We start from the raw sequence: 115,343 nt of genomic DNA, 5'->3' as shown, positions 1-115,343 counted from the left end.
CTGCCCCTGCTATATCCGTTACGCCCACATTGGTTGACCGCGACACGAATTCTGTTTTATTAATAAAAAGAGAAACCTGTTCAATGGCCTTGGCGTCGGCACCGTTAATGATCTTTTCCAGCTTCAATGTGGCTGTGACCTTGTTTTCAGCCCCTGCAAACTGAGGCGTGCGGATCATATAGTAGGGCATCACTTCCAGGTCCAGCTGCTGATTACCTTCCAGTGTTACAAACAATGTGTCTTTCGCGGCAGCATCTTTTTCCAGCGTCTTGAAAGGCCCTCTTCCCTTTGGTACAACCAATTTATATTTACCATTAAAAAGCAAAGCGGAGAATGAACCGTTCTGATCGACCTGCGTATCGATCGCCGCAAGCTTGCCGAAGCCCGGCTGCCAGAGTTGCAGCCTTACCTGGTTGTATTCCACGGCGATAGGCTCTCCATTATAGACGATCCGGCCGGATAAAGTGGATTTCGGCTCGGTAAAATTGTCCTTTGCGCATGCTGAAATAAGGAAAAGCAATGCCAGGAATGGTATAAATTGAGATCTGATTTTCATAATAGCTGATCTTTTTGAATGTGATGGCCTAGTGATTTGGGTTCCGTATGATCTTCGGATTGTTGTTGACGACCTCGTCTGTGATCAGCGAATAGTAATTCCCTAACTGGAAGCGGTCAGCACCGGTTACACGGCTCAATTTCACAGGTTTATAAATCCATTTACCATTATTAGGCGATCCTGGCTCATACACTTTGTAAGGCCATAATGCCCAGGGCTGCGTGTTTCTTTTGGTCGCTTTTCCCAGGTCTTTGGAAAGGTCTGCCGCGCTGATCGCGTTGCCGTCCATAACAATGTGGGCAATTCTCCAGCGCTGGATATCGAAATGATAATGTCCTTCAAAAGCCAGCTCCACGCGGCGTTCATGCGCGATGCGGTCGAATGTAATGTCTCCGGCCACGAGTGGTTTTACCAATCCGGCACGGGCACGCACCTGGTTCATATATCCGGCTGCTACGGCGGGTTGTTTTAGTTCAAATGCGGCCTCAGCAGCGTTCAAAAGCACTTCGGCATATCTGTAACGGATAAACCAAACTTCACTGTTAACCCCGCGCTGCCCTGATCCTACAACCGGATCCAGATATTTACGCAGATAAAATCCTGTTTGCGCAGTGAATTCAAAACCATCGATCGGGCCATCGAATCCTACAACTTGTTCAGGGACCGATTTGCCTGGCAATGTCTTTTGGGCTCCGCGGTCGTCGCCGCTTACGATGGAGCCGTTTCCTAGCTGGAAGCCAGCCCAAATGTCTACGGTGCGGCCTTTGAATGTGGTTCCGGGCAGCATAACCGTTCCGGCAAGCCTTGCGTCACGACCCTCGAATATGTCGGTTTGATTGGCATAATAAATAGGAGCGCCGGCTGCATTGGTGGTTGGAATGCGGGCAAATGTGTTGTCCAGCTTTTCAAATGACTCCACAAAATTCAATGATGGATTAATTCTTCCACCCTCCTCTTCCTCAGCACCATAGCGAGGCTGGTTAGAGCCGGTGAAATAATGCACTTTACCACTTTGCAGTTTGTAATCGTCTACAAAAATGGCTTCCGGATTGTTTGTTTTATCATAAAATATACTTGAAAAGTTTTCCGAGAGATCGGGCTTTTTGTTATAAAGCGCATACGCACCCACGCTTCCGCTGATAATCTCCTTCGCTGCGGCCAACGCTTTGGTATAATAACCTACGGCCAGATTTGCAGGAATTCCCACTTCGCCGCCAGGCAAAGAAACCGAAGGCGTATTCACACCATACCTCGCCAGCGAACCGGCATACAATGCTGCACGGGCCTGCATGGCCAATGCAGCTGCCTGCGTGGCCCTTGATTTTTCCCCGGCATTGGCAGGAAGCTTGGCTTTGATCTCATCAGCCTCTTTAATTACAAAATCATAAATTTCCGACTCCTTGGCCCTCGCATGTTGCAGGTAAGTAGGATCTCCGCTGAAATCATAAGTCATGGGTTCCATGATCAATGGAACGCCGCCCATGCGTTTCACCAGCTCGAAATAATAGGAAGCACGCAGAAATCGTGCTTCTGCCAGAAAGCGGTCTTTGGCTGCGGGAGAAAGTTTCTCTGCTGCTTCGCATTTTTGGATGAATGAATTCATCTCCCGGATGTAACCGTAATCCCAGATCGACCACGTGTTCAAATCCCAGCCGCTGTTTTGGAATTCCTTGTAACGACCTGATTCCGACCAGAATGCTTCATTGAAATCTGCTAAGCGAGTCCATCCGGTAAGGGCATCCAGGCCAGGCCGCTCAAAATCGCGGAAGTTGCCCAGATCGACATAACGGTTGTACAAGTTTCCAAGTAAGGAAAGCACCTGGCCTTCATCGCCCCAGACCTGTTCTTCTGTAAGAATGTTTGTTGGCGGCCGGTTCAGGAATTCATCATCATTACAGCCCCAGCTCAGCAATAGCAATACAAATACTGGTATATAAAATATCTTTTTCATCGCGAAATACGGTTTTATTAGATTGAAAGATTGATCCCTACGTTGACAAACTTGTTCTGCGGATATTGCAGACCGTTTTCTTCCGAGATTTCGGGATCAATGCCAAATTCTTTCAGATTGTCGATGGAGAACAAATTGTAACCATTGATGTAAATCCTGGCGCGTTGCAGTTTCACTTTTTCGAGCAATGTTTTTGGCAGAGAATAACCCAGCTCGATGGTCCTGGCGCGAATATATTTCACATTATGGATCCAGAAAGTGGAGTTTCGCTTGTAGTTGCTATGTCCGCCATCGTTGTAGCGCAATGCCGGATATTTGCCCGGGATCCACTCGCTGTTCAGGTCGAAGGGATCTGCGCGATGCCATCTGTCGAGGAATATTTTGTTCAAAGCGCCGTCGTTCTGATAAGCCCAGCGCTGCTCCCAGTTTTGGTTCCAGGAATACATGGCGCCGCCTGAGAAATCTGCGTTAAATGAAACGCCTTTCCAGGTAACCGCGAAGTTCAAACCGAAGTTAATGTTAGGCTGACCGTTTGTTGTATAACCAATTGGTCTTTCGTCCAGGTTATTGATCACATTATCACCATTGATATCCTTGTAAATCAGGTCGCCCGGCAATAATGTGCGGTTGCCTTGTTCATCAATGTTAACCGGATATTCATTGATCTGCTGCTGCGACTGAAACTGTCCGATTGTCTCATAACCCCAGTAAATATTCCTGTAACGGCCTTCCTCAGAATTCCTGTACTGGTCCCAGGAATTATTGAAAACGGGCTTATAGGAAGAGACGAATTTGGTGCGTGAGAAGGACACATTACCACCAACAGAATAGCCAATGTCGCCGGCTTTTCCATTATAAGCCAGGGCAAGTTCCCATCCGGCTTGTGAATCGCTGTTAACATTCTCATCCGGCAGGCTGTAACCCAGTTCACTTGGAACGAGCAAGTCGTACTTGCGTCCCAGAAGTCCTGTTCTTAACCGGTAGAAATAGTCAACCGAACCTGTCAGCTTGGTCCCCAGCAAAGAAAAGTCTGCACCTACGTCCGTGATTTTACTTTTGAACCAAGATATATTATTGATGATCTGCCCTTTATCACGTGACGTTACTACTGCCGTTCCACTTAAAATCGCGTTACCCTGGTTGTAATTATAGCCAGGTAAGTATGCATAAGGATCCAAAGGACGGTTGACATCATTGTTGAAAAGAATGTTATCATCTCCCAAAATCCCATAGGAAGCCCGCAGTTTAAGATCGTCCAGAATGCTTCTCGTGCCAATAATATTTTTGAAAAACTGCTCTTCTGTAATCCTCCATCCCGCAGAAGCTGATGGGAAATAACCCACCCGGCGATCCGGAGCGAACTTCCAGGAAGCATCGCGGCGAGCCGAAACTTCTACATAATATTTGCCTGCATAGTCGTAATTAATCCTACCGATATACCCTATACGCGCAAGCTGATTATCCTTGTCGTCGTAAGTGTCCATCGTTGCAAAATAGACCAGGGGAAGCACATTGGTTTTGGGAACCGAGTGTACCCATTGTTCCTGATCACGCTCTTCCTGGCGTTCTGCAACAAAGGTGGCGCCGATTGTATTTTTGCCAAATGTGTTGTTGTAGTTCAGCTGCCCCTGATACACATTGCGCATGATCTTTTGCGTACGTCTTTCACGCCAGGGGTTTGTGCTTCCGCCGGTTACTTTGTAAGTGTCGTCCGTCGGGTTGTAGGTGTAGGCTTCATAAGTGTATTCGTGGCCATTCAAAACCCGGTCTCCAATGTAATAGGAATACATTCCCTTGGCAACCAAGCCTTTGATGCCCGGAATTTTGTATTCTGCTGTCATATTGGTCTGCAATACGCGCCAAATGTCCGTTTGGTAACCACCCAGTCGCTTGTTATTATAGGCCCAGTTGGTTTCATTGTGCTTAATATCATTGAGATACAATGGGTTATCATTGGCATAAGGGCGTTCAAACGGACGGTTCCGCAGGATTGCAAAACGGGGCAGCCAGTAATCATCACCGCCCGGGATACCCGGCTGATCGCGGGTTTCGATCCGGCCGTTGATCTGAATGCCCACTTTCAAATTGTCCGTGATCTTGGCGTCAACATTGCTTTGCAGGTTATTCCTTGTAAATGTAAACTCACGTCCGAGGACCGAATTCTGGCTTAACCGCGTTGCCGAAATGTAGTAGGAGATTTTATCTGATCCTCCCGTCATGTTCAGGTTAACCGAGGTTAGCGGCGAATTTTTCTTTACAATGAAATCCTTCCAGTTGAAGCTCTTATAGCCCATCTCGGTGCCGGCTTTATACTTGTCGAGTTCCGCCTGGGTGATGGACGTTTTACCATATTGGTTCATTTCCGCTTCCGCTTTTCCGTGCATCCATTGATACGAGTCATTGACTACATTCGGAAATCTCGACCAGTTTTGCCAGCCGGTGTAAGCGTCCAGGTTGATTGTATTCTTTGTTCCGTTTTTTCCTCTTTTGGTTGTAACCACCACAACACCATTCGCCGCCCGAACCCCATAAATAGCGGCAGAAGCGTCTTTTAGCACGGTAATGCTTTCTACATCGTTCGGGGAAATGTTGTTGAACTGCTTGTCGTCCTGCTGAATCCCGTCGATGACAAAAAGTGGATTTCCCATATTCCTGATCTGCACCGTTGCAGCTGCTCCCGGGCGTCCGTCCGGCATCCTGAATGTTACGCCTGGTATTTTTCCGGCCAGTCCGGAACTCACCGTTGAGCCGCCATGCACGCGGTCAAGATCTTTGCTGGTTACTGTTGCGATGGCGCCGGTAAGCGACTCTTTCTTTTGCGTTCCGTAACCAACAACCACCACTTCTTCCAGCGATTTGTCATCCACTTTAAGCGCAACGTCAAATGTGCTCTGAGCACCAGTGACCAGCACTTCCTGCGATATAAAACCCACAAATGAGAAAATCAATGTTGTTTCTCCATCGGGAACGGTGATTGAGTATTTTCCTTTTTCGTCGGTCAATGTTCCGGTTTGCGTGCCTTTGAGCACCACACTCACGCCAGGCAAGCCGGCTCCCCCGTCTTCCTTAACCGTTCCTGTTATCGTTTTCTCAATAGCAGCTTCGGCTGGTTGCACAGCGGCTGGCTCAATCCCAACTTCACCCGCTTTTTCAGGCTGATTATCAGGTCTGATAACGATCAGGTTATTCTTTGCTTTATAGTTCAGTTCCATTGGTTTCAAAAGCGCATCCAAAACGTCCGCTAGTGCGCCGTTTTGAGCCTTTATGGAAGCTTTTCTTTCTGACTGGATCAGTTTGGAACTGAACACGAACTTTACATTCGTTTGCTTCTCCAGTTGTCCAAGGATCTTTTTGATGTCCTCATTCTGGATGTCAACCGTAACCTTCTGGCTCAATGCAGATTGAGCTCTTCCATCATGTGCCCATGAAATGCCTACGAATAGACCCGCCAGGATACATTGAATGACTGTTATTCGCATGAGTGTGATGAGAAAGTCTTCAAGTCGTCGAACTTTTTTCATATTTTTGAATGAATTTGTTGGTTAAGGAGATTTATTCAACGAAATCTTCCCTTGCATCCCCTGCAAAAGCGGATGTAAAGTAATGTCAGTTACTTCGGGGAATCTTGAGATCAGTCATGCTGGAACATGGCTGGTCTTTTTTTTTGTGTCAAAGCGGATAGGTTATGTCATAAGCAGCAGCATTTTGGTTGAGATGTTTTCATGTATATATCCGGCAATTGTTCAATAATTATTTTCTTAATAGTAATCTGATCCTTTACTTGCAGCCATTGCCAACAATGGAAACCAGGTTATCCTTTATCTCATACTGAGCGTCCAGCGCATTGCAAATGGCGTCCAGTTTTTCCCTGAAAGGCTGCCCGATGAGCGTTGCATTTAATGTACAATCGCCCATTTTAACCTTATCATAGCTGATTTGCACATTATATACAGTCTCCAGCGTTTCAAACACTTTATGAACAGGCGTCTCATCGAAGACAAAACCTTGTTTCGAAATATCCATATAAGGGACCGATCCCTTTTCCTGACCATCCAGCTTGACGATCCTGCCGCTTTCTTTTGAAAATGCAATTCTCTGATCCTGGCCGAGCGTGATTCCGGTCAGCTCAGGTTTATCTGATTCTTCGTCGATTTCCTTTTTATCCAAATTATTGATTGAAAAAACTGACACCGTCCCTGTTTTCACTTCTACCCTGATTTCCTTGTTTGCCTCCGAAGCATCAATCATGAAACTGGTCCCCAATACTTTGGTAGCCAGGCCATAGCTGTAAACCAGGAAAGGTTTTTCCTTGTTTTTGACAATTTCAAAAAAAGCTTTTCCCGTTAAAGTCACTTCCCGACGTTTCGCATTAACAGCTTCAGTATAGCTCAAATGTCCGCCTGGCTGCAAAACCACCGAACTGCCATCGGCTAGCAGGATCGTCAGCGGCTTTTGCGTATTATTATACTTTTGCACGACTTTATCAGCAGCAACTTGCTCAGTACTCAAATATCCACTCACCCGCCCGTTGCCCTGCCTGTAATAAAACCAGTAACTCACCGAACCGATGCTCAGTATCAATGCTGCAGATGCAGCGACCCTTATCCAGCGCCATCCCGATAGGATCCGTTTAGGCTCGGCAGCCTCTTCTACCTTTGAGGGTCCGGTTTCCTGATTATGCATCTGACTTTCCACTGCGCTCCACATTCTTACGCTTTGCTTTTCAGTAGGCTGGTCTCTGCCCGTATCTTTGGCGAGCAGGATTACATATTCGCGGGCGGCTTCTATTGTGCGTTGCTTTTCCGGGTGATTTTCCAGGAAAAGCCGCCATTTTTCATTGCTATGTGCGTCCGGGCGCATCACCCACGCGATAAATTCATCGCTTCGGATCAGTTCCGTTAAGGAGTAAGGGTCATGCGTCATATCGGCGGAAATTCGTCTTTCATAAGGAAAGAGCAGGGAATTCACGAAATGACCCCTCGAAAATCAAACTTTTTTGAAGAAAAATTCTAAAAAAGACCTAACAGGCAGAAGATCAGGCTGGATATCAGCAAAATCTCCCGGTTATGGCGGAGGGAAGTGAGGGCTTTGTAAATGAAATTGCGGACCGACTTTTCACTGACGCCCATAATCCCGGCTATTTCTTCAATGCTGAAATCATCAAAATAACGCAATGTCAACGCTTCAACTTGTCGCTCGGGAAGCCTGGACATCAGATTTTGCACTTGTTTTGCGCGTAATGAGGCAGACTCAATGTCGATCAGCAATGTTTCGGAGTTTCCGCCATTCGCTGGCGTTTCTGTGTCATTCAGCAATGTAATTTCCTCTGTAACCGGAAACTTGTCCTTAGCCAGGTGAATGCGCCTTCTAAGAGCCCGGTAAAGGTAAAATTTAACGGATGTTACATTATCGGTGAGGTTACTACGCAGTCGCCATATGTCGATAAAAACATCCTGAACTGCATCTTCGACAATGGCTGAGTTTTGTGAGAGCTTGCTTCCGTAATTATAAAGCGTGCGGTGGTATTTCTCAAAAATGATTGTAAACGCCTGCTCGTCTCCTTCGCGAATCCGTTGCCACAATTGCTGGTCCGTTTTTTCCCCTATTAAGGTATCAAAATTGATCACCGCCAAGTCCGTTTTTACTAACAAGGCATAAAGCTAAATAATTATCTCTAAAATACTATTTGAAAGATTTTTGGGGCTTGGTTGTTTACAACCGGGGAGAATAAAAAAGCGCAGGAGCTGATTGGCCTGCGCTTGGTTTCTTATTATTTACACCTAAAACGTTACATACTGTCTTTCACTTCCTCAATAAAGTCAAGTGGCATATCCACCAATTCAGCTATCTCCTGGAGCGTGAAGCAATTCTTCATCATCAAGCGCTTTGCAACTTCGCTAGCCTTTTCCTCCTTCGCTTCTTCCCTTGTAATGTAAATTACTGCTTCATCAATGCCCATAGTCGTGTGATTTTTAAGTGTTAAACAATTAATTTCTTCATTAAAGGATTGCTCTAAATCGAGATCTTTAAATACCACATAAAATTTCAAAAAATCCATCAGTTTTCCAATTTTCCATTTGGGAATGTCCTGAGAGATCAATCTCTTGGCCAGCTGAATCTTCAAATCAAACAGATCTTTTTGACCGAGGCTTTTAGCTTTAAGCGCAATTTTAACTGTCATAATAACATGCGCAAAAATATTATCGCTTTCAGCCAACTTCCGATCACACTGATCCAGCACTTTAAGCGTGTTAAACTCAAACCGAAGTGATGTTCCAAGAAATGATTGTTCAAAGCAGCTTGGATAATAATGCTTATTGTCATCCGTCAGGATTGCCAGTGCCGTTGTGCGCTTGCGGTATCTGTCCCAGATCCGGTAGGAGTATGTGAACATTCGATCTGCAAAGTGTGGGTCGGTGTAACCTTGCACTTCAATGTGAACCAATATCCATTCGTCCCGGCCCTCTTTGGTGAAGACTTTAACAAGCTTATCAACAAATTTGCTGGAATAATGATCATTATCGGGCGGGAAAAGCTGTTCGAGCTCTTTGTCCAGATATTCAAAATCTTTGGAGAAATCAAATACGTCGTCAGCTTCGGGGAAGAAGAACCGTAAGAAATCTTCGAATGTGTCTTCCAGAATGGATTTCCAGAGAATGTCGTTTCTTTTCACAGAAATAGGGATGATTAGGACATTGATACGTCCCGTCATCCCTATGGTCACTCAAATCGTATTTTTTATTTTAGATGTCCCCTAATTCATACACAAGTTTTTCTACTGCATCATATGAAGTTGCCGGGAAGTTGGCGATGCGGAGCTGGGAACCTTTGAATTCTCCATAACCACTTCCGATCACCATTCCTTTTTCTTTTATCTTCTTGATAATGTCTGCGGAGGGAGTTTCTACGTTGGCTACAACCACCGTTTGGGAGCGGTTTTGCACTTCTTTTACGAAGGAAGAAAAGCCATTGGTCTTCTCAATGAAATCATAAATGAGTGCCGCCTTTTGCTCTGTTGCTTTCCTGAGTTCACCAACGCCGATCTTATTAAAGTCCTCTGCGATCTTACCCAACAAATAAATTCCCATCACATTAGGTGTAGCAGGCGTTTCATTGTTCAGGGCGTTTTTCCAAAGCGTCGGCAGATCGTTATGAGCACCTATTGAATATTGATTTCTGATTTGCCTTGCCTTTTCCAAACACTTCTCACTCACAATCCACACCCCCAGACCAGCCGGAAGCCCGAATGCTTTTTGGACAGAAAAAAATGCTGTATCGATCAAGTTATAGTCGAGATCAGGATATGGAGCGGAAGACACGATATCTACTGCGATAAACTTGTCGGGGTTCTTTTGTTTAAGCTTATGGATTTCGCTTACAGGCATCTGCACGCCCGAGCTTGTTTCGTTATGCGTTACACAGATCAATTCCGCATATTCAGGGACTTCGATTTCATCAGCTGTGAAACCTTCGCCCATCGGCTTTTCAAATTTGTGCGCATACTTATTCAATGCACTCGAATATTCACAAAACTTCTTCGAGAAGGATCCGTTAACCAGGTGAAAACTTTCCAGCTCCACACAGCTGAACAAGATCCGCTCCCACGCTTCCGATGCTGAGCCCAGGAACATAATAGCGTGTGTATCAGGCACGTTCAGGAGAATACGTAGCTGGTCTACGGTAAATTTATGCAAGTCACGATATTGCTGACTGCGGTGCGAAATAGATCCCAGCTGACCGCTGACAAAACTTTGTAAATGCTGCTCAAATGTAGGATACAATTGAGCCGGGCCTGGGGTAAAATAGGTTAAAGACATCGATTAATGACTGAGTTTTGATGGAAGGAAGGATGAATGAGTTAGCGGTGCCGATCAGCTAGCCGGCACCGTTGAATCTTGTTTGTTCAATCTCAATACAGCATCCGGAACCTGATCGTCCCTTCTATATCTTTTACTTCCTGAATGAATTCTTCGGTATAGTCTTTCGCAATGTCGACAATCACGTAACCAATATGCTCGTTGGTTTTGAGATATTGACCCGTAATGTTGATATTATTTTTACCAAAAATATGGTTCAGCTTCGCCAAAATTCCAGGAACGTTTGCGTGAATGTGCAATAACCTGTGGGAATCTTTCAGCTTCGGCAACTGGACCTCGGGGAAGTTAACGCTTCCGTAAGAACTGCCGTTGTTCATGAATTCCAGTAGTTTGGAAGGAACAAAATGACCGATGTTTTCCTGCGCTTCCTCGGTGCTTCCACCAATATGCGGCGTCAGTATTACATTAGGCAAGCCTCTCAATTCACTTTCAAATATCTCGTCATTGGTTTTTGGCTCTTTTGGAAACACGTCCACACCTGCTCCTGCCACTTTTCCGCTCTTCACCGCATCCGCCAGCGCCTGAATGTCAACTACGTGACCGCGTGATAAATTCAGAAATATGACGCCGTTTTTCATCAGGTCAAATTCCCGCTTTCCTATCAGGTTCGTATTTTCTTTGCGGCCATCCACGTGCATGCTGATCACGTCAGAAATCGCTAAAAGCTCTTCCAATGTGTTCACTTTCCGTGCATTACCCAGAGATAATTTCTCTACCGAATCATAAAAATAGACCTCCATACCAAGCGCTTCCGCAACAACAGAAAGCTGGGTTCCAATGCTTCCGTAACCCACCATGCCAAATTTCTTACCCCGAACTTCGAAACTTCCGTTCGCCGATTTGTCCCAGATTCCCTGGTGCAGCTGATTGCTTTTGCCAACAATGTTACGGATGAGCATAATCATTTCACCCACAGCAAGTTCGACAACAGAACGCGTATTGCTATACGGAGCATTGAAAACGGCTATTCCTTTCTTTGCAGCTTCTTCCAGATCGATTTGGTTAGTCCCAATACAAAATGCGCCAATCGCCATCAAACGGTTCGCGTTGTCCAAAACGCGTTTGGTAATGTTCGTTTTAGAACGGATACCGATGATCGAAACATCTTTTATACGCTCGCAAAGCTCGTCTTCGTCCAATGCGCCTTTTACAAACTCAACATTAAAACCTTGCTCTTCGAAAGCGCGAAGCGCCGCAGGGTGCACATTTTCAAGCAAAAGCACCTTGATCCGGCTTTTCGGATAAGACTGGCTTCTGCTCATTTTATTATCATATAAAAAGTCATCGAATGACGTTGCAATGTGATCCGCAACAGCCACAACGCGCGGACGTTCAACGTTCTCTGTAAAGGCGTAAAAACGACTCGCCAGCCCTGATGCTTTTAATTCATAGTCTGTATAACCGTCCCCGATGGCGTAAACGTCGCCCGTCAGGTTCAGTGAGGAAAGCAATTTTATTTTTCCACCATCCGTCGAAAGGACATTTTCTTCATCCACTCCTGTAATGTTACCGTCTTCGTCAAACAGGAATTCATTGGCATACACATGATCGGCATGGATGCCTAATTCTGTCGCTACGGGCACAATAAACTCCTTAAAACCGCTCGAAACGATAAATATCTGATCTGCATGCTCAGTCAAAAACTGCCTGTTGCGCTGAAACGAATCCGAAACCTTTGTCCTTAAAAAAGTCACCAGTTCCTGAATATGGGAACGATTGGCCTTTAAAAGTCCGATCCGCTGACGGAGCCCGTCAGCAAATGACATTTCGCCATTCATGCCCTTATTCGTCAGGTCAGCTATCTTTTGAACAACCTGATCACGTTCTGGATGGCCATTTAAGGCGATCGCTGCCAATTCGTCCAGCCCTTCCACTTTTGTAAAAGTGCTGTCAAAATCAATGATAATGTACGGTGATGGATTAAGTGTTAATGTGGACATGAAAAGGGAAATAACTGAATATTAATCGGTTAAATAGAATTGGCGTTACCAGCCTCAAAATTACGAATCTCAAACATATCACACTAACAAAATAATATCTGAATCAGTTTTATCGTGAAAGAAACTCCAATGCGCGCTCCTCCGACCAGTAAACGCCGTTTTTCACCCGGGCAGGCCTGAATCCGCAATGCCCGCCGTCCTGTGTCGCAACAAGGCAAACATTTGCATGAGCTCTCAGTTCTTCTATCGGCAGGCTTTCAAAAGGCACGATCGGATCGTTTTTCGCATTGATAACCATGGTCGGGATTGCTATGTCCCTGATAAAGAACTTTGAACTGCATTGTTCATAATAATGGTCGGCGCCGTCGAATCCGTGTAGTGGAGCAGTGAAAATGTGATCGAAATCGTAAAGTGTCCGCACGTGCTTTTGGTCACTTATATTAATGCTGTCCGGAAAAATGGCCGCCTTCGCATTCACTTTTGGTTTTAATGTATTCAAAAAGCGGTGCATATAAACACTGTTTTCCGGCTGTATGATGGACAGGCTGCACGCGCGAAGGTCCATAGGAACGCTGAAAACCAATGCATTCTTAATCTTTGGATTTAAATGAACACCTGATTCCCCGAGATATTTAAGCGTAAGATTTCCTCCTAAACTGAATCCGAGCAGATGTATCTGCTCATAATCCTTACCTAATGCATTTTGAATGACAAGATCAAGATCCTCAGTGGCGCCGCTGTGGTAGAAACGGGCCGTTTTGTTCATTTCACCGCCGCATCCCCGAAAATTCCAGGCAAGGCAATCGAACCCGTGCTGGTTTAGCAGCCTCACCATACCCAAAATATACTGCCTTGTACTATTGCCTTCCAGGCCATGAGAAAGGATCACCAGCTTCCTCGATCCCGGGCTTTTTGCGTAAGACCAATCCAGATCCAGAAAATCTTCATCAGGAGTTACAATTCTTTCCCGGTGGTAAAATACACCCTTAATGCTGCGGAAAAGAGCAGGGTAAATACTCTGTAAATGGCCGTTTGGGAGCCAGTAGGGCGATATTTTGGACGCAGTCTCAATCAATGGCATGCAACAAAGATTATTGAATAAACTAGAATAATTCTAAGCGTTTTTTAATTTTATCTTGCTTTTAGATATTTTCTGTATACATTTGGTTTTTAAAAATATAAGATCAATACTAATGGCAGAAGGTACAGTAAAGTTTTTCAATGACTCCAAAGGATTTGGATTCATCCAACCATCAACTGGTGAGAAGGACATTTTCGTTCACGTTTCAGGTCTTCAAGACGACATCCGTGAGAATGACAAAGTGTCTTACGACGTAGAAAATGGAAAAAAAGGTCTAAACGCTGTTAACGTTCGCGTTATCTAAGTTTAGTCATAATAAGACATTTCGAAAGCATGCTGTACTGCATGCTTTTTTTATGCCCTTTCCGTTCTTTCAGTGGAACTACCTTGCAATTTCTATCTTATACTTCTTCCCTTTCATCTTTTCTGCAGAAATCAATTGCAGCATAGCTTTGGCTCTTCCGCGTTTCACGGCCGCAAACGAAATATTATCCTTCACCTCGATTAATCCGAGATCCTGCTTTTCCAGTTTGCCCTTTTGCAGAAGGAAACCAACAATATCCATTTTATTGAGCTTGCTTTTTTTGCCGCCGCTAATGTAAATCGTCACCCAATCCGAAACCGGCGGCACGGCCAGTTTTGCGGGAAGATCCAGAACTTTGGGCTTGCCAATGATGTAATCGGGCAACTTGTCTTCCCTATCCATTAAAATATAAGCCGTGCCCTCTGCAAGCATGCGTGCGGTGCGGCCGTTCCTATGCGTGAATTCGTCGCCTTTCATCGGTAGTTCGAAGTGGATCACGTGCTTCATATCCGGAATGTCGAGCCCGCGGGCGGCCAGATCGGTTGCAGCAAGGAAAAGCACCGAACCATTACGGAAGCGGATTAATGTCCGTTCGCGCTCTTCCTGCTCCAATTTCCCATGGAAAAACGCGCAGTCTATGCCTTCTTCTTTCAATACGGCGCTAATGCGTTCTACCGAATCCCGTTGGTTGCAGAAGATCAATGTTGATTCGGCTCCCAAATAGCTCAGTAACCTCACCAGTGTGGTCATTTTGTCCTTTTCAGCCAACACCTGAACCACTGTGAGCCCTTCGCTTTTGTTTTTATTTGTTACAAAATCAACGGTAACGGGTGCCTTAATGCTGGTAAATGAGGGAATTTTAGTGGTTGTAGCAGAAACCAAAACCTTCTTTTTTACATTCCTCAAATTCCGGACGATCTCTGACATTTCTTCCTGAAAACCCAGTTCCAGGGATTTATCAAACTCATCCAAAATAAGCGTGGAAATGTGCCTGCCGGTAAACGAGTTTCTGCGAATGTGATCCAGAATGCGGCCCGGCGTTCCCACGATCAAGGCGGGTGCTTCCACCAGGCTTCTTATCTCAGTCTGCATATCATGACCGCCATAACAGCACGTAACCTTAAATCCGGTCGACATTTTCTTCCAAACCTGCTCGATTTGGAGCGCGAGTTCCCGCGTGGGAACGATAACCATGCATTGCACATGATCGGATTCGGGCTTCAAAATGGATGCCACCGGAAGTAAAAAAGCGAGTGTTTTTCCTGAACCAGTTGGTGCCAGCAGCACTACTTCGCTGTTTTGCTGAATCGCCTCATTGGCCTGTTGCTGCATTTCGTTCAGCGCTGTAATGCCCAGGCCAGCAAGATTTATTGTCGTATTTTCCGGATTTGTCATAGCCAAAGATAATAGTTAGCCCCGGATTAAATTCCGGGGCAATGTAACCCGGGCTGGATTAAATCCGGGGCAATTGAAATCCGGGCTGTTAATCGTACAAATCCTCCGAGCGTTCCAGCATTAAAATAGAAGCCTGCGGAACGATGACGTATTTTTGGCCGTCGTATTCCAGGTCAATGGCGTTACGTTGCAGATATATGGCTAAATCGCCTTCTTTGGATTGCAAAGGCATGTATTTTACTTTTTCCTCAGTCTCCTTCCACGGCTCGTCCTCTGCGGCAACCGGAATTGGGTAACCCGGGCCTACTTTAATAACATAACCGCTTTGCACCTGTTCCCTTTCCGTTATCGTTGGTGGCAGATAAAGGCCACTGTTTGTGCGGTCACTAGGGCTTTTCGGGCGGATCAAAACGCGATCACCCACAACTATAAGGCTTCTTAATTTATTATCGGCTGTTACTTCGTACATTTTATTAAATCGTTAATCTAAAGACGTTAATCATCCATCCCACATTTGGTAACAAAAATTCCAACGCAAATGTTTTTCCTTTTTTCTTCCTAAAACTGAAAATAAATGAACTGATTTTCAGTGATAACACCTAAAAAGTAAGTCAGGAAGGCAATGATGAGGAATAATATAAAAAATACGGCAGTGCTGCGGGTTGGAATTTTTTCAAAGTAATGTTCTTTCCAAAGTAAAAATCCGATCAGGAATACGCAGAACCACATTTCTACGTGATTGAATGGGCTTAATATCTGATCTGACAGGGAAAGGCTCCCGATCTTCTCGAAAATCACCATTGAGCGGCTGAGTGAGTTCCTGAAAAATATCCAGGCTAAGGTTACCAAAGCAAAGGTCAGCAGCACATTAACGGTCCGTACAAAGAAGTTATCGGGTATTTGAATGTTCGCCCGCTTTAAATATTTGTCGCGCAGCAGGGCCGTAATCTGGTAAAATCCGTGCAAAGCGCCCCATATGACAAAGCTCCAACTTGTTCCGTGCCATAATCCGCTGACCATGAAGACGATCATCAGGTTGCGGAATTTGATAAACTCTCCACGCCGGTTGCCTCCCAATGGAATATATAAATAATCCCTGAACCATGTGGAAAGCGAAATATGCCATCTTCCCCAGAATTCGGGAATGGATCTGGACTCATATGGCGACCGGAAATTGTCCATCAATGTGAAACCCATTACCCTGGCAGCACCAATGGCAATGTCGGAATAGCCGGAAAAATCGCAGTAAATCTGAAATGAATAAAATGCGGTGGCAGTAAGTAATGTAAGTCCGTTATGGTCGGAGGCCGGATCATAGGCATAGTCCACGAAGACAGAAAGCCGGTCTGCAATCACCATTTTCTTGAAAAACCCGAAGGCCATTTGCATTAATCCCGACTTAACCAGCTCAAAATCATATTTGAAATACGAATGAAATTGGAAAAGCATGTTTTGCGGACGCTCAATCGGACCGGCGACCAGCTGCGGGTAAAACATGACATACAATGCGTAAATACCAAAATGTCGCTCGGCGGTCTGATTTCCCCGGTAGACTTCAATGGTATAACTCATGGCCTGGAAAGTGTGAAATGACAAGCCGATCGGAAGCAAGATCTTTCCTTCGCCAGTCGTCATCCATTCGGCTATGCGGCTGGGAACAAGCCTCGTTAATGCAGGGACGGCGGGCCGCAAATCGAAGCTGGCGAGCACGCTGTTGATGGAATCCTGTAAAAAATCGTAGTATTTGAAGAATGCGAGAATGCCGATGTTGGAAATCAAGCTAATGATCAGCAGCAGCTTTTTTCGTTTCTGATCATTTGATTGTTCTATCCAAATGCCTGCATAATAGTCGATTACGATGGTCCCAAACAGGATCAGGATAAAGATCGGCTTGAAAACCATGTAAAAGTAGCAACTGGCTGCCAGCAAAAGCATCCACCGCCCACGCCACGACAGGCTGAAATAAGCCAGCGTAACGACAATAAAGAAAATGATAAATTGTATATCGGTAAACAGCATCAGCTCAAATGTACTCTCGGTTGACTATCTCCTCTTTAATAATAAACAAAGGGCGATTTTTGGACTGAAAAAATATGCGGAGAACGTATTCTCCGATGATGCCCAGCGCCAGTAACTGCACGCCGCTGAACAGGATAATCACAAACAACAAAGACGTAAAACCCTCGATAACCTGGGCAAAAAACATCTTTTTAACCACGACAACAATGAAATAAAACAAGGAAATAAGGATGGCAATCACCCCTACCCGACTCATGAATTTGATCGGAAATTCACTAAAATTGAAAATCCCGTTGTAAGCAAGCTGGAATAATTGCTTGAAGGAATATTTGGATTCCCCCGCAGCCCTTGCATCTCTTTCATACTCAAAACCAACCTGTTTGAAACCGATCCAGGAGCGCATTCCCCTCAAATAACGGCTTTCTTCGGGCATTTTATTCAGGACATCCACAACCCGGCGGCTTATCAGCGCAAAATCGCCACTGTCCAGCGGGATTTCAACATAAGAAATAGAACGTAGAATGCGGTAGAAGAAATGATAGCCCATTTTTTTCACAAAACCTTCCTTACGCTTTTTACGGACCGCGTAAACCACATCATTCCCTTCTTTCAATAATTTATAAAAATCCGGAAGCAATTCGGGCGGATCCTGCAAATCGCCGTCAATGACGAAAAGCGCCTCACTTCCACGGGCTGCTGCAATTCCAGCTGTTAATGCGAGCTGGTGACCATGGTTTCGCGATAAAAATACACCATGATAACGTTCGTCTGTAAGTGCCAGCTGCCTGATTCTTAATGCTGTATCATCTTTACTTCCATCATCGATAAGCACTACTTCAATAGAAAGCGGACTGGAATCCATCAATGCATTGATTCGCTGAATGAGCATGGGAAATGACTCGGACTCATTATAAAGCGGCGCGACAATGGATATCTGAGGGATTTGAGACATTCTTCTGTTTGGCTATTTGACCTATGGCGGCAAAAATACACCTTTCAGCGCATTATCAAGTGCCCGAATGATTTATGGGATTGTAATTTTTCTAAGAATACCACCTTGCGACTTTCCGTTTTCCACGTGAATGATGCCCAAATCATACGATCCGGGTTTGAGAGCAGTGAGTGGGATTTCAGTGTCGGCCCCTTTGTCATATTGCTTGAAAATGTTCCTGCCTGAGTATGCCTGAGGAGTCATTTTGAAGAAATAAAGCTGCCTGGCGTCTCTGACGAAGGCATAATGACCATTGTTACGATTGAGCCACATGCTGCTTTGCGGATCATGAATATGTAAAACGTTGCCGTGAGTGGAGATCAAAATGCCTTCTTCTGCCGGCATTGGATTTTGCATCTTCCTAATTTCCATTGCCAGCTTTTCGGGCGCATCCGGATATTTATAAACATCCCAGCTTACCATCTGCTTCATCATGGTGTCTACATAAGCTGCGCTTGTCGAAAACGGGACATGGCCCAGTCCAAATCCATTATGCTCCTGGTTATAGCCATTGACTGTCAGATATTTATTCCTTTCAGCAATGACCGGCAGGTAACCGTAAATAGAAAATCCCCAAATGATCACACTCGTGGTTAAAGCAAATTGGAATATCCATTCCTGGACTTGCTTTCCTTTTACAGTATTAATGAATGTAAGATAAGCTACGATTAAAAACAGTGCAGGATACATTTTGTAATTGCTGACGATCATTACAAAGAAGCCGAAACGAGGCCGTAACAAACCGATAATCAATGCATTGACTAATAGAAATGTCAGAATACCCAGCAAGAACATATCCTGATTTTTCTTGTCAATTGAGGTTTCCAGACCTGTGTAAGGGATGTTTTTAGGCCGGTTGAAAGTGCGTGTAAGCCAGGGTAGGAGTTGTCTGTACAACCAAATAGCAACCCAGATCGTCACCAAAAAGCCCATCAGAACAGGCAATGCGGAGCGGACGACAATGGTTTTCTCCGGAAAAAAATCGAACAAACCACCCAAAAATGCAAAGAAGCCCAAAACGGATAAATGTGGATATTTTGCAAAGAACTCCATGCTGGATTCGTTACCCTGGGCCGACATTCCGTAAAAATAAAGCCCTACGGCAACCGCGCCCGCTATGAGCCAGACGGTAAGCTGTTTATAATTGGATCTTAAAAGGAGTATCATCACACCCGCCGGCCAAACGAAAATCCCGTTACTCATGGCATAAGTGGCACATACAGCCGCCAAAACCGCCCAGCCAAACCTTTCCCTAGACAAGAGAAACATGGAAAGGCTGATAAAAAACACCACCGGCTGGTGCTGCAAACTGCATATCGCCCAAAGGAAAACAAGGTGATATTGTAATTGAAAAAGCAAAAACGGGACTGGCAGAAAATACCACCAATTGATCTTCGTCCTGGCAAAAGAAAGCCAGAAAATCCTTAATGTGCCCAGCGTAAAACAAGCCCCGGCAATCTGCAGGAATGTGAAATTCAAGTGCCCGGTAACCCAATAGTAAGCAAGCGTTACGAGCTTCCCGATCACCATACGGTGTTCGTTATTGGGCTGAAAAAGCAATGTTAACCTGTCCGAAAAAGACGTATCGGTGATCCACTTTTGCAGGAAATCCGGAAACGGGTCAAAATCGTCGTACCAGGGCAGGTTGACGGAATAATATAAGATGACAAACACCCAAAGCAGCACGGGCAGTGTCATGGCGGCACTTATAGCTAACTTTTTATTGCTGTTCACCTTGCGAATCTTTCATGATAATTACTTTCCTGCCGAAATATCCGGCCATGCATTTGTTCCACCAATGGTCGGGATTGTCCTTGATGTCGTCGTCTACAAAAATTGAGAATGGCTTGGAATGGATCGGCGGCAGATAAACGGTGCTTTCCTTGGAGCTGCGCAACATATCATAGCGCGCATACATTTCTTTATCAAATGCTGCTGCTTTCCCATTTATCAGATCTGAATACATTAAGCGAACATTAGCGCTGCGGTAAAATGACAAGCTTATAGAAAGCGTCAAAACTGCGTAAAGTATGCCATATCGAACCATTGAGAATTGAAATGGACTGGTAGTGCTTTTTTTGAAATAATGGAAAACCACCCCGATCACATAAAACCAGCCGATCAGGAAAAAGAAGTAAACACAATTGATCACACGCGGCGTCGGCTCAATTCCTACGCCGTAATAAGAAGGGAAAAGCTGGGCCGAAAGGACACCAATGAACAAAAGCGCTGCATACCAGACCGGAATTGAAAAATAATTCCTGGCCCCGGCCGAAAGCCTGGAAAGGACAACCAGCCAGGCCAATGAGAAGAAGATCAGCGGTGTACGGAATATCCAGTCGAAGCTCAGTACAGCAAGCTTTTTGAATGATGAAATAACCGAAAAAGGGATATTCCCACCCAATGGATTGCCGCCGATGCGCGCCTGGTTGCCTGGTGAGCTAAAATACAAGTAACAGGAAACCGCACAGACAGCCAGCATTGCGATCATAAAACCATCCACTTTCCTGTGAAAAAGAATGCGGTAAACCCACCACGCGCCAATGAGCAGCACAATGATGAGCAGGTTGGTTTCGCTGCTTCCAACGATGGCGAAAACCAGAAATCCGGCCAGACTGCTTAAAATGACCTTTGCCGTTTGCGTGTCCTGGCGATACCAACGCAGCACGAGCACGATCCATAGCAATGTAAAAATGTTTGGGATCGTATAAGTCACAAACGCCGCCATCCAGTAGAATGCCTCAGACATGCTGGCGATTTTGAGGATATACAGGAAGAAAACAACCCCGGCAAACCCTAAATGCGCCATGCGTGATAATGTTGGCGTAAGATGCCTGAAAAGACTGTAAAGGGCGAAAACAACTCCCGATAGCAGGATAACCGGCAAAATCTTGAAACCATTGATCCAGTGAAAAAGAAGCGGATTGGAATGGTTTAGAAAAATCCCGAAATAACGGCCCGTCCAGCCCGAATAGTAGTAATTCATGGCTTCGAACCAGCCGAATTTGAACACCGTGTCAATGTAACAATAATCGTCGGCCGGGGAAGGGTGATTGAAATAAGAGAGCGCGAATAACGGAGCCAGGACTGTGACCATCAGTAAAATGTTGATCCAGTTGCCTACGATCCGATATTTTCGATAAAATCTATTCATTTAAAGTTTTTTCAATGATGTAACGAGGACGGCCTTTTACTTCTTCGTAAATCTTGCCAATGTATTCTCCTATCAACCCCAGCGCCATCATATTGGAACCACTGAAAAACGTGAGCGGCAACATGGTGGACGTCCAGCCGGGAACCGTGTAACCGACCAGATAAGAGAAAAGGATATAAGCCACAATGATCATTGCGACCATAAAATTGAAAACGCCGAAATACAAAACGAGGCGCATCGGGAAAGTGGAAAAAGACGTAATGCCATTCCACGCAAAAAGCAACATTTTGCTCAGCGGATATTTCGTTTCTCCGGCTTCACGTTCCAGTCGGTTATAGTAAACCTTATCATTCCGGAAACCCACCAACGGCACAATGCCGCGCAGAAACATGTTGATTTCTTTAAAATTACCCAGCTCCTGCAAAACCCGGCGGTCCATCAAGCGGAAGTCGGCATGATTGAAAACAACCGGAACGCCCATTTTTTGCATTAATACATAAAAACTTTCCGCAGTAACACGCTTGAACCAGCTGTCTGAACTCCTGTCCCCTCTTACTCCGTAAACCACCATGGCGCCGTCCCGGTGCTTTTCTACCATGGCTGCAATGGCGTTCATATCGTCCTGCAAGTCGGCATCGATGGTGATGAAGCAGTCGAAATTGTCTATATTTTTTTCCAAACCGGCCATAATAGCGCTTTGGTGGCCGAAATTCCGGGATAGTCCTACGCCGATAATGTTGGGGTCCTGCTGGCAAAGGGATTCTATAATGTTCCAGGTTTTATCCCGGCTTCCATCATTCACAAAACAAATGCGGCTGTCTTCTGTAATAAGGCCCTGCTGTTTGAGCGAGTTGTAGTAAACGCTCAGTTTGGAATAGGTCAGATGTAATATCGCCTCTTCGTTGTAGCATGGAATTACCAGAAGTAAACGCGCTGGATTCATAGAACACCTTTTAATTAAGTCGACAAAAATAGCAGTAATAAGTTAATATGCTCTTTTTATCGGTTGAGTCTTCGCATTCGGCTGCCCCGATTATTTTCGGACTTCCCCGCCTTTTTTACCTAAAACCGTATTAATCAGCATCGGGTAAAGAAGCACGGCGAGTAATATCAGCAATGTGCCCATGTAAAATTCGGAAGTCATCCGCTCTTTCTCTCCGAAAAAGAAAAAAGCCAGTGCAATGCCGTAAACCGGTTCCAGATTAATGGTCAGATTGATGAGGTAAGCTGAAAATTGCTTCATCAGCTGCGTGGCCATCGTGCTCGCGTAAACCGTGCATATGAACGCCAGGAACAAGATCCAGATCCAATCTTTCGCAACCGGAATGTAAGGTTCACCGTTGGACCAGCCCTGCCACTCGAATATCATTACAAAAAACAATGAGAAAACCGTTGCACCGATCATTTCATAAAATGTAATGATGTAAGCGTCTATGCGTTGCACAAGCCTGCTGTTGGCAACGGTGAACATGGCGGCCAGCAAGGCGGAAGCCAGCGCGAGTGCCAATCCCAGCGCATGGTCAAATTCAAATTTGAAAACCACATATAAACCCGCAAACGCCAGAATCCCCAGCCCTACTTCGAGCGGCCGAACGCTTCTTTTATTGACCAAAGGCTCAATTAAGCTCGTCCATAATGATGTGGTGGCCATTCCTGCCAGACAAACCGATGCCGTGGAAACACGAGCCGAGGCGAAAAACAGCATCCAGTGCGCGGATAAAATGAAACCAACCAACAACATCCGGATCACGTCCCTGCTGTCGGCTTTGAGTTGCTTCTGCTTAAAAAAAATGATAACCCCCAGCCCAACCGCCGCAAACAAGGTCCGGTAGAAAACCAGGGAAACGGGTGAAATGGTGACCATAAGGCCTACGATGGCCGTGAAACCCCAGATCAGGACCAGAAAATGAAGATGCAGATACGAACGCAGCGCCGTGGGTGAAAACATGGTTAACGGGGCAATGTTTTATACAAAATCAGCCCTATGCATGAAAAAACAATGTTGGGCAGCCAAACCGCAAACAATGTGTTGATCGTGCCCGCCTCCGCCACACCTTTTGACAAAAGAAAGAATAATATGTAAATAAATGCCAGCATAAACCCGAGCGCAATCTGCCAGCCTACGCCTCGCCGGCTTTTTCTGGCGGACACTATTACGCCGATCGCAGTAAGGATCAGAATGGCGAAAGGTTGGGTAAACCGAATGTATTTTTCAATTAAATAAACTTCCAGACCATCCGCACCGCGACTTTTGAGGAGGTCAATGTATGCATTCAGCTCGGGTAAGGTGAATGTTTCAAAAAGGTTATAATCGCTTTCAAAATCTTTGGGGGATAAATTGATCGTAGTGTCAATTTCTGCGCCCGCACGCAGCTTTTCACCTAGGCTATCCAATGTCCGGACCTGGTAATTTTGCAAAGTCCATTTGCCTTTTTTGGGCTGCCAAACGATTTTATCCGCGTAGAATTTCTGCAAAAGCTTATTGCCCTTTATCGTTTCCATCGTGAATTTATTCCCGGTCTTGGTCATCGTATTATAGCTTTCCAGGTAAGCATACACATCCGGGGCGATGGTAATGTGGACATTATGGCCGCTGAAATAGAATTCCTGCTTCACATAAGTCTTCTCAAAGCTGTTACGGACCTTATTTGCTTTGGGCAAAATCCAGCCTACCTGAACGAATGTGAGACATCCTAAAACCGTTGCGCCGATCATGTAAGGCAACAGCATCCGCCCGAAGCTGATCCCGCTGCTGAGCATGGCTATGATCTCCGTGCGGGCCGCAATCCGGGAAGTAAAAAAAACCGTAGCAATAAAAACCATCAGCGGACTGATGTAATTGATCCAGTAAGGAATGAGGTTGAAGTAATAATCGACGATGATCTCGTTGAGCGGCGCCTTTTTTTCCAGAAAGTCATCCACCTTTTCCGTGTAATCGATCATGCAAATGATAAGCACGATCACGAATGCAACGAAAACGTATGTTATCAGGAAATTTTTGATCAGATAACGATCCAGTATTTTCAATCTCATGGCTGGGGAAGTCTCATCGGCGCTGAACCAGTAAATTTTTGGACACCTCGAGACTGATAAACAACGTCTGACCGCCGTTTATTTGTACAGAAGCTGATTTATCATATTCATTAATTTCTTTCACTTCTATAACAGCGCCCAAAGTAATCCCGGACCGATCCAGATGCTGCAAAAAGGAAGGTGCGTGATCCAGCACACCCATCATCAACACTTTTTCACCCACCTGAATGTCCGTCAATATGGTATAATCCGGCTCGGTCAGGTTGCCTTTGGCGTCGGGGATCGGGTCGCCGTGAGGGTCAAATCTGGGGTGACCCAGAAATGTGTCCAGTTTCTCGACCAGGATCTCAGATGGGATATGTTCCAATTCTTCCGCAATGTCGTGCACCTCATCCCAGCCAAAGCCCAATTTCTCAACCAAAAATACTTCCCATAGCCGATGCTTGCGGATCACCTTGATCGCAACCTTCTCGCCGCTGTCCGTAAGCCTTACGCCCTGGTATTTTTTATAATGGATTAATCCTTTTTCCGCCAGTTTACGTAACATATCTGTCACGGAAGCGGCGCGGGTGGATGTGCTTTCTGCCAGCGCATTCGTACTGACCTCCACGCCCTCCCGGCCGGAAAGTGAGTGAATGATCTTTAAATAATTTTCTTCTGTGAAGGAGTTTTGCATTGAAGTCATCACCAAGGCATTAATCTTGATATGAACAAAAGTACGACTTACTAATCGGAAAATAAAAAATTTAGACTACTCTAAAAATATATTTGTGAAAACATTTATCTTTGTTTTTAGTAAACTAAATTGTTTATTACAACGGCTTTAAAAAATGCTTGATAGTTTGAAAATCAAAGAAACCTCGCGTAATGTAACACCCGGTGAAGGTGGAAGACTTGCTTCTTTATCGGAGGTGCATTCATCCATAACAGTTCCGGAAGGCGCGGGATTTTGGCGGAAACTGATGGCCTTTACAGGTCCCGGACTCATGGTCGCCGTGGGTTATATCGATCCGGGAAACTGGGCAACGGACATTGAAGGCGGTTCGCGGTTTGGCTACACATTGTTATCTGTAATCCTGATTTCCAACCTTTTTGCGATGCTTTTGCAGCATCTTTCGCTCAAATTGGGCATTGCGTCAGGACGTGACCTTGCACAAGCCTGCCGCGATTACTATTCCAGGCCGGTTTCATTTGTGCTCTGGATACTTTCTGAAATTGCCATTGCCGCCACCGACCTTGCCGAAGTGATCGGTTCAGCCATTGCACTAAACCTGCTTTTCGGGCTTCCATTGCCCGTAGGCGTAGTTTTTACGGCGCTTGATGTGCTGCTGGTTCTTTATTTTCAACAAAAAGGCTTTCGGATTATTGAGAGTATCGTCGCCGGTTTAATGGGGATTATCCTGCTGAGCTTTATCTATGAAATGATCGTGTCCCAGCCTTCTATCGCCGGAATCGTCGACGGTTTGATCCCAAGAACACAAATAGTGACCGACTCGGGAATGCTGTACATTGCGATTGGGATTTTGGGCGCTACCGTGATGCCGCATAACCTTTACCTGCATTCCAGCATTGTCCAGACCAGGGCGTATAACAGGAATGACGAAGGAAAAAAATCAGCCATACGCTTCGCAACCATCGATTCTACGGTTTCCCTCGCACTTGCATTCTTCATTAACGCCTCCATCCTGATCCTCGCCGCAACCGCTTTTCACGCAAACGGACACTTTGAAATTGCAGACATTACGGACGCATATCACCTGCTGGATCCGGTTTTGGGCGTAGGCCTGGCCGGGATATTTTTCGCGCTGGCTTTACTTGCTTCCGGGCAAAGTTCTACATTGACAGGCACATTGGCCGGGCAGATCGTAATGGAGGGTTTTTTAAATATCCGTCTTAAACCCTGGCTGCGCAGGCTCATAACCCGGGGCATTGCCATCATTCCGGCACTGATCGTTTCATCATTATATGGCGAGAAAGGAACGGCGGACCTGCTCGTTTTCAGTCAGGTGATTTTGTCGTTGCAACTGAGCTTTGCTGTGGTGCCGCTGGTGTTCTTCACGTCCAACAGTAAGATCATGGGACGCTTCGCCAATTCGCGATTTCTGACCGTTTTGGCCTGTGTAATCACCCTGATTATTATTAGTTTGAACCTCTTTTTGCTTTGGAAAACCTTCTTTTGAACCTTAAACTTTAACTTAGTTTAACAAAGTCTCCCCTGCTCCCGGCCACAACTTGCCGCCCAAAACACATTTCTTCCCGCATACGTTCGCAAAGAAGTGTCTGATTGAAAATTAATTTTATCCATGTAAGAACCTTTTTGCATGCGGTTTCCTAACTTTCGCCGTTTTTTCGACCTAAAGTGAATGGAATCAAAGCATAAATTGAACAAGATTACGGCAGCCGGTGTACTGGTTGCATTCGGGATTATTTATGGTGATATAGGCACTTCGCCCCTGTATGTAATGCAGGCGATCATCCTGAATGAAGTCATTACCGAAGAGATCATTTATGGCGCCATTTCCTGTATTTTCTGGACACTTACTTTACAGACAACCGTCAAATATGTAATCCTCATCCTGCGGGCCGATAATAAGGGCGAAGGTGGGATTTTCGCCCTCTATGCGCTTGTTCGCAAGCACGCCAAATGGCTCACGGTCCCGGCCGTGATCGGCGGCAGTACACTGCTTGCAGATGGGATCATTACCCCACCCATTTCCGTATCATCTGCCGTTGAAGGTTTGCAGCTTATTTATCCCAACATTCAGACTATACCCATCGTAATTAGTATCCTGACGCTGATTTTTGTTATTCAGGCATTTGGAACAAAGGTTGTTGGGCGTGCTTTTGGCCCTATTATGGTTACCTGGTTTGTGATGCTGGGCGTGCTTGGTCTCCACCAGATCATGGAGCATCCGGAAATCTTAAAAGCGCTAAATCCTGTCTACGGCTACGACCTGATAACCAAACACCCTGGCGGTTTCTGGATCCTGGGAGCTGTTTTTCTTTGTACAACAGGAGCCGAAGCATTGTATTCGGATCTTGGACATTGCGGCCGGGAGAACATCCGGGTGAGCTGGATTTTTGTAAAAATATGCTTGTTACTCAATTATTTCGGCCAGGGAGCATGGCTTCTTACCGAAATGGGTAATCTTTTGGAAGCACGCAAGCCATTCTATGAAATCATGCCCGAATGGTGGTTGCTGCCCGGCGTTGTGATAGCAACATTGGCAGCGATTATCGCCAGCCAGGCTGTTATAACCGGCTCATTTACCTTAATCTCTGAAGCAATACGCCTGAATTTCTGGCCAAAAGTGCGCTTAATTTATCCAAGCGATCAGAAAGGACAACTCTACGTGCCGAGTATCAACTGGCTGCTTTGGCTGGGCTGCTGCGGTGTAGTTTTATATTTTGGAAAATCATCCAATATGGAGGCTGCGTATGGTCTGGCCATTACGCTGACGATGATCATGACGACCATTCTCTTCTCTTATTATCTGTATATCAAACGGGTAAATCTCTGGATCGTGATCGCCTTCATGCTTTTCTATTTATTTATCGAAGGCATGTTCCTGGGCGCTAACCTCCTGAAATTCACGCACGGAGGCTGGTTTACGATTCTGGTGGGAACAGTGGTTGCTGGTTTGATGACGATCTGGCTTAAAGCCTTCTACATTAAGCTGCGTTTGACGGAATACACGAAACTGGAAAAATATTTACCAGCCCTGCACGAGCTCAGCCGCGACATCAGTATCCCCAAATACACGACGCACCTGGTGTTCATGACCAATGCTTCCCGGGCTACGGAGATCGAGACAAAAGTGATTTATTCCATATTCCAAAAACGGCCGAAACGTGCTGACGTTTACTGGTTTATCCACGTTGACATTACAGATGATCCGTACACAATGGAATACAAGGTGTTGTCCGACGACGATAACAATGATAATGTAATCAAGATCAATTTCCGTCTGGGCTTCCGGGTGGATCAGCGGATCAATATGTTCTTCAGGAAAGTGGTGGAAGATATGGTAATGAACAAGGAAGTGGACATTACCAGCCGATACGAATCCCTTAGCAGACAGAACATTACGGGTGATTTCCGTTTTGTTGTGCTGGAAAGGTTCCTGTCATTTGAAAACGACCTGCCGCTGTTTGAACAGCTCGTGATGAAGACTTATTTCTTTGTTAAAGACTTCACCACGTCTGAGGACAAGTGGTTTGGACTGGACAGCAGCTCGGTGAAAATCGAGAAAGTGCCTTTGATCATCAGGCCGGTTGAAAATGTGAAGCTGCGGCGCGTTTTTAACTGATTATTTCAGATAAACACCTTCTTCCTCCGCACGGCTTAAAACCACTTCTACGTGCTCAGTAAGCGTGGTACTCAGCGCATAACCCACGTAGTCTGCGTGGATAGGGAATTTGTGATGGCTCCTGTCCACGACAACGGCAACCTGCACTTTTTTCATACTCACTTTCAGGAAGGGTTCCAAAGCAAAAGCCAATGTCCGTCCGGTGTTCAGCACGTCGTCGGCAATAACAATGACCTGATTTTCGATCTGAACATCCTTGTCAAAAATCACAGGACTCTGGAAATGAATGTGTTTGTCAAAACGCAGCTCAACGAGCTCGACATGCAGCGGGGAAATGTCCGTGAGCTCGGCAACGAGCCTTTTTGCAAAAGCATAACCTTCCCCGGCTATTCCGGCGATGATAATGCTCGTTTCTTCAAAATTATGCTCATATATTTCAAACGCGATCCTGCGGATCTTCTGGCTCGTTTGAAGCGGACTTAATATCTGGCGTTTCTTTGAAATTGTACTGTCGGTCATTGGGTGAGCTTAATGCTTGTTGGGATAAAATTAAGAAGAGAAGTTCTTTATCCAATGCGCAAACATGATTTCCTGCGTCGGCAATTCCAGACTGGCGATGCCCAGTTCAACCTTTTTTTCGCCAATGCGCTCTACCCGGAGCTCCATTAATGCCTGGTCATATTTTTTAGAAAACTCAGGATGCGCCTGTATCCCCAACATGCGCTCGCCCACGCGGAACATGGCATGCGGGCAGTCGGGCGTTTCGGCCATTAATGTAGCATCAGGCGGTAATTGTACCACCTGATCCTGGCACATCATCAGCAAATTAAATGCATCTGTAAACGGATGCATCCAGCTTTCCCGGGCGGTGAGCTGGAAACGATGCACGCCCACACACCAGCCAACCGGTGATTTTTCCACTTTGCCGCCTAATGCCTCTCCCAACATCTGATGCCCGAAACAGACACCAATAAATGTTTTTTGGGACTGATAAATGTCCACCACGAAGTTTTTTAACCGGGTAATCCAATCTTCCTGATCATAAACCGAACTTTTGGAACCAGTGCAAATGTAGATGTCACACTCCTCGACGGACACGGGAAAGTGACCATTGCAGACATCATAGAAATGAAGTTCCCACTCCGGTGCCACATTTGAAAACAGGGCCGGAAACATGTCCCGGTAATCGCCCGCTATGTGCCGCAGCTCTTCCCGCACGTGATCGCATTCGAGTAAGCCAACTTTCACCGCCATTATGCGTTAATTTTCAAATGAAATGATTTTGGTCGGGTCAATGCTTCATAACCGACCGTGGAAAGCGTGCAGCCTCTGCCAGAGTTCTTTACACCGGTCCATGCCAGGGCAGGATCTAAATAATCGCAGCGGTTCATGAACCAGGTTCCGGTTTCCACTTGCTCACCTATTGCCAGCGCGGCTTCTACATCCGATGTCCAGATGGAAGCAGTAAGCCCGTACTGGCTGTCATTCATCAACCTGATGGCCTCCTCATCACTTTCCACAGGCATAATGCCGACCACCGGCGCGAATGTTTCCTCGGTCATCACATTCATATTATGGTTCACATTAACAAGCACTTGTGGTGCAAAATACGGCGTCCCGGACTGGTGTGCAGGGAAGAGTTCCGGATCGATCAATGCCGTAGCACCTTGCGAAATGGCTTCATTTATCTGCTTTTGCGCAAATTCAGCTGCCGCCGTGCGGACCATCGGGCCGAGCGTTGTTCCGGTGTTTGTAGGATCTCCCAAAGTGTAAGTTTTGGTCAATGCTGCAAAGTCCGTAACAAACTGATCATAAACGTCCTTATGCACATAAATCCGTTCGATCCCACAGCACGACTGCCCCGAATTAAAGAACGAACCATCCACGAGATTTTCGACCGCGTCTGCCAGATCAGCATCCGCGCGCACATAGGCAGGATCTTTACCGCCCAATTCCAGTCCGCCAATGATAAAACGTTCATTAATCGCCCTTTGGACTGCATGTCCGCCTTCCACCGAGCCTGTAAATGCCACGTAATCAATGCGCGTATCCACAATCACCCGGGCAACCTGCTCATGATTTAAATGCAGATATTGAAATACACCCTCAGGTAAACCGGCATACTCAAAAGCCGCGGCATAGCGCTCGGCACACAATGGTGTTTGCTGCGCATGCTTCAAAATAACCGCATTACCTGCCATAATAGCTGGAATTACGGAATTTACGGAAGTCAGATATGGATAATTCCACGGCGCAACCACGAAAACAACGCCCAATGGATCCCTCCTGATAAACCTTTTAAACCCTGCAATTTCCTCCACTTCCACATCTGCCAGCGCTTTCGGTGCGATGGAAATCATATAATTAGCGCGTTCCTGAAATCCTTTTCTGATCTCATTGGCTGTATAGCGGATGGGCCGGCCCATTTGCCAGGTCAGTTCCAGTCCAATTTCATCTGCATTATTTAGGAAATATTCCACCGCTTTCCGGCAGATCGCTTCCCGTTCATCCAGCGAAGTTTTTCGCCATTCTTTTTGTGCAGCAACGGCCTTAGCCAATGCTGTTTCAACTTCCTGCGGCTCTGCTAAGGTGCGTTCCACATATACGGAGCCGTCAATCGGGCTTATCGTTTTTTGAGTTGCCATGATCAGAGGGGCGTTACATAGGCAGAAGTGATCCCGCCGTCAACCAGAAAATCCGTTCCTGTTACAAATGAGGATTCATCGGAAGCTAAGAACAATGCGGCATAAGCCATTTCTTTCGCCTCGCCGAAGCGGCCCATGGGAATGTGGACCAGCCTGCGTTGTTTTTTCTCTTCGGTATTTAAAAATTTCATCAGCAACTCCGTGCGCAGCGGACCGGGACACAATGCATTGACGCGGATATTTTCACGCGCATGAATAATGGCCAGCTCGCGCGTCAACGCCAAAACAGCTCCTTTACTAGCCGTATAAGCAACCTGCGGTGTAGCAGCACCTAATATTGCGACGAAAGAGGCAGTGTTGATTATCGAACCGCCGCCTGCGCGCTGCAATGCAGGAATGCCGTATTTACAGCCTAAAAACACCCCTTTAGCATTGATATTCATCGTCAGGTCCCAGATGGACTCGTCGGTTGTCATGGCATTGTCATCGTCGCTGTGCATAATGCCCGCGTTGTTGAAAATGATGTTGAGCTTGCCGAATTTTTCTTCCGCGAATGCAACGGCCGCCTCATTATCAGCGGCTTTGGAAACGTCCGAATGCAGGAAGAACGCCTCGCCTCCGTTAGCAACGATCTCATCGGCAGTTTCCTGTCCGGCCGCATCATTGACGTCGGTAACAACAACTTTTGCTCCTTCTTTGGCAAACAAAAGTGCAGTTTCACGCCCGATTCCGCCACTTCCGCCGGTTATCAGCGCAACTTTATTTTCTAAACGCATGGATTTTATGGGGTTAATATGGATAGTAATTGAGTTATATCTGTTCAAAATACCGCTTTCTTTCCCAGTCCGTCACGGACGTGTCGTACGCCCTTTGCTCGGATCTGAAAAAATGGCTGTAATGCTCGACGACTTCTTTGCCAAATGTATTTTTAGCAAATTCACTGTTTTCAAATAATGTTGTAGCTTCTGCGAGCGTATAAGGAACGCGTGGCAAATGGGCGGCGGCATAAATGTCCCCTATGAAACATTCCGGCGGCTCTATTTTGTTTTTGATCCCATCCAGACCCGAAGCTAATGATGCTGCAAAAGCCAGATACGGATTGCAATCCGCTCCCGGGATGCGGCATTCAATGCGCAAGCTGGCGCCGCTTCCTACTACACGGAAGCCTGCCGTCCGGTTGTCGTAACTCCATGCAAGGCGTGTGGGTGCCCAGGAACCATCTACAAAACGCTTGTATGAATTGATCGTAGGCGCATAAAACGGCATCACATCCGGCACATGCTGGATCCAGCCCCCCAAAAACCAGCGAAAAATATCAGAACCTTTCACCGGCCCGAATTCCTGATCGCCTGCAAATGCATTCTGGCCATCTTTCCACAAACTCATATGAATATGGCTGCTGGAACCGGCCTGGTCGGATTGAAACTTGGCCATGAATGTCACAGACAGGCCCATGGCATCCGCCACTTCCTTCAAACATTGCTTGTAAACCACATGGTTATCGGCCATAGGAAGCACTTCTGCATACTTTACATTCAATTCATGCTGCCCCAGCCCCCATTCACCTTTTGAAGTTTCAATTTCAATGCCCGAATTTTTCAAATGCCGCCTTACTGCGGAAGTATATTTTTCATTACGCGTTCCTTGCATAATGTGGTAATCTTCAAGATAATAGCCTGCCGGTGTCAGGTTTTGATAATTTTGCTGGAATGCTTGTTTATAGCTGTTTTCCAACAGATAATATTCAAGTTCAGAGGCCGCAAAGCATTGTAAACCATCTGCTTGCAATATTTCCAGCTGTTTTTTCAAAATCGATCTTGGACCGATTGACTCCAATGCATGCAATTTCTCATTATGCAGGTCACAAATTACCAATGCCGTCTTGTCCAGCCAATCCGCAATCCGCAATGTTGCGAGATCGGGCACGAGGTGAAAATCACCATAACCAAGCTCCCAATTGGCATATTTATAGCCCGGAACGGGGTCCATAGCCATGTCCGTGGTGAGCAGATAATTACATCCGTGCGTGCCTGATTTAATCACCGAATCGAGGAAATAATCGGCATCCACACGCTTGCCCATCAGGCGGCCATAATGGTCTGTGAAAGCAACAACGATGGTTTCTATCAACCCTTCCCCGATCTTAGCTGTAAGTTCTTCTTGCGTAAGGAATCCTCTTTTACTCATTGGAAAGGGCTAATTTTTTGAAATTGATATCAACGCAACTTGTCTATTTTGGTATTTAGCGGAAACTTCAAAACCACTTTTTTCCCCGATGCTTTTTCCAAAACCGGGGTCAGTATTTTGCGGGCATTGATCTGGGTCTGTTCCAAAATTCCCATATCAAGAGCGGATCGCTGGATTTGCTTTTCCGCCTGTTTGTATGCTTCCTGGACAAGCTTGGCTTCTTCATTGAAAGCATATTCTGTATTGTAAACCCTTGATTTACTATGGTCTATTTTAAAAACACAAAGTTCCGGCTCAGGCATATTCACAACCAGTGTTTCCGCTTCGGATGTAATGTCGGCAATTTCAACTTTGGTCAGATCAATACAGCCGATCGCCTCGCCCTGGACGATTAGTATAGCCTTCGCATTGGGCAGCCACATTTTTGTAATCTGCTGTTCAACAACGTCTTTAAAATTATATTTTACCAATTCCAACTTACCCATTGTCGTTATTTCCTGCAAAACCAGCGCGTGCGTCGTCTCGGATTTATCCTGGCTGCCCAGCCAATCCGGCACCCAGTTACCCGCCCTGAAATTACTCCATATCGATTGAAGCCCGGCCAGCAAAAGGATCAACACAAGCAAACGCACTATCCAACGCATATCATTCTGTTTTAATTAATAATCCGCTCCTCCTCGTTCAAACGCGCCATCCGCTGCGCAATGATACTCGCCGCAATTAGTTGCAAAGCATGATAAATCATGATCGGAAGCAACATTAACCCTGCCTGAGCGCCTGGAAAAAGCACTTTGGACATTACTGCGCCCTGCACCAGGGATTTTTTGGAACCGCAGAATACGGCCGTGATTCTGTCCTCATGGTTGAAATGTAACAGGTTGCTGATGAATGTGAGCAGGAAATAAATCCCGAAAAACAGCGACAGCATTCCTATCCCTAAAAATACAATTTCTTTTAGTCCCAGCGAACTAAACAAATGCTCCCCGAACGATTCACAAAAAGAGGTGTAAACGATAAGCAAAATCGAAAACTGATCGAAATAGCGGATGTATTTTTTATATCGCTCGGCAAAAGGGCCCCACCTTTTATTCAATGCAATGCCCGCACAAACTGGTAATAATACTTGTAAAGACAACTTTCCGACTACTGAAAGCAGATCAAAATGCCCGGGACCGGCGTGCCCTGTGCCCGCATCCATCACCAGCCCCATCCATAATGGTGTAAGAAAAACGCCGATCAGGCTCGAAATGCTAGCGTTAAAGATGGCCGCCGGAATATTGCCTTTTGCGATGGAAACCATAACAACGGACGACGACACCGTGGAAGGAAGCGCAGTCAGAAAGAATATCGCCAGCCATAATGTCTGACTGTCATCCGATTTGAAAAGGGGCCGGAAAGCCAGGGCAAGCAATGGAAAAAGGACAAACGTGGATAAATGCACCATTACATGCAACTTCCAGTTGACCAGTCCGGCGCGCAGTTTTTCAGGACTTAACCTTAACCCGTAAAAAAAGAAAATGATGGAAACGGCAATGGTAGAGATCTCTGAAAGCGGCAGCGGACTGTCCTTCATGCCAGGATATGGCCAAAGCCAGGCCAGCAATATCATGGTTAGCAAAGCAAGCATAAAGCCGTCCAAACCTGCTTTTTTGGCTGTATCAAATATTTTATTCATCGGTTCCCAATATAGGTCGTTTCCTATAGAAGGCGAAAAGTTTAATCTAAAATTCCTTTCAGGACGAAATATTTTACCTTAAAAGCAGATCGACGGCAGCCAGATTAAACGAAGCGGGTTATCTGGCGACGAGGTCCGGCTGTAATGCGCGCGGGCTTTTCTTAGGTTTCCTGGACTGCTTTTTCCTTCTGCCCCACCAGATAATCGTTCCGGTTACGGGCAGGCTGGCACAAATGAGGCTGGCCAGAAAAACAATGATCTTGCCCGGAAGCCCTAAAATTGCCCCTACGTGAATGTCATAATTCATTCTCCGCAATGTATTTGCAAAGTCGGCATCCTTAAAACGGCCTGAATAAGGGCCCGTCATTTTTATTTTTTTAAGGGAATACTGGTCAAAATAATTGTAATCAACATTGTAGTAAGTCCCAGCCCTGAAATTCACGAAAGAGAAGATCGATTCAGATTTGGTATGCGGAATCGAAACATTGATCCCCTCATTAACCGGATATTCCTTTTTCAATGCAAGCCATGCCTTGTCGACAGCGGTAATAGGCGTAAACGCACCGGCTAGCAATGTTGAATCCGAAGCTGGAAGGTAATATTCGTCCGAGCCCTTACCGCCCGTTGCCGTATAAAGTCCCTGGGAAAACCATTTGAAACCCCAGACAAGCCCCGTAAAGCCTAATAGGAAGCCGATTGACAAAACATAAAAACCGAAAACGTTGTGCAGATCGTAATTTTTCCGCCTCCACGCAGCATTCCATTTGATTGAGAAGCGCTGTTTTGCTGCCGATTTATTTTTGGGCCACCAAAGCACTAGTCCGCTGATCAACATCACAAGGAAAACCAATGTCGCCGACGCCACAACGGGCTGGCCAATGGTCGGCGGCAACCATAAATAATAATGTCCGTGTAAGATAAAGTGGAAAAAATCGCCCTCTTCGTTCCAGACGTGCTGCACTTCGGCCGTGTAAGGATTCACATAGACGACATAATAATATTCAGGATTCGCATTGTAAAAGCCCACTTCTGCATTGCGCGTCGGGACGCCGTATAGCACGCCGTTTGCCTTTTTGCCGGGAAGCATTTTTTCAGCGCTTGCCTGTAAAACCGATGGAGGCAGCACTTTGGCATTTACCGGCGGCTCTACAAACATGTAAGGTTGTGTAAAGCTTTTTATTTCGTGCTCAAAAGCCAGGATACAACCCGTTATGGCTACTACAAACACAATAATCCCGGATGTCAGGCCAAGGTAAAGATGTAATTTCCCGATCAGTTTCTTCATTGACGCAATGCTCCTAATCACTATTTAGACTCAATCAAATTACTAATGTAGTGTGAACATTTTAAAAAACAAGAAATCCCGGTCGATCAGGACCAGGATTTCTTGTTTTTCAGTCAAATTGATACTTGTAAATGCCGGTAACCTCAGTGCCTGGCGGCATGTCGATGATTGGCTTTAAGATGCCGTCGTGCATTCCATAAACCCAACCATGTAAATGCAAAGACTGGTTTTTCTTCCACGCCCGTTGTACAATGTCGGTTTTGGCAAGATTTTTCACCTGCTGGATTACATTCAGCTCAACGAGCCTGTCAAAACGCTTGCCTTGATCGTCGATGGCTTCCAGTTCAGTTTCATGCTTGTCGTACACATCTTTAATGTTGCACAACCATTTGTTGATCAACCCAAAATCATTGTTTGTCATGGCAGCTCTCACGCCGCCACATTGGTAATGTCCAACGACCAGAATGTGCTTGACATGCAGCACTTCAACTGCATATTGCAGCACACTCAGCATGTTCATATCCGTATGCACGACCAGGTTGGCCACATTGCGGTGCACAAACATTTCACCAGGCCGCGAGCCCGTAAGGTCTTCCGCCGGAACGCGGCTGTCCGCACACCCGATCCATAAAAAATCGGGCTTTTGATCTTTGGCAAGAATCTCGAAATAAGATTCATCCACGCCTAACTGCTCGGCAGCCCAGGTCTTATTGAAGTCAAGCAGCCTTTGATATTGTTCCATATATATTTTGAGTAGTGTTACAGCTTGTGAAAGCGCTGCAAAATAAGAATATGCTTTCACATTCATTGAAATCCAAGCATCCTTTTAGCAGAAAAAAAATCGTAATTTTGCGCTCTTAAAATCCCGTTTGGTGTTATTAATACATTGTTTTTACATTAGAAAGCTAATAGTCTAGCGCTAACAGCTAACAGCACATATGAAATACAACGAGTATAAAAACCTGAGTTATCCGCAGATTGGAGACGAAGTCCTGAAATTCTGGAAAGACAAAAAGATATTTGAAGCGTCGGTTGAAACACGCGAAGGTGCACCTTCATTTACATTCTTCGAAGGCCCGCCTTCCGCGAACGGAACGCCTGGCATTCACCACGTTATGGCGCGTTCGATCAAGGATATCTTTTGCCGTTACAAGACATTACAGGGTTTTCAGGTTAAAAGAAAAGGAGGCTGGGATACGCACGGACTGCCTGTGGAATTGCAGGTTGAGAAAGAGCTGGGCATCATCAAAGATGACATTGGAAAGACGATTTCCGTTGAAGATTACAACGAAAAATGCCGCCAGACCGTCATGAAATTTACAGATCAATGGAATGACCTGACCGAAAAAATGGGTTATTGGGTTGATCTGGAAGATCCTTATATTACTTACAAAAGCGAATACATTGAGAGCCTTTGGAATCTGCTTAAAAAGCTCTACGACAAAGGTTTGTTATACAAAGGTTACACGATCCAACCTTATTCACCAGCCGCAGGAACCGGACTTTCGTCTCACGAGCTGAACATGCCCGGGACCTACAAAGATGTGAAGGACACGACCATTGTGGCCATGTTTAAGACACAGGGCGCAAAAGCCGCAGAGGTTTTCGCAGACTTTTCTGGGTCCGATATCCGCATCCTGGCCTGGACAACCACGCCCTGGACGCTTCCTGCAAACGCGGCATTGACAGTTGGCGGCAACATTACTTATGTTCTGGTAAAAACCTTTAACCCTTACACACATGCGCCCGTCGCAGTGGTTTTGGCAAAGGACCTCATCTCAAAATATTTCTCTGAAAAGGGGCGTGACGGTGACTTTGCAGGTTATGAAGCCAGTGAGAAAAAGCTTTTGCCCTGGACTATCCTGAAAGAATTAAAAGGAAAAGATCTGGAAGGTATTGAATACGAGCAACTAATGCCCTATGTGCAGCCTAAGGTTGAGCCGTCTGCGAAACCTGCATTCCGCGTCATTCTGGGCGACTTCGTTACGACCGAGGACGGAACGGGGGTTGTGCATACATCTCCGACATTCGGTGCGGATGACTTCCGGGTGTCGCAAGCCAATGGCATTCCGGCCATTATGGTGAAAGACGAGACCGGCAAAGATGTGCCCATTGTGGACCGCCAGGGGCGTTTTGTAAAAGAGATCACAGATTACGCAGGCCGCTTCGTTAAGCCTGAATATTATTCGGAGGAAGAACAAAATGATCCGGAATTCAGGGCAACGGATGTCCTCATAGCGATCAAGCTGAAAGAAGAAGGCAAGGCATTTAAAGTAGAAAAATACGAACACCCCTACCCGCATTGCTGGCGTACGGATAAGCCGGTTTTATATTATCCGCTGGACAGCTGGTTTATCAAAACCACAGCGATGAAAGACCGCCTGGTGGAGCTAAACAAAACAATCAACTGGAAGCCGGAAAGCACCGGAACGGGCCGTTTTGGCAACTGGCTTGAAAACCTGGTCGACTGGAACCTGTCCCGCTCCCGTTACTGGGGAACGCCCCTGCCGATCTGGCGCAACGAGCATGGTGAAGAAATCTGCATCGGCTCAATTGAAGAACTGAAAGATCAGCTGGAAGAAGCATTGCTTTCGGAAAACCTGACAAGAGAACAGGCTGCTAAAAATTCGGAATATTTATTAAAGCTGGAAAATGGCGATTACGACCTGCACAGGCCGTATGTGGATAACATTGTTTTGGTTTCGAAAAAGGGCCACATCATGCACCGCGAGCCGGATTTGATCGACGTCTGGTTTGATTCGGGCGCTATGCCTTACGCGCAATGGCATTATCCTTTTGAAAATAAAGAGATTTTCGAGCAAAGTTATCCGGCAGATTTCATCTCCGAAGGCGTGGATCAAACGCGCGGCTGGTTCTTTACCCTGCACGCCATCGCCGGGATGTTGTTTGATTCTGTTGCATTCAAGAATGTCGTTTCTACCGGTTTGGTTTTAGATAAAAATGGCAACAAAATGTCCAAGCGTCTTGGCAATGCGGTTGACCCATTTGCTACCCTATCCAAATTCGGTCCTGATGCTACGCGCTGGTATATGATCACCAATGCCGAACCCTGGGATAACCTTAAATTCAACATTGAAGGCATTGGTGAAGTGCAGCGGAAGTTTTTCGGAACGCTTGTAAACACTTACAATTTCTTCGCATTATATGCCAATCTGGATGGTTATGAGTTCCACGAGACCGTTTCTGTGTCTATTGAAAAACGCACCGAACTGGATCGCTGGATCTTATCGAAGCTGAATACATTGGTGAAAGAAGTTGGTGAGCAATTTGATGATTACAACCCGACCAAAGCCGGAAGACTTGTTCAGGATTTTGTGACCGATCAGCTTTCCAACTGGTATATCCGTCTCAACCGCCGCCGTTTCTGGAACCCCTCGCAGGATTCCGGTGAAGGTCTTACGGAAGACAAACAAGCCGCCTACGAAACTTTGCAGCATTGCCTGGTTACCGTTTCGCAGCTCATGTCGCCGATTGCTCCGTTTTTTGGAGAATGGTTATATAAAAACCTGACAGACGGCGACCGCGCCGCTTCGATTGCTAATAACACCGGCCATCAATACGAATCTGTGCATTTGACTTACTGGCCTAAGATCGAAGCAGAATATGTTGATCTGGACCTGGAAGCCGCCATGGAACAAGCACAAACGATCAGTTCACTGGTCCACTCCATCCGTAAGGGGCATAAGATCAAAGTGCGCCAGCCGCTCTCCAAGATTTTGATCCCTGTGCTGAATGATATTACAAAACGTCAGATTGAGCAGGTTAAGTCCATTATTTTGTCGGAGGTTAATGTCAAGAACATTGAATTCGTGCATGATGACAGCGGCATATTGATCAAAAAGATCAAACCAAACTTCAAGACATTAGGACCGAAATTCGGCCCGAAAATGAAGGAAGTGGCAGCAGCGATTTCCGCAATGGACGAAGCAGCTATCAAGGAAATCGAGAAAAATGGCTCGATAACCCTAAACGGCGCATCATCTCCCATCGAAATTGCCCTTACCGACGTAGAAATCCACGCTGAGGACGTCCCAGGCTGGTTGGTAGCGAGCGAAGGCGGTCTGACAGTAGCGCTGGACGTTACGATCACAGACGAACTGCGTCTTGAAGGCATAGCACGTGACTTCGTCAACCGCGTTCAAAACCTGCGGAAAGACAGTGGTTTCGATGTAACAGACAAAATAAAAATCACATTACAGGACAACGACCGCCTGCTGGCCAGCGCCGTAACCGCCAACAACGATTACATCTGCCAGGAAGTACAAGCCCTGGAACTGAACATCATCAACGACCTCAACGGCGAAGCCAACGAGATAGAAATGGATGAGTTTTTGTTGAAAGTGAAGATTGAGGTTGTGTCCTGATGCAGTATGAGGCATATCCATTCGTCCTGAACGAAGCGGAAACACACTATAAATTTGAAAGCATTGGCAAGCGTGGAGTTATCGAAAAAGCCATTTCTTTCTCCAAACTTAGCATAGATGTTTATAATCTTGCGTTATTGGATTTTGATCCCGTGACGCAGAATTATATCGATGACTCTGTAACCGACAACGGCGATATGCCGGAAATAATGGCGACCGTTATAGCTGTCATTTTAAACTATTTGAATGAACATCCAGCGCGGCGCATCGTGCTGACTGGAAATTCCAAGTCAAGAAATCGGTTATATCAAATCGCAATCGGGAAAGTGTGGGAAGTTGTCCAGGAAGATCTGCAAATTTTAGGTTTTAATGGCGTCGAATGGTTAACCTTTGAACCTAATGGATCTTTCGAAAGTTTTTTAATAGCGCGGAAATTCTTAATTTCATGATAAACACTGGTTTGTGGCTATGAAAGTTTTAGAGAAAAAGTATTTGGTTCCTTCCAATTTATCTCCAAAGATAACTGTTGATAATACCTTGCCGGACCTTTCAAATCACCCGGTTGTGTTGAAGAAAGCGGAAGGTGCCCGCAAACTTTTGCAAGAGCATCCTGTTCCGGAACATTTGTTGAAAAGATAAATCAATGCAGCTAGCCAACGCAACAGCTTTAATAACAGGCGGCGCCTCCGGGCTTGGGGAAGCAACGGCGCGATTGTTTGCTGCATCGGGTGCTAATGTTGTTATTCTTGATCTGAATGTTACTGCCGGGGAAAAGCTTCAAGCTGAATTTCCTGATAAAATGAGATTTATTAAAGCTGATGTTTCCAGTGAAAGCGATGTGCAAAAAGCCGTTGATCTCACGCTGGAAACATTTGGTTTTATAAGCATTGTTGTCAACTGCGCTGGCATTGCTCCTGCCCGAAAAATCGTTGGCAAAGCGGATGGGATATATGGCCCGCATTCCTTCGATCTTTTTGAAAAAACCATTAAAACAAACCTGATCGGCACATTCAATGTAATGCGATTGGCAGCATTTGCGATGGAAAAGAATGTGCCTAATGAAGAAGGTGAACGCGGCGTGATCATTAATACGGCATCTGTTGCTGCCTATGACGGCCAGATGGGGCAAGTCGCCTACGCTGCCAGTAAAGGTGGCATTGTGAGTATGACTTTGCCTGTTGCCCGCGATCTTGCAAAGTCAGGCATCCGGGTTATGGCCATCGCGCCGGGGCTTTTTGAGACGCCATTAATGCTAGGGCTGCCCGAAGAGGCGCGCGTTTCTCTAGGGCACCAAATTCCGTTTCCTTCCCGCTTAGGACGACCATCTGAATACGCATTGCTTGCCAAATCAATTGTTGAAAACCCCATGCTGAACGGAGAAGTAATCCGCTTGGATGGGGCGATTAGGATGAGCCCGAAATGAGAGAGCAGCTGACATTTCTTGAAGGAAAATCTATATGGCGCTGGTTGCTTTTGGCACTGCTGCTGACCAGCATTGTCTCACATCATTTCGCTGAGCCGAAATCCATTTACAGGATCGAGGAAGTCATTTCCAATGGATCCAGAGAAAGCCATCTTCGCAAAACCGGGACATTCTCGTATGCTTATAAAAGTACTGATAAGCAAAAGTGTTCTCCAAAAAGTCATTCACGACAATTCGGACGCCTCCGCTTTCTTTCCGAATCACTGCAAATACATACAGCATTAGCAGTTTCCAATGCGCCCGACTTGCAACCGATCATAATGAACGCGACCGGCCAGAATATTAACGGCGAATCACAATCTTCCGAAGAACCACTCCCTTTCCATTCCTGAAACACAGCTGATTTTCATCAGTAGTAAATGTGCTCTTTCCTCAAAGGACTGAGCTGCTTTTCATTTATAATCAGACAATGGAATGGAAAATGTATCACCAGCCATCAAAAAGTGGCTCAAAAGGCTTGCTATGGCCTATATGCTTGGCTTTGCCAACGCAATAAATCAAGAAGTCAAAACTGTGGACGACACTTTCTTTAAAACAGAAGAAGTTCAGAAGGACAAAAAGGGATAAGCCTTAACTTAAACCATCCGGATCCCGATATCAGTGTAAATTTTAAATTCCTCCTTGTCTGCCGGCTGATCGGTTACGATCATGGATAACTGTTCAGCCGGACAGACATAATGTGCTTCCGCAGTGGCGAGTTTCTCCACGGATGCGAGCGCAATTACTTCTTTTGAACATTCAATCATTGCCCTTTTTACTTCACTTTCCTCATAATCCGGCCCGGTAACGCCCAGATGGGAGTGAATGCTGCATATCCCCAGCAGGCAAATGTCCGCGCGAAACTTTTTTATAAACTGAATGGTGTCGCTGCCAATGGTCACAAAGGAATTTTTCAACAGCCGTCCACCGGCAAACAGCACTTCAACATGCTCGTGTTCTTCGAGAATGGAAGCAATCGGGAAGCTGTTGGTAACAACCGTTAAACGAAGTTCTTTGGGTAATGACTTGGCGATCAGCAGCGCCGACGTACCGCCATCGAAAATGACAAGCTGACCATCTTTCAGAAAATTCAAAGCCTTTTTTGCGATGATCTGTTTTTGCTCGTTATCATACAAAACCCTGTCTTTAAAATGATGAGGCCCGGGTGAATGCGGCACAGCCCCGCCTCTGACCGATTTCAGAAGCCCTTGATCTGCAAGTTCTTTGATATCTCTCCGAACCGTATCTTCCGAAACATTCAGTAGCGCACTCAGCCCCGGCAGATACACTTTCTGCTCACTGTTCAGCTGATTTAATATCACATGAAACCGTTCCTCTTTTAACATTATCGTTTCTGTTTTATGCAAAAATATAAAATTTATAGAAATAAAATTGCAAAATATTGCAGATAAAATTTACATTTGTTGCATAAAATTGCAACTATAAAGCACTGCTTATTATGAGAAAGTCGATTGCCATTGACATGGATAATGTCATCGTTGATATTGAAACAAACTGGATCAATTGGTACGAAAAGGAATTTGGTGTGAAAATCGAAAGGAAGGAATTGCTTGGAAAGCCCGAAGACGAAGCTTTCCCGGACCCTGCTGCTGCGCTGAGCCTGATCTATAAAACCGGCTTTTTTCGACATGCACCGATTATCGAGGGAGCACAGGAAGCGCTTCTAAAATTGCAGGAACATTACGACATTTTCATCGTATCAGCCGCCATGGAATTCCCGAATTCCCTCCCCGAAAAATATGATTGGCTCAACGAACACTTCCCTTTCATCTCCTGGAAAAACATTGTTTTCTGCGGCGACAAAAGAATTATCGACACCGATTATCTCATCGACGACCACCTGAAAAACCTGGATTTCTGCAAAGGCACCCCAATCCTCTTCACTGCAAGCCATAACGTAAACGTTACCAAACACAAGCGTGTCAACAATTGGAACGAAGCGTTGGCGTTGCTGGAAGTCGAATAGAAAAGTGACAGCATTCATTCAAATTTTTGTATTTTAGAATAATGTTTGTTCAAATACTGCAATACTTGAAGTTATGGTATCAATAAATATTTCGGTGGATCAACTCATTGAGGTAATCCACGGTATGGACGAAGTCGAAAAGATTCGCATTAAAAGTGCTTTGGAAGATGATTTTGTAATTTCAGACGAAGCGAAAGCCGAATTTTTGAATCGTAAGAAAGAATTCCTCGCCGGAAATATTTCTTCAAAACCATGGTCAGAAATACAGGCTCGCTATGAGTCAATATAGCATTGAAATTTTAAAACCGGCCGAAATTGAATTTGATGAGGCTTTCGAATACTATAATGAGCAGCTTCCAGGATTAGGAAGAAAGTTCTACGGCGAGGTTTCCAGATATTTGTCTTCCATTTCCGAGAACCCTTACAAGTTCGCTGCCAAATATGACAACGAACTTCACTTTGCAACATTAAAAATCTTTCCGTTTCTGATCGTATACTGGGTGGACGAGGCATTAAAAACAGTGTTCGTTGTCTCCATTTTCCATACCAGCCGCAATCCGAAAAAATTTCAGTTGTAAAACCTTTACGCCGCCTGCTTCGCCCGTTCTTTCAATTGCAACAATTCATCCCGTAACCTCGCAGCTTCCAAAAAGTCTAGATCCTTGGCGGCTGTTTCCATTTTGCGCTGGGTTTCGGAAATTAGCTTTTGCAGGTCGTTTTTGCCCATGTACTGAACAATCGGATCGGCAGCGACGCGGACTTCGGTTGGCTCTACGTAAACTTTGCGGACTTTCGAATCGGCCACGGATGTTTGTTCCATGATCGCTTCTTTCGATTTGAGAATGGTTTTTGGCGTGATCCCATTTTCAGCATTGTATTCCAGCTGAATGCTCCTTCTCCTATTGGTTTCATCAATAGCGAGTTGCATGGACCCGGTCATGACATCCGCATACATGATTACTTTTCCACGGTCATTACGCGCGGCGCGGCCGATAGTCTGGATCATGGAGCGTGTATCCCGAAGAAATCCTTCCTTATCCGCATCCATAATCGCCACGAGTGAGACTTCCGGTAAATCCAATCCTTCGCGCAGCAGGTTAACGCCTACCAGTACATCAAAAATACCTAACCTTAATTCCCGCAGAATCTCCACACGGTCCAGCGTCTTCACTTCCGAGTGGATATAGCGACACTTTACTCCTACCCTTTCCAGATATTTGCTCAGCTCTTCTGCCATTCTTTTTGTCAGGGTCGTGATCAAAACGCGGTCGCCCATATTAATGCGCTTATGGACTTCTTCCAGCAGATCGTCGATCTGGTTCAGGCTTGGCCTTACTTCAATTTCAGGGTCCAGCAAGCCGGTTGGGCGGATAATTTGCTCTACCACAACACCTTCTGACTTACGCAGCTCGTAATCCGCAGGCGTTGCGCTCACGAAGATGGTTTGCGGCGTCATATCTTCGAATTCCTGGAATGTTAACGGCCTGTTATCCATAGCAGATGGCAGCCGGAAACCATATTCCACGAGCTGCTCCTTACGCGAACGGTCACCTCCCCACATGGCGCGGATCTGCGGCATGGTAACGTGACTTTCGTCCACCACCATTAAGAAATCATCCGGGAAGTAATCGAGCAAACAGAATGGCCGTTGACCTGGTAAGCGGCGGTCAAAATAGCGGGAATAGTTCTCAATCCCAGAGCAGTAACCCAACTCCCGCATCATTTCCATATCAAATTCGGTGCGCTCCTTAACGCGCTCGGCTTCTGCCAATCTTCCTTCTTTGGTAAAGAAGTTAATTTGCTGAACAAGATCGTCCTGAATTTCCTTGATCGATTGCACCAGAACATCTCTTCCCGTCACAAAAAGGTTGGCGGGGAAGATTGCAATGGCACGTTCCGAAGATATTTTCTTACCTGTCTCAGGCTCGATACGCTGAATTTCTTCTATTTCGTCACCAAAGAAAATGATCCTGTAAGCAAAATCCGCATAACCCGGGAAAACGTCGACCGTGTCGCCTTTCACGCGGAATGTGCCGCGGTTGAATTCAAGCTCTGTACGGCTGTAAAGGATTTCAACCAAACGGAACAGGAACTGGTTGCGACTCACAATGTCGCCTAGTTTGGCGCTGACAATGCTTTTCTTGTATTCATTGGGATTACCTGCACCGTAAATGCAGGATACGGAAGCCACAACGATGACATCCCGACGGCCGCTCATAAGCGATGATACAGTATGAAGCCGCAACTTTTCAATCTCCTGATTGATTTGCAGGTCTTTTTCAATGTAAGTATTGGTGCTGGAAATGAACGCTTCCGGCTGGTAATAGTCGTAGTAGCTGATAAAATACTCCACTGCATTATTCGGGAAGAATTGTTTGAATTCCCCGTAAAGCTGTGCAGCAAGTGTTTTGTTATGACTTAAAACGAGAGTAGGCTTATTGACCTGCTTCACCACGTTGGCTATGGTAAATGTCTTACCTGAACCCGTTACACCCAAAAGCGTCTGGGCAGGTTCGCCGGCCTGAATGCCTTGCACGAGTTGTTCAATAGCCGCCGGCTGGTCACCCGTTGGCTGATATTCTGAGGTTATTTCAAAGTCCATAGCGTATTGTAAGCATTCCAGAGATAACGCATTTCAAAGATAGATTAGTTTCTTTGAAATGCGTCCCGGATACTTCTACGCGTGTTCTGTCAGCACTTCCTGTGCATTTTCGACCGCTTTTTTCTCTTTCCAATGCTGCCAGCCCAGGCCAAGCAACTTGGTCATGCTTTTATCGACGAATGTATGTCTTACAAGGTTCATACCGCCGCGTACTGCCGTGAAAATAGAGTTATTAGCCCTGAGTGCTAAGCTGAAACCGCCATCCACATAGCGGATGTAATGCCACCAAAGTGAAGGGATAAAGATCGTTTCACCATGCAGCAATGTTGTTTCATGGCCCACAGCGCCCTTTAATGCAGGGAATCTTTCATAATCCGGGTTGATCGGGTCCACTTTGCTCATTACTGTAAATGGGTGGTGATACAACCTTCTGCTTTCTTCCGGCGAGAACAAAATGACTTGCTTGCGCGTCTGGAACTGCGTTAAAAACACATTGGAGCAGTCCATATCATAATGCAGGCTGGTAATAGAGCCCTCTCCACCGAAAAATACAAATTTGTATGACTTCAAAAACCCGTCCATAATGGTCGGAAAACGGATGTCATTGGCCAGTTCGGGCGCTTTCTTAAAGATATCAAAAAGGAAAATCCGGAGATCAGTTGGGCCGGCTTCAATAAGTTTCAGGTAATCGCCGAATTTCATTGTCTTCGCGATCTGAAAATATTTGTCTGCGTCGTGCATGTGGTTGTCAACCAGGGGGACGTCTATATTTCCGTGCGTTTCACGAAGCCACTCAAACGTCCACTTTTGCACTGCCGGCCAATCTTTTGCCAGATCTGTGAACACGACCGGGCGACTTGGTTTCAAATAATTTTCAATGAATTCTTCGCGGGTAAGTCCGCTGCGTTTCTCTATGGGCACTAATTTCATGACAGAAACTGAGTAAATGGTAAGCGACTATTGAAAAAACTAATGACAGAATTATTTTCTAACAACCTTTGAAAGTGGATAATTCTAAATTTATTCGAATCTTAGTTAGATCAAATGTATTAAAGAGATTTCAAAAATATAAATTTCTGAATTATTCCTTGAATGTGTGATCCGCTGTAAACCATTAGTAGAATGTTCATTTAACCTGTTGTAATGAAATATTTTACCATTCCGCCCTCTCCTGCGCTAGCAAAATATGTGCGGTTTTTTTGGGTCCTCGAACATGAGATCGGATCAGGACAGCCTTACATTCACCGGACTATGGCCGATGGGTGCGCGGAAATGATATTTCATTATAAAGGGCGTTTTGATGAATTTGTGACTGCTGACAAAACGGAGCCTTCTTTTTATTCAGGAATTCACGGGCAGTCGCAGACATTTCGGCGATTTGTGATTCATGAAGATTTCGGAATTTTCGGGGTTTACCTTTATCCTTTTGCCATTCCGGTTTTGTTTGGAATGCCTTCTACTGAACTGACTGGGCAAATGCCTGATTTACATACATTTTTAGGTCAAAAAGCAAATGGCCTGGAAGAGCGTATGATGCTGGCAGCTGATCATAACGAGCGGGTCGCGATTATATCGACCTTTCTGGAATCGCTTCTTTCCAAAACAAAAAAATACGAGCCGGCCGTCTTTTCAGTCATAAACCAGATTATCAGACATAACGGACTGACCAATGTGCAGGACCTTGCAGCCCAAAGCTTCCTTTCGACCCGCCAGTTTGAAAGGAAATTCAAGGAATTCTCAGGTTTCAGTCCCAAATTATATTTACGGATTGCCCGCTTCCATGCTGCATTAGATGCCTATGGGGACAAAGATAAGTCGCTGACGGAGATTGCTTATGAATGCGGCTATTACGATCAGTCGCATTTTATTCATGACTTTAAAACATTCTCTGGCCAGCATCCACGCTTTTATTTTTCCGGCAGGTCCGAAGGGCAAGCCTACCGGGATGTATAATGTCGTGTTTTTCCAATTTTTAGCGATGGCGCTGCGGCTACATTTGCGTAAACAAAAAAACAAATACTATGAGCACTGTGAAAATTCCAAATGGCCACCAGGCAATTATGCCTTATTTAATGTTAGATGGCGCGTCGAAATTCCTAGATTTTACGACCAAAGTCTTCAACGGCGTTGTCACGCAAACGCATTTTCAGGAAGACGAACCTAACCTGATCAAGCACAGCGAAGTAAGCATTAACGAGAGCACGATCATGTTTTGCGATAGCCGGGCGGAGTGGCCCGCGAAGCCTGCGAGTATGTTTATATATGTTGAAAATGCCGACGACACTTATCAAAAAGCATTGGCAGAAGGCGGCAACTCCATTATGGAGCCTGCAGACCAGGATTATGGGCGCAGTTGCGGTGTTGAAGACCCTTGCGGTAATGTTTGGTGGATCACTTCTGTTCTTTAAAAATGATTAATTACAACAACAAGATCTTTGTCCCGCTTTCAAATTCTGAAAATGGTGAGGTTGACCTTTCGATGCAATTTGTTTATCATCAAAATGGCAACATTGTAACTTCCACGTATTCCGGCGGCCGCATTCAGCTGGGGCATCTGATTGCGCTGGTGGACGAAAATGGGAATCTGGATATGCGTTACCACCAGGTGAATGACAAGGGCGAGATCACGACAGGCATTTGTAGATCGACACCTGAGCAACTCCCGAACGGAAAAATCCGTATGCATGAGCAATGGCAATGGACTTCCGGGGATCAGTCCCGGGGTGAGTCGCTGCTGGAAGAAATATAGATTTTATCACGTCACCCTGTTTATATGCGTAACCGCTTTCAAGTTATCGGCTTTTTTCTTGCATTTTTAGGATCAAACATTGCTTTTGGGCAAACCTCAAAAATCGTTTCCGGTTCTATTGATTTTAAAGTAAAATATATCTTAGGAACCTGTGAAGGGACTTTTGCAGCTCCGAAAGGGGAAGCTATTTTCAATGAAAAATCGCCGGAGAATGCTTCTTTCGATATTAAGATTGCTGCCAGCACTTTTGAAACCGGGAACGATTCAAGGGATAAGGACATGAAAAGCGACAAATATTTTGCCGTTGAAAAATACCCGAACATTCACTTCAAATCGTCAAAAGTGGAGAAAAAGAATGGTCAATATGAGGCAACAGGCAAACTTACCATACGCGACGTAACCAAGAGCGTGACGCTTCCTTTTGAAGCAAAAAAGAATGCGGATGGCACTTACGCCCTTGCCAGCAAATTTGAAATCAACCGGCTGGACTACAAGGTCGGAACGAAAGATTGGAAGCTCAAAGATGTCATTAGCGTTGATTTGAAGGCCATTATCAAGTAAAAGTCAAGCCGACTCACCTATTTTTCAACACTAAAAAACCATAAGGAACCTGATAACATGAAATCTGAAATAATTGTCATCAATGATCTGGACGCAAATGCCAAGCCATACGCCTATTTCAGCCTGGCAACTGGCAAAGCCGTTTCCGCGGGCGAAGCGCAAACCGCAAACTGGGACATTGCATTCGGTAAAACGACCATTGCCGTAAACAGCGGCAGCAGCGGGCCGGGCCAGGCAGGTGCATTGGTGGTGGAACAGCCATTCGAAGCAATTGCGGAAGCGCCGCAAGACGGATATAAGTCGGATCACGACGATACGTTCGCGATTCCTGGCGGAAGTGGAAACTCCTGGTACAAATATGATATGAGCGTGCACGCGATCAGGACCATCCCGGAAAGAACGTTGCTGGTAAAAACCGCCGACGGCAAATATGCGAAGGTGCAGATCATTAGTTATTACAAAGGTGCGCCGGAAGAATTGCCAACGGAAGAATCCAGTTACTTCACTTTCCGCTACGCACTAGCAGATGAAAACGGGAAGTTTTAATTGATCATTCATACATGAAAAACCAGGAAAGCTTTAAAAACTTTCCTGGTTTTTCATTTTGCTGCATATTTCCAAAGCCGGACCTTCCCTTCTTCCAGCCACTCAACGGACGTGGCTATTCGTCTTTCGCGCGTCGCCTCTGTTTTTGCCTCCGTCACCCACATGACGTATTCCTTTTTTTGGGAATAGCTGAAATTGTCAAATGTCTGCTTCGCTCTCGGCGTCATTGCTTCCAGAAAATAAGCAGGAACATCCAGCTCCTTATTCACAGCAGGTTTCGTTTCCCTGACTATTTTCACTCCTTTGTCGATCAACTGCATGGATTGGATTACAAAATCAGCCAGAACAGATTCGTCGGGCAGATCTTCGATTTTCTGGATCCTTCCCAGATGTCCCATGGAAGCCTTCTCTCCCAAAGCCAGAATACGCTGCGGATCCGAGAGTTGCGAACCATGCCAGAAGCCGAGCGAACAATGCTGCTTGAATGATGCCATATTGCAAAGAATGCTGCCCTTATACTCGAAATGCGGAAAACTCCATTTCATTGTTTCGGTAGCATCCGGACAATAAGCGTGAACAAGGTCCCGAAAGTAAGTCAGTACAGGAATAGCGAAATTGGCCGACTTCAAGATATACGTGTCAATTCTGGGGTCCTTTTTTGATGTTTGCATGTTATTTTCCGATTAAGGCAAGGATCTGGTAAAACACTTTCCTAAGAGGGGCATTGATTTGAGGTGAGTAAACAAATTTATACTTGACTTCATCCGGATCTTCAATCCGCTCCATGTTCACCATGCCAGCTTTTTCAAGCACCCGTATCGATGCCGCATTACTTACGTTAACATAAGCGATAACCTGCCTGGCGTTCAGCTCGCGTTTTGCGAAGCGGATTAAGCCCGTTGCGATCTCTGTTGCAATCCCTTTTCCCCAATATTCTTCCATGATCCGGTAACCGATTTCCACATCACTTCCATCCATATCGAGTTTGGCAACGCCTATCAAATCGCCGGCAACGCCCTCGATCAAATATCGCCCCAAAAATGTGTCAGTTCCATATTCCGTCAGAAAAGTAGCCAGCATTTTGTCCGACTCCTGACGGTCCAGCGCGTGCCCGGTCACATATTTCATCACATTGTCATTATTACTCAGCCTGAAATATTTGTCCCCATCCGCCGCGCTCATCTTGGTCAGCACAAAGTGTTCCGTCTTTATCGATTTAACCTGCATCGAGCATATGTGTTACTCTTAAATATACGCTGTTTCTCAAATAAGTCACATTATAGCCTAAGTGAATTTTAAACAGGTAGGATTAAAACACGTCAATTTGAATGAGATTCTTGATTTTATTCCTAATTAACAGTCATTAACAACCATTAAAATTTGTTGTATACATTTGAATTATTATATTTGAACAATTGCATGTTTTTATTGAGATTCCTTTCCAATATTCCCAATCATTCTTGAATTCATTATAAAAGTATGGATTTTTTAATGTACTGATCAGATCAGCATCATGACAAAAAGAACTTTTGTATTGTTTTTCTGCCTTGTTCACTTCCTGGCTTTATCGCTGTCAGCCAAGCAGCCGGGACAGCTATGCAAGCTTGATTACGGAACGGGGTTCTCCCCTTTTTCAATTGAGACAAGCGTTGAGTCGAAGGATGTGGTTATTGTGGATGATACAATCGATCCCAATCGCACCATTGTAAAAGCAGACGGCTGCAAATGGCGTGAGAATTTATCCAAGCTGCTTCGCCACCGCCACTCTACTTACCGGTTCGTATCCTTCGAAACCGTTGTTTTTTCAAATTATTACTTCCTGCGCACGCCCAAATTAATCCGTGAGAAACTGCTTACGGTTAATGTCAGCCAACAAAATATTGCGCTTCCCGGCTATTACGGCTTCCTGCACCGGCTTTGTCCATTCTGAGTTTTTAAATTTAAATGCCCCGTTATGCTCACTGACGGACAGATTGCTGTGCTTTAAAAAGCGCCGTTCATCTGCCCCGGATCAGTACATATGTTTTGCTGGCTAATCAGTCAACATTGCGGCTATTCCTATTCCCGAAAAACTCATTATTACATTAACAATCAACTTATTATGAAGAATTTCAAATGGCTTTTACTTGCCATTCCAAGTCTGTTTGCATACGGCTGCACAAGTGAAGGCGCAAGCGAATCCAAAAAAGAAACCGCCATTCCTACCATTCCGGTGACGGAATTAGTCCCTCAAAAAACGGAAGTGCACCGGGAATATGTGGGCGACATTCATGCAGTCCGCAATGTTGAAATATATGCCCGCGTAAAAGGTTACCTGGAAGAAGTTTACGTGGATGAAGGTAAAGAAGTAAGAAAAGGACAAACATTGTTCCGGATCAACAACGAAGAATATGAGGCGCAGCTGGCATCGGCGAAAGCCAATTTGCAAAGTGCCATTGCAGAAGCGAAGGGAGCCGAACTAGAACTGAAAAGAGTAAAGCTGCTGGTGGAAAAAAATGTGATTTCTAAAACGGAAGTTGAAGTTGCGGAAGCGAAACTGGCTGCTGTAAATGCGCAGATCGAAGAAGCGCGTTCGCAAAAATCGAAGGCGTCTATCCATCTGGCCCAAACTGAAATTAAAGCACCTTTTGACGGCATTATAGACCGGATCCCGCATAAAATGGGAAGCCTTATTGACGAAGGAACATTGCTTACAACGCTTTCAGACACGAAAAGTGTTTTTGCTTATTTCAATGTTTCCGAAAATGAATATCTGGAATACGTGAAAGCGCGCGGCCAGGGCCAAAGTGCGACAGTCGTAGAGCTTGAACTTGCCGATGGTTCTTATTTCAAACAAAAAGGAACTGTGGAAACAATGGAAGGCGCATTTGACGAAGGAACCGGCTCGATTGCATTCAGAGCGCGTTTTCAGAATCCCGAGAAACTATTGAAACACGGCTCCACAGGAACTATCAGACTTACTAACACCGTCGAAAATGCCATTCTGGTCCCGCAAAAGGCTGCTTTTGAAATACAGGATAAGAATTTTGTATATGTGCTTGGGAAAGACAACAAGATCAAGACGCGTAGCTTCGTACCAAAATCGAGATTAGCAGGATACTATGTTGTGAAATCAGGTTTAAAATCAGGAGAAACCATTGTGTACGAAGGACTTCAGGGATTGAAGGACGGCGCAACTATTACGCCTAAAAATATCCCGCTGGACAGTCTGAATGTAAAAGTCACCAAAATAGAACTGACCGCACGGTAAGATCCTTTCACCTGAATTTTAAATCATGTTTCAAAAATTTATAGAGAGGCCAGTGCTATCACTGGTCATCTCAATCTTCATAACCTTACTTGGGCTTTTCGCCCTCTCAGACCTACCAGTTTCGCAGTTTCCGGACATTGTGCCGCCTTCTGTTGTCGTAACGGCAACCTATACAGGAGCTAATTCCGAGGTTGGCGTGGACGCCGTTGCCGTTCCCCTCGAACGCGCCATTAATGGTGTTCCCGGAATGACTTACATGACCAGCGTATCGGGTAATGATGGCGTAACAACCATCACAATTTCTTTCAACGTAGGAATTGACCCCGACCTGGCGGCGGTGAACGTGCAGAACCGCGTTCAAACTGTAATTGATGAACTTCCGGAAGAAGTAATCAAAGCCGGTGTAACCACAGAAAAAGAAGTAAACAGTATGCTTATGTATCTGGACATCATGAGTTCGGATACGTCTGTTGCTGAGGACTTTGTATACAATTTTGCCGACATTAACCTGCTTAAGGAGCTCAAAAGAATTGACGGCGTAGGCCGCGCCGTGATCATGGGAAGCCGTGACTATTCGATGCGTGTCTGGCTAAAACCCGACCGGATGAATGGTTACAACATTTCCGCAGATGACGTGGTAAAAGCGATCCGCGAACAGAACGTCGTGGCTGCGCCGGGTAAAACCGGGGTTAGCTCAGGACGCGAAGTGCAAGCCCTGCAATACGTGCTGAAATACACGGGAAAATTGTTTGAGCCGGCTCAATATGAAAATATCGTCCTGCGCTCAAACCCCGACGGCTCCATGTTGAAATTAAAGGATGTGGCTGATATTGAGTTTGGTACGCTGGAATATGATATGGCTTCCAAATCCAATGGCAAGCCATCGGCATCGATCATGCTAAAACAGCGCCCCGGCTCCAATGCGCAGGAGGTAATTGCCAATGTGAAAAAGAAAGTGGCCGAATTGAAGGAGACTACATTCCCTCCCGGCATGGATTACATGGTTTCGTATGACGTTTCCCGCTTCCTGGATGCGTCCATACACGAGGTTGTACGCACATTGATTGAAGCATTTATATTGGTAATCATTATTGTTTACCTGTTTTTGCAAGATTTCCGTTCGACGCTTATCCCTGCCCTGGCCGTTCCCGTTGCCTTGATCGGAACATTCGCTTTCATGCAATTATTCGGGTTCTCAATCAACCTTTTAACATTGTTTGCATTGGTTCTGGCCATCGGGATTGTGGTGGATAATGCCATTGTCGTCGTCGAGGCCGTCCACGCGAAGATGGCCGAAAAACATTTGGATGCGCGCGAAGCGACCATTGAGTCGATGAAGGAAATGAGCGGCGCTATCATCGCGATTACGCTGGTCATGTCCGCGGTTTTTGTTCCTGTGGCCTTTATGTCTGGTCCAGTCGGGATTTTCTATCGCCAGTTCTCCATCACGCTTGCTATTTCAATCGTTATTTCCGGGATTAATGCATTGACATTAACACCAGCGCTCTGTGCTTTGATGTTGAAAAACACCCACGGTCAGCCATCGAAAAATACAATTCTGGATAGATTTTTTGCAGGTTTTAACAAAGGTTATGATGGCATTTCGGCAAAATACAGAAAGTTGCTGGGCGTGATCATTAACCGGAGGGTAATCACAATCGGACTTCTCATTGCATTCTGCGTAGCGACTTATGGAGTCAACACGGTTCTGCCTACTGGTTTCATTCCCACAGAAGATCAGGGTGTTATTAATGTAAATGTGACAACTCCCGTAGCAGCCACCGTGGAAAGAACCGAGGCTGTTTTGGATGAAATTCAAAAAGTGGCAAAAGGACTGGAAGCAGTAGAATCCGTTTCGTCGCTGTCAGGTTACAGCTTGATCACGGAATCTGCGGGATCTTCCTATGGTATGGCTATGATTAACCTGAAACCCTGGGATGAACGGACGGCTTCCGTGCAGGACATTATTTCTGAAATGGAAGCCAAAACCAAGCACATTACGGATGCTGAAATTCAGTTTTTCCCACCTCCTACTGTTCCGGGATTTGGTAACTCGAGTGGCTTTGAGCTCCGTGTGCAAGACCGCACGGGAAGCGACGATTTGCAAAAAACTGCTGAGATCACCAACAAATTTGTAAAAGACCTGATGGATTCGCCGGAAATCGCCAGCGCATTCAGCAGCTTCGATGCAAGTTTCCCGCAATATATGATTCACGTCGATGCCGATATCGCTGCAAAAAAAGGCGTTTCGGTGGACGTAGCAATGAGCACATTACAGACATTGGTAGGGAGTTTTTATGCTTCCAATTTCATTCGTTTTGGCCAGATGTATAAGGTAATGGTCCAGGCTGATCCGGATTTCCGGAAGAATCCTGAGGACATTTTAAAACTTTACGTAAAGAACAACCGCGGTGAAATGGTCCCGTTCTCCACATTCATCCGTCTGGAAAGAGTTTACGGACCTGAATTGCTGACGCGGTATAACATGTACACCTCGGCGATGATCAATGGCGATGCAGCGCCGGGTTACAGTAGCGGCGACGCTATCAAGGCCGTAGAACGTGTTGCTGCCACCAGCCTGCCGCGTGGTTTCACCTATGAATGGTCCGGCATGACGCGGGAGGAAATCCTGTCGGGCGATCAGGCCATTTATATTTTTGGCGTCTGTCTGATCTTCGTTTATCTGCTCCTAGCCGCTCAATATGAGAGTTTCCTGCTTCCATTGCCTGTTATACTTTCCTTACCGACCGGTATTTTCGGCGCATTCGTCGCATTGAAATTAATGGGGCTCGAAAATAACATTTACGCGCAAGTTTCGCTCGTCATGCTCATTGGGTTGTTAGGTAAAAATGCGATTCTGATTGTAGAATACGCGATTATCAGGCAAAAAGAAGGGCGGTCCGTCATTGAGGCAGCACTGGAAGGTGCCACAGAACGGCTTCGTCCCATCCTGATGACCTCGCTGGCATTTATAGCCGGACTTATCCCGTTGGTGATGGCCTCAGGTGCAGGTGCGATCGGAAACCGGTCTATCGGGACCGCGGCTGCTGGCGGGATGCTGATCGGAACCATTTTCGGGGTGATTATTATCCCGGGATTATACGTGCTTTTCGCCAGCATGGTAAGGCCCAAAAAATCTAAAATTGTAAACCAGAAAGAAGAGCTCATTCTCGAATGACAATTTCGGCAGCCGGGCGTCCGTCCGGCTGCTTCCTCTAAGATCCTGCATTCATGAAAACATATAAAAATTTATATAGCATACTGCTGATGAGCACATTAGTAACCATGGCAGGTTGCAAGCTCACCCAACCCATTGCGCAGAAGTCGCGCATCAGCACGCCACAAACATTCGCCGGCCAAACCGATTCAACAGGAATTGCGGCCATGGAGTGGAAAACATTTTTCAAAGACGCCTATTTAACGGCATTGATCGATACAGCGCTTCAGAACAACCCGGACCTGAAAATCGCGGCGCAAAGAATAGAAATGGTGCGGTCCAATATTCTGGCTGCACAGGGAGCATTGCTTCCATCCGTTTCGGCCGAAGTGACTGGCGGCGGTCGGAAATTCGGCGATTATACCATGGACGGCGTAGGAAATTATGACACCAATTTTTCCGAAAACATCGACGCGGACCGTCGGCTACCTGCCCCTTTCATGCCGGATTATTTTGTTGGATTAAGAAGCGCCTGGGAAATTGATATTTGGGGGAAATTAAAAACGCAGAAAAAAGCAGCATATAACCGTCTTCTGGCCACCGAAAAAGCTCGTCACGCCATCATTACCGGCCTGATCGCCGAAATTGCAAGTGCTTACTACGAGCTGATCGCACTGGATACGGAAATGGCAATCATTCAAAAGAACATTGCCTTGCAGCAATCTGCCGTGGAAACCATTAAAATTCAGAAAGAAGGCGGCCGTGCAAATGAATTGGGCGTACAGCAATTCAGCGCACAATTATTTAATACACAAAGTCTGGAAGTTGAAAAACAACAGGAAATTATTGAAGCCGAAAACAAACTCAATCTGCTACTGGGCCGCTTTCCCCAGCCCATTACGCGTAGTGCCCGGCTGGAACAGACATTGCCTCAAACCGCCGCAACCGGAATTCCTGCCAACATGCTGAGAAGAAGACCGGATATCCAGCAAGCGCAATTTGACCTGTTAGCCAATTATTCGGAACAGCAAGCCGCGCAGCTTGCATTTTTGCCATCGCTGAACATTACTGCTTTTCTGGGCTTTAATTCATTTAAAAGCAATTTACTCTTCAATCCGGGTTCCATCGCTTATAATGCAATCGGTGGTCTGGCCGGGCCGCTTATCAACAGAAAAGCGCTGAAAGCAGGACAAAAAAGAGCCGAAGCCGCAAGCCTTGAAGCATTATTCACTTACAACAAAGCCGTTTTAACCGGTTTCCAGGAAGTAAGCACAAGCCTGAAAAAACTTGAAAACAACCGAAAAATAAACGAATTCAAAACCCAGGAAGTGGATGTGCTGCAACAAGCCGTTGTCACGTCAAAAGACCTTTTCCTGACAGGTTACGCTTCCTACCTGGAAGTGATCACCGCGCAAAGAACCGTTCTGGAAGCTGAATTATCGTTAACCGAGGTTCAAAAGAATCAGTATCTAGCATTGATTGAATTGTATCGCTCGCTGGGAGGTGGTTGGGAGTAAACAAAAAAGAGCCCGGACTCTGATGAGTTCGGGCTCCAAAATGTATTAAACAATTACTTTTTCTTAGTCCCTGCCAAACTAGGCTCTTTCGATATCACGATCAAATCGGCTAGCATGCGGCTGGTTTCGGTTAGATAAATGTCTTTCTTTTTCTTAACCTCTTTCGGAGCTTCAACGGCTTTGCCGTCTTCTTCCTCCTCTTCGCCATCAGCATTGTCCTCGCCAAGTTGTTTCATAGCAAGCCTTTTTTTCTCCGCTTCGGCACGTTCTACTTTACGTTTTGATTCTTGCAGGGAAACGATCTTGTTTTCGCGTGCTTCTTTAAAATCGTTAAGTGTTTTAACCAAAGTTTTTAACTCTTCGTCCGTTTTCAAACGCTGATTGTATTTGCCTTTGAGCTGGTCAACCACTTTTGCATTAATGTTGTTGGTTGGCTCGTAGCGCGAAGATGCAATTTGATCCCAAGGCAATGCGCTTGGCTGAGAACCTTCACCGAATTCGTTTACTTTAAATGCTGTTGGCAATTCCAGATCAGGCATTACACCTTTAAGCTGCGTGCTGCTTCCGTTGATTCTGTAAAATTTAGCAACTGTAAGCTTCACTTGTCCCAACTGGTCTGTTTCTTTCGGAACCCACTGGTTCAGGTCGATCAATGTTTGAACGGTTCCTTTACCGTAAGTTTGCTCTCCAACAATAATTCCACGTTTGTAATCCTGAATGGCTGCTGCAAAAATTTCTGATGCAGAAGCACTGAAACGGTTCACCATCACAGCCATAGGGCCGTCATAAGCAATGGTTGGATCATTATCAGACTGAACTTCAACTTCTCCCTGTCCTTCCTTAACCTGAACCACCGGTCCTCTGTTGATGAACAAACCTGTCAATGAAACCGCCTCTGTCAATGAACCACCACCATTGTTTCTCAGGTCAATTACAATTCCGTCGACATTAGAAGTTTGCAGCTCAGTAATCAGCTTTTGAACATCGCGTGTTGTGCTTGAAAACTCCTTTTCTTTATGTTGCGCGCCTTCAAAGTCACGGTAGAAAAGCGGAATGTCAATCACACCGATTTTGTATTCTTTGTTGGCATTATTAACTGAAACGATCTCGCTTTTCGCGCGTTGCTCTTCCAATTTGATCTTCTCACGCACCAACCTGTATTCTTTTGGAGGTGTTCCTGAAATCGCATCTGCGGAGATAACTTGAAGCCTTACCACAGTCGATTTTGGCCCTTTGATCAGTTTCACTGCGTCATCCACAAACCAGCCTACGATATCCACCATTTTACCTTCATCTCCCTGGGCAACGGCAATGATCTTATCTTCCTTTTTAAGCTGTTTTCCTTTAAATGCAGGACCGCCTGGGATTACCTCTACGATTTTAATATAATTATCTTCCTCACGAAGCAATGCCCCGATTCCTTCCAGTGACTGGCTCATTTCCTGCTTGAAGCGGTCCGCAGAAGTTGGTGCCATGTAACTTGTATGCGGGTCCATAGACTCAGCATAAGCATTCATGAACATTTGGAAAACCTGCTCGGTACGAATGCGGCCCAATGCGCGGTCACGGTTTTTATAACGGTCCTTCAATGTTGAAATAACGGCCGTATCCGCTTTGCCGGACAACTTCAAATCCAGCGCTTCGCTTTTCAGATACTTGCGCCATGTGTCGTTCAGTTCGTCCGTACTCTTCGCCCACGTCGCTTTTTCACGGTCGGTGTTCATAGACTCGTCTGCCGTAAAATCAAATGGTTTTTCCTCTTTCAGAAGTCCCTGAATGTAGTCACTTCTTTCTTTATAACGTTTTCTGAAAACATTATACATGGCAAAAGGCACATCCAGTTCTCTCTTCTGAAGATAGTCATCGAACGAATTTTTGTATTTATCAAAATCGGCTAAATCGCTGGCCAGGTAATACAGCTTGCCATGATCAATGCCGTCAACGTACTTATCAAAAATCGCCTGTGAAAGCGAATCGCTGAGCCTGGTCTTTCTGTAATGATAACTAGAGAGAATCCTGGTTGTCAGCTCCTCAGCTTTAAACTGAGCAGGAATAGGCTTGATATCCTCGTCCATTGACACCTCTGCGGCTGGTATCACTGCCGCTTTTTCCTGAACAGGCCCCTTCTGCCAGCCCAGTAATACTACCGGAATAAGCGTGATTAAGTACTTTTTCATTGTTGAACGTTTGCTATTTAACAATCTCTAATAATTCAACCTCAAACACCAGCGCTGAATAAGCCGGGATCTGAGGGCCTGCTGCACGTTCACCATAAGCAAGTTGATAAGGAATAAATAACTTCCATTTTGAACCAACCGGCATAAGCTGTAACGCTTCTGTCCACCCTTTGATCACACCATTAACCGGAAACTCTACGGGCTCGCCTCTTTCTACCGAACTGTCAAAAACCGTTCCATTGGTTAAAGTGCCGTGATAATGGGTTTTCACTTTATCGGTTGCCGCAGGCTTAGGGCCTTCGCCCGCCTTAATGATCTGATATTGAAGACCACTTTCTGTTGTAACAACCCCTTCTTTCTTCTTATTTTCTTCCAGGAATTTCTCTCCTTCTACTCTAAACACAGCTCCTTTTTCCTCAGTTAATTTTTGAAAATATTCACCGATAAACTTATTGGCATCTTCCGGCGTGAATGCTGTTTTACCACCTTTGAGCGAAGCATTGATGGTTTTTGTTAAAACCTCCGTATTAATGTCCGAAATTCCCTGAGAATTTAATGAATTTGAAAAGCTTACGCCAATGGCAGCCGACAAAGAATCCATCTTATTTTTGAGTACGGCAGGCGTTGCTGCTGCTTTTACTGGTGTGCCCGGAGCCTTCTTCACTGTCGCTGCCGGTTTTGTTGTCTTTTTGATAGTCTGTGCTTCGCTTCCTGTTGTTACCAAAACTCCTGCAACTAAGGCCGCTAAAATGGTTTTTTCTAATTTGTACATTACGCTGTAAGGATGGTCGATTAGTTATATAAATGGATTTGTAAGTGCTATTAACGAACTCAATTACAACAAAAACACAAATAGTACCTAAAAAAGTTTTAAAAATGTTCATTATGAAGGATAAACGGCGAAATCAGGATCGGCTGGGCGGTTGCGTCGCGAGCCTTGGAAAAATCTAATTTTTAGTGATAGGTTTTACCCGAAACATTCTTTTTATACTAAAATAAAACGCTACCTTTGCGGCAGTTTTCAAAAACTTACTACTATACTTTTAATAAGTCAATTATACTATGGTATCTGTTAGACCGGATGAAGTTTCGGCCATCCTGCGCGAACAACTTGCAGGAGCTAAATCAGAAGCAGAACTCGAAGAAGTAGGAACAGTCCTTCAGGTTGGCGACGGTGTTGCCCGCATTTATGGCCTTTCCCAGGTGCAGGCAGGTGAGCTGCTTGTTTTCGAGAACGGCCTTAAAGCCCTCGCGCTTAACCTCGAGGAAGACAACGTCGGAGCCGTGTTGCTGGGTGATTTTAGCGACATCAAGGAAGGAGCCACCGTGAAGCGAACCAAAGAAATCGCTTCTGTAAAGGTTGGAGACGGAATTATAGGCCGCGTTGTAAATACACTCGCTGAACCAATCGACGGAAATGGTCCGTTGACAGGTGACCTTTATGAAATGCCACTTGAGCGTAAAGCTCCCGGGGTTATTTTCCGTCAACCTGTAACTGAACCTCTTCAGACTGGTATCAAGGCAATCGACGCAATGATCCCCATCGGCCGCGGCCAGCGGGAATTGATCATCGGTGACCGCCAGACTGGTAAGACGGCAGTTGCTATTGATACAATTATCAATCAAAAAGAATATTTCGACAAAGGCGAACCTGTATTCTGTATCTACGTTGCCTGCGGACAAAAAGCTTCAACCATCAAAGGAATTGAAGCAACACTTCGCCGCTACGGAGCCATGGACTACACGGTAATTGTTGCTGCCGGTGCATCAGATCCTTCTCCAATGCAATTCTACGCGCCATTTACAGGTGCAGCGATTGGTGAGTTCTTCCGTGATACAGGCCGCCCTGCTTTGGTTATCTATGATGACCTTTCTAAGCAAGCGGTTTCTTATCGTGAAGTTTCTTTGTTGCTTCGCCGCCCTCCGGGACGTGAAGCTTATCCAGGTGACGTATTTTATCTGCACAGCCGCCTTTTGGAGCGTGCAGCGAAAATCATTGCTGATGATACAATCGCAAGAAACATGAACGACCTTCCTCCTTCCTTAAAAGGAATCGTTAAAGGTGGTGGTTCATTGACCGCTCTTCCAATTATCGAAACACAAGCGGGTGACGTTTCTGCATATATTCCTACGAACGTAATTTCTATTACGGACGGACAGATTTTCCTTGAATCCAACTTGTTTAACTCTGGTATCCGTCCTGCAATCAACGTAGGTATTTCGGTATCACGTGTGGGTGGTAATGCGCAGATCAAGTCGATGAAGAAGGTTTCAGGAACATTGAAACTGGATCAGGCGCAGTTCCGTGAATTGGAAGCATTTGCAAAATTCGGTTCGGATCTTGATGCGGCTACGAAATTGGCTATTGACAGAGGTCGTCGCAACCAGGAGGTTTTGAAACAACCTCAATATTCGCCGGTTCCTGTTGAGCAGCAAGTTGCAACCGTTTATGCTTCTACAAAAGGTTTGCTTGACCTTGTTGACGTGAACCGTGTGAAGGAGTTTGAAAAAGATTTCCTTACCGTTTTGACTACGCAGCATAAGGACACTTTATCCGCATTACGTGCTGGTAAACTGGACAACAGCGTAACCGACGTAGTTGAAAAAGTTGCGCGTGAAGTTGCTGTAAAATATCGTTAATAAAATATGGCGAGCTTAAAAGAAGTCCGTAACCGGATCGTATCCGTTAATTCAACGCAGCAGATTACCAAGGCCATGAAAATGGTTGCAGCTGCAAAGTTGCGCAGGGCTCAGGATAACATCATGCAGATGCGTCCCTATGCTCAGAAGCTGGGTGATATGCTTACAACAGTTTCTTCCGGTGCAGAAAGTGCGGTAGATAGTCCTTTGAAAACGGTTCGTCCGGTTGAAAAGGTGCTTATCGTGGTTGTTACTTCTGACCGTGGATTGTGTGGTGCTTTCAATACGAATATTGTGAAAGCAACATTGCTGTTGATTGAGACAAAATATGCTGAGCAGGCGGCAAGAGGAAATGTTGAAATTTTTGCCATTGGTAAAAAAGGCGCCGAATCCCTTGCTAAAAGAGGTTTTGTAGTGAATAAAACTTACATGGACCTTTTCGGCAGATTGAACTTTGTGGCTGTTAAACAGGCCGCAGAAGAAATCATGAAAGCGTTTTCAGACGGTCAATACGATGCGGTGGATCTGGTTTACAACGAATTTAAAAACGTTGCAACCCAAATCATTCACACAGACCGTTACCTGCCGATCGCAACAGAAGATAAAACAACAAGAACAAAAACAGCTGAGGTTAACTACATTTTCGAACCAACTGAGGAGGAGATTCTTGCCGAATTGATCCCGAAGTCATTGAAAATTCAGCTTTACCGTTCCGTTCTGGAATCAAATGCTTCGGAACAGGGCGCTCGTATGACAGCAATGGATAAGGCGACTGAGAATGCTCAGGAGCTTTTGAAAGAACTGAAATTGGTTTACAACCGTACGCGTCAGGCGGCGATTACAACTGAGATCCTTGAAATTGTCGGCGGAGCAGAAGCTTTGAAGAACTAGAGAACTTAGAAATATATTTTATAGAAACGGGCGGATTTGATAATCCGTCCGTTTTTTTTTCTGAATCTTGCCAAACTTACAATATAGAGGCACGTTAAGAGTTCCAATTAAAACAAACGAACATTTCATGTTAAGATCAACTTTTTCCAAATCGCTGATTGCCGTCCTAATGCTGGGAGCAACGCATATAACCTTTGCCCAGACCGTTGATGAGGTCATCGACAAACACATAAAAGCAATGGGCGGCTCAGATAAACTTGCCAAACTGCAAAGTGTGAAAATTGCAGCAGAAATGGAGGTCATGAACATGAAAGTCCCGATCAGCACGATCATTGTGCAGGACAAAGGCTTCCGAAGCGAAACAACTGTGCAGGGAATGACCGTTGTACAGGCAATCAATGGCAATACGGGCTGGACAATCAATCCGATGGCCGGACAAACCACGGCAACCGCATTGCCGGAAGAATCGGTGAAGGCCATGTCAACCGAAACTGACCTGACGGGTCTATACAACTATAAGCAGAAAGGTTACACACTTACGCTCGATGGTGAGGAAGATCTTGCAGGAGCAAAAGTTTACAAAGTGTCGATGGCGCTGAAAAACGGGACGAAGCGTACGAACTACATTTCCAAAGACACGTTCTACATTCTTAAAATGATCGTTGCTACAACGATCAACGGACAGGAAGTCACTTCGGAGAATACACAGTCGGACTTCCGTCAGGTGGACGGCGTAACCTACCCTTTCACCTCCGAAGTTACAACATCGGCCATGCCGGGAGCGGCAATGGTGTTGAAAATCAGTTCACTTGAAGTGAATCCGAAAATAGATCCCACGATTTTCGAAATGCCGAAACAATAGGAAAGCTTGTACATCATTTGAATCCCGGATAAAAAATATCCGGGATTTTTTTTGCACTTCTGAACTAATCCTTAAATTTACATGTATATACATTAAATGTAAAAACATTAAATACGATATAGATATGGCTACTACAACATGGGTAATTGATCCAACGCATTCAGAAGTTCAGTTTAAAGTTAAACACTTGGTTATCTCAACTGTAACCGGCGCATTCAAAACATTCGAAGGTTCAGTAGAAACGGAAACAGAAGATTTTGAAGGTGCAACCGTTCTGTTTTCGGCAGACATTAACAGCATCGACACTAACCAGGCACAACGCGACGAGCATTTGAAATCAGCAGATTTCTTCGATGCAGCGAAACATCCTAAACTGACTATCAAAGGAACATTAGCCAAAAAAGGCGATGAAAGCTATACTTTGAAAGGTGATCTGACCGTGAAAGACGTAACCAAGCCGGTTGAATTTGCTGTTGAATACGGTGGTAACATGACCGATTTTTACGGAAACAATAAATCAGGATTTGAAATCACTGGTAAAATCAACCGTAAAGAATTCGGCCTTGAATGGAGCGCAGTAACAGAAGCAGGCGGCGTGGTTGTAGGTGACGATGTGAAACTGATCGCTAACATCCAGGTTGTAAAGCAATAAGATATTATAGTAAACCATTCCTGTTAAAGCGTGGGCGAGTAATCGTCCCGCTTTTTTTATGCCCTCCCATTTCTGAATAATTGCAGGCATATCAGGGCAAAATCGCATTGTATCGTCATTAAGTTATTACTTTTGGCTAAAAAAGAATTCTACCTTGATAATTGAAACTCGTGCATATGCCCGCGCCGGGCTGCTAGGCAATCCTTCTGATGGTTTTTTTGGGAAAACGATATCCATTTCTGTCAGAAATTTTGGCGCTTCCATTTCACTGTATGAATCCCCTGAACTCCATATTGAATCGGAGCCGCAGGATGAGAGCACATTTCGCAGCATTTTTCACTTGCGCGACACGGTTAGCATGCTGGGTTACAATGGTGGGATTCCGCTGATTAAAGCGGGGATCAAGAAATTCGGGGATTACTGCGAAGACAACGGCATCCGGCTTCCTAACCGGAATTTCACTGTTCGTTACCGGTCTTCCATTCCGCGTCAGGTTGGCATGTCAGGTTCAAGCGCGATCGTGGTTGCATTGTTCCGCGCGCTAATGCAGTTTTATAAAGTTGAAATTCCCAAGGAAATCCTTCCGCAGCTCGTCATGGTGACCGAAACCGAAGAACTCGGCATTACAGCCGGGTTACAGGACCGCGTGATCCAATGTTATGAAGGCTGTGTTTATATGGATTTTGACAAAGAGCTCATCGACCGTCAAGGTTATGGACTTTACGAACGGATAGATCCAGCTTTGCTTCCCAAATTATATGTAGCTTATAACACCAACCTCAGCAAAGTTTCCGGCAAGGTGCACAGCGATGTCAGGACACGTTTTGACCGCGGAGAGACCGACGTAATTGACGTCCTGGGACAGATTGCGAAAAAAGCAGCGGACGGTCGCGAAGCCCTCATCGAGGGTCGTGCGCACGATCTCCATCAGTTAATGAATGAGAATTTTGATTTGCGCTGCAAAATTTACAATGTGCCCGAGTCCAACAAAAGGCTGATCAATGCAGCCCGTTCCTGCGGCGCATCTGCGAAATTCGCTGGATCCGGCGGAACAATCATCGGCATTTATCATGATGATGATATGCTGAACCAGCTTTTTGTAGAGCTTAAAAAACATAATGCCCGGGTGATTAAGCCTTTCGTGGTTTAGGCCACCGGTGATCCGCCGTTACCTTCAAAAGACTTCATTAAAAAAGATACATTTACCAATTAACACCAACGATGCCGAAGGCTGAATGCTAACGGCCGAAAGCCAACATCATATGATTCGTAAAGCTGTAATTCCTGCTGCCGGACTTGGAACCCGTTTTCTGCCTGCAACCAAATCGATGCCCAAAGAAATGCTTCCTATTATCGACATTCCTACGATCCAGTATGTGGTTCAGGAGGCGGTTGATTCCGGCATTGAGGACATTCTGATTATTTCAGGAAAAGGAAAACGAGCCATCGAAGACCATTTCGACCGGAATGTAGAACTTGAAAGCCGTTTGGAAGAGAAGGAAGATTTGATGTGGTTCAATGAAATGCGCCGCCTGGCCGACATGGCCAATGTGCATTTTGTAAGACAAAAAGAAGCCAATGGATTAGGGGACGCAATTTATTATGCAAGACACCACGTTGGCAATGAGCCGTTTGCTGTACTTTTGGGCGATACAATCATGGATTCTGTAATCCCTGTTACCCAACAGTTAATGGACACTTACGAGCAGTTTGGCGGCTCAGTCATCGCGGTAGAGGAAGTTGATCCCAAGAAAGTAAACCGTTACGGAATTGTAGGCGGGACATCATTAAGCGACACCATCATGGAATTGAGCGCCCTGGTTGAAAAGCCGGCCATCGAAGTCGCACCATCCAACCTCGCCATAGCAGGCCGCTACATTCTGACACCGGAAATTTTCAATACAATCGAGCAAACACCAAAGGGCAAAAACAACGAGATCCAGCTAACGGATTCATTGTTACTCCTTTTAAAACGCGAAAATATCTACGCACACCGTATAGAAGGCAAGCGCCACGACATTGGCGATAAACTAGATTATCTGAAAACAACGGTTGAGTTTGCATTGAAAAGGAAAGAGTTTGCTGAGCCGTTCAGGCAGTTTTTGATTGATATCTTGAATAAGTAGGGAGTTGCTTTTTTGCAGCCCTGTCAGCCTGAGCGGAGCCGAAGGCGCGCTACTCCTTGGTAACGCGCCTTCGGCTCCGCTCAGGCTGACAGGGCTAATAGCTACCTCACCTCATAATCTATCCTGATCACCCGCTTCCCTCTCTCATCCACTGCGCCGATTGAAATATCGGTAATGTTCCTGCTGTTTGTCCTGATCTCCGTCTCTGCTCGTTTTGCGTTCTTTTCCCTTCTGCCATTTAAAATATAAGTAGCACTGTCTTTGGGATAACCGAAAACGTCAAACCCGTGGTCGGTGAGAATGCTGCGCTTAATGGAATTGTATTTACCGGTTTCGGGAATTGCGGAAGTTGGGCTAACCTGAACGCTTTGAGGCGCTACGAAGTCGTAAATTTCTGATTTGTTGCCTCTGATCTGTTCATAAGTAGGGAAAGAATCCTTCTTTTTTGTTTGAGCGATAGCAGGACCAGACACTGTAAGAAATAATACAATCAAATATATACCGGCCTGTTTCATAACATTGTCAGATTGGAGTGTTATTGAATCTCAACAAATAATAATCAGTCATCAAACACAGTGATTTTTACCTGCGATATGGTTGCCCGCTGCTTTTTGAGAATGGTGAATTCAAAATGTTTGGTTTTAAGTTTTTCACCAATAGCCGGAATTCTGCCGAATTTGTAGATCAGATAACCGGCCAGCGTTTCGTAATCACTTTCCTTTGATATATCGTGTGGCAGTTTGTCATTAATATCCGTGATCGATGCTGAACCTAAGACTGTATATGTATTGTCGCTTTCGTTCTTCACTATGGGAATCTCGTTGTCGTACTCATCCTGAATTTCCCCAACCAGCTCTTCCAGGATATCTTCCATCGTCACAATGCCATCAACACCGCCATATTCATCAATAATCACCGCCATTTGCTGCCTGCTGAGCTGAAAATCCCGCAATAATGCACCAATCGGTTTGGATTCGTGAACCGTAGAGATGGGCCTGATAAGCTCATTAAGCACGATTTCTTTTCCCTGCCGCATTCTTAAAAGCAGATCTTTCAAGTGCAGCACGCCCACAATCTGGTCCAGTGTATCTTCATAAACCGGAATTCTGGAATAGCCTTCTTCAATGACTTTTTCAAGCTTAGCCTCATCAAAATCGTTGATATCAATGCCAAAAACCTGCGGCCTTGGAATCATGATCTGCTTGGCGATCCGTTCGGAAAAATTGAATGCGTTTTTAATCAGATCATAGTCTGCCGCTTCGATCATGCCGCTATCCTTCTGCTGCTGAACCAGATAACGCAACTCATCGCTGCTATGCACTTCGCTCCCGTGCGAAGGTGTGATGCCCACTCCTTTAAGAATAAAGTTAGCAATGCCATTCAGCATCCATACAACCGGCCTGAAAACAAGATAGAAGCCATGCAACGGATACGAAAGGAATAAAGTAGTTGCCTCGGGGCGTTGTATCGCGATGGATTTAGGCGCCAGCTCACCAAAAACAATGTGCAGCACCGTGATAATGGCGAAAGCGGCGGGCAAAGCGATCTGATGCGCCAGCTCAGGTTCCAGTGAAATTCCCACCAGTTCCATTCCCCCGATCAGTATCTTAGAGACAACCGGCTCCCCTATCCAACCCAAACCAAGACTTGCAAGTGTTATTCCAAATTGCGTAGCAGCCAGATATCCATCCAGATTAGCAACGATTTTTTTTGATAAAACGGCCATTGGATTCCCCTCCTGCGCTTTTTGCTCCAATTGCGAGGCTCGGATTTTCACAATCGCAAATTCCGCAGCCACAAAAAAACCATTTAACAAGACGAGTACTAATGTTATTAAAACCTGGATAGCCATTCAAGATGTGTTTTTGAAAAAAGGGTAATGAACTGCATGTTATGAAAAAATTATTCCAAATAATACAGCAGGGCACATAAGCGTGCAACCTGAATTGTTTTAATATTGTATTGAATGCGTTTTTGACAGTATAATGACTGGTGTAGCGCCTCTTTAATTTTCATTTATTCTGACCAAACAAGATTATAACTAAATCCTGAATAAGGAACTGCCTCAATGATTTCCAAGAAACATTTACGAAAACCATTATTTCTTCTTGCTGCCACGGGTGTTGTCGTGGTCTCTTGCATGAAAATGTCGCCGACTGGCTCCAAAACGGGTGTTACGTCGAAGACGAACAGCACAGCTGTTATCATTAAAGAGGATGCAGCAACAGGTAAAGCACGCGCCAAAGAAATCCGTGACAAAACGGTCGTTAAGCTTGCTGACGGCCTCAAACTCGATCTTTGGGCATCAGATTCCCTTGCACCGGACCCGGTTGCAATATCTGTTGACGATCAGGGAAGGGTTTATTTGAACAGAACGAACCGTCAGAAAAATTCAGAGTTTGACATTCGGGGTCACCGGAACTGGATGACCGCTTCTATTGCGTTGCAGACTGTGGAAGAGCGTCGCGCTTTTCTGCGCAGCACCTTTGCGCCTGAGAAAAGCAAGGAAAACAGCTGGCTGAAAGACCTGAATGGCGACGGAAGCCATGACTGGAAAGATCTAGCCGTAGAAAAAGATGAAGTTTGGCGCATAGAAGATACTGATAATGATGGCATTGCAGATATTTCCATGCGGATTCTGGACGATTTCTTTGAAGAAGTTTCCGACGTTGCCGGTGGTGTCCTGATTCGCGCGAAAGACGCATTCGTTGCAATTGCTCCGGATCTATGGAGACTGACAGACACAAACGGTGACGGGGTTTTGGACCAAAAAACCTCCATTAGCCACGGTTATGGCGTCCACATTGGCTTTGGGGGTCACGGAATGTCTAACCCGATTGAAGGACCGGACGGTAAAATTTACTGGAACATCGGGGACATTGGCGCTAACATTACCACAGCCGAAGGCGTGAAACACGAGCATCCAAACTCGGGCATCATTGCCCGTTCTAACCCTGATGGAAGTGATTTCGAGGTTTTTGCGCATGGTTTGAGAAACACGCATGAATTTGTCTTCGACGAATACGGAAACCTGATCAGCTCGGATAACGATGGTGACCATCCAGGTGAAAGTGAGCGTTTGGTCCATGTTGTGGAAGGCTCTGACGCAGGTTGGAGGTCGAACTGGCAATACGGAAAATATACGGATCCTAAGAACAACAGTTATAAAGTTTGGATGGATGAACAATTGTATAAACCGCGTTGGGATGGCCAGGCGGCATACATTATCCCGCCCATTCAGAATTTCCACAACGGTCCGACGGGTATGCAATACAACCCGGGGACAGCATTGGGATCGGCTTGGAAAAACAAATTCTTCCTGGTTGAGTTCGTGGGTAACCCTGCCCGTTCACCGATTTGGGCATTTGGCTTGAAGCCGAAAGGTGCGTCATTCGTTTTAGATGGTGAAAAAAATATCTTGAACGGAATCCTGCCCACGGGCATTCGCTTCGGGCCGGATGGTGCATTGTACGTGGCTGACTGGATCAATGGTTGGGATACAAAAAATTACGGAAGGGTTTGGAAACTGGATGTCTCGGATGACAAAAATGACCTGAAAGAGCTGCGGACGGTGACAAAACGCCTTATGCAACTGGATTACACAAAGCAAACGGATGATATGCTGTTGACCTTATTGGGCAACCAGGATATGCGTATCCGTCAGAAAGCACAGTTTGAACTGGCAACGCGTGGCGCAAAAGGTGCAGCCGTTCTGAGCAAAGCCATTGCGCAAACAGGCAATCAGCTGGAAAGAATTCACGGTATCTGGGGAATGGGACAATTGGCGCGTCAGGACAAATCCTATGCGAATGTGCTGATGACATTGCTGAAAGATTCGGATGAAGAAATTTCGGTTCAAGCGGCGAAAGTGCTCGGCGACGCAAAAATTGCCGAAGCTGGACCCATGCTGATCCCTATGCTTGCATCAAAGAACCCAAGAATGCAGTTCTTCGGAGCGCAGGCGCTCGGACGCATTGCTGACAAACAAGCCGTTGCGCCACTTTTGGCAATGATAAAAACCAATAATGATCAGGATGTTTATTTAAGACATGCCGCCGTGCTTGCATTGTCCCGGATTGGTGAGGTTGAACCGATCGTAGCCTTGTCATCCAGCCCTGAAAAATCGCTCAGGACTGCCGCCGTGCTTGTTTTAAGACGACTGCGTAATGAAAAAGTTAGCGTGTTTTTGCAGGATAAAGATGAATACATTGTAACCGAGGCAGCTCGTGCGATCAATGATGACTTGTCTATTCCTGCTTCCCTGCCTGCATTAGCAGCGCTTTTGCAAGAGAAAAGATTCACTTCCGAGCCATTGCTGAGAAGAGCGATAAATGCTTCCCTGCGCGTTGGAACAAATGACCAGCTGGATAATCTCATTGCTTTTGCACAACGAAAAGATGTGGACAAAGACGTCCGCACTGAGGCTTTGGCAGCATTGGGAACCTGGGCCAGCCCATCCGTTATGGATCGCGTGGACGGTCGTTACAGAGGCTTTGTGGAACGTGATCCAGCGCTTGTGAAGTCGAAAGTTCAGCCGGTTGTTGCAGGATTACTGAATGACAACGACGCAGGCACATTGATCGCAGCTGCGCAAATGGTAACAAACCTGGGAATGTCTGAAAACAATGCTGCTTTGGCAAAGATCCTGAGCACGCATAAGGACGCGAAAGTAAGAACCGCCATGCTTGTCGCGCTAAACGAACTGAAATATTCGGATATGGAAACGGCGATGAAGCTCGGCATGACCGATACAGACGCCGATGTGCGCACAGCGGCATTGGGAATGGCAGGAAGCGTAAATATGTCAAAAGAAGCATTGACCGACATTTCAAAAAGCATTTTTGAAAAAGGAAGTGTAAAGGAACAGCAGCAAATGTTACGTGTTTTGGGCACGATCCCTGTGGCTAAAACACAAGGTATTTTTGAAGATCTGATCGGTAAGATGTCAGACAAGAAATTGCCACAGAGTCTTGCATTGGATCTTTCGGAGGCAGTTGACTCTACCAAGTCCGACGCGCTGATCGCGAAACTGGCTCCGCTGCGTACGACTGGTATGACCGTTGCTGACTACCAGGATGCGCTTTTTGGCGGAAATGCACAGTTGGGCAGAAGATATTTTATGACCAATTCTGCTGCGGAATGCGTGCGTTGCCATTCTATCGGCGGCCAGGGCGGCGAAGTTGGCCCTAACCTTTCCAACATTGGCAATGTGCTTTCAAGAGATCAAATATTACAGGCGCTGATCGAGCCAAGCGCACGGCTTTCGCCCGGATTCGGAATGGTTATGCTTACATTGAAAGACGGCACATCCGCCGCAGGAATCCTGACCCAGGAAAGCGACCACGAACTGGTCCTGAAAACATCAGAAGCCGAACCATTAAAAATCGCAACCGCCAGGATCGCCAAACGCGACAACGTCCCATCCAGCATGCCCCCCATGGGCACAATCATGTCCAAAAGAGAAATCAGGGATATGGTCGAGTTTTTGTCGGGGTTGAAAAGCGGGAGATAAGAATGAGAAAGTCCGGGTTATGAAATTGGCCCGGACTTTTTATCAAAAATCCATTGCACAATTTCAGTTCATCAACGTTCGCATTAATGGAATTAGATAAGAAGGAGGCGGAGGCGGTTAGTAAGGCTATTCAGTATTGGCAGGAGAGCAATAAGATTTCCGGGGAATTGGCGGAGGAACTGCGGAACAGTTATCAGTTGCGTAATGCCAATGTGGATGCGATCGCTATTTACGCGCTGATTTCGGCTGTTTCTTGTGGTTTGCTTGCATTTGGTGCTTTGGTGCTTGATGAAAAGTGGCTGGAACAACTGCGTAACAAATGGGGCTTTTCGGAAACCATTTTTGGGATTGGCTTCACTGCACTGGCAGCCTTATTTATTTATCTTGCCAAAAGAAGACAAACCAAATATCCCGCTTCAAAAGCCAGCAATGAAACCTACAACATTACCATTATCCTCACTATCGGCGTCGCAATCACTTACTGGACGCGCAGTTTTACCAATTTTGACGGAAACTATGCCATTCCACTGCTCATAGCAACCGTTGTTTACGGTGGCGTGGCGGTTTTCCTCCGTTCTACATTGCTATGGACGGTGATGATCATTTCACTGGCAGGCTGGTGGGGCGCTCAGACACATTTCTGGTCCGGTGGCAGTTACCGGTTTCTGGGAATGAATTATCCGTTGCGGATGACCGTTTTCGGACTGGCTATCTGGTTATTTTCTATTGGTTTGCAAAAGCTTAAACTCCTGCCATTCTTCCAGGAAACAACTTACTCCATTGGCCTTTTCCTATTTTTGCTGGCCGCGTGGACACTATCCATTTTTGGAAATTACGATGACCTGAGTGGGTGGACGGCGATTAAGCAGAGTTACTTCTGGTATTGGGCGCTGGGTTTCAGTATTATGCTTGCCCTATTGCTTGTTTACGCGTTTCAGAACAAATTGGAAACATTGCGGGACCTGGGACTGGTGTTTTTCCTGGTTAATATTTATACAAGATATTTTGAATATTTCTGGGACAGGACCAACAAAGGGATTTTCTTTGCCGTTCTCGCGCTGTCATTCTGGTTTGTAGGAAAAAAAGCCGAGCAGTTGAGAAATAAAAACAGCATATCAAAAGCGGATTCATGAGCAGCATAAGGCCCATCAGACAAAACGAAATTAACCTCATCCATTTTCTGCTCCAAACATTAAACCTCGACCCAAAGGATTTCCCGATCAATAATGATGTGGACGAATATGAGGGTGGAAAAATGGGGAGCATTAGTCTGGGAGGGAATGTTGACGCGTACGAGGGCGACTTAATTCAGGCGGAGTATGTCGACAGCGACGGCACACCGGTTGTTATCACACTCACCAAAGACACTCAAAATCACCTCCTCGACCTTGACTTTTGGAAAGTAGATTTTTCAAAACTAATCGACTACCCGCGGCCGGATCAGCTGATATTTTCACAAAAAGCAGAGTAAAAACGCTCGCTTTCAGACCTCTTCGTAATCCAGTTCCTTTCCATAAGTCTCTTCCATTTTCCAGAGCGAAAGCAAGGCAAGCCCGAAGCAAACGGCACCAACGATTGCACCCGAACTCAAAACGCCCCAGCCCGGCTTTAAAAGCTGGAAAACAGGCAATGTAATCAGGACAGTTGCCCTTACATTATTAGCAACAGACGTTGTTACGGTCGCCCGCAGGTTGGTCCCGAATTGTTCTGCAGTTGTGGTCAGGAACATGGCAATGTAGCCGATTGAGAATCCGAGCCATACATAACAAGCATAAAGCATTGTAGTCGATTCGATCCCGCCATACAGCAGCCACACCACCCCGGCTAGCGTCATTGACATCATTAAAAGGATTGCCTTTCTCCTTGATTGCAGCCATTGACTCAAAATCCCACTAAAAAAATCACCGGTTACCACGCCAATGTAGGTGTAAAGCACGCACGATGCTGCTTGTACGTCGGCGGTAATGCCCAGTGCTTTCGCAAATTCGTTTCCAAAAGTGGAATAAATTCCAATGACCATATAAGTAGGCAGCCCGATCCCCATGCAGCGGATATAGCGCACAAACCGCGACCAGCTCGTAAAAATCGTCCACCACGGGACGGACTTGCTTGCCCGGTTTTCTATGCTTTTATTGAAAATAACGGATTCCAGCACATTAATCCGTAAACCCAGGAGTATCAGTCCCATTCCTCCTCCTATGAAATAGGCGATGCGCCAATCCGTCAGTTTTACCGCAAAAAATGCCGCGATAGCACCGGCCAGTCCTACGCTGGCAACTACGGATGCGCCATAGCCACGCAGCTCTTTTGGTAAGATTTCGGCAATGAGCGTAATGCCTGCGCCAAGCTCTCCGGCCAGTCCTAACCCTGCAATAAATCTCAAAAATGAGTACAACTCAACATTATTGGCAAAACCACAGGCAATGTTCGCCAGCGAATAAGTAAAAATAGATCCAAATAAAACTGACCTCCGGCCCAGCTTATCGCCCAATATGCCCCACATAAAGCCGCCAATGAGCAAGCCTGCCTGCTGCCAGTTGTAAATGTTGGCGCCTATGCGGGAAATCTCCTCTTCCGACAACCCAAGATCTTTCAGGCTGGGCACACGGACAATGTTAAACAACAGCAGGTCATACACATCCACAAAGTAGCCCAGCGAGGCAACGATAACGGGAATGGTCAAAACGGCACTTAATTTAGGCTGAGCAGGAGTGATGGCATTCATTTGGATAAAAGAGGAATTGGTAACGCCGGGAATCTATTCTTCGAATGACTTTTTACGCAATGATTTAATGCTGGAATTCCGCTGCTTCGTTTGCAGCCTGTCCAGTTTCGAAGCAAGCGTAGGGCGAGTAGCGCGGCGGCTTTTTTGTACGGTGAATGCTTTTTTGATCAGATCGTTAAACTTGGCTATAATTTTATCCTTATTGGCCAGCTGCGAACGCTCGGTCTGATGATACAGGATGAGGACCTGCTCGTTGGTAAGCTTATTCGCCAGCTTTTCGATCAATGTCTGTTTTTGCTCGTCGGTAAGTTGCTGTGAATTTTTGATATCAAATCTTAGCTCCACTTTTGTTTCGACTTTATTTACATTCTGCCCTCCTTTTCCGCCGCTGCGCGCAGTTTGAAAGACCAGTTCGTTGTGTAAAATTTCAGGGTTGACCATTGGCTGACTGAAAATATTGTTAATGTGTTGTTAATGTTGACGATGGCGGATAGGGCTAAATTAGTTTACAATTGTCTTACAGTCAGCAAGCGGCAATTGAAATCTTTTATAATAGACAAATAAAGCATTAATAATCAATTACTTAATTTCATCATTTAAGAACAAAGCTGGAATCCGAATGTTACTCTGTTGCAACGTGGATTGTTTATACCGATTGCAGCGTTTTACAGCGTTTAAACCAAAACCAAAATAGTGTGTCTTACCTACGATTTAAATAAAGAAAAACAACTAATCCATATAGCCATGAAAATCATGCGAAAACTTCGGATAATGGGCCTGATCTTGCTTTTGCTCGGCGGTGTTTCCATATCTAGCAAGACACAGGCCCAGCCCGGAGTTAACATTTCTTTTCAAACATTCTATGAAGAGCTGTCTCCTTACGGACGATGGGTCCGGACGCCGCAATATGGCTCCGTTTGGGTACCAGATGCACCATCCGGCTTCCAGCCCTACTCCACTGCGGGATACTGGGAAGTGACCGAATATGGCAACACCTGGGTTTCGGAATACGACTGGGGCTGGGCGCCATTTCACTACGGGCGCTGGTCTTTTGATGATTATAATGGCTGGTTCTGGATTCCGGGTTATGAATGGGGCCCGGCATGGGTTAACTGGCGTTCCGGTGGCGGATACTATGGCTGGGCACCGTTGGGTCCTGGTATGCAAGTGAACATTTCGGTGAATCTGCCTTCTTTCTGGTGGGTTTTTGTCCCGCAACGTTACATTACCAGCCCGCGCTGGCATTCGTACTGCGCTCCGCGCAACCGCGTTTCGCATTACTATGGCAGAACGACCATTATCAACAACTACTATTATAATAACAACAGAACCTACGCTTACGGCCCGAGACGTGATGAAATTGAGCGTGTAACCAGAAGAAGTGTTTCCGTTCGTGAAATTGATATGCGGAACAGGGGACGTGTGGTTGTTGCGGGCAATAGCCGCGGCAATGACAGATACGACAACAGCCGCGGTTATAACGACCGCAGCAGCAGATATAACGATGCGAATCGCCGCGGATCAACCATCGACGCAGGTTCATCGGACCGGAGCAGCAGAGGCAATGGCAGAAACCCCGGATATGAGGCCAACCGCAGTGATAATAACAGCCGCAGCAATCGCGAGTACGAAGCGCCAACCCGTGCGGAGCGAGTTCCCAACCGTGACGTGCCTGACAATGGCCCGGAAAGAAGCAGCCGGTCGGAACGTGGTAATGAGCCGGTAAATCCCGGCGGAAACAGAGAATCTTACGAAGTGCCTGCAACAAGACCAAGCCGTTCGGAAAGAGGATCGTATGAAGCACCGGCTCAACGCGAAAGTCGTCAGCAAAGCGGTTCCTATGAGGCGCCTGTTCAACGTGAAAGCCGTTCCAACAGAGGTTCCTATGAAGCGCCTGTCCAACGCGAAAGCCGTTCCAACAGAGGTTCCTATGAAGCGCCTGTCCAACGCGAAAGCCGCTCAGACCGTGGTTCATCCGAAAGAGGTTCTTATGAATCCAGAGGCAGCGCGCCTGATGCGCGTTCTTCACAGGGAAGTTCCGAAAGAGGCTCACGAGGCGGCGGCGGCGCTTCGGATAGAAGCAGCAGAGGGCCAAGATAAATTTTAAAAGCCTAATAAAACAGCCGGGTAAGAAAGTAGTTTTCTTGCCCGGCTGTTTTTAATTTATAGTTACCCTGCATTTAAATACCGTTTTAATGGAAATACAGTTTGATATCGAGTTTAAGGAAAGTGCGCCGAAATACATGCAGATCATTAAGTCGCTGTTGCAGGCGATTAGTAAGGGGAAACTAAAACGTGGCGATAAAATTCCTTCGATCAATCAGTTAAGTGAAGAGTATTTGCTTTCCCGGGACACTGTTGAAAAGGCATACAAACATTTGATCAAAGACGGTGTACTAATTTCCGTTCGGGGCAAAGGTTATTTTATCAACCGCGTCGACATTGAGACATCGGTGCGTATTCTGCTGGTTTTCAACAAAATAAGTAACTATAAGAAGCAGATTTACAATGCTTTTGTGGAGAATGTCGGCCGCAACGTGAATGTTGACCTGCATATCCACCACTCTAATGCCAACATTTTCAAGAATCTGATAAAAAACAGCCTGGGTGAATACGATTACTATGTGATCATGCCGCATTTCTACGAAAAAGCGGAAGAGGCCATTGAAGCTTTAAAAATGATCCCGCCTGAGAAGCTGATTTTGTTGGATAAAGACATTGAACTGAACAGTAAAAAGCATTCTTCTGTCTTCCAAAACTTCGAAAAAGATATCGTTTATGCGTTAAATGAGGCCGTTGACTTATTGAAAGTTTACAAAAAACTGATCCTCATTTTTCCAACCATCATCCGCTATCCCAAAGAAATCATCAAAGGTTTCCGGATCTTCTGCATCCAACACGAATTTGAACACGAGATCATGTACGATTTTCATGAGAACAGCACGGCAGTAAAGGATACGGCCTACGTGGTCATTGAAGAAAATGACCTGGTTAATCTGATCAAAAAATGCCGCGAACAGCAGCTGACGATTGGGAAGGACATCGGCATTATTTCCTATAATGAAACGCCGTTGAAGGAAATTCTGCTGGACGGGATTACGACCATTTCAACCGATCATGAGCAGATGGGGAAGACGGCTGCGGAATTGATTACGGAAAATAGAAGGGCAGTTGTGAAGAACCCGTTTACGTTGATTCGGAGGAAGTCGCTATGAGGTGTTTGCTTGTTCGCATGGTCGCCTGTTCGCTGGTTTACTTGTCAGGAGCGTTGGGGACGCACTTCGGCTCCGCTCAGTGTGACAGGGCGTTGGGGACGTGCCTTCGACCCTCCGGCGGCCCGGGCCGCTCAGGCTGACAGGGCGTTGCGGTCCTCACTTCGGCTCCGCTCAGTGTGACAGACACAGCTACATGCCCTGTCACACTGAGCGGAGCCGAAGTGCAAGCACGACGCTCCTAACCATACGCTATCACAACCCAGTCGCCACAGTCACCCTCCCCCGCTCATTCATCAGTTCATTCCGAACTTTCAAATCCCGAAACAACCCAATCGGATCAAGCGATCCGCCGCTCATTCGCATGGATTCACGAACCAACGGACGAACGTCTGTTCTAAAAGCACTTTGCAGGATTTGCTGAGCAAGAACGACGTCGTTTTGCATTCTGGCTTGTTCCAGTTTGTTGCGGTCCACGAGCAATGCCTGTGCGTATGATATCAAAATGGCTTCAACCGATTGCAGCAGATCTTCCAACGGATCCTTTACATTATGGCTTGCGTCGATCATCCAGGCGTACGTGTCTGCTGCGCGGTTGGCGCGTTTCATGCCTTCTACCAGTTCTACAAAAATCAGGAACAACATATAAGGACGAATGCTGCCTACGGTCAGATCGTCGTCGCCATATTTGGAATCGTTGAAATGGAAACCTGCCAAACGGCCTTCCATCATGAGTGTGGCTACGATTTGTTCAATGTTCGCATTAGGCAAATGGTGTCCTAAGTCAACCAGGACATCTGCTTTTGGCCCTAATTTTTGGCAGAATAGCAGGGAACTGCCCCAATCCTGAATTACGGTCGAATAGAAGTTCGGCTCATAGGCTTTATATTCCACATAAACTTTCCAATCCGCAGGCAATGCGGCGTAAATTTCCTGTAAAGATTCCAACGTATTTTGAAATGCTTTTACAAAATTAGATTGTCCAGGAAAACACGATCCGTCTGAAAGCCAGATTGATAGCGCTTTCGATCCGAGGTCTTTGCCATATCTGATCACTTCAATGTTGTGCTCAACAGCCTGTTTCCTAACCGCAGGATCCACATGAGAAAGTGACCCAAACTTGTAGGAATGCGCCTGATCTTTCTGGTCCTGGAATGTATTGGAATTAACTGCATCAAACTTCAGATCGAGTGAATTTGCAAGGCTGATAATGGACTCTGCCTGCTGGGGAATATCCCACGGAATATGCAGCGAAATGGACCCGCTCGAACGATTCAATGCATGTAACAGACCGACATCCTCGACTTTCTCTTCCAGCGAACGCGGCTCTCCTCCGCCCGAAAAACGTCCAAAACGCGTCCCGCCCGTGCCTAGCGCCCAGCTTGGAATCGCAACCTGAAATGCTTTCAGAGCATTGATAATCTCATTTGAATTAATGTCCTGCTCGCCCAGCTGCTCGTTCAGGAAGTTGAACTGGCTGTTATGGCGCGACAATATGCTGTCGTTATGCTGGTCTATCTGATATTGGTCGATTTTCATTTTTGTCAAAATTTAAAAGACTTCCCAAGTTGTAACAACTTAGAAAGTCTGATTTAAAATTCTTGAAATGTAAGATTATTGTAAACATTTCCGCGACTTTAAAGTCGCGGGAATATTTCGTGTATTTGCTATCTTAGGAATGCTGCGGGAACACCGCCGTCTACGTTGATTACGTTTCCGGTGCTTTTGTTTAATAAGCCGCTTACAAAAATATAAACGCCGTTAGCGATGTCTTCTGTGTGAATTTCAGCATTCAAAACTGTTCTTTTTGCATAATAGGCAGGCAATTCGGCTACACTGATGCCATAAGCTTTCGCACGTCCTGCTGCCCAGCCGCTTTCCCATATTTTGCTTCCAGCAATTACAGCATCGGGATTCACGACATTGACACGGATTTTATCAGGTCCCAATTCTGCTGCCAAAAGGCGTGACATATGCTGCTGAGCCGCTTTTGCCGTTCCATAAGCCACATTGTTAGGGCCCGAAACGATTCCGTTTTTGCTGGCAATGTTAATGATATCACCGCCCAATCCCTGCTGACGCATGATAGCAACCGCTTCCTGTGAAACCAGGAACTGGCCTTTTACCAAAACATCCTGCAAAATATCCCAATCCTTAATGGTCGTTTCTGCCAAAGGTTTCGAAATAGACAAACCAGCACAGTTTACAATAATATCCACACCACCGTATTTCAATTTCGTGGTATGAAGCGCAGCTTTGATCTGATCCACTTCCAGCACATTTGCTATGGTAGTTGCAGAAAAGTCTTTGCCAAATTTCGCATCGAATTCCGCTTTGGTTTCTGCCAATGCTTTTTCATCAATATCTGAAATCACCACGCAGGCGCCTTCTTGCAATAATTTCAGAGCAATGGCTTTTCCAATTCCTCCCGAACCGCCCGTAACAACCGCAATCTTGCGTGATACGGACTTTTCTTTCGGCATGCGCTGCAATTTAGCTTCTTCCAGAAGCCAATATTCAATGTCAAATGCTTCTTGCTCAGGCAATGAGACGTAAGAAGAGATCGCTTCCGCACCTTTCATTACATTGATTGCATTGATATAGAACTCAGCCGCAACACGAGCCGTTTGCTTGTCCTTCGCAAAAGAGAACATGCCCACGCCTGGCAACAAGATAATGACCGGATTAGGGTCGCGGACCGCAGGGCTGTTATCATGCTTGCAACGGTCGTAGTATGCCTGGTAATCAACACGGTAAGCTTCAAACTGAGGACGGATCTGATCCAGGATTTCCTGGTCTGTTGCGCCGAGCTTTTCAAATGGAAAATCCAGAACCAACGGACGTATTTTCGTGCGAAGGAAGTGATCCGGGCAGCTCGTGCCCAATGGTGCCAGTTTATCCAGATCATGGCTGCCGATGAATTCAAGCACGCGCGCGTCATCCGTAAAATGACCGATCATGGCTTGCTGCTCAGAAGCCAGTCCGCGCAGATAAGGAGCCAGTTTGCCGGCTATTTCTGAGCGACGTGTTTCAGGCTCACTTTCTAGGCGCTGGCCTCCGAAAACCGGACGGCTTTTGCCATAATGCTCATTCAGATATTCCGAAGCTTTTTCAATTGTATCGAGCGTATTGATATAAGATTCGTAAGCCGTATCACCCCAGGTAAACAGGCCGTGACCGCCCAATACGATTCCGCGTATGCCCGGATTTTCTGCCAGTGCCTGTTCCAGTTTTAATCCAAGATCAAAACCGGGACGTTGCCAGGGCACCCACGCCAGTTCCCCGTTGAACAGTTCTCTGGTAATCGCCTCTCCTTCTTTGGACGCTGCAATGGCAATTAATGCATCCGGGTGCAGGTGATCAATGTGCTTAAAGGGCAATAAGCCGTGTAAAGGCGTATCTATGGAAGGCGCCTTGGATTTAAGATCGTAAATGCAATGGTTGAAAAGCTCCACCATTTCATCCTCAAATTCCAGTCCGCGGTAAATGTTTTTCAGATTGTGCAGGCGATCCTGATAAAGTCCAGCCAGGCCGCTTCTTGTTAAAGTGCCAATGTCGCCACCAGAACCTTTGATCCACATTACTTCAACCGGGTTACCGGTCAGCGGATCCTTTTCGATGGTTTTACAACTTGTGTTACCACCCGCGTAATTAGTAAGACGGAGGTCTGCACCCAACAAATTGGAACGGTACAAAAGAAGTGCTACCTGATCATCACCAAGCGAGGCCGCTTTGCTTTCATCCCATAAATAGCTAACATACCTGTACTGGCTTACATTAGAACTGCTCATATATTCTTAGTTGATTAATTATCATTTTTGAGGAAAGTGATTCCAATTTCTGAAAGGGCATCACTTCATGAATACTACTCTGTAACTGTCACAAGATTAGAAAACTTACCAATTCCCACCGTCCTGTTGTATCCTGCATGTAGAAATAAATTGAGAAATAATGGGAGATTAAGAAGTTGACCGAAAACAAGAATGGTCTGAACCATGCTTTCATAGTTCAGACCATTTTAAGAGCTTTTTACCTTACTTAATATGCGAATTAGTATAGACGCATTGAATCACGCCAATGCATCACTTCCAAACCAACCCCATATTCGCAAACATAAAAGCGTAAATATCCGCTTGCGTTTCTAATGCTTTTTTGGTGTTGCTGGCGCCGTGGCCGGAGTTGGTGTCGATGCGGATCAGTAATGGGTTATCGGATGATTTGCCGGCTTTGGCTTGGAGTTCAGCGGCGTATTTGAATGAATGTGCGGGCACCACGCGGTCGTCGTGATCAGCTGTGGTGATCATTGTTGCAGGATATTTGCCGCCTTCCTTAATGTTGTGCAACGGAGAATAAGCGTAAAGAACTTTGAATTCCTCGGCGTTATCGCTGCTGCCGTAGTCGGCGATCCAGTTCCAGCCAATGGTAAATTTGTGGAAACGGAGCATGTCCATTACTCCTACTGCCGGAAACGCAATTTTAAACAACTCAGGCCGCTGATTCATGACTGCTCCTACCAGCAATCCGCCGTTAGAACCACCCTGAATGGCCAGTTTCGAAGCAGAGGTATATTTTTCTTTGATCAAAAATTCAGCAGCAGCAATGAAATCGTCGAACACATTCTGCTTTTTAAGCTTCATCCCCTGCTCATGCCATTTCTCGCCGTATTCACTCCCTCCGCGCAAATTGGCCTGCACATAAATGCCGCCCTGGTCCAGAAAAGGAATGCGCGTAGGACTGAAAGCCGGGGTTAGGCTGATATTAAAACCGCCATATCCGTACAGGATCGTGGGATTGGAGCCGTCGCGTTTCATTCCTTTTTTGTAAGTAATGAACGCGGGGATCTTGGTGCCGTCTTTGCTGGGATAGAAAACCTGTTCAGTCTCATAATCTTCGGGCTTGAATGACACTTCAGGTTCGCGAAAAACAGCGCTCTTCTTGCTGGCAATGTCGTATTTGAAGATGGTAGGCGGGTAATTAAATGATGTATAGGTGTAAAAAACAAAGCTGTCCTCACGTTCACCGCCAAATCCGCTGGCTGTTCCCAAGCCGGGCAGCTTCACCTCATTTTCCAATGCACCGTCAATGCTATAAACATAAGCTCGGCTGCTGACGTCTTTGGAATAGGACGCAAATAACTTGTTACCTGCAAGTCCTGCACCTAGCAGAGGCTCGGGCTTTTCGGGGAGAACCGTTTTCCAGGATTTGGACGCCGCGACATAGCGCATAACCTTGCTGTTTGGCGCGTCTTCATTGGTTTCAATTAGAAAGTCGTCGCCAATGTTCTCAATCACACCATATTGAAAATCGGTGATCTCTTCTTTGATAGGCGTAAATTTCGTTTCTCCCTTTTTCAAAATCCACAAACCATTTCCATCCTTTCCTTTTCCGCGATCGCTTACGCTCAGCACGGCAAATTGCTCATCCTCAGTGGTTCCGATGGTGTGGAAACGTTGCGGGTTTGCCGGATCTTCGAATATGAGCTTGTCCTCGCTTTGTTTTGTTCCAATTTTGTGAAAATAAACCTGGTGATTTTCGTTTTTGGCGGCCAGCGCGCTGCCTTCCGGTTTTGGATAACGACTGTAATAAAAGCCATCGCCTTGCCATGCCGCGCCGGAGATTTTCACCCATTCTACCTTATCAGCAAGCATTGTGAGCGTTTTCATGTCCATCACCTGATATTCCTGCCAGTCGGAGCCGCCTTGCGAAAAGCCCAGAACAGCATGGTTCCCGTCTTTTGACAGGCTGAAAACAGTAAGTCTGGTGGTTCCGTCCGCGGAGAGTTTGTTGGGATCGATTACGGTTTCAGGCGCTCCATTTTCTCCTTTCTGGCGATACAGCACTGCTTGATTTTGCAGACCATCATTTTTATAAAAATAATAATAGTCTCCCTTTTTCCTCGGAGCCGAATATTTGGGATAATTGTAGGCCTTTTCCAGATCAAGAAAGATTTTCTTCTTGAAAGGGATTTTATCTAAATACTTGAATGTGACTTCATTCTGTGCCTTAACCCACTCGCCGGTTTCCTTTGAGCGGTCATCTTCCAGCCAGCGATAAGGATCAGAAACCTTGATTCCGTGATATTCATCGATGTGATCAACGCGGTTTGTAGATGGATAATCTAGCTTTTGAGCCAAACCATTGGTCAGCATGGAAGCGGCAATCGTACTCATTGCAATGTTTTTAAGATTAAAAAAATGTCGCATTATTTGATAACGTCTACTTCAAGTGAACTGGCTGCGCTGGCCTGATGATAAATAGTCTGCTTTGCGCTGATAAAATCGGATGCCTCAGCCTTGTAAATGTTTTCCACGTATTTCTGCGGATTGCGGTCGAAAAGCGGGAATGCTGTGCTTTGTACCTGGACCATAATGCGATGGCCCTTTTTGAATGTATGCAAAACATCCTGCAAGCGGAATTTAATGTCCGTCATTTTGCCGGCCACCAGTGCTTCCGGCTTTTCAAAACTGTTCCGGAATCTCGATCTCATGATTTCGCTTCGCACCATTTGCTGGTAACCCGCCAGAACGGTTGTTGGATTGGGTAGATATTCATGATTTTTTTCATCACCAGGATACACGTCGATTAGTTTTACAAAAAAATCGGCATCGGTTCCGGTGGTGCTGATCTTTAATAATGCTGTAATCTCACCTCCTAATGTAATGTCATTTTCCAGCACATCCGTTTGAAAAACAAGCACATCCGGTCGTGTGGAAGCGAAACGCTGGTCTTCCGACATATATTCAAATGGCGTAAAACCCGACATTTGCTTGTAATTGGCCGTATAGGGAACCGGTTTGGCCGGATCGCTCACATATTCACTCACCGATTTGGCTTGCGCGGGCTCTTTGAAATCCAGCTTACCACTTTCGTGGAAATATAGTTTGCGTTTTTCAACAGCCGCTACGGGCCATTTGTCAAATGTTTGCCAGGCTTTTTTACCTGTATCGAACATATAAGCCTCCGGCAAGCCCGTTTTCCCATCACCCGATTCTTTCAGGAAATGCTTGAAAAATTTCGCCTCAATGTTGTTTTGGTAAAAAGTGGCAATGCTATCGCCGAAATAAATGTCATTGTGCAATGTATGGCCGGTTTCCCTGCTCCATCTTCCATGCCCGAACGGTCCGACAACAATCGTATTATAAGTAGAAGGATTGTTTTTCTCAATCGTTTTGTAAGTGTTCAAAGGACCATAAAGATCTTCTGCATCAAACCAGCCGCCAACCGTCATGAAAGCATGCTTAATATTTTTCAAATGCGGCAGAATGTCTCTTTTTTGCCAGAACTCGTCCTTGTTAGGATGATTAACTGTTTCCTGCCAATAGAAATTTTTTGAATAATATTTATCAAAATTTTTGAGAGGGCCCATATTCAGGTTGAATGTGTAACCATCAGGCTTGGCTTCGAACATATCTCCCGCAAACCAGGAAGATGTCGTTGGCTTGGGCGGTTTAATCCCAAAAACCGGAAATGTGAGGTAATAACCTTGTGTGAATGCACCATTATGGTGAAAATCGTCAAAAAAGAAGTCGGCGATGGGCGCTTGCGGCGATGATGCCTTTAAGGCAGGGTGCTCGGAAAGTGCGCTCGCTGTGGTGTAAAATCCGGGATAGGAAATGCCCCACTGGCCTACCTTACCGTTGTTATCTGGAATGTTTTTGAGCAGCCATTCGATCGTGTCATAAGTGTCTGAGGCTTCGTCCACATCTGTTTTTCCTTTCTTCTGTGCAATGTGCGGCGTCATGTTGGTCCACTCGCCTTCGCTCATGTAGCGGCCGCGCACATCCTGGTATACGAAAATAAATTTATCACGCATTAATGCAGGACTCGGCCCAATCCTCGGCGGATAATTGTCCGGCCCGTAAGGCGCAACGCTGTAACATGTGCGCTGCATTAAGAACGGATATTTTTTTTCTGCAGATGCGTCTTTCGGACTGTAAACGATCGTGTGCAATTTCACGCCATCCCGAACCGCGATGTCATATTCGGCTTTGGTATAGTTTTCCCGGATGAATTTCTCATCCCCATTCTGCGCATTTGCAACAGTAATAACGAGCATCAGAACGACGCTTAGTAAAGTTTTAAGCATGGCTTTGGTTTATTTTCTTTTGTAAAAATTCAAAGTGACGCTGGCAGCATTGGATTTTTCACTGATTGTATAAAATCCTTTTCCATCGGCGTCCATACAAACGGCCTCTCCTTGCGGTTCCAGCGCGACCAGCAATTGCTTTGTAGCGGATTGAGTTAATGTTTGCCCCACAGATTCTCCCGCCTTTATTTTCCAATAATATACAGCAAGATAAGTTCTGATGAGGATTTCGCTGCCATCTTTGGAAATATTTCCAGCCGTAGCTAATCCTACGTCAGGCACTGTTCCCATTTTTTCAGCAACAATGGTTTGCGTTGTAGACTGGGGAAAGGCAAGCTTATAAATTCCGGTGTTCTGCCCTTCTTTTGATATAACAAAAAGGTCTTTGGTGGTCGGGTCCAGCATTAATGCCTCCGCGTCTCTGGTTCCGTCCGGATAACTGAATGTGATCTTTTCCAATTTTGTCTCGTCAAAATTCGCATTTGCATCACTCACTTCCGGAACCCTGTAAATCACACCAACCTGGCTTTTGGGCTCATTGTTGTTTCCAATATCACCGATGTAAAGATAATTAACACCTGCATTCGGACCGGGGCCAATCTCCACATCCTCCCAATCCCGGTTAGCAGCACCTGGAACCTTCATTTCCTTTATATTTTTCCCGTCTGCACTTAACAGATACAACGAGCTCGGCTGGCCTGAATCCTGATTGATCCAAAAATTTCCTGGCATGCTGTAACTCGGGACAATGCCGGATGCTTCGTCAATAATGCCGGGGGTAATTGCCACTTTCTGAGGCGTCATATCGAAATCGGCGGCGGTCGTAGGGTTTGTAGTGGGGTCGGTATCGCAGGAACAGTTCACACAAAAAATAATGGATGACAAAACCACTCCTGCTTGTCTGCTCAGCCTTTTATATAATTTCATAAAAAACACTTCATGTTAGATTTGCTAAAAATACGTACTTTTGCGGCATTTATTATCAGGCAGTTTCACTATATCAGTATTAAAAAAGTTATATGTTACGTACCCATACCTGTGGAGAGTTAAGCTTAGAACATGTAAATCAAGAAGTTGTATTGTGTGGCTGGGTTCAGCGTGTCCGTGATAAGGGCGGCATGATCTGGCTTGATTTGCGTGACCGCTACGGACTAACTCAGCTTCTTTTTGAAGAGGGAAAAACACAGGCTGATGTGCTTGAAATCGCGCGCTCATTGGGCCGCGAATTCGTTATTTCAGCAAAAGGCCAGGTAATTGAAAGGCTTTCTAAAAACGATAAAATTGCCACAGGCGCTATTGAAATCCGTGTTTCTGAGCTTAATATTCTGAATCCGGCCAAGTTGCCCCCTTTCCTTATTGAAGATGAAACGGATGGCGGCGATGATATCCGGATGAAATACAGATATCTGGATTTAAGAAGAAATAATGTTCGTAAAAATCTACAATTAAGGCATCAGGTTGCGCGTCATACACGTGCATATCTGGACGACCTGGACTTTATAGAAGTTGAAACACCCGTATTAATAAAATCCACACCGGAAGGCGCGCGTGATTTCGTCGTGCCGAGCCGCATGAACCCGGGTGAATTTTACGCATTGCCGCAATCTCCGCAAACATTCAAGCAATTGCTCATGGTAGCAGGTTTCGACCGTTACTATCAGATCGTTAAATGTTTCCGGGATGAGGATTTACGCGCTGACCGTCAGCCTGAATTTACGCAGATAGACTGTGAAATGTCGTTTGTGACGCAGGAAGACGTTTTAAATACATTTGAAGGACTTATCCGTAACCTGTTTGCAAAAGTAAAAGGACTGGACCTGCCAGAGGTTCCACGCATGACTTACGCGGATGCAATGCGCCTTTACGGCTCAGACAAGCCGGATATCCGGTTTGATATGCAGTTTGTTGAATTAAAAGGAGCTTTGCAGGATCTTACTTCGGGCAAAGGTTTCGGTGTTTTCGACGATGCCGAGTTGGTGGTGGGCATCTGCGCACCGGATAGCGCCGTATATACCCGCAAGCAGATGGACGAGCTGACGGACTGGTTGAAACGTCCGCAAATCGGAGCCAAAGGACTGATTTATGTTCGTTATAATACCGATGGTTCACTGAAATCGTCCGTTGACAAATTCTACGCCGAAGAGGATATTAAGAAATGGGCTGAGGCGTTTAATGCTAAGCCAGGAGACTTAATTTTGATCCTTTCAGGCGCAGCAGACAAAGCGAGGAAGCAATTGAATGAGCTTCGCCTTGAAATGGGAACGAGGCTGGGATTGAGAAAACCGGATGAATACAGAGCATTATGGGTGCTGGATTTCCCGCTTTTGGAATATGGAGAAGCTGAAAATCGCTGGTTTGCCATGCACCATCCTTTTACCAGTCCGAAGCCGGAGGATATTGCTTTACTGGACGGGAACTTAGGAGCAGTTCGGGCCAATGCATACGATATGGTAATCAATGGCGTTGAAGTTGGCGGAGGTTCTGTAAGGATTTTTGAAAAAGAGCTTCAAAAGCAAATGTTCGGAATTCTTGGCTTTACCGAGGAAGAGGCTCAGGAGCAGTTCGGATTTTTAATGAATGCATTTGAGTTCGGCGCTCCTCCCCACGCTGGGATTGCGTTTGGATTCGACCGTCTGTGTTCCATCTTTGGCGGAGCGGACTCTATCAGAGACTTCATCGCGTTTCCAAAGAATAATTCAGGGCGTGATGTGATGATTGATTCACCCTCTGTTATATCGGACGCACAATTGAAAGAATTGGCGATTAAAGTAGAATAGTGAAAATATTTATCGGATTAATATATTTTACCGGGGAATTTAGATATTGTAAGATTTCGTAGTTTTACTGCTTGCTTGGTCAAGCACCCGGATCAAATTAAGAAATGCGTACCGACGCGATTTAATATAATTAACACTGCATGCATTATTTATCTAAAACAGTTAACGCCATCCGGATAGCGTTTTTTATCCTACTGATAAGCACAGTCACTCAAGCCCAGGATCCAGTACCACAGACCCCGACCACTGTACCGGGGCAAACCACCCCGACACCATCAACCGGAGCGCCCGTTTCCAATTCGCAGGCTGTTGAATTCTATAACCAGGCCAAGCAGTCGGGAATGTCTGATATGGATATTGAAAAGGCAGCATTGCAACGCGGTTACACGCTGGACGATATCTCTGCCATGCGAAAACGCCTGGAACAGACTTCCAAAGACAACACAAAAAACGACCCTAACAGAGACCAGCTGGACGAAACCCGGGAGCAGGATGATCTGGATGAGTTGGAAGAAGAAACAAACAACGAAAGAGACACGACTGCTGCTGGCAGAGCGCGCGCAAGGAGATTGAACAGAACATTCGGCTCTTCATTTTTCAGAAGAAGTTCAACGACATTCGAGCCTAACCTGCGCATTCCAACCCCACGAAATTACATTTTAGGTCCTGACGATGAATTGATTGTAGATATTTACGGAAATTCAGTCGATAATTTCCGGATGAAGATCAGCCCGGAAGGAACGGTTAAAATGCTTAATCTGGCGCCCGTTTACGTCAATGGACTAACCATTGAACAGGCTAGCGAAAGAATTGTCAATAGGCTGAGACAGGCTTATTCAACATTAAACCGTCCCGGATCTGGCACCTATTCCACCATTACGCTTGGTAATGTTCGCAGTATCAGGGTAATGATCGCCGGTGAGGTTGTACGTCCCGGCACCTACACGGTATCTTCCCTATCCACCGCTTTCAATGCACTTTATGTATCAGGAGGACCAGGCAGAAACGGTTCTTACCGGAATATCGACATTATCAGAAATAACAAGATAATCCGTCAGATAGACCTCTACCGGTTTTTAATAGATGCGGATTTAAGGGACAACATTGCTTTGCAGGATCAGGATATCATTTTGATCCGCCCTTATGAAACACGGCTGGAACTGACCGGTGAGGTCAAGAAGAGCGGAATTTTTGAGGCCAAAGCAGGCGAAACTTTAAAAGACATTTTGAAATATGCAGGCGGTTTTACACCGGACGCATTTACACAGCTGATTCAATATCAGAGAAATACAGGCAATAACTTCGTAATTGGAAGCATTGACTCTGCCCAGGTGAACACATTCATCCCAAAAAACGGGGATATATATAATGTTAAAAGGATCCTGGAAGTTGTTGCTAACCAGATTGAAATTCGCGGTGCAGTAACGAGGCCAGGCGTATATCCACTGGACGAACGCACCAAAACGGTGAAAGATTTGATTACGATTTCACAAGGGATCAGTCCAAGAGCATTTCTTAACCGCGCACTGCTGGAAAGATCAAGCGGTGATTCACAAACGGGACTTGTTGCGATTGATTTGAGGAAACTGATGAACAATGAGATTCCGGATATAACCTTGCTTCCTGGTGATATCCTTACCATTAAGTCGGTGGAGGACCTTAAAGAATTTACTTTCCTGTCGGTTAAAGGATCGGTTATCAATCCGGGCGAATATTATTATTATAAAGATATCACGATTGCGGATTTGATATTCCAGGCAGGTGGTTATACAGAAGGTGGTATCCCATACCGCATTGAAGTTTCGCGCAGGGTTAAAAACGATACAACCGGGCTCCCGTCTGACCAGAATGTTCGCATTTTCACACTGGACGTTGCGGATAACCTGACATTGAACGAGCAGGATCAGAAGTTCACGCTTAATCCATATGACATCGTTCTGGTGCGGAAATCCCCCCGATATGAGACACAGAAAACGGTCACGATTTTCGGTCAGGTCAATTATCCCGGAACGTACACCATTCTGAACAACTTTGAGAAAATATCCGACTTGTTCCCGAAAGCGGGCGGCATGCGGAAAGAGGCGTATATAGAAGGAGCCAGATTTTATCGAAACCAGGAGTTAGTCGCGCTCGACCTGAAAGCGATCATTGAGAAGCCTTCTATTCCTGCTAACTTGCTGTTGGCGGATGGAGATACGATTTATATTCCTAAAAAATCGGAAATGGTGAGGATACAGGGAGGCGTTTATAATCCTTCACTGGTAAACTATGACCCAGGATTCAACTTCCAGGATTACATTTCCCAGGCCGGTGGATTTGCCGAAAGAGCCCGGAAAAACAGGGTTTATGTATCTTACCCCAATGGTAGGACGCACCGCACAAGTAAGTTCTTATTTTTCCGGTCCTATCCCAAAGTTCAGCCAGGATCGACTGTGACAATTCCGTTGAAGGAACCGAAGCTGGAACAGCCTATGTCGAGAGGAGAAAGACTCGCAATTATATCCTTATTTACCACTCTGGCGATTGCTTTAATCCGTATTCTTTAAGATAGTATGCCCGATATTCAGTCAGTAAAGACAACCGATACAGTCGAAATCAGCTTTATCGAGGTACTTGGATTCTTCAAGCGGTATTTTTTAGTTTTGGTCGTTGCTGCCATTGCCTTTGGAATCCTTGGGGTGGCAATAAGCTTCCTACTAGAAAAAAGGTATACAGCTCAAACGATATTATTACCGGAATTGGGTTCCAGCAGGAACAGCTCCTTTTTCAGCATGGCGCTTGGCGCAGGCTCCGATCCGAGCGGAAAACTTGTTCCCGAGCTGTATCCGAACATTTTATCAACAGTCCCTTTCGGACAGTATTTGTTGAAAGTCCCGGTTGTTGACCAGGATAATGTTTCATACACCTCGCTTGAGAACTTTATGAAAAGGGATAGTTCCCAAAGCTTCCTGTCCCGCCTGCTATCGTTCGGAAGTAAAAAATCAGACAAACCTGCATCAAAGCCGAAAACAGATATAGGAATTCTGTCATTTACAATGGAACAGGAACGGCTTGTTAATGCTGCCAAAGGCCTGGTTCAAGCTACGGTTGGCGCAACCGATGGAATTATCACTATTGAAAGTGAGATGACGGACCCGGTAGTTGCAGCGATGTTGGTTTCTGCCAGCGAGAAATATCTCATTGAATATGTGACGAACTACACTGTTTCCAAAACAACGCAGCAAGTTGAGTTTTTACAAAAACGTGTAGAAGAAGCTAAGAAACGCCAGCAGGGTGCCGAATATGCACTGCAAGCTTACAGAGACTCTCATAGAAATACCTTCCTGAACGTAGCAAGAATCGAAGAACAAAGACTGCAAGCGGAATATGTGCTGTCACAAGCCATTTATTCAGACTTGTCTAATAAGCTGGAACAGTTCAAGATTCGCGAAAAGGAAGAAAAACCAGTATTTAAAGTGCTCGAACCTGTGCGGGTCCCTTTATCGAAAAGCAGCCCGAAACGTTTTTTCATAGGCATTATTTTCTCTGTTCTTGGCGTGTTCTTTACGCTCTCGTACATCATATTCTTCAAGGAGAAGCTGCACAAACAATTTGTATAACACATTAGTAATCAATAAGAATAAGTTTAAACTAAATACAACTAACATGCTAGATTTGACCGGTAAATCAATACTAATAACAGGAGGAACTGGTTCTTTAGGTAAAGCATTGACCGAAACGATCTTCAAAAGATGGCCGGGTGTGAAAAGGTTAGTAATCTTTTCAAGGGATGAGCAGAAGCAATTCCAGATGGCGCAGGAATACACACCAGAAAAATACCCGCAAATCCGTTTTTTCATTGGTGATGTAAGAGATGAAGAACGTTTAAGAAGAGCTTTTAAAGGGATCGACTTCGTTATACATGCTGCTGCTATGAAGCATGTGCCTATTGCAGAATACAATCCTTCGGAATGTGTTAAGACTAACATTAACGGCGCGCAAAATGTAATTAATGCATCCTTGGACACCGAGGTGAGCCATGTTGTTGCGCTGTCAACAGATAAAGCTGCCGCTCCGATCAACCTCTACGGCGCCACAAAACTAACGTCCGATAAGCTCTTTATTGCTGCTAATAACATCCGTGGACGTAATCCTATCAAGTTTTCGGTGGTGCGTTACGGTAATGTAATGGGTTCTAACGGTTCCGTGATTCCTTTTTTCATTAATAAAAAGAAAACCGGTGTATTGCCAATAACAGTTGAGACGATGACCCGCTTCAACATCTCCCTGCAAGGTGGAGTTGACATGGTTTTGCATGCGTTGGAAACTGCCTGGGGAGGCGAACTTTTCGTTCCTAAAATCCCATCTTATAATATTCTGGACATTGCGCAGGCCATTGGCCCCGAATGTGAGCATCGCGTCATCGGTATACGTCCTGGCGAGAAGATCCACGAGGAAATGATTACAACCTCGGACTCATTCTTTACTTACGATTTGGGTAAGTACTATGCCATTGTTCCTCAGACTCCTAACTGGAAGTTAGCGGATTTCATCGCACATTTCGATGCTAAGAAAGTGCCCGACGGCTTTTCATATAATTCCGGAAATAATACAGAGTGGGAAACAGTTGACAGTCTGCGCGCGTTGATTAAGGAGCACGTAGATTCAGATTTTACAGTTTAATTTTTTCGGGAATGATACCATACGGAAGGCAAAACATCACTGAGGAAGATCTAAGGGCTGTTACGGATGTTTTGAAATCCGATTACCTGACCCAGGGTCCGAATATCCAGGAGTTTGAAACAGCATTTGCAAAATATGTAGGGGCAAAGTATGCTGTTGCGGTTGCAAATGGAACTGCCGCACTGCATTTATGCGCACTCGCACTGAATGTAAGTCCGGGGGATAAGGTGATAACAACGCCGATTACATTCGCAGCTTCTGCAAACTGTATCCGCTATTGCGGGGGTGAAATTGTGTTTGCCGACATTGATCCTTCCAGTTATTTAATTGATATCAAGGCTGTAAGAAGCCTTTTGGAAGCATCACCAAAAGGGACTTACACAGGCATAGTTCCTGTCGACTTCGCTGGCAAGGCCGTTAATTTGGAGGAAATAAAAAATCTTGCAGACGAATACGGTTTGTGGATTATTGAAGATGCATGCCACGCGCCGGGAGGCTTTTTTACAGACTCTGAGGGCAACGAGCAGCTTTGTGGAAACAGCAAATTTGCAGATCTTGCTATATTCAGCTTCCACCCTGTTAAGCACATTGCTTGTGGGGAAGGTGGAATGGTCACAACAAATAGCATAGAGCTGTATCAAAAGCTTCTTGCACTCCGTACACATGGCATCGTAAAATCCAATGACCTATACGTGAATAGTATAGAACTGGCTGGTGGAGACGAAAGTTACCCAGGCTGGTATATGGAAATGCAGACATTGGGTTACAATTACCGCCTGACCGATTTCCAGGCTGCGCTTGGAACAAGTCAATTGAAAAGGGCAGACGATGGAATCGCGAGACGCAGGCTGATTGCTCAAAAATACAACGATGCATTTTCAGGAAAATCCTTCATTTCAGGACAAAGCGGCGTGGATGCCGGTCATGCTTATCACCTTTACATTATAGAAGCGGACGATCGTCTAGGTCTTTACAACCATTTGCGGGAGCAGAAAATTTTCGCACAGATCCATTACATTCCCTGCCACTTAATGCCTTATTACCAAAGCTTAGGCTGGAAAGCTGGTGACATGCCGAAAGCTGAAAGCTATTATCGGAAATGTATCAGCTTGCCGATGTATCCTACGCTGACGGATGAAGAGCAATTATTTGTGATACAGTCTGTTAATGAATTTTACAATGAGTAAATCCCTCGCAATCATTCCGGCACGGGGCGGCAGTAAGCGGATTCCGAAGAAAAATATTAAGGATTTTCTCGGTAAACCAATTATCGCTTATGCCATCGAGACGGCGCTGGCTTCTGGCCTGTTCGACGAGGTGATGGTGTCTACGGATGATCAGGAGATTGCCGCTATCGCAAAACAATTCGGCGCTGCGGTCCCATTTTTAAGGACTGAAAAGAACTCGGACGATTTCGCCTCCACTGTTGACGTGATCAAAGAGGTTGAGCGAGAATATTTATCCCGTTTTTCAAAGAGGTTCGATAGCATTTGCTGTATATATCCTACTGCACCGCTGATCAGAAAAGAACATCTGGCAGAAGGGCTAGCATTACTCAATACATTCAATTACGATTCTGTATTCCCGGTTGTACCATTCTCATATCCCGTTTGGCGCGGATTACAATTGAATGATGGGAAGATAGAAATGGTGTGGCCGGAAAATAAAAATGTCCGGTCTCAGGATTTAAAACCGGTTTATCATGATGCCGGTCAATGGTATTGGTACAATCCATTGCGCGTTACCGACTCGCTTTTTAGCTCAAACAGCGCTCCTGTAATTCTTTCTGAAGAAGAAGTGCAGGACATTGATACACATTCGGACTGGTTGATGGCAGAAATGAAATTTCGATTGCTATATGAAAAGTAAGCTATACATTAGAACGGATGGAAGCCCCAGCATTGGCCTTGGTCACCTCGTTAGATGTATAGCTTTGGCGAAAATGCTCGGCGACGATTTCTACATCATTTTCGCTTGCAAGCATGTTCCCGAGAGCATTATTGAAGAAATAAAAACAGACGGTTTTAAGCTGCTAAGGTTACAAAATGACGACCACCTGATATCCATTTTGTCACCAGACGACTTGGTAGTGCTGGATAGTTACGAATTGGAAAGTGACTATCAGAAATCCATTAAAATGATCGGCTGCGGCTTGATCTGCATTGATGATCTGCATGAGAAAACGACATATGCGGACCTCGTGTTAAATCATACGCCCTGCGTTTCTCCGAGTGAATACCCGGCACAGCCTTATACGCAATATGCATTGGGCCCAAAATATGCCCTGATCAGACCGGCGTTTTTAAATCTGGCAAAAAAAAGCAGGCTGCCTGGAAAGAGCGATTCTGTTCTGATATGCTTCGGAGGATCGGACAGCAGAAATTTAACAAAACTTGCAACTGAAGTAGTGCTTGACACGAAGCGCTTCAAAAAAATAATTGTAGTTACCGGTGCGGCTTATGCTCACCACAATACGATTGATGAGATTCTTAGCGAGCAGGAAAGTGTGCTGCATTATTCAAATATCAGTGCAGAGGATATGGCACAACACATGTCAGAAGTTGACCTCTGCGTTGTTCCCTCCAGCGGGATTTTAACGGAGGCGCTTACCTCGGGAGCCAATATCATATCCGGAATGTATGTTTCAAATCAACGCTTTGTTTTTGAAAACTATAAGGACGCAAATGCTTTCATCAGCGCAGCAGATTTTTCAAGAGAGAATTTGACCAAGGCAGTTGAAACATATTTCAGCCAGGATCCTGACAAGAACCAGCAGCTAGTTGATGGGTTGTCGGGTAACCGGATTCAAAACCTTTTCAGGCAATTATTAAACGAGAAAAACTTTGCTATAAGGGACCTGGCAAGCGATGATGCTGAATTGACTTACAAATGGGCAATTAATGAAAACGTCAGGAGATATTCCCTGAGTAGGGGCAAAATTAAATTTGAAGAACACATTGCCTGGCTGACGCGCAAACTGGATGATCCGAAGTGTAAATTTTACATTGCGTCTCTTTCGGGAAAACCTGTTGGATCCATCAGGTTTGATATAGAGGGGCAAGAAGCTGTCATCAGTTACTTGTTGGATCCTGCATATCATGGCAAAGGTCTTGGCGCAACGTTACTTAAGCAAGGAATTTTGTCTTTCATTAGTGCCCCGAATTTAGTGAATTTGATATCCGGCATAGTTATGAGAGAAAACATCTCATCTTGCAAAACATTTGAACGCTTCGGATTTGTAAAACAAACAGACGGCGAAAATTATAAATACACTATGTATATCGGTGATGAAAATAGGAACATTTGAAATAAATCAGGACAGCCCCGTATTTATTATTGCTGAGCTTTCGGCAAACCATAACGGCAGCTTAGAAACGGCCATAGCAACGATCAGGGCAGCAAAACGGGCGGGAGCTGATTGCATAAAGCTACAAACTTACACTGCGGATACCATTACGATCGATTCGCGCATGGACGACTTTCGCATTGGCGGAACGATCTGGGACGGACAGTATCTTCATGATTTGTACCAGGAGGCTTACACGCCTTGGGAATGGCACGCCGAACTGTTCCGGGTAGCGGAAGAAGAAGATCTGATTTGCTTTTCCTCCCCTTTCGATCCAACGGCTGTCGAATTTCTGGAAAATCTTAATGTTCCAGCTTACAAAATCGCTTCGTTCGAAATCACAGATATCCCGCTTATTGAGCTGGTTGCTTCTAAGGGTAAGCCTGTGATTATTTCGACCGGAATTGCAACGGAAGAGGACATTGAGCTTGCATTGGATGCTTGCAAAAGACAAGGTAACGATCAGATCGCCTTATTAAAATGCACATCAAGCTATCCCGCGCCAATTGCCGAAGCAAATATGACGATGATCAAGGACTTCCGCGAACGTTTCAATGTTATCAGCGGACTTTCCGACCACACCATTGGCAGCACAGTTCCTATTGTTGCAACAGTTCTTGGCGCCAAAATCATTGAAAAGCATTTCATTCTGGATAGATCGATCGGTGGCCCGGATGCGTCCTTTTCGATGAACGAGTCTGAATTTTCCGAAATGGTAAAATCTGTCCGTGAAGCCGAACAGGCCATTGGCAAAGTGGATTATCAGTTGACCGAAAAGCAGGCAAAAGGGAGAGATTTTTCGCGGTCTTTGTATGTTGTGGAAGACATAAATGCGGGAGAAAACGTAACAACTGCCAATGTGCGGTCAATTCGCCCGGGCTTCGGACTTCACCCGAAACATCTTAAAGACATTATCGGAAAACCTGTCAAGGAAGATATCAAAAGAGGATCCAGGATGTCGATAGACAAAATGGCCTAGACAACTGGCTAGATGACAACAACAGCACATTAGAGAAACGTGATATTAAGCTTGAAACAAAGGATTGGTAGTATTCAAAAGCATCCGCTTGTTAAAAATAGCTTATTGTATGTACTCACTGATGCCGTCAATAAAGCAGTTCCTTTCCTGCTTCTTCCATTACTTACACACTATCTGCTCCCAGCCGATTATGGTATTGTTGCCAACTATAATGTTTATGTCAACTTTCTGGCCATATTCATAGGCATAAGTGTTCAAAGCATCATTTCAGTCAATTTTTATAAACTGGAAAAGGCAGAAATCGGGAAATACATTTTTAATATATTCTTCGTAATAACGACAACACTTACAACTTGCGCACTTGTCATTTTCTTGTTTAATAAGCAGATAGAAGACTTCCTTTCCGTAAGTCAAATCTTTGTTGTGAGTGGACTGGCCATCGGACTTTCTCAGGTGCTCAGTTCGATAAGTCTTATTATCTGGAGGTTGGAAGAAAGGCCATTGGCTTTTGGCGGTTACCAGATTTCTCAAACGATATGTGATGTTGGTATATCATTGATTCTGATCATCATGTTTAATATGGGATGGCGCGGCAGACTCATTGGCATCGGCACCAGCTCTGTGATATATGGGTGTATCAGTATCTTTTTATTATGGAAGCGGGGCTATCTTAGCGCCTTTTATAACAAGTCATATATTATGGAAATATTTGGATTCTGCCTCCCTCTCGTGCCTCATGCACTAAGCATTTGGGCAAGGGCTGGTTCGGACAGACTTATCGTGTCTAAACTGGCAGGTGTTTCTGCAAGTGGTATTTATGCCGCCGGATTTCAGTTTGGTTTGCTTATTTCCTTCCTGACCCTTGCTTTTAACAATGCCTATGCTCCATTTGTTTATAAAAGCTTGTCCATCTCAGATGAACGTATCCTGGAATCCAAAAAACAAAAGCTGGTTAAGTTCACCTACTTATATATTGTTGCATTACTCGGACTAACGTTCGTTGCATCACTTGCATCCAATTTCGCGATAGACAACTTTTTGTCAACAAAATATGCGGATGCTAAAATGTATGTAGGTTGGGCTCTTTTTTCGCAAGCTTTCCAAGGTATTTATCTTATGTATGCAAGCTTCATTTTTTTTGTAAAAAGGTCTGGATCACTTGCGATAGTAACATTTGTATGTTCATCCCTGCAAGTCGCATTGTCATATTATTTAGTTAGAACAATCGGACCAATCGGGGCGGCTTACTCGAACTTTGCAATCAGCGTCCTCAATAGCTTGATCGTAATGGTTCTTAGCGCGAAGGTTTACCCTATGCCGTGGCTCAACTTCCGGATGATTTTCGCGCGATAGTCGCATAGCTTAAAAAAACATACTATGATTAATACTTTAAAGAGAGAAGTTGTCAAGCGGGCGGAGAGAAGTAGACTTTTTCGCAAAATATATTGCCATTTCAAAAGGTCAAAATCTACTGATTTTCAAGCGCTGGTTGAATCCAGACGGTCGGCTGACATCTTTGACCTGGAAAAGTTAAGCACCCCTTTGCCCTATTATCCTTTATTCTATTTTGACGACTGCAATTATTATGGCATTCTGTGCCGCTTACTTGAATACAGCAATATCAAAATTGATGACGCCAGACTCCCTTTGCATGAAATTTACCTAGAGCACGGCATTGTCATTGGAAGCGTAGTCAGAGCGGATTCAGTGAAGCTCGCTAAAATAACGCTCTCATACAGCAGCTATCGCGAAAAATATATAACTGAAAAAGCAAAAAAAACTTCTATTTCAATCGGGCCTTATATTCATTACGCGGAGAGTTTGCTTAGCCAAAATGAACTGGACAATTTGAAAAAACAGCTTGGTCGGGTGTTATTGGTTTTTCCCAGCCACTCCATCGGTTCAGTATCGTCGGAATACGATCAGGATGAATTTTGCAATCAAATAGAAAAGAGGAGAGTTGGATTTGATACGGTGTTGGTCTGCATGTATTGGAAAGATGTACAGAACGGAGATCATGAAGCATACAAAAAAATGGGTTACAAGCTCACGACTGCTGGGCACCGCGACGACCTGTACTTTCTGAATAGGCTAAAATCGATCATAATGCTTTCCGATATGGTGATTTCGAATAGCACCGGCACACACGTGGGATACAGTATCTATTTAAATAAACCCAATTATCTGTTCAAGCAGAATGTAGCATTTGTGGCAGTGTCAAAAAGCGGGGAGTCGCTCGTAAAAAACCACTACATGCCGGACGTAACGGCTACGAAAGACCGGGATAACCAGATGCTATATGATGCTTTTAATGTTTTCCAAGATCAAATAACTGACGATCAATACAAACTGACCAACTACATTTGGGGGTTTGATTGTGTTAAAACCCCTGAGGAACTGAAAGCTATTCTTCTCGGATAAATCCTTGTTGATGTACAACTTATGACAATTTCCCTGCCAAGTATCACCGTCAAAAAGGATCTCAAAATTGATATCCGTAATCTGATATGCATCAACCTGGTGTTGATCGCTTTCGTTGATTCGTACCCGGTATATAGTTCAATTTTGTTTGTTAAAGTGGGTGTTTATGGCTTGAAGTTTTTGAATTTGTATGCATTTCTGTTTCTGCTATTCAAAAATAATTACAGAAACTATATCCTTGCAGCACTTTTCCTTCCAATGTGGTGGGCGTATTACAATGAAGATTCACTGATTATATCCTTTCAACTTCTGTATTCAGGCGTTTTTCCGGTCTTAACTTTCATCCTGCTGAATGACGAAGAGAAATATAAGGTTGCGCGGTGGTATATTAAGGTGTTTCTCTTTTTAATGATAATCGGGATTCCCATTTTCCTGCTGATCAATATTTTCGGTATTCCGCCTTTATTTTCAATTCAGCGCGGTGAGCTGGGTAAAGGCCGGCTTTACGATAACTATTTACTTTTTTATTGGTCGCGGGCAGGTGTAGAAAATCGGTTCAGCTCGGTGTTTGATGAACCAGGTGTTGTGGGCACAATTATCCCGCTCATTCTCTATTATTACAGGCGAATGCTGACCCGATTTGAGTACTGGATACTAATCATTACAGGAATTCTATCGTTTTCGTTATTCTTTCTAATTGTCTTTTTGCCTGTCCTCTACTTTTCAAATACCAGGTTGCTCTCAACGAAACAATTGATGTTGCGACTGACCTTCTCGTTTGTCTTCATCTTCATTTCATATGTTGCATTTGTATTCATTGCAAGGAGCACAAAAGATGACCCCATCCTGGCATTAAAGGTCTATCACCGTTTTGAGTGGAAAGACGATTGGATCGTTGGGATAGTAAACAACAGAGATACCCGGATCAGAGGTTTTGATTCCATGTACCAAGGCTTTGCCAAAGGGGATAATGCTGATTTTTACACAGGCAAGGGCAAAGACTATATGCTGAAAGAATATGGAGGATCCACTTTGTCTTACAGAGTTTTTGTACTCGAACGAGGCATTATAATACTGGTATACCTGGCATTTCTCTTTGCATACTTCCATCCGTGGCGTCAGTATTTGATATTCAGCCTGATATCCATGGTGCTCCTGGCTCTGGTTTTCTTTCAACGGCCGGGATTATTTTCGTTGAATTACTTTTTACTTGTTTATGCAGGATTAACACTATTTAGAATGCAGATTCCGCATAAATCAAAAAATATTGAAACTGATAATGAAGATCGTACACATTATTCCATCGTTAAGTAGAGGGGGAGCAGAGCGGTTTGTTATTGATCTCTGCAATGAGCTTGCAAATATCGAATCAACAAATGTTTACCTGGTCTCATTGAGAGATAATTCTGACTCAGACTCATTTGTATCAGAATTGCATAAGCAGGTCAACTATATTTCATTTGGGAAAAAGCCAGGATTTGATGCTAAAACCTTATCAAAAATCACTCGGTGGATCAATGAGTTAAAGCCTGATGTGGTAAATACGCACATTAATGCGTTCGAATATGTCAACCTAAATGTTTTTTTTAAGCTTCCTTCCAGCACATTTTATTTTCATACCGTTCACAGTAGAGCTGCTCAGGAATGTCCAAATAACATTTTGAAGCAAGTCAGGAAGCGTTACTATCAAAATGACCGGGTTACGCCCATTACCATTTCACAGGATGGCAAAGCCACTTTTAAAGAGTATTATGGCCTTAATAATGACGTTACGATTGTAAATGGTCGTCCCGAGTTGTTACCAACATCAGCATTGCCTGGTCTTAAAACGAAATATGCTTCAAGAGAAAACGAATATCTGTTTCTGAATGTCGGCCGGGTGGTTGAGGTAAAGAACCAAGCCATGCTTATCCGATCAGTCCAGAGATTTAATAAACAGGTCGCTGATAAGAAATGCAGACTATTGATCATCGGTGATTTGAGGGAACGAGATATCGTCGAAAAGTTGCAGGAACTTGTTAAGGATGATCCTTATATAGAACTGATTGGCGCAAAGGATAACATTGTGGATTATCTCTCCATTGCGGATGCTTTTTGTCTGTCAAGTCATTATGAAGGCATGCCGATTTCTCTCATTGAAGCGCTATCACGCGGTTGTATCCCAATCTGCACTGCGGTTGGTGGAATCACTGAAATGATCACGGATAATGTAAATGGATTTCTTAGCAAGGAAGTCACCGAAGAAGCTTACCTGGAAGCGATCATGGCCTTTCATCTATCAGGAAACAAGGCAGAAATAGCTAAAAATGGTGTAGCCACTTTCACGCAACATTACCATATCCGCTCGACGGCCGGGAATTATTATCGGCTATATAAGCACCGGATGATGTCAAAATAAAAGAGATGTTTTTGACGGGCAGATTCCATTAGGCATGGTTGTTGTCCGACCAGCATTAATCAATTACTCCGCTTATGAAACTAACAACATTCTGGGCAACCATTATCTGCCTTCATTTATTTTATTCCCAGGCGCATTCCCAACGCAAAGTTTTATCCTACGATTCAACCAAACACTCGAGCAGAGTAAAAAAGGCGATCATCAAACTGAACATTCAAAAGGACTTTGGTGCGATTCCTAATGATACCATTAATGATCATGCCGCATTCCAGGCAGCATCGGAGTTTATTAATAGCCGGAAAGGAAATTGCGAACTGCTCATACCAGCTGGAAATTACATTGTAGGCAAACAGATAAAATTGAGCAATCGCGATTACTACTATCGTGGTGCAGATGTTATTCAAATTCTGAATGCAAAGAATGTTACAATAAAGGGGCAACCTGGAACCAAGCTGAAATATGATACGGGCTTCCGATTTGGCTCATTTAATCCCGAGGATGGCTCAAGCTCAAACATCTCGGTAGAATGCACACCTAAACCAGGAGCGACTTCCGCAAAAAGGGCTGATCTGGGAAGGTGCATTGTGGTGGCAAGCAGCAGCAATGTTAAGATCGAGAACTTGGTTCTGGATGGCAATTTTTATGCTGAGAACCTGAATAACATGAATACTTTCAATATGAAGTGCATGGATAAAAAGAATACAGCCTTTGATCCTGAGAAGATTAACATTGGTGGCGGATATGGTGATTGTGGTATCCAACTTGCTCATTATGGAGTGATGATCACACATTCGGGCAACATTGTTGTCAGGAACGTTACTGCCAAGCGATTTGGATTGGACGGGATTCAGATAGCCAACTCTCACACGGAGGCAGGCCAAAAAAATGTGAAACTTATCCAATGCGACCTCAACTTCAATGCAAGAACCGGGTTAGCCATTATAGGTGGCGATAAAATTGACGTGATCAGTACATCGATAACAAGAACTGGAAATTGCTTGTACGCTGCCACGGGAACTGGCGTTGACATTGAAGCAGAGATTGATGCCAAAAGACAAGCAAGGCAGGTTACTAACGTTAAATTCTTGAAGTGTAAATTCAGCAATAACAGTTCCGGAGAAATTTTGGCAAAGTTTGGGTTAGGGTCATCAAACATTACATTTGAAGACTGCGATATCAAAAGCTCTAGCCTAGCTATCAATCTTGGCAGAAAAAATTCCGGATACAGATTTGTCAACAACAGAATAAGCGGCACAAAGGTCGTTGTTCTGGAAGACAAAAAAATTGATGTTATGGCCCATCAAAGCGAGCAGAAAAAGACTATAAGCGCAAAAGGCGTGACTTCGTCCAGAACGGAAAGCCCATCTAATGTTTTTTTAAACAACGTTCTGGTTGAATAGCCTTAATCGCAATGACCAAAAGCCATAACCGGCAAAAAACAGTTTAATGAAAGTACTTGTAATCATTAATGACATTTCACAAGGCGGTGGAGAGAAGTTGTTAGTTTCCTCTCTGCCTATCTTCAAAAGGAAAGATATAGATATCAGCGTTTTGCTGCTCAATGCCGCAAATTCGGTTCCATCCTTCCTGGCCCACATAGAAAATGCGGGCATTACTATTCATGATCTCCGGATTTCCAATTTTTATAATCCAGTGTGTGCGCTTGAAATATGGAAATTCCTTAAAGCCAACCCGTTTGACGTAGTCCATGTGCATTTGTTCCCAGCGTCCTATTGGTCCAGCTTGGCAATTTCCATGCTTAAAACAAAGCCGGTTTTAATATTTACCGAACATAGTAATCATAACACGAGACGTGATAAGCAATATTTCAGACCGCTCGAAAAAGCCTTTTATCGTCCTTATAATGCGATCATTGCAATTACCGATAGTGTAAAAGAAAAATTATCTGAGTGGATCGGACAGGGTGATAAAATTAAAGTAATAAATAATGGCGTTGACCTCACTACAATTGCCAATGCCAGTAAGATTGAAAGGCAGCATCTATGTGCTGAACTGAATATCCCAACTAATGCGAAACTGATCCTTATGGCTGCCGGTTTCAGATATCCAAAGGATCAGGCAACACTTATCAGGGCATGTGCATTACTCGGTGAAGACTTTCACTTGTTATTAGCAGGTGAGGGTGAGGCAATGGAAGCTTCACAAAAAATAGCTGCTGAGTGTGAAGTAAGTGACCGTATACATTACCTGGGATTTCGAACAGAAATATCTTCACTCATGAAATCCGTGGACTTGAATGTACTTTCTTCTGCATACGAGGGAATGTCTGGTGTAACCCTGGAATCACTCGCTGCAAATGTGCCTTTTTTAGGGTCTGATGTAGCTGGTATCAAGGAAATCGTACCGAACCAAACCTTTCTGTTCGCTCCCGCCGACCATCAGGAATTAGCTAGTAAAGCCCGCGCAATCCTGGGTAATGCAACGGCCAGTGAAAATATGATAAAAGAAGCGCAGTCCTTTGTTAAGAATTTTGATTTGGAGTTTATGATTGACGAATATGTCTCCTTATACAAGTTACTGCTGGCAAAGTAAAATAAATTCTACAACATTAATTAAGGCACGGGCATTCTATGTTCGTGTCTTACTATTTCAGGCCTTTTGAAAATAAAAAACCCTGCATATTCTACATTAATGAAGTGATTCCCCCCAAAATATGTAGTCAAAAAATAAAAATATTCTACACATTCGTAGTTATATGAAATTCTTATGTAAATTTGATCTATATTTTTATAGAATATTTTCTATAAAATGAGTCATATTTATTCATTATAACTATTAAGAAATCTATGATAATCCGAGTCGTTGCATTATTCTGCTTTTTTGTAGTGAATGCTTCAGTTAACAGCCTTACACACGCAGCAGCATTCATTGACCCTATTCGCTTTTCAATAACTACACAAACAACTGAAGTAGGTGTTAATGAGGAGTTCGATATAGAAATCAAAGCTGATCTACTAGATATTCCTCTTAATACGGTCTATGTATTTAAAAGTGCACGGGCATTCAGGCTGAAACTGATTTTACCGCAAGGTTTCCAGCAAACTGGTGGTTCCTTCCATGATTTTGTCGGTTTGGAATTAACAGCAAGTAAACCCACCGCTGTTTTTCATCTGAAAGGAAAATTTGTAAGTGCAGAACGCGCCGGCGTGTTCCAGTTACTCCGAAGCCATGAAAACGCAAACAACAGCAGTGACTTCGTCGAGGTAGGCCGACTTCCTTTTGGCATGGCCGAAACAGCATCTGAAAGTCCATCCAATGCCCGTATAGCACTTGTTGGCACCATATCTTATGTTCCATACCTGACAATGGCAAGCCTGCGTCAACTGCCAGACACAGCTACAACAGTTTTTATTACAGATCAGGGACGGGCTGGCACTTTTAAGCTCAATCCATCTTCAACCCGTGCAGATGACGGTGCCCTGACTATTGTATCATCCGGAAAACGGTTTGAGCGTGTCTTCGAAGGTCCTGTGAATGTTGAGTGGTTTGGAGTCAAAGGCGACGGAACTACTGACAACACTGCTACGATCCAAGCTATATTAAACAGGACAGACATCCCAAACATTTTCTTTCCAAAACCTGCGGTTTCCTATCGTTTGAAGGAAATGTTCATGAGATCCAATAAGAATATCGTTTTCGCAGACGGTACGATCGTTGAAGGCTTGGGGACGCTAGGCTTAGAGGAAAGAATGGTCCTGATGAATGGTATACAAAATGTTACTATCAAGGGAAACAATGTCGTTTTCAAAGATCAAAAAGCGAATTATACCAGCGGACAGCAAAGACATATTTTCACAATGCTAGGCGTTACCAATGTGACGATTGAAGGAATAGCCGCCAATAATAGTGGCGGTGACGGCTACTACATAGGGTCAAGCGTATGGCAAAAGTTCTCTCAAAATGTGAAATTGATCAATATCAGCGCTGACAATAACCGAAGACAGGGTCTTTCCATCGTTTCAGGTAAAAACATTGAAATTATTAGTCCTGTTTTAACCAATACCAACGGCGTTGCTCCTTCCGCAGGAATTGACATAGAACCGGATAATGCAGATGAATTTCTGGAAGGCATACGCATTACGAATCCAATAACGAAAAATAATGTCGGAGGAGGAATTGTAATTCTTATAGATGATTTCAAAGGGACTAATCGCGTAGTGGATATCACAGTCACCAATCATCATGATGATGGAAGCTTTTATGGAACTTATATTTCAAAAGCTACGGGTGCCATTGCAGGATCCATCGTGTTTCAAAATCCGATTTGGAAAAACAATAAGTCTAATGGCCTTTGCGTGAGTAATTACAGCGTTAACGCTTGTACCATCCAGGTGAATGATGCGACTGTTATCGACTGCAATGTAAATGGCATGGCTCATGCTGTTTTCGGATCCGCCTTTTTGGTATATCGCGAAGCTAACGCAATAGGTGACGCCAATATTGGTAATGTTCATATAGTACGCCCAAAGGTGGAAGATACGCGAAGCACGAAAAAAATCTTTTCTGCCTTTGCATTTGATGACGTTTCCAGGAAAGGGAGTATTAAAAACTGCAGTCTTATAGATCCGGTAGTCATCAATGGACTTAATCCGGTGAACTACGTTCATTTCGCGGTGCTGGAAGATTTGGCCTTGTCGGACAAGAACGAAAAGTTAACTTTTGACATCGCGCAGGGTAACAGGACGCTTACTTATGGATTTTACAAAAGAGTATTTCACAACGCTACATCCACGGGTTTAAGAACCATCTCACTGAACAGTTTGCCAGCAAATTATCCTGAAATAACATTTGAAGTGAGAAATGCGCAGATTCTAAGGCTTATACCAACTGTCAATGATAACATAGTCCCCGTGGCTCCGACCAAAGGCAAGTATATCCAAAGCGCAACTGTAGGCAGCAAGATAACGCTTCGAAAAACAAGCACGAACACGTGGCAAGTTAAGGACATGATCGGAACCTGGACTGTTCAGCCATAAGTGTACACCAAATCATCACAGATGCATTTGTCATAGTGCAGCACGGTGATTGTAAATTATAAAATGTTATCAAAATTGAATCTTATGAAACAATTTTGATAACATTTTCATTTAATGACAATCATTTTTTCAGCACATCGACTATTTTTGTCATTTATTGGCAATACTAACAGACTATATGCACCTAGAAAACAAAACAATTTGTGTAATCGGCTTGGGTTACGTGGGACTGCCACTCGCAGTTGAGTTTGGAAAAATTTTTGATACAATCGGTCTTGACATTGACCAGCAGCGGATTACAGAGTTAAAAAACCATTTTGATCGGACATTAGAAGTCGATGAGGAAGGTTTAAAAAAAGCTTCCAAACTAAGCTTCACTTTCGATCCGACAAGTATCAAACAAGCCTCCATCTTCATTATCACCGTTCCGACGCCCGTCGACCAATTCAATAATCCTGATCTTACACCTGTCCGAAAAGCAACTGAAACTGTTGCCCGTAGTCTGAAATCCGGTGACATTGTCATTTATGAATCAACGGTTTATCCGGGAGTTACGGAGGATTACTGTGTTCCTATTTTGGAGAAAATCTCCGGTTTGACGTTTAATCAGGATTTTTTCTGCGGATATTCTCCTGAACGGATCAACCCGGGCGACAAACACCATACACTGACCAAAATAAGGAAGGTCACGTCCGGTTCCACACCCGAAATTGCAGAAGAGGTCAATAATTTATATGCGTCTATTATTACAGCAGGCACATTTAAAGCGTCAAGCATTAAAGTTGCGGAGTCTGCGAAAGTAATTGAGAATGCTCAGCGCGACATTAACATTGCATTTGTCAATGAGCTGGCAAAAATCTTTAATCTGCTAAAAATCGACACCAGCGAGGTCCTTGAAGCGGCAGGAACGAAATGGAATTTTCTTCCATTCAAGCCCGGATTGGTAGGAGGACATTGCATCGGCGTTGATCCTTTTTACCTGGCGCAAAAGGCAAAGGAAGTGGGTTACCATCCCGAAATCATCCTTGCCGGCCGAAGACTGAATGATTCTATGGGCCCATACGTGGCTACCCAGTTTGTAAAATTACTAATTCAGAGCGAGCGCAAAATAAAGGGGCAGGATGTGCTGGTTTTAGGAATAACTTTCAAAGAAAATTGCCCGGATATTCGCAATAGCCGGGTTATTGACATTGTGAGGGAGCTGGAATCATATGATATGAATGTGCATGTATATGACCCTTGGGCGGATAAAAATGAAGTTGAGCACGAATATGGCATTCGCCTGATCGACAACCTGGATGGACTCAACGGATACCAGGGCATTATTGCAGCCGTGGGTCACGATCAATTGCTGGATCTTGAAATTCCATCAGGAGAAAACGCTCCGATTGTCTATGACGTGAAGGGAATATTTCCAAAAGATAAGGGCTACACCAGGCTATAAGGGATGCATCACGCTGCCGAAATTTAGCTATTCGAATTATATCTTAGTCGCATAACTCAATGACTTTTAACCAATATCATCAGCAGGATATCACTTCCTCAAAATTCCTTATCACCGGAGGAGCCGGATTCATCGGTTCCAACTTGGTAGCATATCTTGTTCAATATCAGGCTGCTAAGATCGTGGTGCTGGATAACTTATCAACGGGTTACCTGGAAAACATTGCAGCGTACATTGATAAAGGACAAGTCGAGTTTATCGAAGGCGACATCAGGGATTATCAAACCTGCGTAAAGGCGATGCAGGATGTTGATTACGTGCTGCATGAGGCTGCGCTGGGTTCAGTTCCACGAAGCATTAATGATCCGATTACAACTAATGAAGTAAATATCAGCGGCTTTTTGAATATTCTCCAGGCTGCTAAGGAGGCTGGTGTAAAGCGTATGGTCTATGCAGCGTCGTCGTCAACGTATGGGGACAGTCCATCACTGCCCAAACAGGAAGCGATCATTGGAAACCCGCTCTCGCCATACGCAGTCACAAAATATGTCAATGAGCTTTATGCGGATGTGTTTTCAAGGACCTATCAGTTTCACAGCGTTGGATTACGGTATTTTAATGTATTTGGGCCAAAACAGAATGTGAATGGTCCTTATGCTGCTGTGATTCCCCTGTTTATAACCCAGGTTTTGAATGGTCAGGCACCGGTAATTAACGGCGATGGCTTAACCTCCCGCGATTTCACGTTCGTATCCAATGTTGTTCAGGCGAATATTAAAGCTTTGCTTGCTGACAATCTGACGAAGCACGAGGTTTTCAATGTTGCCTGCAATGAGCAGACTTCTCTTACCGAACTCGTTTCGGCTATCACTGAGGAGCTAGGCAGTCCACTCGAACCAACTTACGTGCCGGAAAGAAGGGGTGACGTGAAGCACAGTCTCGCGGATATTTCGAAAGCAAAATCACAATTACAATATCAACCGGAAGTACTTTTCAAAAACGGACTTAAAGAAACTATTCTTTATTTCCAGGAGTTGACAAGCGCTTCCTGATTGGTCTGGCAAGTTCGGATCAATCAAACTTCCACCGATTAGAACAAAATACAGCACACTTGAATGGAGAAAATCAAATTACTTAGGATAACAACCGAAACTTATTCGCTACGTATATTATTAAAGGGCCAACTGAAATTTATGTTGGAGCAGGGTGTGGAAGTATCAATGGCAAGCACTCCGGATAAACATGTTGGTGATCTGGTACTTAATCAGGGAGCCCCGTTTTACCCTCTTAATCTTTCGCGGGAATTAACACCTTTCAAAGACCTGTTAGCTCTTTTTGAAACCATCCGGCTTATCCGGAAAATCAAACCGCAAGTTGTTCATACCCATTCGCCTAAGGCCGGAATCATCGGAATGCTTGCGGCATATATTTGCAGGGTTCCACTTAGAATGCACACAGTAGCCGGGCTGCCACTCATGGAAGTCACCGGCCCGAAAAGAAAGCTTCTTGACTTCGTGGAATCATTAACCTATAAGTGTGCGCACTGGGTTTTACCAAACTCACAGGAGCTCAAAAAATTCATTTTAGATAACGACCTCAGTCCCGACAAATCGAAAGTGCAGGTTATCGGCAACGGCAGCAGCAACGGAATTGATCTGGAATACTTTTCGGTTACACCGAAACTGCTGGCTGAAAGCAATGAGTTTAGAAAAGCACATAACATTGGCCATAGCGATATTTTACTATCATTTATGGGCCGGCTTGCTAATTACAAGGGTGTTAATGAATTGGTTGCAGCATTTTCAGAGCTTCAGAAACGCCACGAAAACCTCAAACTTGTACTGATAGGAGCCCCAGAAGACCTTAATCCGCTGGAAGAACACACCAAAACGGAAATCGCAAATAATAAATCCATTATTGCGGTGGGGCATCAGCATGACGTGCGAAAGTTCTTGGCGGCTTCTGACATATTTGTGTTTCCCAGTTACCGGGAGGGCTTTCCGCAAGCGCTTTTGCAGGCCAGCGCCATGGGCATTCCGTGCATTGCAACCAACATTAACGGCTGCAATGAAATGATCGATGATGGAAATACGGGAATATTGATCCAGCCGAAAAGTATCCATGCCATAGTAAATGCCTGTGAGAAGTTGATAAACAATCCGCAGGACAGTAGAAAAATGGGGAAACTGGCGCAACAATTTGTCCTCAGGAATTTCGAACAGCAGCAACTTTGGCGAGCCATTCATGCATTTTATAGTTCAAACCTGGCGGCAAGAAAATAATATGTTCAAAATATTTCTTCTAAAAAGCGAAGTATAAATTTACCGCACTTATCTTTGTGAAATACTTGCTCAATGCCCTCTCCTCGATATATGAACAGACAATCGTATCTAACGTTTGTTCAACCTATAAACCTTTAATTAAATGAAAGCCGCCGATGGTTCAGTATGCCTGGCTGACTGTTTCAAAATAGGAATTTTTACATTATAATTGCATTCTTTTTGCACACGCTTTAACTTTTACTATTGCCGCACACATATGGATCAAACTTCTGTTTCTAATCGAAAGTACGTACATCGATTGTTGAGCAAAAATGCTTCTACCGATGAAATCTTGATTATCACGAGTTATGACTATTTTTTACAGAAATACGATTTAAAACATCTGCGTCAGACTTACAGGGAAATTATTCTGGTCCCTCATACAGAAGACGATGATTACCTCATTAACTACACGGTAAGGCCTTTGCTGGACAAATTTGAGAAAGTCCACCTTGTCACCAATCCTCACTACGACAAGCGTAACAAGGTCATTTACGAATTGGTTATTCGTAAAAATAAATCCATTCGCATCACTACGGTTTATGACTTCTGCGAGAAGAGCTTGAAGAAAGTTTATATACCCGAAGACATATCGGAAATCAATCCTAATTTATCTGATATGCCCGCATTCGGTAAAAGAGTGAGATATCCAAAGAAGATTATCGACGTTGCGGTTTCCATCGTTTTATTTCTGCTGACTTTTCCGCTCTGGATTTTAAGCTATTTCCGCATCAAGCTTGAATCGCCCGGTCCCGTATTTTATTATCAGGAAAGGGTTGGGATGGATAACATCGCATTTAAGTGTATCAAATTCCGCTCTATGTCATTGGATGCAGAATCTAATGGGGCGACTTTTTCCAAAAAGAACGATTCGAGGACTTTTTCATACGGGTCTTTCATGCGGTTAAGCCGAATTGATGAATTGCCACAAATCATCAATATTTTCAGAAGAGATTTGTCTCTGATCGGTCCACGGCCGGAAAGACAGGTTTTTACAGAAACCTTTGATGAGGTTATCCCCTACTACAATTCTCGGCATAGCATTAAGCCCGGAATCACTGGATACGCTCAGGTAATGTATTCCTACGGCGCCGGGGTATTCGATGCGCGGCACAAGCTGATGTACGATCTCTACTACATCAAAAACTGGTCATTGTTTCTTGAATTGAAGATTATTCTTCTTACGGCTGTTGTCATTTTTGGCAAAAGAGGGCGGTAACAATTTCTCGAACATTCTTTCGCGATCAACTTATCATGCATGAGAAATTCATTCTTAATGCTGCTATTAATGATAGCATCGCAAACAGGCAGTTTTTCTCAGGATTCTACATGGCATTATTCTGCGGAAATTAAAAGCGCACTGTCGTCGAGTCAAACACCTTATTTAATTCATGCAAACACGTATGGTGGTACTCCTACAAATGGATCGTTTTTGCTGGCCCAAGCTGGTTTCCATAAAATTTATAACCAGAATAACCCACGGTTTTTTCAATGGTCCGGGGGATTTGAGGCGGTAGCAAGCACAAACCATTCCCCGGCTGCATTCCTTACCGATTTATTTGTAGCAGGCAAAGCTGGCCCGGTAGAAGTCAGCATTGGGCAGCGGAAAGAATTCTACGGATTGGGTGATAGTCTATTAACAAGTGGCTCGGTAGCTATATCATCCAATGCAAGGCCGTTTCCAAAAATCCAGATTTCTACGCCTCACTTCGTCAATCTGATTCCACGAAATGACATTTTTTCATTTAAGTTTTCGTATTCAGATGGCCTCTTAGGCCCCGCACAATCGATTTATGGCAATGTGAAAGCTGTGCCAGAAACATATTTTCACCACAAATCCGTATACATCAAGCTTGGCAAGAGAAGGCATCTGCTGAATTTATATGCAGGATTTAACCATCAGGTAATGTGGGGCGGGGAAGATAAAATCTTTTCAGGCGGACTCAAATTCCCGGAAGCATATCGCTATGTTGTTTTGGGCAAGCCATGGGCGGCCAGCCGGGTTGGGAATCATTTCGGTACGATTGATGCCGGACTGGAAATAAACGGAAAGAGATGGACAACGCTTTTATACCGCCAGAGTATTTACGAAGATGGCTCAATTGCCAACACTGCAAATGTTTCCGACGGACTTAATGGGCTCAGAATTAAAAGGAACAAACTTCAAAACAAAGGTTTCCAGCTCAATACGATCTTGCTTGAATATCTTTACACAAAGAAACAGGGTGGCGACGTTTTCGATTTTGCTAATGGCACATTTGGACGCGATGATTATTTTAATCACTACGTTTATAGCCAGGGTTGGTCTTACAAAGGCCGGACGCTCGGCACCCCAGTTATCGCTCCCCAGCATTTAATGCGCGAAGAATTGCGAACCTCGCAAAGGCTTTTCACTGCAAACAACCGGCTTGTTGCCTTTCACGGCGGTTTGGAAGCGTCAATTAATCGTGTGAGACTATTGTTGAAAGCGAGTTATTCAATCAACTCAGGTACATA

General features: G+C 45.0%; 96 protein-coding genes (2 of these 96 running past the window's edge). 52 read left to right on the top strand and 44 right to left on the bottom strand.

Annotated elements, in window-relative coordinates:
- The 9 genes from LZG74_RS04665 to LZG74_RS04625 form a co-directional block, all read right to left on the bottom strand.
- On the bottom strand, positions 1-556 hold the 5' portion of the coding sequence (locus LZG74_RS04665; RefSeq protein ID WP_233795433.1) for a DUF3823 domain-containing protein. Its footprint begins 149 nt before the window's first position; 556 of the gene's 705 nt are visible here — the first part of the coding sequence; its start codon is at positions 554-556; its stop codon lies off the left edge, out of view.
- Positions 557-584: 28 nt separating this feature from the next.
- Entirely contained in the window at positions 585-2,507 is a 1,923-nt protein-coding gene (locus LZG74_RS04660; protein WP_233795432.1) for a RagB/SusD family nutrient uptake outer membrane protein, read from the bottom strand.
- A 17-nt stretch (positions 2,508-2,524) separates the two neighbouring features.
- A complete protein-coding gene (locus tag LZG74_RS04655; RefSeq protein WP_233795431.1) occupies positions 2,525-6,028 on the bottom strand; it encodes a TonB-dependent receptor in 3,504 nt (1,167 codons plus the stop codon).
- A gap of 256 nt (positions 6,029-6,284) precedes the next feature.
- A complete protein-coding gene (locus LZG74_RS04650; RefSeq protein ID WP_233795430.1) occupies positions 6,285-7,475 on the bottom strand; it encodes a FecR family protein in 1,191 nt (396 codons plus the stop codon).
- Positions 7,476-7,516: 41 nt separating this feature from the next.
- Positions 7,517-8,134, bottom strand: a complete 618-nt coding sequence (locus LZG74_RS04645; RefSeq protein WP_233795429.1) for an RNA polymerase sigma factor — start codon at positions 8,132-8,134, stop codon at positions 7,517-7,519.
- Between the two features lie 161 nt (positions 8,135-8,295).
- Positions 8,296-9,231 (bottom strand): Rpn family recombination-promoting nuclease/putative transposase, encoded by a 936-nt coding sequence (locus LZG74_RS04640; RefSeq protein WP_233795428.1) that lies wholly within the window; start codon positions 9,229-9,231, stop codon positions 8,296-8,298.
- Between the two features lie 19 nt (positions 9,232-9,250).
- Positions 9,251-10,324 (bottom strand): aminotransferase class V-fold PLP-dependent enzyme, encoded by a 1,074-nt coding sequence (locus LZG74_RS04635; RefSeq protein ID WP_233795427.1) that lies wholly within the window; start codon positions 10,322-10,324, stop codon positions 9,251-9,253.
- Positions 10,325-10,416: 92 nt separating this feature from the next.
- A complete protein-coding gene (gene serA / locus LZG74_RS04630; protein ID WP_233795426.1) occupies positions 10,417-12,324 on the bottom strand; it encodes a phosphoglycerate dehydrogenase in 1,908 nt (635 codons plus the stop codon).
- Positions 12,325-12,433: 109 nt separating this feature from the next.
- Positions 12,434-13,405 carry a YheT family hydrolase gene (locus tag LZG74_RS04625; protein ID WP_233795425.1) on the bottom strand — a complete coding sequence of 324 codons (972 nt, stop codon included), beginning with the start codon at positions 13,403-13,405 and terminating at the stop codon, positions 12,434-12,436.
- 112 nt (positions 13,406-13,517) lie between these two features.
- On the opposite strand from LZG74_RS04625, the gene LZG74_RS04620 reads away from it, so the two are divergent.
- Positions 13,518-13,709 (top strand): cold-shock protein, encoded by a 192-nt coding sequence (locus tag LZG74_RS04620; RefSeq protein WP_026630672.1) that lies wholly within the window; start codon positions 13,518-13,520, stop codon positions 13,707-13,709.
- A gap of 78 nt (positions 13,710-13,787) precedes the next feature.
- Here LZG74_RS04620 and LZG74_RS04615 read toward each other — a convergent pair whose 3' ends face one another.
- The 10 genes from LZG74_RS04615 to LZG74_RS04570 all read right to left on the bottom strand — a co-directional run bounded on the left by LZG74_RS04615 (position 13,788) and on the right by LZG74_RS04570 (position 24,977).
- Entirely contained in the window at positions 13,788-15,104 is a 1,317-nt protein-coding gene (locus LZG74_RS04615) for a DEAD/DEAH box helicase (protein WP_233795424.1), read from the bottom strand.
- Between the two features lie 88 nt (positions 15,105-15,192).
- Positions 15,193-15,573, bottom strand: a complete 381-nt coding sequence (locus LZG74_RS04610) for a co-chaperone GroES family protein (protein ID WP_233795423.1) — start codon at positions 15,571-15,573, stop codon at positions 15,193-15,195.
- An 89-nt stretch (positions 15,574-15,662) separates the two neighbouring features.
- Complete coding sequence (locus LZG74_RS04605) at positions 15,663-17,123, bottom strand: MBOAT family protein (RefSeq protein ID WP_233795422.1); 1,461 nt, start codon at positions 17,121-17,123, stop codon at positions 15,663-15,665.
- Between the two features lie 4 nt (positions 17,124-17,127).
- Entirely contained in the window at positions 17,128-18,075 is a 948-nt protein-coding gene (locus LZG74_RS04600) for a glycosyltransferase family 2 protein (protein ID WP_233795421.1), read from the bottom strand.
- A gap of 72 nt (positions 18,076-18,147) precedes the next feature.
- Positions 18,148-19,812, bottom strand: a complete 1,665-nt coding sequence (locus LZG74_RS04595) for a hypothetical protein (protein ID WP_233795420.1) — start codon at positions 19,810-19,812, stop codon at positions 18,148-18,150.
- Positions 19,813-19,834: 22 nt separating this feature from the next.
- Positions 19,835-21,268 carry a DUF6056 family protein gene (locus tag LZG74_RS04590; RefSeq protein ID WP_233795419.1) on the bottom strand — a complete coding sequence of 478 codons (1,434 nt, stop codon included), beginning with the start codon at positions 21,266-21,268 and terminating at the stop codon, positions 19,835-19,837.
- Positions 21,261-22,211, bottom strand: coding sequence for a glycosyltransferase family 2 protein (locus LZG74_RS04585; RefSeq protein WP_233795418.1), 951 nt, complete (start codon positions 22,209-22,211; stop codon positions 21,261-21,263). Before LZG74_RS04585 ends, LZG74_RS04590 begins: the two co-directional genes overlap by 8 nt.
- Positions 22,212-22,301: 90 nt before the next feature.
- Complete coding sequence (locus tag LZG74_RS04580; RefSeq protein WP_233795417.1) at positions 22,302-23,216, bottom strand: DMT family transporter; 915 nt, start codon at positions 23,214-23,216, stop codon at positions 22,302-22,304.
- 2 nt (positions 23,217-23,218) lie between these two features.
- Positions 23,219-24,295: an LptF/LptG family permease gene (locus LZG74_RS04575; RefSeq protein ID WP_233796326.1), complete on the bottom strand. Its 1,077-nt coding sequence runs from the start codon at positions 24,293-24,295 to the stop codon at positions 23,219-23,221.
- A gap of 19 nt (positions 24,296-24,314) precedes the next feature.
- Positions 24,315-24,977 carry a metal-dependent transcriptional regulator gene (locus tag LZG74_RS04570; protein WP_026630661.1) on the bottom strand — a complete coding sequence of 221 codons (663 nt, stop codon included), beginning with the start codon at positions 24,975-24,977 and terminating at the stop codon, positions 24,315-24,317.
- A 154-nt stretch (positions 24,978-25,131) separates the two neighbouring features.
- Here LZG74_RS04570 and LZG74_RS04565 point away from each other — a divergent pair, with 154 nt between their 5' ends.
- Together LZG74_RS04565 and LZG74_RS04560 are read left to right on the top strand one after the other, a co-directional pair.
- Positions 25,132-26,481 (top strand): Nramp family divalent metal transporter, encoded by a 1,350-nt coding sequence (locus LZG74_RS04565; protein ID WP_233795416.1) that lies wholly within the window; start codon positions 25,132-25,134, stop codon positions 26,479-26,481.
- A 183-nt stretch (positions 26,482-26,664) separates the two neighbouring features.
- Positions 26,665-28,611 (top strand): KUP/HAK/KT family potassium transporter, encoded by a 1,947-nt coding sequence (locus LZG74_RS04560; protein ID WP_233795415.1) that lies wholly within the window; start codon positions 26,665-26,667, stop codon positions 28,609-28,611.
- On the opposite strand, the gene LZG74_RS04555 is transcribed toward LZG74_RS04560, so the two are convergent.
- The 9 genes from LZG74_RS04555 to can form a co-directional block, all read right to left on the bottom strand.
- Positions 28,612-29,130, bottom strand: a complete 519-nt coding sequence (locus LZG74_RS04555) for a phosphoribosyltransferase family protein (RefSeq protein ID WP_233795414.1) — start codon at positions 29,128-29,130, stop codon at positions 28,612-28,614.
- Positions 29,131-29,160: 30 nt separating this feature from the next.
- Positions 29,161-29,865, bottom strand: coding sequence for a glutamine amidotransferase-related protein (locus LZG74_RS04550; protein ID WP_233795413.1), 705 nt, complete (start codon positions 29,863-29,865; stop codon positions 29,161-29,163).
- The gene (locus LZG74_RS04545) at positions 29,865-31,256 is read right to left on the bottom strand and encodes an aldehyde dehydrogenase family protein (RefSeq protein WP_233795412.1); all 1,392 of its coding nucleotides are present in this window, start codon (positions 31,254-31,256) and stop codon (positions 29,865-29,867) included. The genes LZG74_RS04550 and LZG74_RS04545 overlap by 1 nt, the downstream gene beginning before the upstream one ends.
- Before the next feature lie 2 nt (positions 31,257-31,258).
- On the bottom strand, positions 31,259-32,032 hold the full coding sequence (locus LZG74_RS04540; protein WP_233795411.1) for a glucose 1-dehydrogenase: 774 nt from the start codon (positions 32,030-32,032) through the stop codon (positions 31,259-31,261).
- A gap of 34 nt (positions 32,033-32,066) precedes the next feature.
- On the bottom strand, positions 32,067-33,443 hold the full coding sequence (locus LZG74_RS04535) for a glutamine synthetase family protein (RefSeq protein WP_233795410.1): 1,377 nt from the start codon (positions 33,441-33,443) through the stop codon (positions 32,067-32,069).
- A 29-nt stretch (positions 33,444-33,472) separates the two neighbouring features.
- Positions 33,473-34,087: a DUF4230 domain-containing protein gene (locus LZG74_RS04530; RefSeq protein WP_233795409.1), complete on the bottom strand. Its 615-nt coding sequence runs from the start codon at positions 34,085-34,087 to the stop codon at positions 33,473-33,475.
- Between the two features lie 11 nt (positions 34,088-34,098).
- Positions 34,099-35,118, bottom strand: a complete 1,020-nt coding sequence (locus tag LZG74_RS04525; protein WP_233795408.1) for a bile acid:sodium symporter family protein — start codon at positions 35,116-35,118, stop codon at positions 34,099-34,101.
- 118 nt (positions 35,119-35,236) lie between these two features.
- Positions 35,237-36,403 carry a PepSY domain-containing protein gene (locus tag LZG74_RS04520; protein WP_233795407.1) on the bottom strand — a complete coding sequence of 389 codons (1,167 nt, stop codon included), beginning with the start codon at positions 36,401-36,403 and terminating at the stop codon, positions 35,237-35,239.
- Positions 36,404-36,512: 109 nt separating this feature from the next.
- On the bottom strand, positions 36,513-37,145 hold the full coding sequence (gene can / locus LZG74_RS04515; RefSeq protein ID WP_026630650.1) for a carbonate dehydratase: 633 nt from the start codon (positions 37,143-37,145) through the stop codon (positions 36,513-36,515).
- Positions 37,146-37,341: 196 nt separating this feature from the next.
- Here can and ileS point away from each other — a divergent pair, with 196 nt between their 5' ends.
- From ileS to LZG74_RS04485, 6 genes are all read left to right on the top strand, one after another.
- Positions 37,342-40,788 (top strand): isoleucine--tRNA ligase, encoded by a 3,447-nt coding sequence (gene ileS / locus LZG74_RS04510; RefSeq protein WP_233795406.1) that lies wholly within the window; start codon positions 37,342-37,344, stop codon positions 40,786-40,788.
- On the top strand, positions 40,788-41,237 hold the full coding sequence (locus LZG74_RS04505; RefSeq protein WP_233795405.1) for a DUF6934 family protein: 450 nt from the start codon (positions 40,788-40,790) through the stop codon (positions 41,235-41,237). The genes ileS and LZG74_RS04505 overlap by 1 nt, the downstream gene beginning before the upstream one ends.
- Positions 41,238-41,256: 19 nt before the next feature.
- Complete coding sequence (locus tag LZG74_RS04500; RefSeq protein WP_233795404.1) at positions 41,257-41,427, top strand: hypothetical protein; 171 nt, start codon at positions 41,257-41,259, stop codon at positions 41,425-41,427.
- A gap of 4 nt (positions 41,428-41,431) precedes the next feature.
- Positions 41,432-42,211 (top strand): 3-hydroxyacyl-CoA dehydrogenase, encoded by a 780-nt coding sequence (locus LZG74_RS04495; RefSeq protein WP_233795403.1) that lies wholly within the window; start codon positions 41,432-41,434, stop codon positions 42,209-42,211.
- Positions 42,208-42,603: a hypothetical protein gene (locus LZG74_RS04490; RefSeq protein WP_233795402.1), complete on the top strand. Its 396-nt coding sequence runs from the start codon at positions 42,208-42,210 to the stop codon at positions 42,601-42,603. Before LZG74_RS04495 ends, LZG74_RS04490 begins: the two co-directional genes overlap by 4 nt.
- An 82-nt stretch (positions 42,604-42,685) precedes the next feature.
- Entirely contained in the window at positions 42,686-42,838 is a 153-nt protein-coding gene (locus tag LZG74_RS04485) for a hypothetical protein (RefSeq protein WP_233795401.1), read from the top strand.
- Positions 42,839-42,846: 8 nt separating this feature from the next.
- Here LZG74_RS04485 and LZG74_RS04480 read toward each other — a convergent pair whose 3' ends face one another.
- Positions 42,847-43,596, bottom strand: a complete 750-nt coding sequence (locus tag LZG74_RS04480; RefSeq protein ID WP_233795400.1) for a DeoR/GlpR family DNA-binding transcription regulator — start codon at positions 43,594-43,596, stop codon at positions 42,847-42,849.
- A gap of 113 nt (positions 43,597-43,709) precedes the next feature.
- Between LZG74_RS04480 and LZG74_RS04475 the strand changes: the two genes are divergently transcribed.
- The 3 genes from LZG74_RS04475 (at position 43,710) to LZG74_RS04465 (ending at position 44,815) form a co-directional block, all read left to right on the top strand.
- The gene (locus LZG74_RS04475; RefSeq protein ID WP_233795399.1) at positions 43,710-44,237 is read left to right on the top strand and encodes a 5' nucleotidase, NT5C type; all 528 of its coding nucleotides are present in this window, start codon (positions 43,710-43,712) and stop codon (positions 44,235-44,237) included.
- Positions 44,238-44,310: 73 nt separating this feature from the next.
- Entirely contained in the window at positions 44,311-44,526 is a 216-nt protein-coding gene (locus LZG74_RS04470) for a hypothetical protein (RefSeq protein WP_233795398.1), read from the top strand.
- Positions 44,513-44,815 (top strand): type II toxin-antitoxin system RelE/ParE family toxin, encoded by a 303-nt coding sequence (locus LZG74_RS04465; RefSeq protein WP_233795397.1) that lies wholly within the window; start codon positions 44,513-44,515, stop codon positions 44,813-44,815. The genes LZG74_RS04470 and LZG74_RS04465 overlap by 14 nt, the downstream gene beginning before the upstream one ends.
- A gap of 5 nt (positions 44,816-44,820) precedes the next feature.
- On the opposite strand, the gene uvrB is transcribed toward LZG74_RS04465, so the two are convergent.
- Together uvrB and LZG74_RS04455 are read right to left on the bottom strand one after the other, a co-directional pair.
- Positions 44,821-46,839 carry an excinuclease ABC subunit UvrB gene (uvrB, locus tag LZG74_RS04460; RefSeq protein WP_233795396.1) on the bottom strand — a complete coding sequence of 673 codons (2,019 nt, stop codon included), beginning with the start codon at positions 46,837-46,839 and terminating at the stop codon, positions 44,821-44,823.
- A gap of 75 nt (positions 46,840-46,914) precedes the next feature.
- Positions 46,915-47,769, bottom strand: coding sequence for a cupin-like domain-containing protein (locus LZG74_RS04455; RefSeq protein WP_233795395.1), 855 nt, complete (start codon positions 47,767-47,769; stop codon positions 46,915-46,917).
- A gap of 213 nt (positions 47,770-47,982) precedes the next feature.
- Between LZG74_RS04455 and LZG74_RS04450 the strand changes: the two genes are divergently transcribed.
- The 5 genes from LZG74_RS04450 to LZG74_RS04430 all read left to right on the top strand — a co-directional run bounded on the left by LZG74_RS04450 (position 47,983) and on the right by LZG74_RS04430 (position 50,695).
- A complete protein-coding gene (locus tag LZG74_RS04450; RefSeq protein WP_233795394.1) occupies positions 47,983-48,792 on the top strand; it encodes a helix-turn-helix domain-containing protein in 810 nt (269 codons plus the stop codon).
- A 68-nt stretch (positions 48,793-48,860) separates the two neighbouring features.
- Entirely contained in the window at positions 48,861-49,247 is a 387-nt protein-coding gene (locus LZG74_RS04445) for a glyoxalase/bleomycin resistance/extradiol dioxygenase family protein (protein ID WP_233795393.1), read from the top strand.
- Between the two features lie 2 nt (positions 49,248-49,249).
- A complete protein-coding gene (locus LZG74_RS04440) occupies positions 49,250-49,588 on the top strand; it encodes a n-acetylglutamate synthase (protein ID WP_233795392.1) in 339 nt (112 codons plus the stop codon).
- Between the two features lie 24 nt (positions 49,589-49,612).
- Positions 49,613-50,149: a YceI family protein gene (locus LZG74_RS04435; protein ID WP_233795391.1), complete on the top strand. Its 537-nt coding sequence runs from the start codon at positions 49,613-49,615 to the stop codon at positions 50,147-50,149.
- 57 nt (positions 50,150-50,206) lie between these two features.
- Entirely contained in the window at positions 50,207-50,695 is a 489-nt protein-coding gene (locus LZG74_RS04430) for an HmuY family protein (protein WP_233795390.1), read from the top strand.
- Positions 50,696-50,748: 53 nt separating this feature from the next.
- Here LZG74_RS04430 and LZG74_RS04425 read toward each other — a convergent pair whose 3' ends face one another.
- The gene (locus LZG74_RS04425) at positions 50,749-51,366 is read right to left on the bottom strand and encodes a YdeI family protein (protein WP_233795389.1); all 618 of its coding nucleotides are present in this window, start codon (positions 51,364-51,366) and stop codon (positions 50,749-50,751) included.
- Position 51,367: 1 nt separating this feature from the next.
- Positions 51,368-51,922, bottom strand: a complete 555-nt coding sequence (locus LZG74_RS04420) for a GNAT family N-acetyltransferase (protein ID WP_233795388.1) — start codon at positions 51,920-51,922, stop codon at positions 51,368-51,370.
- A gap of 286 nt (positions 51,923-52,208) precedes the next feature.
- Between LZG74_RS04420 and LZG74_RS04415 the strand changes: the two genes are divergently transcribed.
- From LZG74_RS04415 to LZG74_RS04400, 4 genes are all read left to right on the top strand, one after another.
- Positions 52,209-52,625 (top strand): hypothetical protein, encoded by a 417-nt coding sequence (locus LZG74_RS04415; protein WP_026630637.1) that lies wholly within the window; start codon positions 52,209-52,211, stop codon positions 52,623-52,625.
- A gap of 171 nt (positions 52,626-52,796) precedes the next feature.
- On the top strand, positions 52,797-53,945 hold the full coding sequence (locus tag LZG74_RS04410; RefSeq protein WP_233795387.1) for an efflux RND transporter periplasmic adaptor subunit: 1,149 nt from the start codon (positions 52,797-52,799) through the stop codon (positions 53,943-53,945).
- Positions 53,946-53,970: 25 nt separating this feature from the next.
- On the top strand, positions 53,971-57,123 hold the full coding sequence (locus LZG74_RS04405) for an efflux RND transporter permease subunit (protein WP_233795386.1): 3,153 nt from the start codon (positions 53,971-53,973) through the stop codon (positions 57,121-57,123).
- Positions 57,124-57,176: 53 nt separating this feature from the next.
- Positions 57,177-58,619 carry a TolC family protein gene (locus LZG74_RS04400; RefSeq protein ID WP_233795385.1) on the top strand — a complete coding sequence of 481 codons (1,443 nt, stop codon included), beginning with the start codon at positions 57,177-57,179 and terminating at the stop codon, positions 58,617-58,619.
- A 53-nt stretch (positions 58,620-58,672) separates the two neighbouring features.
- On the opposite strand, the gene LZG74_RS04395 is transcribed toward LZG74_RS04400, so the two are convergent.
- Together LZG74_RS04395 and LZG74_RS04390 are read right to left on the bottom strand one after the other, a co-directional pair.
- A complete protein-coding gene (locus tag LZG74_RS04395) occupies positions 58,673-60,796 on the bottom strand; it encodes a carboxy terminal-processing peptidase (protein ID WP_233795384.1) in 2,124 nt (707 codons plus the stop codon).
- Between the two features lie 13 nt (positions 60,797-60,809).
- On the bottom strand, positions 60,810-61,568 hold the full coding sequence (locus LZG74_RS04390; protein WP_026630628.1) for an FKBP-type peptidyl-prolyl cis-trans isomerase: 759 nt from the start codon (positions 61,566-61,568) through the stop codon (positions 60,810-60,812).
- Positions 61,569-61,858: 290 nt separating this feature from the next.
- Between LZG74_RS04390 and atpA the strand changes: the two genes are divergently transcribed.
- The 6 genes from atpA to galU all read left to right on the top strand — a co-directional run bounded on the left by atpA (position 61,859) and on the right by galU (position 67,967).
- Positions 61,859-63,436 carry a F0F1 ATP synthase subunit alpha gene (atpA, locus tag LZG74_RS04385; protein WP_233795383.1) on the top strand — a complete coding sequence of 526 codons (1,578 nt, stop codon included), beginning with the start codon at positions 61,859-61,861 and terminating at the stop codon, positions 63,434-63,436.
- 6 nt (positions 63,437-63,442) lie between these two features.
- On the top strand, positions 63,443-64,327 hold the full coding sequence (gene atpG / locus LZG74_RS04380; protein WP_233795382.1) for an ATP synthase F1 subunit gamma: 885 nt from the start codon (positions 63,443-63,445) through the stop codon (positions 64,325-64,327).
- A gap of 127 nt (positions 64,328-64,454) precedes the next feature.
- Positions 64,455-65,189, top strand: coding sequence for an outer membrane lipoprotein-sorting protein (locus tag LZG74_RS04375; RefSeq protein ID WP_233795381.1), 735 nt, complete (start codon positions 64,455-64,457; stop codon positions 65,187-65,189).
- A gap of 124 nt (positions 65,190-65,313) precedes the next feature.
- Complete coding sequence (locus LZG74_RS04370; RefSeq protein ID WP_233795380.1) at positions 65,314-65,841, top strand: YceI family protein; 528 nt, start codon at positions 65,314-65,316, stop codon at positions 65,839-65,841.
- A gap of 154 nt (positions 65,842-65,995) precedes the next feature.
- On the top strand, positions 65,996-66,991 hold the full coding sequence (locus LZG74_RS04365; RefSeq protein ID WP_233795379.1) for a mevalonate kinase: 996 nt from the start codon (positions 65,996-65,998) through the stop codon (positions 66,989-66,991).
- Between the two features lie 112 nt (positions 66,992-67,103).
- Positions 67,104-67,967, top strand: a complete 864-nt coding sequence (gene galU / locus LZG74_RS04360; protein WP_026630622.1) for a UTP--glucose-1-phosphate uridylyltransferase GalU — start codon at positions 67,104-67,106, stop codon at positions 67,965-67,967.
- A 101-nt stretch (positions 67,968-68,068) separates the two neighbouring features.
- Here galU and LZG74_RS04355 read toward each other — a convergent pair whose 3' ends face one another.
- A complete protein-coding gene (locus LZG74_RS04355) occupies positions 68,069-68,482 on the bottom strand; it encodes a hypothetical protein (RefSeq protein WP_233795378.1) in 414 nt (137 codons plus the stop codon).
- Between the two features lie 44 nt (positions 68,483-68,526).
- Positions 68,527-69,819, bottom strand: coding sequence for a hemolysin family protein (locus LZG74_RS04350; protein ID WP_233795377.1), 1,293 nt, complete (start codon positions 69,817-69,819; stop codon positions 68,527-68,529).
- 216 nt (positions 69,820-70,035) lie between these two features.
- Here LZG74_RS04350 and LZG74_RS04345 point away from each other — a divergent pair, with 216 nt between their 5' ends.
- The 3 genes from LZG74_RS04345 to LZG74_RS04335 all read left to right on the top strand — a co-directional run bounded on the left by LZG74_RS04345 (position 70,036) and on the right by LZG74_RS04335 (position 74,950).
- Positions 70,036-73,479, top strand: coding sequence for a HEAT repeat domain-containing protein (locus LZG74_RS04345; RefSeq protein WP_233795376.1), 3,444 nt, complete (start codon positions 70,036-70,038; stop codon positions 73,477-73,479).
- Between the two features lie 86 nt (positions 73,480-73,565).
- On the top strand, positions 73,566-74,612 hold the full coding sequence (locus LZG74_RS04340; protein ID WP_233795375.1) for a hypothetical protein: 1,047 nt from the start codon (positions 73,566-73,568) through the stop codon (positions 74,610-74,612).
- Complete coding sequence (locus LZG74_RS04335; RefSeq protein ID WP_233795374.1) at positions 74,609-74,950, top strand: DUF6984 family protein; 342 nt, start codon at positions 74,609-74,611, stop codon at positions 74,948-74,950. The genes LZG74_RS04340 and LZG74_RS04335 overlap by 4 nt, the downstream gene beginning before the upstream one ends.
- A gap of 12 nt (positions 74,951-74,962) precedes the next feature.
- Here LZG74_RS04335 and LZG74_RS04330 read toward each other — a convergent pair whose 3' ends face one another.
- Positions 74,963-76,204, bottom strand: coding sequence for an MFS transporter (locus LZG74_RS04330; RefSeq protein ID WP_233795373.1), 1,242 nt, complete (start codon positions 76,202-76,204; stop codon positions 74,963-74,965).
- A gap of 33 nt (positions 76,205-76,237) precedes the next feature.
- Complete coding sequence (gene arfB, locus LZG74_RS04325) at positions 76,238-76,645, bottom strand: alternative ribosome rescue aminoacyl-tRNA hydrolase ArfB (RefSeq protein WP_233795372.1); 408 nt, start codon at positions 76,643-76,645, stop codon at positions 76,238-76,240.
- Positions 76,646-76,948: 303 nt separating this feature from the next.
- Between arfB and LZG74_RS04320 the strand changes: the two genes are divergently transcribed.
- Positions 76,949-78,304: a DUF6600 domain-containing protein gene (locus LZG74_RS04320; RefSeq protein ID WP_233795371.1), complete on the top strand. Its 1,356-nt coding sequence runs from the start codon at positions 76,949-76,951 to the stop codon at positions 78,302-78,304.
- A gap of 95 nt (positions 78,305-78,399) precedes the next feature.
- On the top strand, positions 78,400-79,419 hold the full coding sequence (locus LZG74_RS04315) for a GntR family transcriptional regulator (protein WP_233795370.1): 1,020 nt from the start codon (positions 78,400-78,402) through the stop codon (positions 79,417-79,419).
- Positions 79,420-79,671: 252 nt separating this feature from the next.
- On the opposite strand, the gene LZG74_RS04310 is transcribed toward LZG74_RS04315, so the two are convergent.
- The 5 genes from LZG74_RS04310 to LZG74_RS04290 form a co-directional block, all read right to left on the bottom strand.
- Positions 79,672-80,955 (bottom strand): TIM barrel protein, encoded by a 1,284-nt coding sequence (locus tag LZG74_RS04310; protein WP_233795369.1) that lies wholly within the window; start codon positions 80,953-80,955, stop codon positions 79,672-79,674.
- Positions 80,956-81,083: 128 nt separating this feature from the next.
- The gene (locus LZG74_RS04305) at positions 81,084-83,207 is read right to left on the bottom strand and encodes a bifunctional aldolase/short-chain dehydrogenase (protein WP_233795368.1); all 2,124 of its coding nucleotides are present in this window, start codon (positions 83,205-83,207) and stop codon (positions 81,084-81,086) included.
- Between the two features lie 291 nt (positions 83,208-83,498).
- Complete coding sequence (locus LZG74_RS04300) at positions 83,499-85,586, bottom strand: prolyl oligopeptidase family protein (RefSeq protein WP_233795367.1); 2,088 nt, start codon at positions 85,584-85,586, stop codon at positions 83,499-83,501.
- 32 nt (positions 85,587-85,618) lie between these two features.
- Positions 85,619-87,502, bottom strand: coding sequence for a CocE/NonD family hydrolase (locus LZG74_RS04295; protein ID WP_233795366.1), 1,884 nt, complete (start codon positions 87,500-87,502; stop codon positions 85,619-85,621).
- Positions 87,503-87,511: 9 nt separating this feature from the next.
- Positions 87,512-88,429: a PE-PGRS family protein gene (locus tag LZG74_RS04290; protein ID WP_233795365.1), complete on the bottom strand. Its 918-nt coding sequence runs from the start codon at positions 88,427-88,429 to the stop codon at positions 87,512-87,514.
- A gap of 92 nt (positions 88,430-88,521) precedes the next feature.
- On the opposite strand from LZG74_RS04290, the gene aspS reads away from it, so the two are divergent.
- The 20 genes from aspS to LZG74_RS04190 all read left to right on the top strand — a co-directional run.
- The gene (gene aspS, locus LZG74_RS04285; RefSeq protein WP_233795364.1) at positions 88,522-90,279 is read left to right on the top strand and encodes an aspartate--tRNA ligase; all 1,758 of its coding nucleotides are present in this window, start codon (positions 88,522-88,524) and stop codon (positions 90,277-90,279) included.
- Between the two features lie 140 nt (positions 90,280-90,419).
- Positions 90,420-92,825 (top strand): SLBB domain-containing protein, encoded by a 2,406-nt coding sequence (locus LZG74_RS04280; RefSeq protein WP_233795363.1) that lies wholly within the window; start codon positions 90,420-90,422, stop codon positions 92,823-92,825.
- A gap of 6 nt (positions 92,826-92,831) precedes the next feature.
- Complete coding sequence (locus LZG74_RS04275; protein WP_233795362.1) at positions 92,832-93,878, top strand: Wzz/FepE/Etk N-terminal domain-containing protein; 1,047 nt, start codon at positions 92,832-92,834, stop codon at positions 93,876-93,878.
- A 46-nt stretch (positions 93,879-93,924) separates the two neighbouring features.
- Positions 93,925-94,941, top strand: a complete 1,017-nt coding sequence (gene pseB / locus LZG74_RS04270; RefSeq protein WP_233795361.1) for a UDP-N-acetylglucosamine 4,6-dehydratase (inverting) — start codon at positions 93,925-93,927, stop codon at positions 94,939-94,941.
- An 11-nt stretch (positions 94,942-94,952) separates the two neighbouring features.
- The gene (gene pseC, locus LZG74_RS04265) at positions 94,953-96,128 is read left to right on the top strand and encodes a UDP-4-amino-4,6-dideoxy-N-acetyl-beta-L-altrosamine transaminase (protein ID WP_233795360.1); all 1,176 of its coding nucleotides are present in this window, start codon (positions 94,953-94,955) and stop codon (positions 96,126-96,128) included.
- A complete protein-coding gene (pseF, locus tag LZG74_RS04260) occupies positions 96,121-96,810 on the top strand; it encodes a pseudaminic acid cytidylyltransferase (protein ID WP_233795359.1) in 690 nt (229 codons plus the stop codon). Before pseC ends, pseF begins: the two co-directional genes overlap by 8 nt.
- Positions 96,800-98,248: a UDP-2,4-diacetamido-2,4,6-trideoxy-beta-L-altropyranose hydrolase gene (pseG, locus tag LZG74_RS04255; RefSeq protein WP_233795358.1), complete on the top strand. Its 1,449-nt coding sequence runs from the start codon at positions 96,800-96,802 to the stop codon at positions 98,246-98,248. The genes pseF and pseG overlap by 11 nt, the downstream gene beginning before the upstream one ends.
- Complete coding sequence (gene pseI / locus LZG74_RS04250) at positions 98,229-99,266, top strand: pseudaminic acid synthase (RefSeq protein WP_233795357.1); 1,038 nt, start codon at positions 98,229-98,231, stop codon at positions 99,264-99,266. The genes pseG and pseI overlap by 20 nt, the downstream gene beginning before the upstream one ends.
- A gap of 51 nt (positions 99,267-99,317) precedes the next feature.
- A complete protein-coding gene (locus LZG74_RS04245) occupies positions 99,318-100,619 on the top strand; it encodes a lipopolysaccharide biosynthesis protein (RefSeq protein ID WP_233795356.1) in 1,302 nt (433 codons plus the stop codon).
- Positions 100,620-100,643: 24 nt separating this feature from the next.
- On the top strand, positions 100,644-101,687 hold the full coding sequence (locus LZG74_RS04240) for a hypothetical protein (RefSeq protein ID WP_233795355.1): 1,044 nt from the start codon (positions 100,644-100,646) through the stop codon (positions 101,685-101,687).
- A gap of 21 nt (positions 101,688-101,708) precedes the next feature.
- The gene (locus tag LZG74_RS04235) at positions 101,709-103,001 is read left to right on the top strand and encodes a hypothetical protein (protein WP_233795354.1); all 1,293 of its coding nucleotides are present in this window, start codon (positions 101,709-101,711) and stop codon (positions 102,999-103,001) included.
- Positions 102,967-104,085: a glycosyltransferase gene (locus LZG74_RS04230; protein WP_233795353.1), complete on the top strand. Its 1,119-nt coding sequence runs from the start codon at positions 102,967-102,969 to the stop codon at positions 104,083-104,085. Before LZG74_RS04235 ends, LZG74_RS04230 begins: the two co-directional genes overlap by 35 nt.
- 74 nt (positions 104,086-104,159) lie before the next feature.
- Complete coding sequence (locus LZG74_RS04225) at positions 104,160-105,485, top strand: right-handed parallel beta-helix repeat-containing protein (RefSeq protein WP_233795352.1); 1,326 nt, start codon at positions 104,160-104,162, stop codon at positions 105,483-105,485.
- 46 nt (positions 105,486-105,531) lie between these two features.
- Positions 105,532-106,638, top strand: coding sequence for a glycosyltransferase (locus LZG74_RS04220; RefSeq protein ID WP_233795351.1), 1,107 nt, complete (start codon positions 105,532-105,534; stop codon positions 106,636-106,638).
- Positions 106,639-106,892: 254 nt separating this feature from the next.
- Positions 106,893-109,082 (top strand): right-handed parallel beta-helix repeat-containing protein, encoded by a 2,190-nt coding sequence (locus LZG74_RS04215; protein ID WP_233795350.1) that lies wholly within the window; start codon positions 106,893-106,895, stop codon positions 109,080-109,082.
- Positions 109,083-109,260: 178 nt separating this feature from the next.
- Positions 109,261-110,526, top strand: coding sequence for a nucleotide sugar dehydrogenase (locus LZG74_RS04210; RefSeq protein ID WP_233795349.1), 1,266 nt, complete (start codon positions 109,261-109,263; stop codon positions 110,524-110,526).
- A gap of 59 nt (positions 110,527-110,585) precedes the next feature.
- Entirely contained in the window at positions 110,586-111,578 is a 993-nt protein-coding gene (locus LZG74_RS04205) for an SDR family oxidoreductase (protein WP_233795348.1), read from the top strand.
- A gap of 63 nt (positions 111,579-111,641) precedes the next feature.
- Positions 111,642-112,808: a glycosyltransferase family 4 protein gene (locus LZG74_RS04200; protein WP_233795347.1), complete on the top strand. Its 1,167-nt coding sequence runs from the start codon at positions 111,642-111,644 to the stop codon at positions 112,806-112,808.
- A 331-nt stretch (positions 112,809-113,139) separates the two neighbouring features.
- Entirely contained in the window at positions 113,140-114,066 is a 927-nt protein-coding gene (locus LZG74_RS04195; protein ID WP_233795346.1) for a sugar transferase, read from the top strand.
- Between the two features lie 39 nt (positions 114,067-114,105).
- On the top strand, positions 114,106-115,343 hold the 5' portion of the coding sequence (locus LZG74_RS04190) for a capsule assembly Wzi family protein (RefSeq protein WP_233795345.1). It continues 178 nt past the right edge of the window; only the first 1,238 of its 1,416 coding nucleotides appear in the window; the start codon lies at positions 114,106-114,108; its stop codon lies beyond the right edge, outside the window.

The sequence above is a fragment of the Dyadobacter sp. CY327 genome (genome assembly GCF_021390415.1).
GTDB lineage: Bacteria > Bacteroidota > Bacteroidia > Cytophagales > Spirosomataceae > Dyadobacter > Dyadobacter chenhuakuii.
This window is presented reverse-complemented; position numbering and strand designations above follow the sequence as displayed.

Coding starts and splice junctions, on each gene's coding strand:
- LZG74_RS04660 (WP_233795432.1), bottom strand. CDS start 2,507: ATGAAAAAGATATTTTATATACCAGTATTTGTATTGCTATTGCTGAGC.
- LZG74_RS04655 (WP_233795431.1), bottom strand. CDS start 6,028: ATGAAAAAAGTTCGACGACTTGAAGACTTTCTCATCACACTCATGCGA.
- LZG74_RS04635 (WP_233795427.1), bottom strand. CDS start 10,324: ATGTCTTTAACCTATTTTACCCCAGGCCCGGCTCAATTGTATCCTACA.
- serA (WP_233795426.1), bottom strand. CDS start 12,324: ATGTCCACATTAACACTTAATCCATCACCGTACATTATCATTGATTTT.
- LZG74_RS04625 (WP_233795425.1), bottom strand. CDS start 13,405: ATGCCATTGATTGAGACTGCGTCCAAAATATCGCCCTACTGGCTCCCA.
- LZG74_RS04620 (WP_026630672.1), top strand. CDS start 13,518: ATGGCAGAAGGTACAGTAAAGTTTTTCAATGACTCCAAAGGATTTGGA.
- LZG74_RS04615 (WP_233795424.1), bottom strand. CDS start 15,104: ATGACAAATCCGGAAAATACGACAATAAATCTTGCTGGCCTGGGCATT.
- LZG74_RS04610 (WP_233795423.1), bottom strand. CDS start 15,573: ATGTACGAAGTAACAGCCGATAATAAATTAAGAAGCCTTATAGTTGTG.
- LZG74_RS04605 (WP_233795422.1), bottom strand. CDS start 17,123: ATGCTGTTTACCGATATACAATTTATCATTTTCTTTATTGTCGTTACG.
- LZG74_RS04600 (WP_233795421.1), bottom strand. CDS start 18,075: ATGTCTCAAATCCCTCAGATATCCATTGTCGCGCCGCTTTATAATGAG.
- LZG74_RS04595 (WP_233795420.1), bottom strand. CDS start 19,812: ATGACACTGCCCGTGCTGCTTTGGGTGTTTGTCATCTTATATTATTCC.
- LZG74_RS04590 (WP_233795419.1), bottom strand. CDS start 21,268: ATGAATAGATTTTATCGAAAATATCGGATCGTAGGCAACTGGATCAAC.
- LZG74_RS04585 (WP_233795418.1), bottom strand. CDS start 22,211: ATGAATCCAGCGCGTTTACTTCTGGTAATTCCATGCTACAACGAAGAG.
- LZG74_RS04580 (WP_233795417.1), bottom strand. CDS start 23,216: ATGTTTTCACCCACGGCGCTGCGTTCGTATCTGCATCTTCATTTTCTG.
- LZG74_RS04570 (WP_026630661.1), bottom strand. CDS start 24,977: ATGCAAAACTCCTTCACAGAAGAAAATTATTTAAAGATCATTCACTCA.
- LZG74_RS04565 (WP_233795416.1), top strand. CDS start 25,132: ATGCTTGATAGTTTGAAAATCAAAGAAACCTCGCGTAATGTAACACCC.
- LZG74_RS04560 (WP_233795415.1), top strand. CDS start 26,665: ATGGAATCAAAGCATAAATTGAACAAGATTACGGCAGCCGGTGTACTG.
- LZG74_RS04555 (WP_233795414.1), bottom strand. CDS start 29,130: ATGACCGACAGTACAATTTCAAAGAAACGCCAGATATTAAGTCCGCTT.
- LZG74_RS04550 (WP_233795413.1), bottom strand. CDS start 29,865: ATGGCGGTGAAAGTTGGCTTACTCGAATGCGATCACGTGCGGGAAGAG.
- LZG74_RS04545 (WP_233795412.1), bottom strand. CDS start 31,256: ATGGCAACTCAAAAAACGATAAGCCCGATTGACGGCTCCGTATATGTG.
- LZG74_RS04540 (WP_233795411.1), bottom strand. CDS start 32,032: ATGCGTTTAGAAAATAAAGTTGCGCTGATAACCGGCGGAAGTGGCGGA.
- LZG74_RS04535 (WP_233795410.1), bottom strand. CDS start 33,443: ATGAGTAAAAGAGGATTCCTTACGCAAGAAGAACTTACAGCTAAGATC.
- LZG74_RS04530 (WP_233795409.1), bottom strand. CDS start 34,087: ATGCGTTGGATAGTGCGTTTGCTTGTGTTGATCCTTTTGCTGGCCGGG.
- LZG74_RS04525 (WP_233795408.1), bottom strand. CDS start 35,118: ATGAATAAAATATTTGATACAGCCAAAAAAGCAGGTTTGGACGGCTTT.
- LZG74_RS04520 (WP_233795407.1), bottom strand. CDS start 36,403: ATGAAGAAACTGATCGGGAAATTACATCTTTACCTTGGCCTGACATCC.
- can (WP_026630650.1), bottom strand. CDS start 37,145: ATGGAACAATATCAAAGGCTGCTTGACTTCAATAAGACCTGGGCTGCC.
- ileS (WP_233795406.1), top strand. CDS start 37,342: ATGAAATACAACGAGTATAAAAACCTGAGTTATCCGCAGATTGGAGAC.
- LZG74_RS04505 (WP_233795405.1), top strand. CDS start 40,788: ATGCAGTATGAGGCATATCCATTCGTCCTGAACGAAGCGGAAACACAC.
- LZG74_RS04500 (WP_233795404.1), top strand. CDS start 41,257: ATGAAAGTTTTAGAGAAAAAGTATTTGGTTCCTTCCAATTTATCTCCA.
- LZG74_RS04495 (WP_233795403.1), top strand. CDS start 41,432: ATGCAGCTAGCCAACGCAACAGCTTTAATAACAGGCGGCGCCTCCGGG.
- LZG74_RS04490 (WP_233795402.1), top strand. CDS start 42,208: ATGAGAGAGCAGCTGACATTTCTTGAAGGAAAATCTATATGGCGCTGG.
- LZG74_RS04485 (WP_233795401.1), top strand. CDS start 42,686: ATGGAAAATGTATCACCAGCCATCAAAAAGTGGCTCAAAAGGCTTGCT.
- LZG74_RS04480 (WP_233795400.1), bottom strand. CDS start 43,596: ATGTTAAAAGAGGAACGGTTTCATGTGATATTAAATCAGCTGAACAGT.
- LZG74_RS04475 (WP_233795399.1), top strand. CDS start 43,710: ATGAGAAAGTCGATTGCCATTGACATGGATAATGTCATCGTTGATATT.
- LZG74_RS04470 (WP_233795398.1), top strand. CDS start 44,311: ATGGTATCAATAAATATTTCGGTGGATCAACTCATTGAGGTAATCCAC.
- LZG74_RS04465 (WP_233795397.1), top strand. CDS start 44,513: ATGAGTCAATATAGCATTGAAATTTTAAAACCGGCCGAAATTGAATTT.
- uvrB (WP_233795396.1), bottom strand. CDS start 46,839: ATGGACTTTGAAATAACCTCAGAATATCAGCCAACGGGTGACCAGCCG.
- LZG74_RS04455 (WP_233795395.1), bottom strand. CDS start 47,769: ATGAAATTAGTGCCCATAGAGAAACGCAGCGGACTTACCCGCGAAGAA.
- LZG74_RS04450 (WP_233795394.1), top strand. CDS start 47,983: ATGAAATATTTTACCATTCCGCCCTCTCCTGCGCTAGCAAAATATGTG.
- LZG74_RS04445 (WP_233795393.1), top strand. CDS start 48,861: ATGAGCACTGTGAAAATTCCAAATGGCCACCAGGCAATTATGCCTTAT.
- LZG74_RS04440 (WP_233795392.1), top strand. CDS start 49,250: ATGATTAATTACAACAACAAGATCTTTGTCCCGCTTTCAAATTCTGAA.
- LZG74_RS04435 (WP_233795391.1), top strand. CDS start 49,613: ATGCGTAACCGCTTTCAAGTTATCGGCTTTTTTCTTGCATTTTTAGGA.
- LZG74_RS04430 (WP_233795390.1), top strand. CDS start 50,207: ATGAAATCTGAAATAATTGTCATCAATGATCTGGACGCAAATGCCAAG.
- LZG74_RS04425 (WP_233795389.1), bottom strand. CDS start 51,366: ATGCAAACATCAAAAAAGGACCCCAGAATTGACACGTATATCTTGAAG.
- LZG74_RS04420 (WP_233795388.1), bottom strand. CDS start 51,922: ATGCAGGTTAAATCGATAAAGACGGAACACTTTGTGCTGACCAAGATG.
- LZG74_RS04415 (WP_026630637.1), top strand. CDS start 52,209: ATGACAAAAAGAACTTTTGTATTGTTTTTCTGCCTTGTTCACTTCCTG.
- LZG74_RS04410 (WP_233795387.1), top strand. CDS start 52,797: ATGAAGAATTTCAAATGGCTTTTACTTGCCATTCCAAGTCTGTTTGCA.
- LZG74_RS04405 (WP_233795386.1), top strand. CDS start 53,971: ATGTTTCAAAAATTTATAGAGAGGCCAGTGCTATCACTGGTCATCTCA.
- LZG74_RS04400 (WP_233795385.1), top strand. CDS start 57,177: ATGAAAACATATAAAAATTTATATAGCATACTGCTGATGAGCACATTA.
- LZG74_RS04395 (WP_233795384.1), bottom strand. CDS start 60,796: ATGAAAAAGTACTTAATCACGCTTATTCCGGTAGTATTACTGGGCTGG.
- LZG74_RS04390 (WP_026630628.1), bottom strand. CDS start 61,568: ATGTACAAATTAGAAAAAACCATTTTAGCGGCCTTAGTTGCAGGAGTT.
- atpA (WP_233795383.1), top strand. CDS start 61,859: ATGGTATCTGTTAGACCGGATGAAGTTTCGGCCATCCTGCGCGAACAA.
- atpG (WP_233795382.1), top strand. CDS start 63,443: ATGGCGAGCTTAAAAGAAGTCCGTAACCGGATCGTATCCGTTAATTCA.
- LZG74_RS04375 (WP_233795381.1), top strand. CDS start 64,455: ATGTTAAGATCAACTTTTTCCAAATCGCTGATTGCCGTCCTAATGCTG.
- LZG74_RS04370 (WP_233795380.1), top strand. CDS start 65,314: ATGGCTACTACAACATGGGTAATTGATCCAACGCATTCAGAAGTTCAG.
- galU (WP_026630622.1), top strand. CDS start 67,104: ATGATTCGTAAAGCTGTAATTCCTGCTGCCGGACTTGGAACCCGTTTT.
- LZG74_RS04355 (WP_233795378.1), bottom strand. CDS start 68,482: ATGAAACAGGCCGGTATATATTTGATTGTATTATTTCTTACAGTGTCT.
- LZG74_RS04350 (WP_233795377.1), bottom strand. CDS start 69,819: ATGGCTATCCAGGTTTTAATAACATTAGTACTCGTCTTGTTAAATGGT.
- LZG74_RS04345 (WP_233795376.1), top strand. CDS start 70,036: ATGATTTCCAAGAAACATTTACGAAAACCATTATTTCTTCTTGCTGCC.
- LZG74_RS04340 (WP_233795375.1), top strand. CDS start 73,566: ATGGAATTAGATAAGAAGGAGGCGGAGGCGGTTAGTAAGGCTATTCAG.
- LZG74_RS04335 (WP_233795374.1), top strand. CDS start 74,609: ATGAGCAGCATAAGGCCCATCAGACAAAACGAAATTAACCTCATCCAT.
- LZG74_RS04330 (WP_233795373.1), bottom strand. CDS start 76,204: ATGAATGCCATCACTCCTGCTCAGCCTAAATTAAGTGCCGTTTTGACC.
- arfB (WP_233795372.1), bottom strand. CDS start 76,645: ATGGTCAACCCTGAAATTTTACACAACGAACTGGTCTTTCAAACTGCG.
- LZG74_RS04320 (WP_233795371.1), top strand. CDS start 76,949: ATGAAAATCATGCGAAAACTTCGGATAATGGGCCTGATCTTGCTTTTG.
- LZG74_RS04315 (WP_233795370.1), top strand. CDS start 78,400: ATGGAAATACAGTTTGATATCGAGTTTAAGGAAAGTGCGCCGAAATAC.
- LZG74_RS04310 (WP_233795369.1), bottom strand. CDS start 80,955: ATGAAAATCGACCAATATCAGATAGACCAGCATAACGACAGCATATTG.
- LZG74_RS04305 (WP_233795368.1), bottom strand. CDS start 83,207: ATGAGCAGTTCTAATGTAAGCCAGTACAGGTATGTTAGCTATTTATGG.
- LZG74_RS04300 (WP_233795367.1), bottom strand. CDS start 85,586: ATGAGTACGATTGCCGCTTCCATGCTGACCAATGGTTTGGCTCAAAAG.
- LZG74_RS04295 (WP_233795366.1), bottom strand. CDS start 87,502: ATGCTTAAAACTTTACTAAGCGTCGTTCTGATGCTCGTTATTACTGTT.
- LZG74_RS04290 (WP_233795365.1), bottom strand. CDS start 88,429: ATGAAATTATATAAAAGGCTGAGCAGACAAGCAGGAGTGGTTTTGTCA.
- aspS (WP_233795364.1), top strand. CDS start 88,522: ATGTTACGTACCCATACCTGTGGAGAGTTAAGCTTAGAACATGTAAAT.
- LZG74_RS04280 (WP_233795363.1), top strand. CDS start 90,420: ATGCATTATTTATCTAAAACAGTTAACGCCATCCGGATAGCGTTTTTT.
- LZG74_RS04275 (WP_233795362.1), top strand. CDS start 92,832: ATGCCCGATATTCAGTCAGTAAAGACAACCGATACAGTCGAAATCAGC.
- pseB (WP_233795361.1), top strand. CDS start 93,925: ATGCTAGATTTGACCGGTAAATCAATACTAATAACAGGAGGAACTGGT.
- pseC (WP_233795360.1), top strand. CDS start 94,953: ATGATACCATACGGAAGGCAAAACATCACTGAGGAAGATCTAAGGGCT.
- pseF (WP_233795359.1), top strand. CDS start 96,121: ATGAGTAAATCCCTCGCAATCATTCCGGCACGGGGCGGCAGTAAGCGG.
- pseG (WP_233795358.1), top strand. CDS start 96,800: ATGAAAAGTAAGCTATACATTAGAACGGATGGAAGCCCCAGCATTGGC.
- pseI (WP_233795357.1), top strand. CDS start 98,229: ATGAAAATAGGAACATTTGAAATAAATCAGGACAGCCCCGTATTTATT.
- LZG74_RS04240 (WP_233795355.1), top strand. CDS start 100,644: ATGATTAATACTTTAAAGAGAGAAGTTGTCAAGCGGGCGGAGAGAAGT.
- LZG74_RS04235 (WP_233795354.1), top strand. CDS start 101,709: ATGACAATTTCCCTGCCAAGTATCACCGTCAAAAAGGATCTCAAAATT.
- LZG74_RS04230 (WP_233795353.1), top strand. CDS start 102,967: ATGAAGATCGTACACATTATTCCATCGTTAAGTAGAGGGGGAGCAGAG.
- LZG74_RS04225 (WP_233795352.1), top strand. CDS start 104,160: ATGAAACTAACAACATTCTGGGCAACCATTATCTGCCTTCATTTATTT.
- LZG74_RS04220 (WP_233795351.1), top strand. CDS start 105,532: ATGAAAGTACTTGTAATCATTAATGACATTTCACAAGGCGGTGGAGAG.
- LZG74_RS04215 (WP_233795350.1), top strand. CDS start 106,893: ATGATAATCCGAGTCGTTGCATTATTCTGCTTTTTTGTAGTGAATGCT.
- LZG74_RS04210 (WP_233795349.1), top strand. CDS start 109,261: ATGCACCTAGAAAACAAAACAATTTGTGTAATCGGCTTGGGTTACGTG.
- LZG74_RS04205 (WP_233795348.1), top strand. CDS start 110,586: ATGACTTTTAACCAATATCATCAGCAGGATATCACTTCCTCAAAATTC.
- LZG74_RS04200 (WP_233795347.1), top strand. CDS start 111,642: ATGGAGAAAATCAAATTACTTAGGATAACAACCGAAACTTATTCGCTA.